Below are 112,322 nucleotides of genomic sequence, written 5' to 3'. Positions count from 1 at the left end.
TCATGACGCTGAACCTTAGCATCGGCCCGCTTGTTTCCCTGATTGCAGGCATTCTTATCCTCGTCATGCCTCGCCTGCTGAGCACCATCGTGGCGGTGTACCTGATCATCATGGGCGTCATTGGCTTGCTGGGACTGCACGCTCTGCGGTTCTGACCCCCACAACCGCCATTTTGTGAAGTGCGGGGGCCCTGCCGAATGGAGGCCCCCGCTAGGAGCTTGTCGCACTTGGAGCGTCAAACGCGAAAATGGACCCCGGCGAGGACAGTTTTTACCGGATTCGCAGCCTCATAGCCCGGCTATGGGGCAAGAAGATGGTGAAAAATGGACCGCCGCGGTCCATTTGCAGCCGACGATTTCCAAGTCCGACAGGCTCCTAGGCTTTAGCGGCGTTTTTTGGCAGGTGTGCCACCGCGGCGCACGGGCGATGCTGGTGCTGCACGGCGTTTGCCTGCATTGGATGCGTGGGCTTGCGCAGGCCGCACCGGCAAATACACCACCACATGCTGCCCCAGCTTGAAGGCTGCATTCGGGCGCACGTCGTTCCAGTCGGCCACGCTGGCAGTCGCCAGTTTGTAGCGCCGCGCTATGCTGGCCACCGTTTCGCCTTTGCCTGCGCGCACCGTCGTGCGGCGGGTAACGACTTCAGGGGTGAAGGCCACCTGGCCGTTGTCTGCCAGATGTGACGAAACATCCTGGCGCGTGGTGGCGTTGCGTGGAATCATGAGCGCCGAGCCGGCCTTGATCAGCATGCGCGGCGGGATGTTGTTCAGGGTGCGCAGATCGGTTTCACTCATGCCCACCCGCTGGGCGGCGTCAGCCACCGTCATGGTGGACGGCACCGACCAGACCGTCCAGCTGGCGTACTGGCCTTCGCGGCGGGCCTCCAGGTTGCGCTGGAACACCTTGGCGTTGTCCCAGGGCAGCAGAACCTGCGGGGTGCCTGCGGCCAGGATCACCGGTCGCTTGAACGACGGGTTGAGTGCGCGGAAATCGTCCTCCCGGATGCCTGCCAGTGATGCCACCAGTGCCACGTCGATGTCATGTGTGATGTCGACCGTCTGGAAGTACGGGTGGTTTTCTATCAGCGGCAGCTCGGTGTTGAAGGCGTCGGGGTTGGCCACGATGTTCTTGACCGCTTGCAGCTTGGGGACATACATGCGGGTTTCGGCCGGCATGTTGAGTTCTGCGTAGCTCGTGCCCAGGCCCAGCTTCTGGTTGCGCGCAATGGCCCGGCTCACGCTGCCTTCGCCCCAGTTGTAGGCGGCCAGGGCCAGGTGCCAGTCGCCAAACATGCCGTAGAGCTTTTGCAGGTAGTCCAGCGCGGCGCGGGTGGATGCCAGCACGTCACGGCGATCATCGCGGAAAGCGTTTTGCTTCAGATCGAAGTAGTTGCCCGTGGCGGGCATGAACTGCCACATCCCGGCCGCCTTGGCGCTGGAGATCGCCTGGGGGTTGAAGGCGCTCTCGATATAGGGCAGCAGCGCCAGCTCGGTGGGCATGCCACGGCGCTCGAGCTCTTCAACAATGTGGAACAGGTATTTGCTGGAGCGCTCGGTCATGCGCTGCATGTAGTCGGGTCGGGTGGCGTACCACTGCTCGCGATCCTGCACCAGTTCGTGCTGGAGATCTGGCATGGCAAAGCCCCTGCGGATACGGTCCCACAGGTCGGCCGGGGCCGATAACGAGGCCACGCCCCCGCCGCCCGCGTGTGTCGCCATGATGGGCTTGAGCGGCCCATTGGGAATGATGGGTTTGTGGGAGGAGGGGGTGTCTTGGCCCGAGGTGACGGGATTGGCGGCTGGGTCTTGCAACGATCCCGTCGTGGCGCAGCCCGTGAGCCAGAGAACACCGGCCAGGCACGCAATGTGCAAAATTTTCATCGAAACTCGTTTTTCCATTGACGCAGTGCGGCCAATACCGCCACCGCGTCGTCTTGATGTACCTGCGCGTCAAAAGTATGGGCAGCCTGGGCTACCGTGTTTTGCCGCACGCGCAGGAAGGGGTTGATCTGCCGCTCCAGCGCCATGTTCGATGGCAGTGTAGGCAGGTTCTGGGACCGCTGGGTCTCGCAATCGCTGTGGTAGTGGAGCAGTGTGGCGTTGCCGGGTTCCACGGTACGCGCAAATTTCAGGTTGGACAGCGTGTATTCATGCGCACAGCACACCCGCGTGTCGCCAGGCAGGGCGGCCAATTGATCCAGCGAGTCGAGCATTTGGGCAGGCGTGCCCTCAAACAGCCGCCCGCACCCGCCCGAAAACAGCGTATCGCCACAAAACAGGAGGGGCGTGCCATCCATGTCGGCGCAGTAATACGCAATATGGTCGGCAGTGTGACCGGGCACGTCGATAACTTCGAACCGCAGCCCCAGGGTTTCCACCACGTCGTGTGCGCCGAGCGCGACCACAGGCTGGGGAATAAGTTCGCGCGCCGGGCCATATACGCGCGCACCGGTTGCGTTGCGCAAGGCATCGACCCCGCCGACATGATCTGCATGGTGGTGCGTGACTAGAATGGCCTGCAGCTGCAGCCCCAGGTGTTGCAGCGCCTGCACGACGGGCGTGGCATCGCCCGGATCGACGACCACGGCCTGGTGGCCATCGTGCAGCATCCAGATGTAGTTGTCGGTAAAGGCGGGCAGCGGTAGCAAGTTCATGAGCGATCAAATTATAGGTTTGCACCACTGGTTTGCCTCCGCCCCGGGCCAGTACCTGCTGGCGTGGGAGCAGGCTCGGTGTGATGAGGCGGTGGCTGACATCTTTGGCTATCACAGCCTGCAGCTTGGTTTGCCGATGCTCGATGGCCTGCGAACAAACCGCATGCCTCACCAATGGCTGGCCCTGGGCGCCGACGAGGCGGGTTCACCCGGCTCTGCGGTGGCGGGCCATGATATGTCTGGCTGTGGGCAGAGGTGCCATGTGGTGGACTTGTTTGCCGATCCGGTGGCGCTGCCCTTTGCAGAGGCGAGCCTTGATCTGGTGGTGTTGCCCCATACCCTGGAGTTGAGCATTGACCCGCATGCGGCGTTGCGCGAGGTAGTGCGTGTGCTGGTGCCCGAGGGGCGCGTGGTCATCAGTGGCTTGAATCCCGCCAGCCTGTGGGGGCTGCGCCAGCGGCGGGCGCGTATTTACCAGCGTCTGGGAGGCAACAGCCTGTATTTGCCGGATGTGGGGGAGTTCATTGGCTACCGGCGGCTGCGTGACTGGTTGCAGCTTCTGAGCTTTGAGGTCGAGTCGGCCCACTTTGGCTGTTATCGTCCTGCCGTGCGCAGCGCCCATTGGTTGGAGCGGTTTGGCTGGATGGACCGGCTGGGCGACAAATGGTGGCCTATTTTTGGAGCCGCCTATTTTCTGGTGGCGGTCAAAAGAGTGCATGGAATGCGTCTGCTGGAGCCCGCCTGGCGCAACAATCGCCAGCGATCCGCGGCCACAGTGCCCGTGGCCAACCGGGCGCATGCATCCCACGTGCCGTCCGTCCGCGCGATCGGCTCGGCGGGAGCAGGCCGGTCCGTCATAGAGCGCAATCACCACGTTAGAAAAAGCAGCGAATAGCTGGCGGATGGGGGCGGGTCGTGTCGAGACACGTTTCCCGAACCCGTGCGCCGTGAATCAAAACGTCAGGAACACAGTTTGAACCAGGTAGAGATATACACAGATGGCGCCTGCAAGGGCAACCCGGGGCCGGGTGGATGGGGCGTGGTATTGCGCTCGGGAGCGACCGAAAAAGAGCTTTTCGGCGGTGAGCTGGGCACTACCAACAACCGCATGGAGCTTTTGGCGGTGATTGAGGCGCTCTCGGCGCTCAAGCGGCCGTGTGCCGTGACGCTGTTTCTGGACAGCGAATATGTGCGCAAGGGCATCACCGAGTGGATCCACGGCTGGAAGGCCCGGGGCTGGCGGACAGCGTCCAAGCAGCCTGTCAAGAACGTTGAGCTGTGGCAGCGCCTGGATGCCTTGGTCAGCACAGGGGGGCATCGCATCGAGTGGCGCTGGGTCAAGGGCCATTCAGGGGACCCGGGCAACGAGCGTGCGGACGGGCTGGCCAATCGGGGTGTGGACAAGGCTCTCGGGCGCGCATGACCGCATGACTGTGTGACCGTGGTCCCGTGGGGCCAGCGGCGCCGAGCGGCACCCTGGCGGCATCTTGGATGCAGGCCGTCTGGCAAGCGGCTCATGGGCTATGTTTCCCCTTGGGTTGCGACAACAAGAGCCATGGGCGTGACGGCGGGCGCCGCTGTTGCGGGCCCCTTCAGCGGGGCGGCGCCAGCAGGGTTTGCATCGCCTCGACCAGCGCTTGTAGCGTCTGCGGCCGCACCAGGCGCGCCACTTCCTTGCCGTCCTGCAAGAACACCAGCGTTGGCCAGAGCTTCACGCCAAAGCTGCGACCCAGGCGCTGGCCGGGGCCATCTTCCACCTTGATGTGGGCCACGTCGGCATGACCCTGAAGTGCCTGCTCGATCAGTGGCTGGGCACGCTGGCAGTGGCCGCACCACGGGGTGCCGAACTCGACCACCGTGGCGCCCGCCATGCGGTCTAGGTCGTCGCGCGACGGGGGCTGAGCGAGGTGTTGGGCGGCGTAGGGCATAGGTGCGACGATTTCAGCAGGAATGCAAAGAGATATCGATTGTGCTGCGCGTCACCTACGGCGCATGCAACTGGCGCGTCCCCCGCCAGGGACGCCGAGCAAGGGCCGCCCCGCAGCGAGGGCGTCGTCCCCCTGGGGGATGGCGCGCAGCGACACAGGGGGCTCAAATCACCCCGTCAAACACCATCACATCCACCGCATCGCCCACCGCCACATTCCCCTGGCCGTGGTGCAGCACGATGAGCCCGTTGGCCTGCACCATGGAGCTGAGCACACCCGAGCCCTGGTTGCCTGTGGTGCGCACTTGCAGTGTGCCGTCAGCAGCGGTGGTGACCAGGCCTCGCTGGTATTCGGTGCGGCCGGGCTTTTTGCGCATGGGCTCGGTGCTGATGGCACGCAGCAGCGGGGGCGCCGTGCGGGTGTTGCCCATCATGCGCAGCAGGGCGGGGCGCACAAAGGCCAGAAAGGTCACCATCACCGCCACCGGGTTGCCGGGCAAGCCGAACAACACCGCGCCGCTGTGGGCCCGGTTAGTATCATTTTGATAGCTGCTTGCGCTTGATGAATAAGCGCTAGAGGCCAATTTTGCTTGATTTTCTGTGGTGGCAATGCGCCCCACCGCCATGGGGCGCCCAGGCCGCATGGCGATGCGCCAGAAGGCCACGTCGCCCAGTTTTTTCATCATGGTGCGGGTGTGGTCGGCCTCGCCCACACTCACGCCGCCGCTGGTGATGATGGCGTCGGCCTGCTGCGCCGCCTGGCGAAAGGCGGCTTCGAGCAGCGCGGGCTCGTCGCGCACCACGCCCAGGTCAATCACCTCCACCCCCAGCCGCGTGAGCAGGCCGAACACGGTGTAGCGGTTGCTGTCGTACACAGCGCCTTCGCGGGGGGCCTCGCCCAGGCTCAGGATCTCATCGCCGGTGGAGAAATACGCCACGCGCAGGCGGCGGTACACCGTGACGGTGGGTAGGCCCAGGCTGGCCACCAGGCCCAGGGCGGCAGGTGTCAGCAGCTCGCCACGGGCCAGGGCCACGCGGCCTTCCATGATGTCTTCGCCCTTGAAGCGGCGGTTGTCTCCGGTGCGCAGCACATCGGCTGCGATGGTGATGTGGCCGTCAGCTGTGGCGGTGGTGAACTCTTGCGGCACCACGGTGTCGAGCCCGGTGGGCATGATGGCGCCGGTCATGATCTTCACGCATTCGCCCGCTGCCACCGTGCCCGCCCAGGCTTTGCCCGCCAGTGCCGTGCCGACCACGCGCAGCGTGAGCGGCTGCCCGGCCACCAGCTGGGCGCCTGCCAACGCATAGCCATCCATGGCCGAGTTGTCGTGGGGCGGCACGCTGACGGGCGAGATCACGTCCTGCGCCAGCACGCGGCCCAGCGCGCTGAACAGGGGTAGCGCCTCAGTGGCGGTGACGGGCTCAACCAGCCGGTCCAGAAACTGGTTCACATCGGCGGCGCTCAGGGCCTGCGGGTCGTAGCCTTGCAGCTCGGCGGCAATCTGGGCAATGGTTTTCATGGGTGGAGTTTGCTTGAAGTCAGTGGGAGAGCAGCCGCACCATGTGCAGCTTGTCGTAGCCCACGCCATCCACCACGATGGCGTTGGGCAGCAGGCCCCAGGCGCGGAACCCTGCCTGCTCGTACAGGCGCACCACGTGCTGGTTGGAGGCGGTGACGGTGAGCACCAGCTGGGTCAGCCCCGGCACCTGGCTGGCGGCCTGCACGCAGGCATCCACCAGCATCCGGCCAACGCCCCGGCGCTGCGCAGCAGGCGACACCATCATGCCCACTACCACCGCGCAGTGGCGCTGTTTGGTGCGTTGCTCGCGCTCGCAGCCCAGGCAGCCGAGCAGCTGGCCTGTAGCGTCGAACGCGCCCAGGAAAAACTGGCCGGACTCCAGCGCGCCAAAACGCGCCACATACTCGCTGGCATCGCGGCCCACGGAGGATTCATAGTCCGAGGTGAACGCATCCGGCGCCGTGCGCAGTGCCTCGTCGCGCAGCGCCTTGTACGCCACCGCGTCTGCGGCGACCAGGGGGCGGATCTGCACCGCGCCAGCGTCCACCGGGGTGCGACTGCTCATGGGGTTTGCGCGCAGGTCAAGCCCGCGGTGCACTGCTGCTCTCCAGCGCGTGCAGCTCGGCCAGCGTGTTGGCGTTGAAGAAGGCCTGGGGGTCGTCGCCCGGCTGGTCAAACGGAACGATGGCGCAGCGGTGCTGGCCCGTCCAAGCGTCGATCTTGCGGCCACCGGCCTGGGTGAAGGCGACCAGGCTTTCGAGCAGGTCCACGCGCAGCAGGCAGAACACGGGCTGCGGGCGCACGGTGACCTGGCCCTTGCCATCGTCTTCGGGGGCTGCGGCCATGGCAATGTCGGCGCCCTCGGCGTCTGCGGCTGCGGCCAGGCGCTGGGCCAGGTCCAGCGGAAACAGCGGGGTGTCGCAGGGCACCGTCAGCAGCCAGGGGGTCTCGCAGCGCTCCAGCCCGGTCAGAAAGCCCGCCAGGGGCCCGGCGTAGTCACTCAACACGTCCGGCCACACCGGCGTGCCAAAGGCCTCGTAGGCCGCCAGATTGCGGTTGGCATTGAGCATGGTGGCGCCGGTCTGCATCTGCAGCCGCATCAGCGTGTGCAACGCCAGCGGCAGGCCGCGAAAGTTCTGCAGGCCTTTGTCCACCCCGCCCATGCGGGAGCCGCGGCCACCGGCGAGGACCAGGCCGGTGATGTCGTTGGATTCAATCATTCGTGATCTTCAAAGGAACTTCGACTTGCGCTTTCTGTGGCCTTGGAACCGACGCGGCCCAGGCCAGTGCGCCCGTGGAACTGGCTTTGCCAGGCCACTGGGTGCGTCCCCCTCCCGCGCAGCGAGAGAGGGGGAAGGCGCCGAAGGCGACTCAGGGGGAGCTTCACCTCATCCGCCGATGTAGCTCATCTCGACGCGGCGTGCGCCTTGCCCGGTATCCGCCGGCAGGCTGCTGCGCAGCTCCGAATACCGGTCGTTGCGCTGCTGCCAGATGGGGGCGATGGCCGAGGCAATCTCTGCATCGTTGGCGCCACCGCGCAGCAGGCTGCGCAGGTCGTAGCCCTGGCTGGCAAACAGGCACAGGTAGAGCTTGCCTTCGGTGGACAGGCGCGCGCGGTTGCAGTCGTGGCAGAAGGCCTGGGTCACGCTGCTGATCACGCCCACCTCGCCCAGCGCGGGGTCGTGTTGACCCTGGGCGTTGGCGTAGCCCCAGCGCTCGGCGGTTTCGCCGGGGCTGCTCGGGCTGAGCTGCACCAGCGGCAGCTCGGCGCGCAGGCGTTCAATCAGTTCGGCCGAGGGCAGCACTTCGTCCATGCGCCAGCCGTTGGTGGCGCCCACGTCCATGTATTCGATGAAGCGCAGCGTGGTGCCCGTGCCGCGAAAGTGCCGCGCCATGGGCAAAATTTCGTGGTCGTTGGTGCCGCGCTTGACCACCATGTTGACCTTGATGTGCGACAGGCCTGCCGCATGAGCGGCCTCGATGCCCGCCAGCACGTCGGCCACCGGAAAGTCCACATCGTTCATGCGGCGAAAGACTGCATCGTCCAGGCCGTCCAGGCTCACGGTCACGCGGTTCAGGCCTGCGTCCTTCAAGGCCTTGGCCTTGCGCGCGAGCAAGGATCCGTTGGTGGTGAGCGTGAGGTCGGGTGCCACGCCGTCCACCGTGCGCAATTGAGCCAGTTGCGCCACCAGGTCTTCGAGGTTCTTGCGCAGCAGGGGCTCGCCACCGGTCAGGCGGATCTTGCGCACGCCGTGCGCCAGAAACAGCCGCGCCAGCCGCGTAATCTCTTCAAAGCTCAGCAGGGCGCCATGCGGCAGGTAGGGGTAGTCCTTGTCGAACACTTCCTTGGGCATGCAGTAGTTGCAGCGGAAGTTGCAGCGGTCCGTCACGCTGATGCGCAGGTCGCGCAAGGGACGCCCCAACGTGTCGATCAACTGGCCCGATGGCGCCAGCATATGCGTGGGGACTCGCGCCGCCAAAGCGGCGATGCGTTCGTCCACCAGAGGAATCACACGTTCAGCCATGGTGCGATTTTGCCGCATGGGCCCATGGCTTAGGGACAAGACCCTGTGTGGAAAGTTGATCGCAGTCAATTTGCATCAAGGCGATGGTTTGAAGCACGGAGCGCCACCCCGTAGCAACCCTTTGACGTGGAGCAAGACGGCGAAATGCTGCGTCGCAACAATGCACCATCCGATTTCAGAAGGTTTCCCATGTCTGTTCGTGAATTTTCAGCCGCTGTCATGCCATGCCAACGCCGGGTGGTGGTGCAGTGGATGGCGGCGGGCGTTCTGTTGCCCACCTGGTCCGGGGCTGCGCAGGCACAGATCAGCCTGTCCGGGGCCATCAACTATGCCGGCTGGTTTCGTGCCTTGTCGCAGCGCATGGCAAAAGCCTATTGTCAGCAATACCTGCAGGTGTTGCCTGCGGCCGCCGTGGATGTGATGGGCCAGGCCCGCAAGCGGGCCTTGTCGGGCTCGGCGGAGCTGGCCAAGGGACTGCAGTCGGGCCAGTGGCCCGCCGAGGTGGGGCGCCAGCTGGACGAGGTGCAAAAGCAGTTTGCGCTGATTAACCAGCTCACGACGGCCCCGGCCACGCGCACGGCGATGGTGGTGGCCGCGTCCGATCAGGCGGACCGTACGCTGCTCATCGCCCAGGCCGTGACCGACAACATCGAGAAGATGGCACAGGTACCCAGCGCACGCCTGGTGGGCCTGGCGGGCCGCCAGCGCATGCTCTCGCAGCGGTTGGCCAAAAACTACTTTCTGAGCGCGGCCAAGGTGGAGTCCAAGCTGGTGCAGGCGCAGCTCGCTTCTGACGCCGCAGATTTTCGCCAGGCGCTGCTCACACTGAAAGCTGCCCCGGTCTCTACCCCCGCCATTCGCAACGAACTCGAACTGGCCGACTCGCAATGGCTGTTTTTTGACGCCGCGTTGCGCCGCCCGGCCGATGCCGCAGGCCTGGGCGCGGTGGCGACCACCAGCGAACGCCTGCTGGATGTGATGGACAAGCTCACGGGCTTGTATGACGCGGCCCTGCGCGAGGTGTTGGGCTGAGAAGTTGAGAAACGGAGAGGCTGGGAGCGCCAAAAAAAGGGTACGGGGCTGCCTGCAAGGCCAGGCACTCATGGACCAGCGGGATCACCCGGTCTGGCATGGGGGAAATCCGTTCGCGGGGTGGGGGTGTGCAAGCGCGCATGTGCCGTGGTGCCGTGTTTTCTTACTCCTGCCTGCGTATGTTCTGCAGCTGTTTCGCTGCACCTCGTCAAAAAGCGGCACAGCATCAAGGTGCTCCGGCTGAACGGTTCGAAATCCTGGGGCTGGAATATTTAAGAACACGTTCTTAGCAGCGGCCGTTTGGCGCATTCGCCGGGGGCTGGCCCGTGTTTCGGATGGCGGTGCTGTAGACCCATCTTTGGGATTGAGCGGGCGCGAGGCCCTTTCACAGCCATAAGATACGAGGCTCAGCACCTGTTCAGGGCCTGGGCTGGAAGGCTGCGGGCACACACCAGTCCTGCATGGAGGCTGTGGCGGCAAGTGCAGCGGTGTAGCGGGTGCAGGACAACTCGCGGCGTCAGGAGGGGATTCGTATGAACTGCATCAACAGGGCGTGGGCCGCACATGGGCCCGAACTGCGCCATTGGGCGCGCCACCGGATGAGTGACTCCGCCGAAGTCGATGATCTGATGCAGGATCTGTTTCTGCGGGCATTGCGCCAGGGCGAGCGGTTTTGCTCGGTGCACAACGCGCGTGCCTGGCTGTTTGAGGTGGCGCGCAACATGCTGGCCGATCGTCTGCGGGTTGCGCGCACCATGGTGGAGCTCCCCGACGATCTGGTGGCTTTCGACGAGGAATTCGACAGCGTGGACAGCCTCACCGCGTGCCTTCCACGTGTGCTTTCCGAACTCCAGCCCGAAGACCGCGAAGCCATCGTCCTCTGCGATTTGCAGGGAATGAGCCAGGCGGACTTTGCGGAAAAGGCCGGGTTGGGGCTGAGCGCCGCCAAGTCCAGGGTGCAGCGTGCGCGGCAGCGCCTGAAGGCGCGGATGACCCAGGCCTGCCAGGTGACCCTCGATGCGCGCGGGCATGTCGAAGATTTCGTACCCAGGAATCCCGCCAAATAGTGGTGATAGTTTGTGCGTCTTTTCGGCGCGTGTTCCGTCTTCACTGGTATGAACAAGCTGTCTACACCCATTAAGCCTTGGCCACTGCGCCGCCCGAGCGCCTTTTTGGCCCTGGCTGCGGTGGCGTGGCTCGCGCTCTACCAGTTGCTGATCCCGGCATCTGAAGTGTTGGTGGCCTCTTTGCCGGTGGATCGCGCCAGCCACCTGGGCGGCGCATTGCAGTTTTTCTTCTACGACACCCCCAAGGTGTTGATGTTGCTGACGGGTGTGGTGTTCGTCATGGGGATGATCAACAGCTACTTCACCCCGGAGCGCACGCGCGCATTGCTGGCAGGCCGTACCGAGGGCGTGGCCAACGTCATGGCCGCCAGCCTGGGGGTGGTCACGCCGTTTTGTTCCTGCTCTGCGGTTCCGCTCTTTATTGGATTCGTGCAGGCAGGGGTGCCGCTGGGAGTGACGTTCTCGTTCCTGATCTCGGCGCCCATGGTGAACGAGGTCGCGCTCACCTTGCTTTTTGGCCTGTTTGGCTGGAAGGTGGCTTTGCTGTACCTGGGGCTGGGGTTGTGCGTGGCCATTGTTGCCGGTTGGGTCATAGGCCGCCTGAAGATGGAAGCCTACCTGGAGGACTGGGTGCGCGACATGCCCCGCACATCGGCTGCCTTCGAAGCGTCTGGCATGGCGCTGGCTGACCGCGTTCAGGGTGGCTTCAACGCCGTGCGCGACATTGTGGGCAAGGTCTGGCCGTACATCCTTGCGGGCATTGCGCTGGGCGCACTCATCCATGGTTATGTACCAGAGGACTTCATGGCCAGCTTCATGGGCAAGGATGCCTGGTGGTCGGTACCGCTGGCGGTGGTGATGGGCGTGCCGATGTACACCAATGCTGCGGGAGTGATTCCTATCGTTCAGGCGCTGCTGGCCAAGGGCGCTGCATTGGGCACGGTGCTGGCTTTCATGATGAGCGTGATTGCCTTGTCGTTGCCCGAGATGATCATCCTGCGCAAGGTGCTGAAAGTGCGTTTGATCGCGACCTTTGTAGCGGTGGTGGCCAGCGGAATTTTGCTGGTGGGATATGTGTTTAACACGGTGTTGTGACGCACGCCGCGCCGCTGAATCGATTCATATTTCTGAGGAGTGAAGACACCATGGACATCAAGGTACTGGGCACTGGTTGTGCCAATTGCAAGAACACGATAGCGCTGATCGACCAGGTTTCCAAAAGCCATGGTGTCAGTATCACGCTGCAAAAGGTCGAAGACCTGCGCGACATCATGGGCTACGGAATCATGAGCACGCCAGGGGTGGTCATTGATGGCAAGGTGGTGCATGCTGGCGGCGTGCCCAGCCGTGACACGGTGGAGCAATGGTTTGTTGCTGCCGGTGCTGCTTGATCTGAAGGCACGCTGCGGCATGCGGCTGTGCTGACCTTGGCTGCAGACGCCTTGGTGTCGCTGGGCGTTGTGCCGGCTGGCGCACTGTATTGGTGACCAGGATGGACGCGGATCGACTTCTTCAACACGCCACACAGCCATCGCACGATGGCTGCGATATCGACCATGTCACCTCACAAGCGGGGAGGGTGCCCTTCACTAACCCGTGCAGCCGCGTGTGACGGTATCCGTGCTTTCGCGAATCGTAGAGGCTGGTTACACGCAGCGGCCGCCGTCCACTTCAATGCACACGCCGTTGATGAATGAAGCTTCGTCGCTGGCGAGGTACAGCGCCGCGTTGGCCACGTCGAGTGCCGTGGAGAAGCGGCCCAGCGGGATGGTGGCCAGGAACTTGGCGCGGCGCGTTTCATCCACCGGGCCACCCGCAAACTCGGCGGCCAGGCCCGTGTCGGGGTTGAACACGGGGTTGATGCAGTTCACGCGGATATTTTCGGGGCCCAGTTCGGCGGCCATGGACTTGCTGGTGATGATGACGGCGCCCTTGGAGCCGTTGTACCAGGTCAGCCCCGGGCGGGGACGCAGCCCGGCGGTGGACGCGATGTTGATGATGCTGCCGCCACCCGCCTTGCGCAGCGCGGGCACGGCGTGGATGGCCGACAGGTAGATGCTCTTCATGTTGATGGCATAGACCTTGTCGAATTCGTCCTCGCTCACTTCCAGCATCGGGCGGTTGCGGTGTGTCCAGCCCGCGTTGTTCACCACCACGTCGAGCTGGCCGTACAGGCGCACGGCTTCATCGACCAGGGCCTTGACCTCGGCGGACTTCGTCACGTCGGCCTTGAAGAAGGCGGCTGTGCCGCCGGCTGCCGTGATCTCGGCCACCACACGCTGGCCACCGGCCTCGTTGATGTCGTTGACGATGACCTTGCCGCCCTCAGCGGCCAGGCGTTTGGCAATGCCTTCGCCAATGCCGTTGCCAGCGCCAGTGACGATGATGGATTTGTTCTGTGCACGCATGAATGTCTCCGGTGATTGATTCAAATTTGATAGCTGCTAGTGCTTATGAATAAAGCGCTAGCGGCATATTTCACTCAATTTTTGTGGCTGCGGCTTGCTCCGCAACCTTGGCGGCTTGTGGCGCACGGCCGTAGAACTGGGGGAAAAACTCTTTCACGCCTTGGCCGTTGAAGTCCCACCCCGTGCACTGACCCAGATGGCGCGGCGGCTCATCCGGGTTTGCGGACGAAAACACCGCAGGGACTGACTGGAAAGCCGCTGTGGCCAGGTTGAACAGCAGCTCGCGCAGGTGGGTGCAGCTGGCCACGCCGCCCAGATGCTTCTGGATGGCCTGGCGCCAGCCGCGCGCCATGCTGCAGCCCACCATCAGCTGCAGTGCGGCCTGGGCCTCGGTGCAGCCCTTGAGCGGATGAGAATCCATGGCCACGTCAATGGCCTGTACCACCAGTTGGCGGTTGACCGTGACGCGCAGCCACATGTGGTGGATGGGCTCGCCCGCCCGGCGCGTGCGGGCCGTGTCGCGGTGCGAGGGCGCGTCGTAGGCCTTGCTGTCGTGCAGCTCGCCTTCGATGTCCCACAGGCCATCGTCGCGTTCAAAGCCCTGGTAGTTCACCCGGCGGACGTGCTTGAGGGTGCGGGGTGCGGGGGGGCTCAGGGGCATGGAGAAATCAAAATCGTCGTACAGAAGGAGCAAAGATTAGCGGTGCACCACCGCGCTGTCGCGCACGGGCGTGACAGGTGGCATGTGACAGGCGCGGCTGCTGCGCCATCAACCGTATTTGATGGCGACCGTCTTCAGGGTCGTGAAGCCGTACAGCGCCTCAAAGCCCTTCTCGCGCCCGTAGCCGCTGGACTTGACGCCGCCAAACGGCAGTTCCACACCACCCGCCGCGCCGTAGTTGTTGATGAACACCTGCCCGCTGTGCACGCGTTTGGCCATGCGGAACTGGCGGGCGCCATCGCGCGTCCAGATGCCGGCCACCAGGCCGAATTGCGTGGCGTTGGCCAGCTCCACCGCGTGGTCCTCGTCCTGAAAGGCCATGGCGCTAAGCACGGGCCCAAACACTTCTTCCTGAGCCAGGCGGTGGTTCACCGGCACGTCGCGCAGCAAGGTGGGGGCCTGGTAGTAGCCGCCTTCGGGGGCTTCGTCCACCACCACGCCTTGGGCTACCATGGGGATGCCTGCGACCTGCGCGTCCGACAAAAAGTCCCACACGCGCTGCTGCTGCGTCTGGCGGATCAGCGGGCCCACATCCAGGTCCATGGCAGCGGGGCCCACGCGCAGCTTTTCAAACGCTTTGCCCAGGCGCTCCAGCAGCGGTTCATAAATCAGCGAGTCGATCAGCACGCGCGAGCCGGCCGAGCAGGTCTGCCCGGCGTTCTGCACGATGGCGTTGATGACCACGGGGATGGCGGCATCCAGGTCGGCGTCCGCAAAGATGATTTGCGGGCTTTTGCCGCCCAACTCCAGCGTCACGGGGCAGTGGCGCTCGGCAGCTACCTGCTGGATCAGCGTGCCGATCTTGGGGCTGCCGGTGAAGCTGATGTGGTCGATGCCGGGGTGGCGCGCCAGCGCGTCGCCCACTTCATGGCCGTAGCCGGTGACGATGTTGAGCGCACCTGCCGGAAAGCCCACCTCGGCCGCCAGCTGCGCCACGCGGATCAGTGAGAGGCAGGCGTCTTCGGCAGGCTTGACCACGCACACATTGCCCGCCGCCAGCGCGCCGCCCACGCTGCGGCCAAAGATCTGCATGGGGTAGTTCCAGGGGATGACGTGGCCCGTGACGCCATGGGGCTCGCGCCAGGTCAGCACGCTGTAGCCGTCGGGGTAGGGGATGGTCTCGCCGTGGAACTTGTCGCACGCACCGGCGTAGAACTCGAAATAGCGCGCCAGCGCCATCGCATCAGCGCGCGCCTGCTTGGTGGGCTTGCCACAGTCGCGCTGCTCCAGCGCCGTCAGCTCGTCGGCATGCTCCAGGATCTTGGCGGAGAGCTTTTGCAGCAGCCGGCCGCGCTCCACCGGGGCCAGCTTTTGCCACACCGCGTTGTAGCACTGGCGTGCTGCATGCACCGCCGCGTCGATGTCGTCGGCGTTGCTGCGCTGGATCTCGTCGAAGGGCTGGCCGTCGGACGGGTCGATCATGGCGATCGTGCGGCCCGAGGCGGACGGAACCGAGGCGTTGGCGATGAAGTTCAGTTGCATGGCCGTCATTTTGCCCGGAAATGGAATGTGTGCTTAGTATTTGAATTAAAAATGCCTATGGCGCTCGTAGATAGAGCGCTAATAGCTACATATTTGATAGTGAACCAATAACGATTGGCGCGCAGGGCGGCCTGGTGCAGAGTCCCCATCTCAGCGGTGCTGCATGCGCACCAGGTGGAGCGATTCCAGGTCCTTGAGGATATGTTCGGCGGTCTGGTGCGAGATCGCCAGCATCAGCCAGCTGGTGCCTCAATGGCGTGCCATATCAATATGTTTGCGCTGGCGCTGCAGTGTCACGAACCACCGCTGGTTTGCCATAAATACCACCATCAGGGCCAGCCCGGCGGCCGACGCCGCAAGCCATTGCATGGGTGACAGGGGCGAAAATTTGAACGGTTCTGCCAGCCACGGTACGGTGGTGATGGCTGTCAACGCGGCTAGCGTTCCGCCCAGCACCCACAGGCTGACGGGAGTGAGGCCCGTCCCCAGGCTGCGCCAGCGCGTTTGGTTGCTGCGGCTGGGCAGTATGAGTGCTGCGTTGGCAGTCACCAGCACCACAAAGGCTGCAGTGCTGGCAACACCCGCGTGCGCGGCGTTGCCCAACAGCCAGGCATACAGGCCTACAACGGCGATGGTGACCGCGCTGCCCTGCACCAGGCTCAGGAGGATGTGGCGGCGCGAGAGCAGTGGCTCATCCATCTTGCGTGGAGGCTGGTCCATGAGGTTGCGGGCGCCTTCCTCTGCCTCGAAGACGATGGAGCAGGCCGGGTCGATGACCAGCTCCAGAAACGCGATGTGCAAGGGCGCCAGTACGAGTGGCAGCCCGAACAGCACTGGCATCACCGCCAGGCCCACGATGGGGATGTGCACAGCCAGCGTGTAGACCATGGCCTGGCGCAGGTTGGCAAAGGTCTGCCGCCCCCGGTGGATGGCCTGCACGATGGCCGCAAAATCGTCGTGCAGCAATACCAGCGCCGCCGCTTCGCGGGCCACGTCGGTGCCGCGCTGCCCCATGGCGATGCCGATGTGGGCGGCCTTGAGGGCGGGGGCGTCGTTCACGCCGTCGCCCGTCATGGCCACCACCTCGCCCTGGGCCTTGAGGGCCTCGACCAGCGCCAGTTTCTGGTGCGGCTTGATACGGGCAAATACGCTGACCTGCCGGACCTTGTCGGCCAGCACCTCGGGGGGCAGACCCGCCAATTCATCGCCAGTGACCACGCTGTCGTGCGCGATGCCGGCCTGGGCCGCAATGGCGCGGGCGGTGCGCGGGTGGTCGCCGGTGATCATCACCACGCGGATGCCCGCCTGGCGGCATTGCGCAATGGCCTGGGGCACCTCAGGGCGCAGCGGGTCGGCCAGGGCTACCAGGCCCAGCCATTCAAGTTCAAAGTCGTGCTGGATGTCAGGCCAGGTGTCTTGTGCGCGGTGCCGGGCCTTTGCCACCCCGAGCACGCGCAGACCCCGGTCGGCGAGGCGGGCCGCCTGGGCACTCACGGCGGCGCGTTCGGCCTCGGGCAGGTGACACAGGTCAGCCACGGCTTCGGGCGCGCCTTTGGTGGCCACGGTGTCGTGCGCAGAGGTGCCGTCGCGCCACAGGTGGCTCATGGCCAGCAGCTGGGGAGACAGCTCGTATTCGCGCGCCAGCGACCATGCGGGGTGCAGGTGGTCGGTGCCCACCAGGTGGTCCGCCGCCATGCGGTGAAAGGCCTGCTCCATGGGGTCGTGTGGTTCGATCTCGCTGGCCAGCACGGCGTATTCGAGTAGCTCGTGGAAGGACTCTGGCAGCGCCGTGCCGCCTGTTTTGGCTACTTTTGCGGGCAGGTCCCGCACGTCCAGTTCCTCGCCAGCGATGCACAGTGCCGCCACCGCCATGCGGTTTTGCGTCAAGGTGCCCGTCTTGTCCACGCACAGCACGGTGGTCTGACCCAGCGTCTCGATGGCGTTGAGCCGCCGGGTTAGCACCTGCTGCGCTGCCAGGCGCCGCGCGGCCAGGGCCAGAAAGACGATCATGATCACCGGCAGCTCTTGGGGCAGAACCCCCATGGCCAGCGTGATGCCCGCCAGCACGGCCTGCAACCCGTCGCCGCGCAGGGCCCATAACAAGGCCACCAGCAGCGCGCACAGCGACAGGCCGATGAGCACCAGCCGGTGGGTGAGCCGCGCCATTTCTTCACGCAGCGGCGATGCCTGGAGCGCGATGGTGTCCAGCGATTGGCCGATGCGCCCCAGCTCGGTGTGGCGCCCCACGGCCGCCACCAGCAACTGGCCCTGGCCGCTGACCACCAGCGTACCGGCGAACACCTTGTCGGTCATCTGCTTGGCCACGGGTTCGGATTCACCCGTCAGCATCGACTCGTTGGTGGCCAGTTCGTGCGCCTGCAGCAGCGTGCCGTCGGCCGGTATGCGGTCGCCCTCGGCAATCATCAGCAGGTCTTCGCGGACCACATCGCGGCCCGCAATGCGCACCATGGTGCCGCCCCGCAGTGCCAGCGCACGGGGGCTGGAGAGGTCGCGCAAGGCGTTCAGCGCGTTGTCGGTGCGGCGCTCCTGCAGCACCGTGATCGCCATGATGATGACCACGAAGCCCAGCAGGATCATTGCCTCGTGCGCGTCGCCCATGGCGAGGTAAATGGCACCTGCACCCAGCAGGAGCAGGAACATGGGCTCGGTGACCACGTCCCAGGCCATGTCGCGCAGCGTGCGGCGCTGGCTGATACCCAGCTCGTTGGGGCCTTCTTCACGCAGGCGTTGGGCGGCCAGGGCCGGGTCGAGGCCGGTGGGGGAGTCGGTAGTTGGCATGTGGAGCGTGGGGCTGCGTTGCACGGACGGACGCAACGGTGCAATGGTTATACCAGCGCGCTGGTGTCTGCATCCCTGACGCAGAGCAGTGCGCCACACCCGGTTTCCATCCATCACACCTCGCACATCACAAAGTCCGCTTTGCCCACATTGCACTCGGGGCACCGCCAGCTGTCGGGCACATCCACCCACGGGGTGCCCGGCGCGATGCCGTCATCGGGCAAGCCAGCCGCTTCGTCATAGATCCAGCCGCAAACCACACACATATAGATTTTCATGGGCCCACCCCGGACGTTGTGTCTGCTGCGGCTCAGTCGTCATCATGGTGTCGGTTGCGCTCGCTGGAGAGGCCGCTGGCTAACAGACCATTGGGCGACTGTTGCCACTCCCAGGCGCCAAAGGCCAGCACAGCGATCAGCAGCAGGGCGGCCAGCCAGGTGCGGTTCTTGGGGACCAAGTCAGGTCCGGTGCCGTCGATCCGGCCCGTCAGCATGGGCAGTGCCTGGTTTTTGCGCCGCAGCACGCTAAGTCCGGCAATCAGTGCGAGGTGGGCCAGCACGACAAACAGCATGGCTTCACCAAAGAACTCATGCACGTCTTCAATCCAGTCGCCACCGAGCGCATCGCCCCAGTCGTTGTATGTGGCATAGCCGCTGAGGGTGATAGGCACCACCAGGGCCAGCAGCAACAGCACCGCCAGTGTCATCAGCAGGTTCTGGCTCTGCCGCCAGTTCACTTGCTGCAGCGAGCGCGCCTGGGGCAGGGTGCGCAGCCAGGCGGGTGCCCCCGCCAGCTTGCGCCACAGCAGGCCGAGGCGCGATGTGCGCGGACCAAAGAGGCCGTACAGCGCGCGAAACGCGAGCAGGCCCGCCATGGTGTAGCCCAGCGTGACGTGCAGCAGCCGCCAGTGTTCGCCATCGGCCGTGGCATAGGCGCCCGCGAAGCTCAGCGCAAACAGCCAGTGGAACATGCGCGTGGGCGCATCCGTGACCCGGCGGGTATGTGTTTTGGCGGGGGCTGGCTGTGCGGTGGCGTTGGCGGGGTGGATAGAAGGGGTGTTGGTAGGCATTGCACTCTCCTGGGCTTCAGTCGTTCCACGCGCGGCGCGAGCGGGCATTCAGCCCCGCAGGCATGCGCAGGTCGTGTTCGTCAAACTCCCCCCGGTCTGCGCCTGTGTGGCAGGCCGCGCAGTTGGCGGCGCTTTTCACGCTGGCGAGCTTCCAGGTGGCGGGTTCGATCTTTCGGTGCTTGTGCTCAAACCAGGCCGAGTGGGTGATGCGGTCCTCGGGCGGCTCCTCGTTCACCCGCTTGTAGGTGCCCGCGTGAGCTTGCAGCCATTGGTTGAGCTGGCGCACGGTGGTGGCGTCCAGCGATGCGTCGGTACCGTAGTGCTTGTCGAGACCCGCCATGACGCGGTTCCACGACGCTGCGGGCAGCAGACCGGGTGGGTAGGCGGTATGGCAGGCGGCACACTCTTGCGTATAGGCGCTGGGCACGTTGCGGGGCATGGCGCGCCCGCTGTCTGCATGGGCGCTGGGGAGCATCTGCAGGGCCAATATGCACAGGGCCGCGGCCATGGCGGCGGGGCGAATAGGGGCAGGTTTTTTCATACGCATGGCGGTTCAAGGCTTGAGGGCGTTCAGGTAGGCCAGCACATCGGCCTTTTCGATCGCTGTGCATTCACGGCTCAGCACGTCGTTGCAGTTGCGACGAAACCATTTGTCGACCTTGGCGGTGTCGGTGAAGGCCTTGGGGTTGAAGGCGGGGGCCAAGGGGGCTATCAATTTGCCGGTGCTGGCGTGTTTGCCTTGGCCGGTGGGGGGCGTGCCGTGGCATGAGGCACACGACCATTCGCTGCCATGGCGGGTAGTGAAAAGCAGCTTGCCTTTGTCGACATTGCCCGGGCTGCCCGCCTGCGCGCTCCAGTGCGCGAGCTGCTGGGCGGCAGTCGTGTCCGCCGCCTGGCTGTAGGTACTGGCGGATGCCCAGGCGCACAGTGCAGCGAGGGCCAAGGGACGAGTTCTGGTCATCGTGGTGTCCTTCCGAGGTGTTGTGGTGTGTTGTTGTGTGGTGTACCGCCATTGTTGAAACTGCAGCCTGAACAGGCCGTGAAAGCGCTGTTCATCGGCCATTCAGAATTTGCGCGGGACAATGCCTGCATGTTCTGGATGACCCACCGTGCGTTTGCAGGCCGCCACAATTTGCGTGGCGTGGCGGCCGCATGGGTCGTGAGCGTCTTCGCGCTGGCTGCACTGCCCGCCTCGGCCAGCGGCAAGGACGATCACGAACAGGCCCGGCAGGCCGTGCAGGCGGGCCAGGTCCTGCCATTGCCCGCGGTGCTGGAGCGCCTTCAACGCGAGGTGCCGGGCCAGGTGCTTGAAGTGGAGCTGGAGCAAAAGCAAAGTGGCTGGATCTATGAGATCAAGCTGCTGACCCCTGCGGGGCAGTTGACCAAGGTCAAGCTCGATGCACGCACGGCCGAGGTGCTGCGCATCAAACCGCGCGACGATCACCACCCGGCCCGCGAAAATCGGTAAAAGCAGGCAGCCTCACTACTGACACCCCTCCATGCGCATCCTTTTGGTAGAAGACGACACGTTGCTGCGCACCCAGTTGCGCACCGCTTTGCAAGGCGCGGGCTACACCGTCGAGGAAGCCGACAACGGTCGCGACGCGCAGTTCCTGGGCGACACCGAGGCGCTTGATGCCGTGGTGCTGGACCTGGGCTTGCCGGTGGTGGACGGGCTCACGGTGCTCAAGCGCTGGCGTGGCGAAGGGCGCAACATGCCGGTGCTGATCCTTACCGCGCGGGACAATTGGCATGAAAAGGTGGCCGGCATCGACGCGGGTGCCGACGATTACCTCACGAAGCCTTTTCATCTGGAAGAGCTGCTGGCGCGCCTGCGCGCGCTGATCCGCCGCGCCAGCGGCCAGGCGTCAGCGGTGCTGCAGTGTGGTGATCTGTTGCTCGATACCCGCAGCGGCCGCGTGACCTGCGCAGGCCAGCCGGTGGCGCTCACGGCACACGAATACAAGGTGCTGGACTACTTCATGCACCGCCCTGGCGTGCTGGTCTCGCGCGCAGAGCTGACCGAGCACATCTACGCGCAGGACTTTGACCGCGACTCCAACACCATCGAAGTGTTTGTGGGGCGCCTGCGCAAAAAACTGCCCGCAGCCTGTATCGAGACCGTGCGCGGCATGGGGTATCGGCTCGTGCCGCCATGAACCGGGGCAATGGCTTGCCAGCCGCGCCGCTGCACTGGTCTCGGTCCCTGCGGTTTCGGCTGCTGGCCGTGACGCTGGCGGGGGTGGCGGTGGCGGTGGCGGCAGCCGGCCTGGTGCTCAGTGGGTTGTTTCGTGAACATGTGCAGCGGCAGTTCGAGTTGGCGCTCGTGCAGCAGTTGGACCAGGTCACGGCACGGCTGGAATTTGATGCACAAGGCCAGCCAGCCATTGCGCCAGAGGCGTTGTCAGACCCCCGCTGGCTCAAGCCTTACTCGGGCCTTTACTGGCAGGTCGATGCCATGGCGCCCGACGGGCTGGGCAGAGCCGGGGTATTGCGTTCGCGCTCGCTGTGGGACACCAGCCTGGCTTTGCAGACCGATGCGCTGACCGATGGCGCGGTGCATGTTCACGAGGTGACGGGCCCGCAAGGCGCGCCTTTGCTGGTGCTGGAACGCACGGTGCGTGTTGCAGGGGAGGGGGCCGCGCGCTGGCGCCTGATCGTGGCGGCCGATCTGCAGGCCACGCAGGCGGCCACAGCGCAGTTCACACGCGTACTGGCGCTGTCGCTGGCGGTTTTGCTGGTGCTGCTGGCGCTGGCTGCCTGGGCCCAGGTCGGTGTGGGGCTCAGGCCTTTGAGGTCGCTGCAGCGCGGTTTGCAGGACGTGCAGCAGGCACGCACGACGCAACTGCAGGGCACCTTTCCGGCAGAGGTGCAGCCGCTGGTGGATGACTTCAATGCCGTGCTGGCCCGCAATGCCGAGGTGGTGGAGCGCGCACGCACCCAGGCGGGCAACCTGGCGCACGCCTTGAAAACGCCGCTCACGGTGATGGACCAGGCGGCACGTGCGCCATCGCACGGCCATCGCGCAGAGCTGGCTGGCCTGGTGCATGAGCAGGTTCAGGTGGCGCGCCGGCACATCGACTGGCACCTGGCGCGTTCACGGGTCGCTGCCTCTGCGCATTTGCCCGGGCAGAGCACGGCGCTGGAGCCCGTGGTGAGTGGTTTGGTGCGGGTGATGAACAAGGTGCATGCCGACAGGGGTGTGGACATCGCCATCGCGCTGCCCGAGACCCCACTGTTCTTTGCGGGCGAGGCGCAGGACTTGCAGGAAATGCTGGGCAACCTGCTGGACAACGCGTGCAAATGGGCGCGGCGCACCGTGCGCTTGCAGGTGCAAGCGTCGGCCGAAGGCGTCGATGGTCAGCCGCCCCAGCTCTTGGTGACGGTAGAAGACGATGGCCCTGGCATTGGCGCCAAGCAGCGCGCGCTGGCGCTGGAGCGGGGCGTGCGGCTGGATGAAACGGTGCCGGGCTCAGGACTGGGCCTTGCCATTGTGCAGGAGCTGGCGGCGATGTATGGCGGGCGGTTGGACCTGGAGCCTGCCGCACTGGGGGGGCTGCGTGTCGGGCTGGTGTTGCCTGCCGCGCGGGACGCGGCGTCATGAATCCGCCCAAGCGGCAAGACCGAACGGTTGGAGTGGCATCCGAGGAATGTAGCCAATCGGGTTAAATTGGGTTATGACGCTTGTTTAGCATGCGCTGATAGCTATTGTTTTAATAGTAATTGCTGTGCCTGATTGAAGGGCGGAGGCCGGGTTGTCGCCCCGGCGGGCGACTTACTTTCTTTTGCTTCGCCAAAAGAAAGTAAGCAAAAAAAAGGCGACCCCCAGTCTGCGACCCCTTCGCGGAGCGAAGGGGCAAACCTGCGTCGGTGCGGTTGCGGGGTGCGCCGTGGAACTCGCTTTGCGCTGCGCGCGCCGCTCGGACAACCACGGCGAGTTAGTTCACGAAGCATGGGCGCTTCGACGCCCATGCCACCCCACAACCGCCCCGCCACAGGCGCAGCCAGCAGGGGTGGGGTAGCCGAACATCCCAACATCCACACGGGCCATCGCTGCGCTCGGCCCCGTTTTGCGGGCGCAGGCGCCATGCGCTGCGCAGGCTGGGCCGAGCGCAGCGATGGCCCGTATGGATGTCCGGTTGCGGGTTCCCTTCAGGATGCGCCGAGGAGCGCAGCGGCCAGCGGATCAGGGCTCGCGATTGTTTGAGCGCAACGCAGTGGAGCGAGTTCGAGCGAGGCCCCGCTGGACGCGAGCACCGCAGGTTGCCCGCAGCGAAGCGAAGGGACGCAGCGTGTAGGGTCGCCTTTTCTTTGGTGACTTTCTTTTGGCGAAGCAAAAGAAAGCCACTGCGCCGCCGGGCGCACACCCCGGCCTCCGCCCTTCAATCAGGCACAGCCGTTACTATGAAAACAATAGCTACCAGCGCTTGACAGACAAGCGCCATAACCCAATTTAACCCGATTGGCTGCATCCCTCGGAAACCACTGCAACCGTTCGGGCTGAGCCCGTCGACGCCAGGGCTTGCCGCGTGCGTGCAAGGCTTCGACAAGCCCGAACGGGCGGGGAAGAGAAGGTGTCTGAGGCACATCGAAAATCAAGCGAAATATGCCTCTAGTGCTTATGCAGAAAGCGCCATAAGCTCTCAATTCAGGAGCAAGTCACAACCTGCTCTCCACGCTGTTGTGCATGGCAACCTGCGCCACGGCGTCCAGGGCGCCGTCCACCACGTTCTGCTCGGTCAGCACCTGCATGGCGCCTTGCTGCAAGAGCCGGTCAAGGAGCCGCAGCGTCATCGACTGGGTGCGGCCGGAGACGCTGGTGAAGAGGAACAGGTTGCCGTGCGAGCCGATCCATGACAACTGCGTGCGTTCCCATTGGCCGCCTACCAGCAGGTTCACCCACATGCCAATGTCCAGCGAGGGCCGGGCGAGGGGGCCACTTGGGGTGGGCTCTGGCACCGCGGCTGCGCTTTCGGGTTCTGGCGACTGTGAGACGTCCATGTAGCCGGACTCCTTGGCCTCGGAAGGCGCGACCCACGGGTCTTCATCATCCAATCGGCTGGGCTGGGCCACTGCAGCCATTTCATCGGACGGGGCGGGTGGTTCCTGCTGCTCTGCCGGTGGTGCCGTAGCCCTCGGCCCGTGCTTGAAGGCCTGCTCGTGCAGTTGCATCAGCAGATCGAAGACGGCATCGGTCCGGGTGGCGGGGTAGTCGATGGACGCCAGGCCCTCGCGCAGCTTGGCCAGCAGCTTGGGAAGCAGGCGCGCGAGCTGGCCTGTGTTCGCACGGGTCAGCGCGGGCTGCGTGCTCCAGATAAGGGCATCCACCAGTTCTACGTAGTGGTCCGGGTCGGCACTGCGGGTGGTGTTGGTCAACTGCGCCTGCGCCATGACCTGGGTCCAGGGGCCCATCAAGAAGCGGGCAATTTCATCGGGCACCTTGCCAATATCGGGCCGCAGCGAGAGGTCGCGCGATAGCTTGGCGGCCAGCAGGTGGCGCTGCTCGGCGTGCTGCAGGGTCTCGATGGCGCGCTGGCGCTCTTGCTGGCGCGCTTGGTCCTTGTCCGCCCATTTGGCGTGCAACTGTTGCAGCACGTGCTCAAAATCGTCAGCCCCCTCGATGGTGGCCGTGGCCAGCGGGCCCGCAATGTTCATGAGCGAGCGCATGAAGCTCTGGAACCCCGGCGCCTCGGTGCTGTTGAATGCCAGGCTGCGGTCGGTGATGTCCTGCAGCAGGTGGCGCGCGGCGTGCTCCTTGTGGCTGAAGAACCGGGGGTCGGCCACTGCCAGCTGCATCAAGGCGGGCTCCAGGGCGCGGATGAATTGCTGCACGGGCCACAGCAGCCGGCTGTCGCGTGCGATGTTGTCCACCATCAGCGCCACCACCTCCATGCTCAGGGCTTCTCCCAACCCCGCACCATGCTTGCGCGGCGGGGCGTTGGGGTTCTCGTCCGCACCGCCACCCCCTTGGGAGCGCTGGCGGCCCAGGCGTTCCATCATGTGGCTGACCTGTTTCATCTCCTGCAGCGCCTCGAAAGCGGCGGGCACGGTGGCCGCGAAATCCGTGGCGGACGGGTCGATGTGGGGGAGTTGATCGGGGCTTTCGAACTCGCGCGCAAACCGGTCTGAGAAGTTTTCCCCTGATTCGGATCCGGGTGCCGTGGTGGATGCGGGTGCCTGCGTCGGCACGCGGTGGTCGCTGAACTCGCCCAGCAACAGGCGGCGCAGGCGCTCGAGGGTCAGCAGGGGGTCGGCGTGGCCCGCTGCGGCGGACAGGTCGTTGTCCGATGCAAAGCCGGGGGACGCGTCCCCTTCGGTTGGCGTGACGTAGACATACTCGCCGCAGGCCTGGCGCATCGCATAGCCCACGGGCTGCAGGCCGTTTTGCTTGAGCTGGGCGATTTGCGCCTGATAGAGCCCACACAGCTCGGCGCCAAGCGCCTGGGCCATGTGCGCCATCCAGTCGTGCCGCACCTGGGGTGTGACCTGCATCTGCGACACCACGGTCTGCAGGGCCTGCAGAAAGACTTCGGGGCGCAGGGGGTTGCGTTCAGGCTGCACGCGCGGCAGGCCCAGGGCAGCGCACACCAGCGCATCCAGGTCGGCCAGCGGCCCCTCCACGGCTGAGACCAGCACCTGCCGCGCTCGGGCCCGCTCCACGCTGTCGTTGATCTGTGACTCGTCCATCAGTTCGAGGTCATCGAAATGGACCGTGAACAGGGAGCGCGTGGGCTTGGCGTCGGTCTGGGGCGCCTCCTGATCGAGGGCCCTGCGCAGTGCGTCAGGGTAGCGCTCGCCCATCACGGACGTGAGCCGCGAGAGCTGCTGCCGCGCTTCAAGCATGGCCTGGTGTTCACCAGGAGTGCGGGCCTGGTCCTGGCGCGATTGCAGGGACATGCGCGCGGTTTCGGCGACGCGCTCCATCAAAGGTCGAGCCTGTGCCAGTACGTCGTCGACGATGCGCTGGTATGGCGCGGTGGTGCTGACAGTGCTGGTAGAAGGAGCAGAGGGAGCAGAGGCCGACGACATGGTGTATTTCAAGGCGATCTTCTTGGATGACGGGATACCGGTGCCCGCCATGGTACGCGGCAAAAAGGGGCCGAGGGCCCCTTGTTTTTGTCGATGCCAGGCTTGTCAGGCCTGGTCCTCGTCGGGCGCCGACGCTTCAGCCGCCGTGGAACTTGACCACCAGCGGCACGATCAGCAGCGCCACGATGTTGATGATCTTGATCAGCGGGTTGATGGCCGGGCCGGCCGTGTCTTTGTAGGGGTCGCCCACGGTGTCGCCAGTTACGGCAGCTTTGTGTGCTTCGCTGCCTTTGCCACCGTGGTGGCCGTCTTCGATGTACTTCTTGGCATTGTCCCAGGCGCCGCCGCCAGTGCACATGCTGATGGCCACGAACAGGCCGGTGACGATGGTGCCCATCAACAGGCCACCCAGTGCCTTGGGCCCCAGCGCCAGGCCCACCACGATCGGCACCACCACCGGCAACAGGCTGGGCACCACCATCTCCTTGATGGCGGCGCTGGTCAGCATGTCCACCGCACGGCCGTACTCGGGCTTGGCCGTGCCTTCCATGATGCCGGGGATGTCGCGGAACTGGCGGCGCACCTCCACCACCACGGCGCCTGCGGCACGGCCCACGGCTTCCATGGCCATCGCACCAAAAAGATAGGGAATCAGGCCACCGATGAACAGGCCCACGATGACCATTGGGTCGGAGAGATTGAACGTGATGGACTGGCCGTAGCTTTCGAGCTTGTGGGTGTAGTCCGCAAACAGCACCAGGGCCGCCAGGCCTGCCGAGCCAATGGCATAGCCTTTGGTGACGGCCTTGGTGGTGTTGCCCACGGCGTCCAGCGGGTCGGTGATGTCGCGCACGCTGCTGGGCAACTCGGCCATCTCGGCAATGCCACCGGCGTTGTCGGTAATGGGGCCATAGGCATCCAGCGCCACCACAATGCCCGCCATGGAGAGCATTGACATGGCCGCCACCGCAATGCCATACAGGCCCGCCAGTTGGTAGGACACCAGGATGGCCATGCAAACGAAGATCACCGGCCAGGCGGTGGATCGCATCGACACGCCCAGGCCCGCAATGATGTTGGTGCCGTGGCCAGTGGTCGATGCCTGTGCGATGTGTTGCACCGGCGCATATTGGGTGCCGGTGTAGAACTCGGTAATCCACACCAGCGCGGCCGTCAGCACCAGCCCCGTGGCACAGGCGCCAAAGAGCTTCATCTGGCTGCCGCTGGCGGTGATGGCGTTGTCCGGCATGATCCAGACGGTGACGAAGTAGAACGCGATGAGCGACAGCACGCCCGCAATCGCCAGGCCTTTGTAGAGCGCGGGCATCACGTTCTTCATACCGGGCGAAGCCTTCACAAAAAAGCAGCCGACGATGGATGCAACGATGGACACCGCCCCCAGCGCCAGCGGGTACACCACGGCGTTGACCGGGGCGCTGGCCACCATCAGGGCGCCCAGCATCATGGTGGCGATGAGCGTCACGGCGTAGGTCTCGAACAGGTCGGCCGCCATGCCGGCGCAGTCGCCCACGTTGTCGCCCACGTTGTCCGCGATCACGGCAGGGTTGCGCGGATCGTCTTCGGGGATGCCCGCCTCCACCTTGCCCACCAGGTCGGCGCCTACGTCGGCCCCCTTGGTGAAGATGCCGCCGCCCAGCCGCGCAAAGATCGAGATCAGCGACGATCCGAACGCAAAGCCAATCAGTGGGTTGAGCAACGTGGCCAGGTGGGCGGTGGGCGTGAGGTTGCCGTTGCCCGCCAAAAACCAGTAGAACCCCGTAACGCCCAGCAGACCTAGCCCCACCACCAACATGCCGGTGATGGCGCCGCCGCGAAACGCCACGTCGAGCGCCGGGCCAATGCCCTGTGTGGCCGCCTGCGCGGTGCGCACATTGGCGCGCACCGACACGTTCATGCCGATGAAGCCGCAGGCGCCCGAGAGCACCGCGCCCATCACAAAACCCACGGCCGTGATGCCGTCCAGAAAGATGCCGATGAGAACCGCCAGCACCACGCCGACGAGGGCGATGGTCTTGTATTGGCGGGCGAGGTAGGCGGCGGCACCGGCCTGGATGGCGGCGGCAATCTCCTGCATGCGGGCGTTGCCGGGGTCCTTGGCCAGGATCCATCCCCGGGCCCAGATGCCATAGGCCACCGCGATCAATCCGCAAACCAGGGCCAGTATCAGAGGGGCAGTCAGCGCTGTATTTCCGGCCATTCGTCACTCCTTGAAATATTCAGTTGCACGGAAGGAAACATCACAACGCAGGACGGTGGTGCTTCCGTTGCGTTGCTTCCTCGTGCTCCCTGTGCATTTCGCGGCAGGAGTCGATTGGCCAACACGCTCAATTTACAGGCAAACGCCGGTTTGCAAGCAGGTAGAAAGGGGCGTGCGCCTAAAATCAGGGTTAATCCCGACGCTTCGTTGCGCTGCATCAGCGCCGAAGGCCTCGCGGGTTATCGTCAACAAACCACTATCCAAAGACATGTCCCTCAACAACGTCCCCCCAGGCAAGAACCTCCCTGACAGCTTCAACGTCGTCATCGAGATCCCGATGAACGCCGACCCGATCAAGTACGAAGTGGACAAGGAATCGGGCGCCATTTTTGTGGACCGTTTCATGACCACGGCCATGCATTACCCCACGAACTACGGCTATGTGCCGCAGACGCTGTCGGGTGATGGCGACCCGGTGGACGTGCTGGTGATCACGCCTTATCCCCTGCACCCCGGTGTGGTCGTGACCTGCCGCCCGCTGGGCATCCTCATGATGGAAGACGAGGCCGGTGTGGATGGCAAGGTGATTGCTGTGCCCACGTCCAAGATCCTGCCCATGTACGACCACTGGACGACCATCGACGACGTGAACGCCATGCGCCGCAACGCCATCGCCCACTTCTTCGAGCACTACAAGGACCTGGAAAAGGGCAAGTGGGTCAAGGTGCTGGGCTGGGAAGGCATTGATTCCGCCAAGAAGGAAATCAGCGACGGCATTGCCAACTTCAAGAAGAAGAGCAACGCCTGAGACTCTCGGAGCCGTTGGGTTTGATTTTTTAGTCAAACCAGGCTCTAGCGCTTGCCCATCAAGCGCTGGGAGCTATTGAAATAGGAGCGCACCCCTGTCAAGGGCGGTGCGCTTTTTTGTTGTGGGCCTGCGTCCCACCCGTGTCTGGGGGTGGGGCGGATACAAAGCCCCGCTGCAGTGGGGCGCGGGCGCGTGGCGGCTAAAATTCATTTTGTTACAAATAAGGACCGTGCCGATGGGGCGTGGTTTGCGGCGCAGCGCCATGCCCCATGGTGCTGCGCCGCCCATTAGAGGGTGATCCATTCATGAAAATTTCCGATCTGCGCATGGGGGTCAAGTTGGGTGCGGGCTTTTTGGCCGTGCTGCTTTTGACGACCTTGCTGGGCGCCATTGCGTTGGTGCAGATGTCGCGCATTCACGCGAACGCCGAAGAAATCGCCACCAACCTGTTGCCTAGCGTCAGCCAGACCGGAGAGCTACGGGTTTTGCTCAACCGGATGCGCCGGGCGGAGGGTGGCGTGGTCACCTCGCGCAGCATGGCCGAGGTCAAGGCGTTCTCCGAGCAGGTGGCGATGCGGCACAAGGATCTGGACGGTGTCGAGGCCGCGTACGAGGCGTTGATTGATCTGCCCCGCGAGCGGGAGATTTACCAAGGTTACAAGCAGCGCAAGGGCGCATACGTTGCCTTGCAAGCCAAGCTGACGGAACTCGCCAAGGGCGTGGACTTCAGCACCGCCGAGTCGCTGGAGCTCACTGGCGATGCACTGAGCATGTTGTATGCGGGCGAGTCAGAGGCGAGTTTTGTTGCCGTCACAGAGAGCCTGGGTGAACTGCAGAAGGTCAATGCCGACGCCGCCATTGAGGCCAACGACGAAGCGCAGCGCGTCTTTACAAGCGCACGCATATGGGTGCTGGGCACGCTGGCGTTGTGTGTGGTGCTGGCTGCGGTGTTGGGCGTGGGCATCACCCGCGCTGTCACGCGCCCGGCACACCACGCTGTGCTGGCGGCACAAGCCATTGCGCAAGGTGACCTCACCACCGAGGTGCCAGCGGGTGGCAAGGATGAAATGGGCCAGCTGCTTGCCGCCCTGGGCGCCATGCGCGCAAACCTGGCGCACGTCGTCTCCGGCGTGCGTAGCAACGCGGAAGGGGTCGCGTCGGCGAGTGCGCAGATAGCGTCGGGGAACAACGACCTATCGGCGCGGACAGAACAGCAGGCAAGCGCGCTGGAAGAAACGGCGGCGTCGATGGAAGAACTGGGCTCCACAGTGCGCCAGAACGCAGACAACGCGCGCACGGCCACCCACGACGAATTGATGGCGTTTGAGGCGTCTGTACTGGAGACCGCCGTCACGAGCCAGTGGACGCTGGGGATCGGTGCCGGTGTGTCTTTGCTGTTGGGGCTGCTGTTTGCCGTATGGGCCACACGCTCCATCACACTGCCAGTGCAGCGCGCTGTGGATGCCGCCGAAGAAATCAGCAGGGGCAATTTGTCGATCCACATCGATGCCCAGGGCAAAGACGAGCCCGCCCGGTTGCTGCACGCCTTGTCAGACATGCAGCAAAGCCTGTCTCGCATCGTCGGTGATGTGCGTGAGGGCTCCGAGAATGTGGCGACAGCCTCGTCTGAAATTGCCCAGGGCAATAACGACCTGAGTGCGCGCACCGAGCAACAAGCCAGTGCTCTGCAGCAGACTGCTGCGTCGATGGAGCAACTCAATTCCACCGTGCGCCAGAACGCAGACAACGCTCGCCAGGCCAACCAGTTGGCAATGACCGCCTCCACGGTTGCGGTGCATGGCGGTGACGTGGTGGGCCAGGTGGTGGAGACCATGAAGGGCATCAACGACAGTTCACACAAGATATCCGACATCATCAGCGTCATCGATGGCATCGCCTTTCAGACCAATATCCTGGCGCTGAATGCTGCGGTGGAAGCCGCTCGCGCTGGTGAGCAAGGCCGTGGTTTTGCCGTGGTGGCCAGCGAAGTGCGCAACTTGGCAGGCCGATCGGCTGATGCAGCCAAGCAGATCAAGACGTTGATCAGCGACAGCGTGCAGCGTGTGGAGCAAGGCTCAGCCCTCGTGGACCAGGCCGGTAACACCATGACCGAGGTGGTGGGCGCCATCAAGCGCGTGACCGATCTGATGGGCGAGATCAGCGCCGCCAGCAACGAGCAAAGCCAAGGCGTCAATCAAGTGGGCGAAGCAGTGACCCAGATGGACCAGGTCACTCAGCAAAACGCAGCGCTGGTAGAAGAAATGGCCGCTGCCGCCAGCAGCTTGAGCCACCAAGCGCAAGACTTGGTCGGCACTGTGGCGTTTTTCAAGCTCTCGCCCGCAGGTGGGTAGAGCGCACGGGCCTGCCACGCGGCAGCTGCCGCACCTCGCCCACAGTCTGAGTCCCCCCGCGTGGCCGCGCCTGCGCTCAAGGCCTCGGGCCGCAGTGCTAGCTCAAACAGGGGCCGTAGAAGTTTGACTTGTCAGGCGGTTGTCCGCAGTGCGCGGTGCGCAATGCGTTCAACGGTAGGGGTCGGGATACACCAGGTGCAGTCCCGGCACCTTGGGCCGCCGAAACGGCTGCCACCCCGCATCGGGCCCGGTTGCTTGCCCCAGCCGGTCGGCCACGGCCCACCAGGCGCTGGGGTTCAGGCCGATGCCGAAATGGCTGGCCACCACCTCGATGTTTTCGGTGTGCGGGTTGTGGTCGGCGGGCGCCTGGATGCTGCCGCGCCAGGCCACCACGCCGTCGGTGCGTGAGTAGATGCTGGTGGTGGGCACCGGGGGCGCTTCGGGCAGGTTGTAGTTTTCGGTCTCGCGCTCGATGCTGCGGCCGCTGGCGAACTGGTAGATGCGCCAGGCGTTGGTCGAGGTGTGTGGCCCCGCAAAGGGCGTGCCCAGAGTCACCACGCAGCGCACCAGGCCGGGCATGTCCTTGGCCAGCTCGCGGGCGTAGATGCCGCCCAGGCTCCAGCCCACCAGGCTGACCTTGTTGCCGCTGGCATCGCAGGCGGCCTGCAACTGGCGTTTGGCGTTGTCGAGTACCCCTTCGCGCGGGCCAAGGTTCAGGCCCTGGCCCCATCCCAGGGGCCGGTAATTGAGGAACTCCAGATAACGCCGCAACGGCGCCGTGGTGGCATCGCCTGCGGTGAGGCCCGGGAATACGATGACCGAGTGCCCGTCGCCAAGGGGAGCGCGTTTGAGCGCAGGCCAGGCCGCAATGACAGCGCCAAACTCCCAGGGCGCCCGCAATTCCAGCGCCAGCAGCGGCAGGCTCGGCGGCGGCATGGAGGAAGCATCGGCTGCTTTTTTGCGGAAAAGGGACATTTTGGTGGTGGGGCAGTGCGGCGGAACAACGATGGCAGGCGTTCTCGACGGGCGACGTTAGCATTTTTTGGGTGGATGGCGGCGGGCATAAATGGAGCCAGCTCTCCAATGGCGAAGTGGCTTTTGGGGCGCCAACCCGCCAATGGCAACACCCCATTCAGGGTGAATTGTTAGTAAATGCAACAATCCGCTGCTATGCTGTGGCTATAGATGCCCGCGCGGGCTTTGCTTTGGTAGACCGCGTGCTTTGCTGACCCTTTCCCCGATTCTGAAAGTCCGCGCCATGACCGCCACCCCCGCGCCTGCCCACACACCTGCTCCTGCCTCTTCTGCGTCCCGTTCTGGGTCGGTGGAGCCTGCGGGCGAATACCTCACGTTCCGTCTCGGCTCCGAGGAATACGGCATCGATATTCTGCGGGTGCAGGAAATCCGCTCGTACGAGCAACCGACCCGCCTCGCCCATTCACCCGACTTCATCAAGGGGGTCATCGACCTGCGTGGTCGCATCGTGCCCATTCTTGACCTGCGCCTGAAGCTGCAGTGCCCTGAAGCCAACTACACCGACTTCACGGTGGTCATCATTCTGGATATCGGCACGACCGTGATTGGCGCCGTGGTGGATGCGGTGGCCGACGTGGTGTCGCTGGCGCCTGAACTCATCAAGCCCGCCCCCCAGTTTGAACGCCAGGGCAATGTGGACCCCTCTTTTGTCACGGGCATCGCCAGCCTCGGGGACCGCATGCTGATCATGATGGACATTGAGGCTTTGCTCAGCAGTGAAGAAATAGGCTTGGTGGCAAAGGTAGGACGCGACTAAGCTGCATTCTGGTAGCGACTTTCCCCACCCCAGGAGAAGCAGGATGAATCAATTGAAGATTTCAACCAGACTCGCAGTGGCTTTTTTTGTCATGGTGCTGCTGCTGATTGCGCTGGGGGCGGTGGGCATGGTCCGGTCGGCAAGCCAGCGTGCAGAGCTCAAGGACATCACCGACATGCGCATTCCCATCACGAAGTCGATGGGTGTGCTGATGGAGGGGGTGAGTCAGCAGGCCATCCAGTTTCGCAACCTGACAATTTTCAGCGACGAAAAGCTCACCCAGGAGGCGCTGGCCCGTGTGGCCGCCGCGCGCAAGAGCATTGGGGAGCAGCTTAAAACCATCGAACCGCTTGTCCAGTCTGACAAGGGGAAAGAAATCCTGGCGAAAATGCTTCGGCACCGCGACGAGTTCCTCAAGGTGGGGGACCAATACATCGCGCTGGCCAAACAGGGGCAGAAGGACGAGGTCGCAAAATTTCTTGAAGAGCAATTGCGCCCGGCGCAGCGCGCCTACCAGGCCTCCATTCAGGAGCAGGTGGAGTTCCAGACGCAGGTGACTGCCACAGCTGCCGCGCGGGCCGAGGCTGCAGCCAGCGCGCTGCTGCGTGACGTGATGATTGCCGGCGCGCTGGCTATAGCGGTTGCGCTTTTCCTGGCGATTACCATCATTCGCTCCATCACCCGCCCACTGGCCCAGGCGGTGGAAGCCGCCGACCGTGTGGCCAGTGGCGACCTGAGCGGCCATATCGTCGCGCAGTCCAAAGACGAAACCGGCCAGTTGCTCGCAGCGTTGCAGCGCATGCAGCAAAGCCTGGTGAACACAGTGGCATCGGTGCGTAGCAACGCGGAAGGAGTCGCGTCGGCGAGCGCGCAGATAGCGTCGGGGAACAACGACCTATCGGCGCGGACAGAACAGCAGGCAAGCGCGCTGGAAGAAACGGCGGCGTCGATGGAAGAACTGGGCTCCACAGTGCGCCAGAACGCAGACAACGCGCGCACGGCCAACCAGCTGGCGGTCAGTGCGTCCACCGTGGCAGTGCAAGGCGGAGACGTAGTGGCCGAAGTGGTCGAGACCATGAAAGGCATCAACACCAGCAGCAACAAGATAGCGGACATCATCAGCGTCATCGACGGCATCGCCTTCCAGACCAACATCCTGGCGCTGAATGCCGCCGTGGAAGCCGCCCGAGCAGGCGAACAAGGCAGAGGCTTTGCGGTAGTGGCCGGAGAAGTACGCAGCCTGGCCGGACGCAGCGCCGAAGCGGCCAAGGAAATCAAGACCCTGATCACCGACAGCGTCGAACGCGTGGAACAAGGCACAGCGCTGGTCGATAAAGCAGGGGCGACCATGACCGAAGTCGTCAACGCCATCCGGCGCGTGACCGACATCATGGGCGAGATCAGCGCCGCCAGCAGCGAACAAAGCGCGGGCGTAGGCCAGGTGGGCGAAGCGGTCACGCAAATGGACCAGGCGACCCAGCAAAACGCGGCCTTGGTGGAAGAGATGGCGGCGGCTGCGAGCGCGCTGAACGCGCAGGCGGGCGAACTGGTCAACGCCGTGGCCGTGTTCAAACTCGATGCCAACAGCAGCAAACACAGCGCCACACACAGCACCACAAGCAGCGCACCCACCCACACCCAGAGCCCGAAGGCGCCGATCCCGGCCCCGGCCTACAGCGCCCCGCGCAGCAAAGCGGCCCAAAGTGGGGCCAGCGGCGGCACCCGCATCGGCGCCAGCAAGACAGGCGGCAAACCCCAGGCGCAGGCCAGCCTGGCAGCGCCCAAGGCCAGCGCAGCCCCAGCCGCAACGAGCAAGCCCACGGCCCCAAGGCCGGCACCAGCGCCCGCCAAGGGCGGCAACGACGACGAATGGGAAAGCTTCTGAGCGGGGAGGGGCACAGAGCGACTGCAGGAATATGATCAAAAAGGCTGCTAGCGCATATCCATAAAGCGCGGGCAGCTATCAAAAGCAAAGCACGCACCAGGGAGGGGCTCCTGGTGCGTGCTTTTTTGTTGTGGGCCCGGAGCGGCGGCATGCTGAGGGTGTGGGCGCGCGCTGGAGCTTGTATCTAAACACGCCTGACCACGCGCGCGGTGGGTTGGAAGGCAAAGTCCGTGGATAAAAATTGCCATCAATTTGAAGATTCATATAAAATGAATCTTCAAATTGATTTTGTCCTAACGCGTTGGCCCCCGCTGAACACTGAACCCATGAAAACAAGCATTCCTCCTCTCGTAGGCGCTGGGTCGGCCGCTCCTGCCCATAAGCCCTTGCATGGTTGGCCTGTGCTGCGCCTGGGGTTTCGGCCTTTCTATTTGGTGGCTGCGGTTCTTGCATGCCTTGCCGTGCCGCTGTGGGTGGCGGTCATGCTGGGCGCCATCACGTTGAATATGACGGTGCAGCCCATGCTCTGGCATGCGCATGAAATGCTGTTGGGCTTCGCCACGGGCGTTATTGTTGGTTTTCTGCTGACTGCTGTGAAAGCGTGGACTGGCCTGCAAACGCCTCGTGGTGCGGCGCTGGGCGCGCTGGCGCTGCTGTGGCTTGCGGCGCGGCTTGCCGCCTGGGTGGCGCCTTACCCGGTGTATGCGGCGCTCGACGTGGTGCTCTTGCCCATCGTCGCCGTCATCATGCTGCGTGTGCTGCTGCGCGGGGGCAATAAGCGCAATCTGCCGTTGGTGGGCATTCTGTTTGCCCTCTCGCTCGCCAATCTCCTGTTTCACCTCTCGGTCATGGGCTGGGTGGCGATTGCGCCTACCAGCGCGTTGTATGCGGCCTTGGGCTTGATCGTGATGGTCGAGTGTGTGATGGCCGGCCGGGTCATCCCGGCGTTCACAATGAGCGTGAATCCAGGGGTAAAGATAACCGTGCCGCAGTGGCTGGAGCGCAGCGCGCTGGCCAGCACGGCAGTGGGGCTTGCATTGTGGGTGTTTGCACCGGCGGGCTGGGCCACGTTCGCTGCGCTGGCCGCCGCCGCTGCCTTGCAGTTGGCCCGCATGCTGCACTGGCAATCTCTGGTGACGCGGACACGACCGATCCTCTGGATCTTGCATCTCTCGTATGCGTGGATTCCCGTTGGGCTTGCCCTGCTGGCGCTGGCCCAACCGGGCTGGGTGGCGGTATCGCTGGGCGTGCACGCACTCGCCGTGGGGGCGACTGGCGGACTCATCATCGGCATGGTCACGCGCACGGCTCGCGGACACACTGGCCGGCCGCTGCAGGCTTCGCGCGCGGAAGTTTTGGCTTATGTGCTGGTCATGGCGGCCGCCGTGCTGCGGGTGCTAGTGCCGCTCGTCGCGCCACAGTGGTATTCACATGCGCTGGTCTGTGCCGCAACGGCCTGGACGATTGCTTTCGTGATCTATCTGGTGATGTACGTCCCTTGGCTGACGAGCACGCGGCTCGACGGCAAAGACGGTTGATCCCCTTTGTTTCTTGATCTCCCTCCTTGTTTCATACTGCAGAAAGGTTCCCATGCTTCCTACCCAGTCCGTTGTCATCGACGTTCGCCAAATTCCGCCGCCCCAGCGCCACGCGACCATTTTTGGCCGGTTCGATGCGTTGCTGCCGGGCGAAGCCCTGCAGATTGTCAGCGACCACGATCCGCGCCCGTTGCACCACCAGTTTGATGTGCGCTCGCCGGACCAGTTTCAGTGGGCGTATCTGCAGTCGGGCCCCGACCAGTGGCGCGTGCTGATCAGCAAATTGGAAATACCGGAAGACGCACAGGAGCACTCGTGCTGCTCGGGCGGTGCGTGCGGCGGTTGATCGACACCACCAGAACAGAAAAAGCGCCCGTGAGGCGCTTTTTTCTTTGGGCATGGTGGGCGGTTACATGCCGAGTGCGAGCATGGCCGATTCGGACATGCGCGAGCGGTCCCAGGGGGGATCGAAAACCATATTCACGGTGATTTCGTCCACGCGCGGCACCGCCAGCACCTTGTCACACACCTCGTCCACCATGGCCTCGCCCATGCCGCAACCGGGCGCGGTGAGCGTCATGTCGATCAGAGCGCGCAAGTTGCCACCGTCCAGGGGCTCCAATTCGCACCGGTAGACCAGCCCCATGTCAACGATGTTGACTGGAATTTCCGGGTCATAACAGGTCTTGAGCGTTTTCCAGATCAGGCCGCTGACGTCTTCAATCTCGACGTTCTCCGGATGTTCGACTTTTGCGGGCGGTTGTTTGCCAATGGCGTCGGCATCACTTCCCTTCAGGCGCACCAACTGGCCCTCCACCACCAAGGTGAAGAACGAGCCCAGCGCCTGCGTCACCTCGGCCCAGAGGCCGGCGGGTAGATCGATGGGGGAGCCGTCGGGAATGCGCTCGACCGTGACGGGCCGGTGGATCAGCACGTCTTCGCGGATGCGTTTCATCATGGGGATATATCTCCTTGCGTGGATACCGGGGCTTCAGGCACGGCGGCATTGCTGGCAATGGCGTGCATCAGGGCATGCCAGCCCAGCAGTGCACATTTGATGCGGCTGGGGTAGCCGCGCACACCGGCCAGGCTCACCAGCTTGCCCAGTGGTGCGCTCTCGGCATCTTCTTCACCCGTCAGCACCGCGCGAAAATGCTGCTGCAAGGTTTGGGCGGCGGCAATGTCCTGGCCCTTGACCGCTTCGCTCATCATGGAGGCCGAAGCCATACAGATGGCGCAGCCCTGGCCGTGAAAGCGTATGTCTGCGAGGCGCCCGTTGGAAATCGCCAGTTCGACCGACAGATCGTCCCCGCACGAAGGATTGGTGCCGCGGGCCTGGTGTGTGGGCGCCGACAAATGGCCGAAGTTGCGCGGAGCACGTTTGTGCTCCAGCACCAGTTCCTGGTAGAGGTCGGTTTTTGCGCTGCTCATCGCAAAAGCTCCAGGGCTTTGGCCACACCTGCCACCAGGCGTTCGACTTCGTCCTGTGTGTTGTACAGCGCAAACGACGCGCGCGTCGTCGGCCCGCAACCCAGGTGCGTGAGTAGCGGCTGGGCGCAGTGGTGGCCGGTGCGTACGGCGATGCCCTGCCCGTCGAGCAGGGTGCCGATGTCGTGCGGGTGTACGCCCTCGGTCACGAAGGAAACGATGGCGGTGTCCTGGGCATTGGGCGACAGCACGCGCAGACCAGGCAGCGCCGCCAGGCCTTGCACTGCCTGAGTGCGCAGGGCACGCAAATGCTGGTCGATGGCGCTGCGGCCGACGGCGTCAATGAATTTGGCGGCCGCCGCCATGCCAATGGCCCCTCCCACGTTGGGCGTGCCTGCTTCCAGTCGGGCGGGCAGGGCTGCAAAGCTGGCGTCGGTGAAACTGACCCAGTCCACCATATCGCCGCCGACGCGCAGTGGGGCGAGCAACTCAAGCGCGTTGCGCGTGCCAACGAGCGCGCCGGTGCCCATGGGGCCGTACATCTTGTGGCCAGAGAAGGCTAGAAAATCACAGGGCAGAGTGGACACATCCGGTACAGCATGGGCTGCTACCTGCGCGGCGTCCACCACGGTCAGTGCGCCGGCCTGGCGCGCCAATGCCAGCAGGTCGGCTACAGGCGGGCGTTCGCCCGTGGCGTTGGCGCAGGCGGTGACGGCGAACACGCGCGTGCGCGGCGTCAGCAGGCGGGCCAGGTCTTCGGTGTGCAAGCGGCCTTCTGCGTCGGGCAAGAGGATGCGCAATACAGCGCCGCTCACTCGCGCAGCGCGCTGCCAGGGCAGCAGGTTGGCGTGGTGCTCCAGGCCACTGACGATGATCTCGTCGCCTGCCCGCAGGGGGTTGTTGCCCCCTGCGTGCGCTGACAGGCCGTTCGCCACGAGGTTGAGCGATTCAGTGGTGCCCGAGGTGAACACCAGTTCGTGCTCCGCGCCCGCGCCGACAAAACGCTTGAGATCTGCGCGCGCAGCGTCGAAGGCGTCGGTGGCGCGCTGGCTGAGCGCGTGCACGCCTCGGTGGATGTTGGCGCGGTCATTGCGGTCGAAGTGTTGCAACGCGTCCAGCACCGGCTGGGGCATCTGCGTCGTGGCGGCGTTGTCCAGGTAGGCGAGGGCGTTGCCCTGGACGGACTGGGAGAGCACCGGAAACAGCGCGCGCAGGCTGGCGATCTCGGGCGTTGTTGTGGGCACGGCGCCCAATGTGCTGAGCCAGCGGGCGGGGAGCATATTACCCATGGCAGGCCTCCAGACCTTGGCGCAGTACGCCCTGCAGGGCATCACCTTGCATTAGGGCGTCAAGCGTGGCAGGGGCGGTGAAGGCGCGGGAGAGCAAGGCATTGGCCATGCCTTCGACGATGAGGGCGCGTGCCGCTGCCTCGTCCAGCCCCCGCTGACGGGCATAGAACAGGGCGTCTTCAGGCAAGGCGCCCCAGGTGGCTCCGTGGGCCGCCTGTACGTTGTCGTGGTAAATCTCCAGGTGAGGGCGCAGCACCAGCCGGGGCTGGCCGCCCAGTGGGATACCCGTGAGGCGCTGGCGCACGTCGGCTTCGTCAGAGCCGGCTGCAATGTGTGTGCTGGCGTTGGCCACGGCGTGCGCCCTGCCGCTCGCCAGCACCAATGCTTCGCTGTGGCTCGTGGTGCGTGCTGCCGTGTGCCGCATGAGGATCTGCTGCTCGAACTGCGTGTTGGCTGCGCAGGTGAGGCCCGCAATATGTGCAAAGGCGCCTGGGCCGCTCAGAAAAACCTGGCTGCGCTGCAGGTGGTAACGGCTGCCCCCGGCGACAAAGGCCTGAACGTAGCGCGCATTCGCGCCCACCTGGGCATGGACAACATGCGCGCAGCGGTCATCTGCGTGGGGTGCGATGACACGCAGGTGCTGCAGGCTGGCGCCACGCCCAAGGCGCACGTGCAGTTGCAGGTTCTGCACTTTGCCGCCCGGCGCATTGGCGTCGCCCGCCAGATGGAGTTCCCGCAGGATGCAGTGCGCGCCTTCGGCAAGGTCGAGCACGAGGAGTGGAGCCTCCACCTGATTCGTGGGCTGGTGGCGCAACTCCAGTGGCGTGGGTTGCTGTGCGGTGCCTGCCTCCACCCGCAGGCGGACGCCTGTAGTGCAGAGGGCGCGGTGGGCCCAGGCAAAGGGTGCAGCAGCGTCGTCGCCAGGCAGGGCCAGGTCTGAAAACAGCTCGGCGCGCTGCGCGGTGTGGGTGGCGTCCAGCACGCGCTGAGTAATGCCCGAAGGCGTGCCGCCTGCCAGCGTGGTGACGGTCCAGCCGCTATGAGGCGCCGAGGAGGTTGCTGCAGCCTGTTCCAGCCACAACGCTGCTGGTGGTGGTGGCAGGTGGCGAAAAGATTCGTTGCGGGGTGCTACCCAGCCGGTGACGGCGAGGTGATCACGGGCCATCTGCATGGCCTCGTGTGTGGTGATGGTGCGGATGTTCATGGGTTCAAACCTCCGCCAGCTCGGGTGTGTGCACAAAGCCGGTGCGTGCAATGCGCTGCGCCAGGGCCAGGTCACCGCGCTCGGCAATCTGACCGTCGGCCAGGCGCAGTACGGTATCGGGCTGCAGAGACTCGATGAGTTGCAGGTAGTGTGAGACGACGATGAAGGCCGTGCCTTCGCTGCGCAGGCGCTGCACCAGCTCGACGACGGCCCGCACGCCGTCCACGTCCATGCCCGAGTCGATTTCGTCGAGGATGGCCAGGCGTGGGCGCAACAGCGAGAGCTGCAGCAGCTCGTTGCGCTTGCGTTCGCCGCCAGAAAAACCGTCGTTCACCGGGCGCCCCAGCATGGCTTCGGGCAGCCCAAGCTGTGTGGCGGCGGTGCGGGCACAGCCCAGAAAATCGTAGGCATCCTGGGGTTCTTGGCCGCGCGCAGTGCGTACTGCGTTCATGGCGGTGCGGATGAACAGGTTGTTCTTGACGCCCGGAATCTCCGGCGGCGCCTGGAACGAAAGGAACAACCCTGCGCGCGCACGCTCCTGCGGCGCCATGGCGAGCAGGTCTGCGTCGGCGAGGCGCGCAGTGCCGTGGGTGACCTGGTAGGCCGGGTGGCCTGCAAGTGCCAGGCCCAGCGTGCTTTTGCCGCTGCCATTGGCGCCCATGAGCACCACGAGTTCACCCGGGGCGACATCGAAGCTGATGGATTGCAGGATGGTTTTCTCGCCAATAGTGACGCGCAAGGCGTCCAGTTGCAGCAAGGGGGTGGTCGATGTGGTGGGCATGGGGTGTTTCTTTTTTTTGAAAAATGAGGGTGTTCAGCCGACCGAACCTTCTAGCGACACCGCAAGCAGGGCCTTGGCCTCCAGGGCAAACTCCATCGGCAGCTCTTCAAGCACCGATTGGCAGAAGCCGCCGACGATGAGCGCCGTCGCGTCTTCTGGCGCAATGCCGCGCTGCTGGCAATAGAACAACCGGTCCTGGGAAATGCGCGTGGTGGTGGCTTCGTGCTCCACCACGGCGTCGCTGCGCGCTGTGTCGATGTAGGGAAAGGTGTGGGCGCCACATTTGGGGCCAATCAGCAGCGAATCGCACTGCGTGTGGTTGCGCGCATTGGCTGCGGTGGGAGCCACGCGCACCAGGCCGCGATAGCTGTTTTGCGCATTGCCTGCGCTGATGCCCTTGGAGACGATGCGGCTGCTGGTGTTTTTGCCCAGGTGAATCATCTTGGTGCCTGTATCCGCCTGCTGGAAGTGGTTGGACACCGCAATCGAATGGAACTCGCCGCGCGAATCGTCGCCGCGCAGCACCACGCTGGGGTATTTCCAGGTGATCGCCGAGCCGGTTTCGATCTGCGTCCAGGCGATATGGGCGCGTTTGCCGGCACACAGCCCCCGCTTGGTGACGAAGTTGTAGATGCCGCCCAGGCCGTTCTCGTCGCCCGGGTACCAGTTCTGCACGGTTGAATACTTGATGTAGGCGTCGTCATGCGCCACCAGCTCTACCACGGCGGCGTGCAACTGGTTCTCGTCGCGCTGCGGCGCGGTGCAGCCTTCGAGGTAGCTCACGTGGCTGCCTTCCTCGGCAATGATGAGCGTGCGCTCGAACTGGCCGGTGCCTTTGGCGTTGATGCGGAAGTACGAGGACAGCTCCATCGGGCAGCGCACGCCCTTGGGGATGTAGACGAAAGAGCCGTCAGAAAACACGGCCGAGTTCAGTGCTGCGTAGTAGTTGTCGCCCACCGGCACCACGCTGCCCATGTAGCGCTCAATCAGTTCCGGGTGGTGTTCCACGGCGTGCGAGAACGAGCAGAAGATGACGCCCACTTTGGCGAGTTGTTCGCGAAAGGTGGTGCCGACAGACACCGAATCGAACACTGCATCCACCGCCACGCCTGCCAACCGGGCGCGTTCGTGCAGCGGCACGCCCAGCTTGTCGTACGTTTCCAGCAGTTTGGGGTCCACGTCGGCCAGGTTCTTGGGGCCGTCCTTGAGCGATTTGGGGGCCGAGTAGTAACTGAGCGCCTGCAGGTCCACCGGCTGCATGTGCACATGCGCCCATTCGGGGACGGGCATGGTCAGCCAGCGCTCGTAGGCGGCCAGGCGCCATTGGAGCAAAAACTCCGGCTCGCGCTTCTTGCGCGAGATCGCACGAATGGTGCCTTCGTCCAGGCCGGGCGGCAATGAGTCGGACTCCACATCGGTGACGAAACCGTGGCGGTAGGGACGCTCCAACGCCTGCGTCAGAGGTGCTGCTTGGTCAGACGCGCCCATGGCAGAACTCCGGCAAAGAGGGGCGGTTCAAGGCGGTTTTTGAAGTGGCGGGCATGGTGGGGAGTGCTGGTTTTATAGATTCATATAATATGTATCTTTTAATCCGATGGCAACCCAAGATTGATCTTCCGCATCGCAATCAGGGGTTTGGCACGCCTTGGGTGGACGTGCGAAAAGGCGTGCGTCCCTCCAGTTCTTCCAGGTAGGCCGCCACGCCGGCATCCTCGCGTTCAAGAAACCGTTCTACCGCTTCGGCAAACGCCGGGTGGGCCAGCCAGTGGGCACTGGTGGCCTGCACGGGCAGCAGAGCGCGGGCCATTTTGTGCTCGCCCTGGGCGCCGCCTTCAAAGCGCTGCACGCCGTGTTCGATGCACCATTGCAGCGGCTGGTAGTAGCAGGCCTCGAAATGCAGGCAATCGACCCGTTCCAGCGCTCCCCAATAGCGACCATAGGCCACTAGTTGATGCTCATTTTGGCCGCCAGCGCTTGATTCAAAAGCGCTTATTGCTATCAAACTGCTAGCGATTGGTTGGCCATCGCGCTCAGCCACAAACAACAGCCAGGCGTCGGGCATGTGTTGGGCCATGCGGCTGAAAAAATCGCGGGTGAGATAAGGGGGGTTGCCATGTTCGAGATAGGTGCGCTCGTAGCAGCGGTAGAAAAAATCCCAGTCGTGGGGGCTGATGTCGCGGCTCCGCGCCCAGCGAAAACGCACCCCCGCATCGGCCACACGTCGACGCTCCTGGCGGATTTTCTTGCGCTTGTCCTGCGTAAGGCTCGCCAGAAACGTGTCAAAGCTGGAAAAGCGAAGCCCAGAGCCGCTGCCGGGCCGCCCCAAGGCGGCGAGCGCCCCCTCGGGGGGCAGCGAGGACACGCCAGTGCCGAGCGTGGGGGCCACATTCTTCCAATGAAATTGCACCGTGTGCCGCAGCATCAACTGTTGCTGGCAGCACGCCTGCACATCGGCTTCACTGGCAAACAGCACATGCGCCGACGAGACGTTTTCGTCCTCGCACCATTGGCACACCGCTTTTACCAGCAAGGCGCGCGTGTCCGCATCGCGGGCCAGCAGGCGGGAGCCCGGCACTGGGGTGAAGGGCACCGCAACCACCGCTTTGGGGTAATAGGCCACGCCATGTTGCTCATAGGCGCTGGCCCAGGCCCAGTCGAAGACGTATTCGCCGTACGAATGGCTCTTGACATACAGCGGGCAGGCCGCGACCAGTGTGTTGCCATCCCACAGCGTCATGAAGCGGGGCATCCAGCCTGTTCGGGGGGTGGCGCAGCCGCTCTCGTGCAGGGCCACAAGGTACTCATGGCGCATGAATGGGGTGGGGTGGCTCTGGTGGGCGAGCAGTGCGTTCCAGTCAGAGGCATCCACCTCCAGCGGAGAAGTGAGGACGCGGGCGATAATGGCAGCTTCAGTCATGCATGCTTCCGCGTTGTTTTGCCAGCTGCGGGCCTGTATTGGCGGTTTTCAACCTGGCCGCAGAAGCCGAATCCAGTTCCATGACGCTCTCCATTTGCACTGCGCAGCTCAACTTTGTGGTGGGCGATATGCCCAAAAACGCGCAAAAAATCATTGCGGTCGCACGCGACGCCTATGCGCAGGGAGCACGGTTGCTGCTTACGCCTGAGCTGGCCATCTGTGGTTATGCCGCCGAAGACCTGTTTTTGCGCCCCGCCTTCATGGCGGCCTGTGATGATGCCGTGAAAACCGTGGCCCGCGAGACGGCAGGGTTGAAAGGTTTGGCCATTGTGCTGGGCCACCCGCAAGCCTTGTTGCCCGGTGCGCCTGCGTTCAGCGCCTGTTTCAACGCCGCGAGCGTGGTGCGCGACGGCCAGATCGAGCAGACGTATGCCAAGCGCGAGCTACCCAACTACCAAGTGTTCGACGAGCGCCGCTATTTTGTCGCGGGCAGCAAGCCCTGCGTGTTCGAGGTGGAAGGTGTGCGTGTGGGCGTGCTGGTGTGCGAGGACGCCTGGTTTGCCGCACCGGCCCGCGATGCCGCGGCGGCGGGCGCGCAGTTGCTGGCGGTGATCAATGCCTCGCCATTCCATCTGGGCAAAAGCGCCGAGCGAGAAGCCACCATGCGTGAGCGGGTGGCTGAGACCGGTGTGCCGCTGGTGTATGCGCACCTGGTGGGCGGGCAGGACGAGGTGGTGTTCGAGGGCCGGTCTTTTGCCCTGAACGCTGATGGTTCTGTAGCTGGTCGTGGCCCCGGTTTCGAGGAAAAACTGGTGTTTGCGCAGGTACATCAAGCGCAAGCAGCTATCAAAATTGAAGCGCACGTGGCGCCAGAGAAATGCCTTGAGGCCGACCTGTGGGATGCGCTCGTGCTGGGCGTGCGTGATTACGTGGGTAAAAACGGTTTTCCGGGGGCGCTGCTGGGGCTGTCGGGTGGCATTGATTCGGCGTTGGTGCTCGCGATTGCCGTGGATGCCCTGGGCGCTGACAGGGTGCGCGCCGTGATGATGCCTTCACCCTACACCGCCGACATCAGCTGGATTGACGCGCGCGACATGGCCAAACGCATGGGCGTGCGCTATGACGAGATCTCGATCAAGCCACAATTTGAGGCCTTCAAGGCGGCGCTAGCCACTGAATTTGCAGGGCTGCCAGAAGACACCACCGAAGAAAACCTGCAGGCGCGCATCCGGGGCACGCTGCTGATGGCCTTGTCCAACAAGTTTGGCGCCATCGTGCTCACCACGGGCAACAAGAGCGAAATGGCCACCGGCTATTGCACGCTGTATGGCGACATGGCTGGCGGTTTTGCGGTGATTAAGGATGTGGCGAAGACGCGGGTGTTTGACCTGGCGCGCTGGCGCAATGCCAACGATCCGTATGGCACCGGCGCCAACCCGATTCCGGAGCGCATCATCACGCGCCCGCCCAGCGCCGAACTGCGCGCCGACCAAAAAGACCAGGACAGCCTGCCGCCGTATGACGTGCTGGACGCCATCGTGGCGCGCTATATGGAAAACGATGAGCCCATCGAATCCATCGTTGCGGCTGGCTTTGCCCGCGCCGATGTGGAGCGTGTCACCCGCCTCATCAAGTTCAACGAATACAAGCGCCGTCAGGCGCCCGTAGGCGTACGGGTCACACGCCGCAGCTTTGGCAAAGACTGGCGTTACCCTATTACCAATCAATTCAGGGCCTGACGTTCCTTCGTCTGGCTTCTAGCCCGTTCTTTTATTGCCACCAGGAGACCCACCATGAAAATGATCACTGCCGTCATCAAGCCGTTCAAGCTCGAAGAAGTCCGCGAGGCCCTTGCCGAATGTGGTGTGACAGGTCTCACGGTGACCGAGGTCAAAGGCTTCGGCCGTCAGAAGGGCCACACGGAGCTGTATCGCGGCGCCGAGTATGTCGTGGACTTTTTGCCCAAGGTGAAGGTCGAAGTGGTGGTGAAGACCGACGATGTGGACCGTTGTGTGGATGCGATCGTGAACGTGGCGCGCACGGGCAAGATCGGTGATGGCAAGATTTTTGTCACTGCGGTGGAGCGTGTGGTACGCATTCGTACCGGTGACTTGGACGACGCAGCGATCTGATGCCCTGACAGCGCCGCATCTGCTGCCCTGTCTGCATTCGCTGGCGGCGGGATCAGTGTAGGCGGCGCGGTGTTGCAAAACCGGCCCAGTGATTCCGTTGAAGACGGAACCCCTGGGGGGGCTCCACCGGGCTTCAGCCGCGCATCAAATCACCGTACGCAAGGGCACCGGTGCCTGGTCGGGGCCTGCAGACTGCACCAAGAGGCGCAGCAGTTCGTCCGTGTTGGTGGCGGTCACCATCAAGTCCATCTGCCACTCTCCCATGAAACCGCTGGCCACGCTGGTTTGCAGAAACGCCATCAAGGCGTCGTAGTAACCCGCCACATTGAGCAAACCCACCGGTTTGTTGTGGTAGCCCAGTTGGCGCCAGGTCCACACCTCGAAAAGTTCTTCAAAGGTGCCGATACCGCCGGGCAGTGCCACAAACGCGTCGCTGCGTTCTGCCATCAGGGCTTTGCGTTCGTGCATCGTCTGCACGATGTGCAGTTCATCGCACAGCCGATTGGCCAGTTCCTTGTCCACCAGGGCTTGTGGGATCACGCCCACCACCCGCCCTCCCGCCAGGCGGGTGGCCTCGGCCACGGTGCCCATGAGGCCGCCACGACCGCCGCCGTACACCAGTTGCCCTCCATGCGAGCCAATCCATTGCCCAACGGCTTGCGCCGCTTGGGCGAATGCGGGGTTCTCGCCTGGACGCGAGCCGCAATAAACGCAGAGGGAAAAAGCGGGTTCAGCCATGAAAAAACCTTTGATAAATAGCGGCTGTCCAGATGCCAGCGCACAGAAGCAGTGCCAGAAGCACCGCTGCGCTGCCCATGTCCTTGGCTTGTTTGGACAGGTCGTGCCATTCTGGCCCGATGCGGTCGATGGCCGCTTCAATACCGGTGTTAAGCAGTTCGACAACCATCACCAGGACGACTGACCCCGCCAGCAGAGCCACCTCCACCCAGCTGCGTCCCAGCCAGGCCGACAGCGGCACCAAGACCATGGCGGCCATCGCTTCCTGGCGAAATGCTGTTTCGTTCCAGCCAGCTCGCAGGCCCTGTACGGAATATCCGCCCGCATGCCAGATGCGGTTCAGGCCGGACCGCGCCTTCTGGGGATTGGCCGGTGCATCGGGCTGGAGAGGGGGAGAGGTCGTGGCGGGCGTGGAAGTGGGGCGTGGCGGCATGCGGCTATTTCTTCTTGGGGTCAAAGTGCACCAGACGAGTGCCTGCCAGCGCATCGTGCCAAAACTGGCGATCAGGGTGAAAGCGGCTCAGAAGGGCCCATATGGCCACCCAACCCATCACGATGACGGCAGACTCCCCCCCCGGCAGTGAAAAGGGCGCAGTGACAGCGAGTGGGGGCAAAAACCACAACCAGCTCACCACATAGCGCAAAAGAGCACGGGCCTGGGTGATGGGCCGCCCCCCCTTGTCGACGACACGGATGTGCCAAGTCTTCTGGGCAAGGGTCTGGCCTTTGGCCCAGAACCAGGTGAAATAAATGCCGAACACCACAAACAGAAAGGCCTGAAGGACGTGGCGGTTGTCCATCGCATTGCGGGTCTGGCTCAGCGTGCCGAAGAGGTATCCGGCGATAAAAACCACTCCGAACAGCAGCATGCCTTCATAAAGCCAGCAGGCCATGCGGCGCCCCAGGTTGGGCGTTGCACCGAAAAACATGGGGGCGGGTGTTGTGCAGGTGTCGGCCTGCGGCGTCTGTGCAGAGTGAGAAACGGGCATTCCAGGGCGACCAGTCGGGGCCGAAGCAGGTGACAAACCTACTGAGGATACACGCCCGAGGTGTCAGGGGTAACAGGCGGGGGCGCGGCGGCTGCGGCAGGTTCGGTCGGGCCGGTTGACAACGGCGGCAGCGCAGCGGGCACAGCCACAGGCACCGCCACAGGGGCTGTTTCAACACCGGGCGTCGGGGGCACCATGCTGCCGGATTGTGATGTGCCCGCGCTTGCCGCGGGTGTTGCGGGCGTTGCCGTCACTGGCCCTGCGGCGCGGTGCAAGTGCTCGGTGTCGGGGGGGATCTTGGGTGCATTGGGTCGGTTGGGGTTGCCCTCGGTTGCCGCGGGCACCTGCGCCAACTTCCGGCGAGGAATGGGGCGCAAGGCTGTGGCCGCGCCAGCGGGCTTTGGCGCAGCCCGTGCCGCGAGCGCCCGGCGCTCCGAATCGGTCAGCGCCTGGTAGGCCTCCCACTGCGCACGTTTGTCGTCGCCAGCGAGCTTGTTGGTGACGGCGTAATTGAGGCGTGCCTGGTTGCGTTGCTGGGCGCTCAAATTGGCCCAATCGGTAATGCGGTTCAGAAACTTTGTCTGCTCTTCGGGCGAAAGGGTGGGAAAGCTGATCGCCAGCGTCAGCCATCGACGCTTTTGCGTTTCGCTGATGTGTGCCCAACGCTCGGCCAGCGGGTAGAGGGCCTGTTTTTGGGGCGTTGTCAGGGTTTCCCATCCGGGGCCCGATTCAACCTGCGCGGCGGCTGCCGGGTTGGCTGTGGCCTGAACGCGTGCATTGTTGGGGCTGGCCACGGCGGCCTCGGCACCCGGTGGCAGCACCGTGCCCGGCGCCATGCGCATCTGCACCCATACCTGGCCGCCCACTGCTGTGAGGACGCCCAAGAGCGCCAACGCCAGCACAAAGGCTGGCAGGACAGGGGAGGCGTCAGAAGAGCTTGGGTGCATGCAGTCCAGAGTCAGGCGGTTCAGTTCGAATGTGCCGAGGTCTTGAGGAATTGTACGAAGCCCGGGTCGGCGTACGCATCTGGCGGCAGATCGTCAGTCAACAAAGCCGCATCCACTTCGGCCACGTCGCTGGCGCTGCGTTCGTCCTGCGCTATGTTGATGACCACCAGGCCTACGACCAATGCCAACAACGGCACCGCAGACACCACGGCGTTCCACCAGCTGCCGCGCCCCAAGGTTGCCGACGTACCCATAGAAATCACCGCAGATGCGGGCGCTGTGCGCTTGACTGGCGCCACAACCTTGCGTTTGGCCAGTGCCTGCATGCGCGATGCGCGCAAGCGCTCCGAGATGTCATAGGGCAAATCGTCCGTCCCGCTGGATAGACGCGCCGTCACGCGCCGCGCAAAACGCTCTGCGGCAACTTCTGCAGGTGTCGATGGGCTCTGGGCGGTGATTTTCATGGCTCTATTCCTTTGGCCTTCAAGGCTTTGCTGAGCGTTTGTATGGCACGAAAACAGTGGGTTTTGACGCTGCCTTCCGAACAACCCATAGCGGCTGCCGTTTCTGCTACATCCATTTCTTCCCAGTAACGCATGAGGAACGCTTCCCGTTGACGTGGGGGTAGTTCTGCGATCTCAGCTTCAATGCCGTGAAATATCTGGACCCGGCGGGTAATGTCTTCTGCGCTTTCCGCTTTGTCGCTGCCTTCGGGGCCGGAATAAGCTTCAAACAAATCAAAATCCGTGCCATCTTCTCCGGTGCCTTCGAAGTCGCTCATGCTCGAAAACAGTGCATTGCGCGTTTTCTGGCGGCGAAACCAGTCAAGCGTGCAGTTGGACAAGATGCGCTGATAGAGCATCGGAAGCTCAGCGGCTGGCTTGTCCCCATAGTGCTCGGCCAGCTTGAGCATGCTGTCCTGCACGATGTCGAGCGCCGCTTCCTCATTGCGAACGTGGTAGACCGAACGCTTGAATGCGCGTTTTTCTACACTTTTGAGGAAGTCGGAGAGTTCTTGTTCAGTTGCCAAGACGGGTGAGCCCGAGAAGGGTGGCGTGAAGGCGCGCGGTATTTTGGCGATCCAGCGCTCTAAAGCTGTCGATTATCGCATCCGGCCGGGTTTTTTTAGCGCCAGATGTGTTTTGCATGTGTTGCAGTGCGATAATTAAAGCTGCAATTCAAAGGCAAACGGGTCCTGGTCCGGCGCGGCAATCATCCCGCTCATGTCCATGGGCCTCAAGTTCCAAGCTGGCTTCACAAGAGCGCATGCGAGGAGCACCCAAGGTTTTTCGTCAGAGAAATTCACAAAGGTTGATCGATCATGGAAATCTCCAAAGCTGAACACAGTTCGGCGGCCGCTGCTTCGCAGGGCTCCACTTCCCCCGCTTCCGGTTCGCAGGACCTCATGGGTTCTGAGATCCTCATCAAGTCGCTTCAGGCTGAGAACGTCCAGTACATCTGGGGCTATCCCGGTGGTGCGGTTCTCTATATTTACGACGCGCTCTACAAGCAAGACACCATCCAGCACGTGCTGGTGCGCCACGAACAGGCGGCAGTGCACGCCGCTGACGGCTATGCCCGCGCCACGGGCGAAGTGGGTGTGGCGCTGGTCACCTCGGGCCCTGGTCTCACCAATGCGGTCACCGGGATTGCCACGGCGTACATGGACAGCATTCCGATGGTGATCATCTCCGGCCAGGTTCCGACTGCGGCGATTGGCCTGGATGCCTTCCAGGAGTGCGATACCGTTGGCATCACCCGCCCCATCGTCAAGCACAACTTCCTGGTTAAGGATGCGCGCGATCTGGCCGCGACGATGAAAAAGGCGTTTCATATCGCACGCACCGGCCGCCCTGGCCCTGTCGTGGTGGATGTGCCCAAGGACGTGTCGTTCAAGAAAGTGCCCTACGCCGGGTACCCACAGACGGTGGAAATGCGCTCTTACAACCCGGTGCGCAAGGGCCATGGCGGGCAGATCCGCAAGGCGCTTCAACTGCTGCTGACCGCCAAGCGCCCTTATATCTATACGGGTGGTGGCGTGCTGCTGGGCAACGCCACGAACGAACTGCGCACCTTGGTGGACATGCTGGGCTATCCGGTCACCAACACGCTGATGGGCCTGGGTGCCTACCCCGCGTCTGACCGCAAGTTCCTGGGCATGCTGGGCATGCACGGTACGGTCGAAGCCAACAATGCCATGCAGAACTGCGACGTGCTGCTGGCCGTGGGCGCGCGCTTCGATGATCGCGTGATCGGCAACCCCAAGCACTTCGCGCAAAACGACCGCAAGATCATCCATGTGGATATCGATCCGTCGAGCATTTCCAAGCGCGTCAAGGTCGACATCCCTATCGTGGGCGATGTGAAAGACGTGCTGACGGAGCTGATCTCGATGATCCGCGAGAGCAGCACGCGTCCCGACGCTGGAGCGCTCGCCGCCTGGTGGGACACCATCGAAGGCTGGCGCAAGCGCGATTGCCTCAAATACAGCATGGGCAGCCCTGATGTCATCAAGCCGCAGTACGTCGTCGAGACGCTCTGGAACATGACCAAGGATGCAGACACCTACATCACCTCGGACGTGGGGCAGCACCAGATGTGGGCTGCGCAGTACTACCGCTTCGATGAGCCGCGCCGCTGGATCAACTCCGGCGGCCTGGGCACCATGGGCGTGGGCATTCCCTACGCCATGGGCATCAAGCTGGCCAAGCCGCAGTCCGAAGTGTTCTGCATTACGGGTGAAGGCTCGGTGCAGATGAACATCCAGGAACTGTCCACCTGCCTGCAATACAACACGCCGATCAAGATCTGCTCGCTGAACAACCGCTACCTGGGCATGGTGCGCCAGTGGCAGGAGATCGAATACTCCGGCCGCTACAGCCACAGCTACATGGACGCGTTGCCCAATTTTGTGAAGCTGGCCGAGGCCTATGGTCACGTGGGTATGCTGATCGAGCACCCCAAGGATGTGGAGCCCGCGCTGCGCGAAGCCCGCAAACTCAAGGACCGCACGGTGTTCATGGACTTCCGCACAGACCCCACCGAGAACGTGTTCCCGATGGTGCAGTCCGGCAAGGGCATCACCGAGATGTTGCTGGGGTCGGAAGACCTTTAAGCCTAATCGGTCTCTAGCGCTTATGCAGTAAGCGCAAGCTGCTATATTTTTGGTAGCTATCTTTTTTTGACGAATCTATTGCCTGCCAAGCCCGCGCATTACCGTGCGCGGGGGAGGGCAGCGAAATGAGGAATCTCTTCATCATGAAACACATCATTGCCGTTTTGCTCGAAAACGAACCCGGTGCGCTGTCACGCGTGGTGGGTCTGTTTTCTGCCCGTGGCTACAACATCGAATCGCTCACCGTGGCCCCCACCGAGGATGCATCGCTGTCGCGCATGACCATCCAGACCACGGGTTCCGACGAGGTGATCGAGCAGATCACCAAGCACCTGAACCGACTCATCGAGGTCGTGAAGGTGGTGGACCTCACCGAAGGCGCCTACACCGAGCGTGAGCTCATGATGGTGAAGGTGCGTGCCGTGGGCAAGGAGCGCGAGGAGATGAAGCGCATGGCCGACATCTTCCGTGGCCGCATCATCGACGTGACCGAGAAAAGCTACACCATCGAGCTCACCGGCGACCAGTCCAAGAACGACGCCTTCCTGCAGGCCATCGACCGCACGGCGATCCTGGAAACCGTGCGCACCGGTGCCAGCGGCATCGGCCGCGGCGAGCGCATCCTGCGCGTGTAAGACAATTCCCTGTTTTTTATTCCCCCCCAACAACGTATTTCAACCGGAGCGACCCATGAAAGTTTTCTACGACAAAGACTGTGACCTGAGCCTGATCAAGGGCAAGACCGTTGCCATCATCGGCTACGGCTCGCAAGGCCACGCCCATGCACAAAACCTGAACGACAGCGGCGTGAAGGTCGTGGTGGGCCTGCGCAAGGGCGGGGCATCGTGGGATAAGGTTGGCAAGGCCGGCCTGAAGGTGGCTGAAGTCAACGACGCGGTCGCATCGGCCGACGTCGTGATGATTTTGCTGCCTGATGAAAATATCGCAGGCGTCTACAGCGAAATCGAGCCACACCTGAAAAAGGGCGCCTCGCTGGCTTTTGCCCATGGCTTCAATGTGCACTACAACCAGGTGGTGCCCCGCGCCGATCTGGACGTGTGGATGGTCGCCCCCAAGGCGCCTGGCCACACCGTGCGCAACACCTACACGCAAGGCGGTGGTGTGCCCCACCTCGTGGCCGTGCACCAGGACAAGAGCGGCAAAGCCCGTGATCTGGCACTGAGCTACGCCATGGCCAATGGTGGCGGCAAGGCCGGCATCATCGAGACAAACTTCAAGGAAGAAACCGAGACCGACCTGTTCGGTGAGCAAGCCGTGCTGTGCGGCGGCGCTGTCGAGCTGATCAAGATGGGTTATGAAACCCTGGTCGAAGCTGGCTACGCCCCTGAAATGGCTTACTTCGAATGCCTGCACGAGCTCAAACTCATCGTGGACCTGATCTACGAAGGCGGCATTGCGAACATGAACTACTCGATCTCGAACAACGCCGAGTACGGCGAGTACGTGACTGGTCCTGAAGTCATCAACGAAGAATCCCGCAAGGCCATGCGCAACGCTTTGAAGCGCATCCAGAACGGTGAATACGCCAAGATGTTCATCCAGGAAGGTCGCCTGAACTACCCGTCGATGACCGCCCGCCGCCGCAACACGGCTGACCACAGCATCGAAGTGGTGGGTGGCAAGCTGCGCGCCATGATGCCTTGGATCGCCAAGAACAAGCTGGTCGATCAAACCCGCAACTGATCATTGCTCTGGGCAAAACATCAAAGGCCACTTCGGTGGCCTTTTTTGTGGGCCGGCCGTCGTGTATCAAAGCGCTACACTGCGGCCTTCACTTTTTGCGCGCGCAGTGGTTGATCTGTGCCGCAGATAATTTTCACTATAAATTTAATAGCTGCTTGCGCTTGTTGCACAGGCGCTGGAGGCCATTTGATGCATGACGGCAATGAATCCACCAATCCTCCGGGTGTGATGGTGCGCAAGCGCCGCAAGGGCATCTACATCTTGCCCAACCTCTTCACGCTGGCGGCGCTGTTTGGTGGTTTCTATTCCATCGTTATGGCCATGAACGGCCGCTTCGATATGGCGGCTATCGGGGTCTTCTGCGCCATGGTGCTCGATAGCCTGGATGGCCGCGTGGCGCGCATGACGAACACACAAAGTGCGTTCGGAGAGCAGATGGATTCGCTGTCGGACATGGTGTCCTTTGGAGCGGCGCCCGCCTTGATCGCGTATGAATGGTCGCTGCAAGGATTGGGGCGCTGGGGTTGGATTGCCGCGTTTGTTTATTGCGCTTGCGCGGCGCTTCGGCTCGCGCGTTTCAACGTGAACACGAGCGTCGTGGACAAGCGGTATTTTCAGGGGTTGCCGTCGCCGGCTGCGGCAGCCCTGGTGGCCGGTTTTATCTGGCTGATGACTGAATTGGGCGTGCATCCGGGCGAGAGCCTGTGGCTGAGCTGGAACCAGATCACCTGGCTCATGTTTGGCTTTACGCTGTATGCGGGCCTGACCATGGTGACCAATGTGCCTTTCTATAGTTTCAAGGACATCCAAATGAAAAAGAGCGTGCCTTTTGCCGCGATCGTGCTGATCGCGCTGGGCATTGCCATCATCAATATCCACCCGCCCATCGTACTTTTCGGCGTGTTTGTGATTTATGGCCTGAGCGGATACGGCGTGTACGCGTGGCGCAGAGCCCAAGGCCAGTACAGCAGCGTGATCAGCACTTCAACCGACGAACCCGATGAACGTGGTCTTCACAAGTGACCGCTTTTGCGCCTTCAGACATGTGCTACATTGGACGGCATGAAGATGTTTGCATTAGCCCTACTGCTACCTCCCCGCGGGCGGAGACGGTAGGCGCACGCGCACACTTTATCCACAAAGGCCCGTATGCACCCGCAACGGGCCTTTTGTTTTGGGCGCCAGATTTTGACCTTGCGGGACCCTCACCCACCGATACCAGGAGAACGACATGGCTGACAAACTGATCATTTTCGACACCACCTTGCGCGACGGAGAGCAGTCTCCTGGCGCCTCCATGACCAAAGACGAAAAGCTGCGTATTGCGCGCCAGCTCGAGCGCCTGAAGGTGGATGTGATCGAGGCCGGTTTTGCCGCCAGCTCCAATGGTGATTTCGAGGCAGTGCAGGCCATTGCCAACACCATCAAGGACGCCACCATCTGCTCGCTCTCGCGTGCCAATGACCGCGATATTTCGCGCGCAGCCGAGGCGCTCCAGGGTGCTGCCAGCGCTCGGATCCACACCTTCATTGCCACCTCGGCGCTGCACATGGAAAAGAAGCTGCGCATGACGCCAGACCAGGTGCTGGAGCAGGCCAAGCAGTCGGTGCGTTTTGCACGCAATCTGGTGGGCGACATTGAGTTCAGCCCTGAAGACGGCTATCGCAGCGACCCGGATTTCCTGTGCCGCGTGATCGAAGCGGTGATTGCTGAAGGTGCCACCACCATCAATGTGCCTGATACCGTAGGGTACGCCATTCCAGAGTTGTACGGCAATTTCATCAAGACACTGCGCGAACGTATCCCCAACAGCGATAAAGCCATCTGGTCCGTGCACTGCCACAATGACCTGGGAATGGCCGTGGCCAATTCGCTGGCGGGTGTGAAGATCGGCGGTGCGCGCCAGGTGGAGTGCACGATCAACGGGCTGGGTGAGCGCGCAGGGAATTGCTCGCTCGAAGAGGTGGTCATGGCTCTCAAGACGCGCCGAGACTATTTTGACCTGGACCTCAACATCGATACCAAGCACATCGTGGCGGCCAGCCGCATGGTGAGCCAGACCACCGGCTTTGTGGTGCAGCCGAACAAGGCTGTGGTGGGCGCCAACGCGTTTGCGCATGCCTCCGGCATTCATCAGGATGGCGTGCTCAAGGCGCGCGATACCTACGAGATCATGCGTGCCGAGGATGTGGGTTGGAGTGCCAACAAGATCGTGTTGGGCAAGCTCAGTGGCCGCAACGCCTTCAAGCAGCGACTGCAGGAATTGGGTGTGAGCCTGGACAGCGAAACCGAAATCAACACGGCCTTCGCGCGGTTCAAGGAGTTGGCCGACCGCAAGAGCGAAATTTTTGATGAAGACATTCTTGCGCTTGTCAGTGATGAAAGCGTGACGAGTGAAAAGGAGCAATACGGCTTTGTTTCGCTGTTCCAGCAGAGCGAAACCGGGGAGCAACCGCGCGCGCGCATCGTGTTCACGGTGGACGGACAAGAGGTGCACGGCGAGTCCGAAGGCAATGGTCCGGTGGATGCTTCGCTCAAGGCGATCGAGTCCCACGTCAACAGCGGTGCCGAGATGGTGCTCTATTCGGTGAACGCCATCAGTGGCTCAACCGAAAGCCAGGGAGAAGTCACCGTACGCTTGCAAAACAGTGGGCGCGTCGTCAATGGCGTGGGTGCAGACCCCGATATCGTGGTTGCATCGGCCAAGGCCTACCTCAGCGCGCTGAACAAGTTACAAAGTAAAGCCGATCGGGTGTCCGCACAAGGTTGATCGATCAATTTATAATTGAATCACTTTCTTGGAAAGTCGCGCAAGGTATTGATCTTGCGCGACTTTTTTTGATTCTGTACACTGCTCAACACCTTTTACCGTTTGGAGCACTCTGATGCACCATCGCCGCTTCACCGCAATGACCCGTTTTTTCCAGATATTGGGCTTTGCCGTCGTCAGCGCGGCCCTGATTTCGCCTTCCGCACACGCTGGGCCGCAGAAAAAAGCGGCTGTCAAAAAGCACAGCGTGAGTTCCACCAGTGCCAAGCGCGTGGTGGCTCCGCGCAAGGTCGCTGCGAGTCCCCGGGCAACGCGGATCACCGCCAGGTCCGTGAAAACCCCCACCCGGGTTGCCTTTATCCCCGCCAAGCCGTCATTCGGCCAGGCGGCAGGCCTTCATGCAGTCAATGACCCACTGGACCTCAAGTCGAGTGTGGCGTTGGTGATGGACCAGGATACCCATGAGATTTTGCTCAGCAAAAACGACCATGCGGTGCTTCCTATTGCGTCTTTGACCAAGCTGATGACGGGCATGCTTATCTCCCAGGCAAAATTGCCCATGGAAGAGCCTGTGACGATTACCCAAGATGATGTGGATACCGAAAAAGGCAGCAGCTCGCGTCTGTCTGTCGGGACAACACTCACGCGTGGGGAAATGTTGCACCTGGCGCTGATGTCGAGCGAGAACCGGGCTGCACATGCACTGGGCCGTTCCTATCCAGGGGGGCTGGCGGTGTTTGTTGCGCAAATGAATGCCAAGGCGCGTTTGCTGGGCATGACTGACACCCGGTACGTCGAGCCCACAGGGTTGTCCAGCCTGAACCAATCCAGTGCGCGGGATCTTGCCACTCTGGTGAACATTGCCCATGGCGACCCGCTGTTGCGTGAGTTGTCCACGTCGCCCAGTTACGAAGTGGCGGTAGGGCATAGAACCCTGCAGTACAACAACACCAATAGCCTTGTAAAGAGCCCGGACTGGGACATCGGTTTGCAAAAGACCGGTTATATCTCTGAGGCAGGGCGTTGCCTGGTGATGCAGGCGCAGATCGCGGGGCGCAAGCTGATCATGGTGTTTCTGGACTCAGCGGGCAAGTTCAGTCGTTTGGGCGACGCGCAGCGTGTTCGACATTGGGTGGAGTCCACGCCTTCATTGGCAGGGCCGTTGCATGCAGTCAGGGCCGCCTCGAACGGCTAATAAAAAAGCGCCTGAAAGGCGCTTTTTTTTGGATCTGAGGATTCCATTTTTCATGGAGTTCAGACAGGCTCAGACAGGCCACGCGCAAAGCAGTGTGGCCTTCGATGTTTAGTGTGACTGATGGGCGCGGTGGTTTACCGCTGCCTCATGGTTGATGTCTGTGCTGGCGATGTAGCCCAACGCAACGGAGATCTCGTTGGCCGTGGTCTGCAGCTTGGGCAGCCAGCCTTCGTCCAATCGATCCGCAGGTGCTGAAATGGACAGGCCGGCAACCAGCTTGCCTTGGTCGTCATACACGCCAGCCGCCATGCAGCGCACCCCAAGCTCCAGTTCTTCGTTGTCGCGGGCGATGCCGTATTGGCGCGCTTTGGCGAGTTCACGCTCCAGAATGGGTAGTTGGGTGATGCTGTTGCGCGTGTGACCAGCCAGCCCGGTGCGTGTGGCATAGCTGCGAACCCTTTGAGGGTCATCCAGCGCCAAGAAAAGTTTGCCCGTGGATGTGAGATGCAATGGCGCACGCCCCCCGATGGCGCGCACCACTTGCATGCCAGAGCGTTCGCTGTAGGCGCGCTCGACATACACAATTTCGTCTCCCTGGCGCATACTGAGATTGACGGGCTGCTGAATCAGCTTGTGCAGATTGCGCATCGGCGTCAACGCCGCATCACGCACGCTCAGGCGCGCCTTGACAAGGTTTCCCAGCTCCAGCAACCGCATGCCCAGTCGATAGCTGCCTGATTCGGGGCGGTCCACAAAACGGCCAATGGTCAGGTCATTCAGAATGCGGTGGGTCGTGGATGGGTGCAAGCCCGTTTTTTCGCTGATTTCCTTGAGTGAAATTGCCTCCTCGCGGGATGCCAGCACGTCGATCAGCGTAAACATGCGTTCAAGAACCTGAACACTGGGTTTGACAGGAATACTGGGGTCGATCTTTTTCATGGGCACCGTGGGAGCGAGGGCCGCTACATTTTACCTTGTGAAATGTGGCGGTGTCTTCAGGATATCTCGCGCACCGCTGAGGTTGCACGGTGCCACTTGCCATCAGTGAGAACTTCATGGGGGTGAAAGCGTACCTTGTAGCTCATCTTGGGGCTCGCCGCGATCCAGTAGCCCAGATACACGTGGGGTAGGCCCAGCGAGCGGGCTTGGGCAATTTGCCACATGACGTTGTACGTGCCATAGCTGCAGTGGGGTTCGGGTTCGTAGAAGGTATAGACAGCAGACAGCCCGTCATCAAGCACATCCAAAATGGACACCATCTTGAGCGCGCCTGCTTGCCCGGATTCATCGAGTTCGCGGAACTCCACCAGCCGCGAATTGACGCGACTCTGCAGCAAGAACTGGGTGTATTGATCGATGCTGTCGTGGTCCATGCCGCCGCCTGCATGGCGTTCATTCTGATAGCGCAGGTATAGCTGGTAGTGCTCGGGCATAAAGCACAGGCGCAGAACCCGCGCATGCAATGAGCGGTGTCGGCTTGCTGCGCGCTTTTGGCTCCGATCAGGTTGGAACTCGTTGACCAGAATTCTCAGTGGCGTACATGCTTGGCAGCCATCGCAATACGGTCGATAGGTAAACATGCCGCTGCGGCGAAATCCTTTCGCCACGAGGTCCGAGTACAGATCATTCTGAATCAGGTGGCTGGGAGTGGCGACCTGCGAACGTGCCTGCCTGTCCGGCAGGTAACTGCAGGGATACGGGGCGGTCGCATAAAACTGCAGGGTCTGCAGTGGAAGGTCATTGAGTTGCGTCATGCCTTGGTGCCGGGGAGCGATAGCAGTTCGTTCCAGTATACGGGGTCAAATACCCAGGGAGTCGCTTGCTGGTGTCGTGCTTTTTCGACATGTTCAAGAAACTCGGCTCGCGGTATTTCCCGTCCACCCAGCAATGCGAGATGGCGTGTGTTTTGCTGGCAATCAATCATGTCGATGCGATGGTGGCGGCACAGCGCTACCAGTGCCGAGAGCGCTATTTTGGAGGCGTCGGTGGCACGGGCAAACATCGATTCGCCAAATACGGCGTGGCCCAATGCCACGCAATACAACCCGCCCACCAGGCGGCCATCGATCCAGGTCTCGATGCTGTGGGCATCGCCAGCAGCGTGCAGACGCGTGTATGCCTCAACCATGTCGGGCACGATCCAGGTGCCTGCCTGGCCTTCGCGCTCCTGGCTTGCGCATGCGGTGATGACTTCTCTGAATGCGAAGTCCACCCGGATCTCGCAATTGGCGTGATTGCGAAATGACTGCAATCTTTTGCGCAGGGACCGGTGTAGTCGAAACTCGGACACTGGCAAAACCATGCGTGGGTCGGGTGCCCACCACAAGATGGGTTGACCGACGCTAAACCAAGGGAACGTGCCTTGGCTGTACGCAGCACGCAGCTGCTGAACTCCGAGTGCTCCCCCTGCTGCCAGCAGGCCTGGTGCCGGGTCTTTGGAGGTCCAGGCGCTTGAAGGGGCGGGGAGTGAATCGTCAGGCTCCAGCCAGGGCAATTGCGGGGGCATGGGGTATGTTGGATGGGCAAAAACGCTATTGTCTGGCATGTGCCACCAGCACACAGGAGAGCGCTGGCCAACAACAAAAAAGCCCTGCACCGGAGGGGTGTAGGGCTTTTCAAGTGGCTCCCCGTATTGGGCTCACTACGAACCGTAAGGCTCACGATTGTTCGGCCCGCGCGGTTCACAGTGGCAAAACAAGATGTTCTGTTGACCATGGCGGCGTGACGTGAGAAGGTCACCACGCCCCTGCAATCGGGGAACTCCTGGGATTTATCCCCTTCGGGCCGACCCAAAAAAGTCGGCCCTTTTTTTGTGTGGTTCGCTGCGTTCTTTGCGGTAAAGTCGCAGCGCCGGGAAGTTCAGACCGGGTAAGGGGCACATGTTGAATAGAGTCGTTGGTGTGGTTTTCGCAGTCGCCATGTTGTCCCCGTTGCAGCCTGCCGTCGCAGGAAAGTCTGTCGAGGACTGCGAAACGGAAATTGGGGCGCTAGCACCTTCGGAAAGACAGGCCTTGCTTATGCAGTGTTTGCTCGATGCTGCAGAACCCGCTAAACCCGCTCCACCACCGCTGCCGCCTACAAAACGGAGTCCTTTCAAGTCAAACCCTGCCGACGCGCGCAAGGTTGCCGCAGAAGGAAAGAGGGCCGTTCTCAACGCCTTGAAAGATCCAGAATCAGCACGGTTCAGAAACCTCAAAACCAGCCTTGATCTTTATTTTTGCGGGGAGGTGAACGCAAAAAACTCGATGGGTGGATATACAGGCTTCACTCGTTTTATCGTGATGTTCTCCCATGTGGATTTGGATGATGGCAGCGACAAGTTTCGCGATGACTGGTGGGTTTCATGCGAAGGCATTGAACGGTCTGATTTAGAGGCTCTCAAAGCGCGCATTCGGTAGCAATTTGTATAGCTGGGGTGGCAATACGCGCGCCGGTTTACCCCCTTTTCTTGCACCTACCTTGGGCGGCAACATGCCACTATGCCCAAGGACTGGTCTGAGCAAATTTCTCACGTCAACTTTCGCTGCGGCGCGTGCCGCAAGGCGTTCGAGGGCGTGCCTGATCTGATCGAGGACGATCCGGAGCAGGAGCACCACCCCTACAGGTACTTTGCCCATTGCCCGCACTGTGGCGAGCAGCACCAGCCGCAAGCGGGCTGGGAGCGGGCTTTGCTCAAGGCGCACCAGCATTCGACGGGGCCCAAAACGCCCCAGGGCGTTGCGGCTGTATCGGCCAATCTGGAGGGGCACCCCACACCGCATGAGGCCCTGCGCACGCGCTTCAATGCGATGAAGCACGGCGCCACGGCGCGCACTGCCACTTACTTTCCGGCCAAGGCGGGCGGGTAGCCGCGCAGCAATTTCGCCTTCACGGGGTTGTTGAAGTGCGGGCTATGTGATGCCAGCTTGCAGACCTGCAGCGGCACGGGGCGCAGCAAGGTCTATCACTACTACGGTTGCCGCAATAGCCTTGTGGGAAAGCACCGCTGCGGCTTCGGGAAGGTGCGCGCCGAACTGTTCGATGAATGGATGCTGGCCGAGCTGCTGGACCAGGTGATGACGCCCGATCGGATGGCCGACGTGGTGGCCCAGGCCTACCAGACGCGCGAGACGTGGGCAAAAGATCGGTCAGATCGACGAAAAACCATCGTGGCCGAGCTGCGTGTGGCAGAAAAGGCGCGATCCAACTTGTTTTCTGTGCTGGAGCTGCATGGGCAAGATGCGCCGAATTTGGGAGACATAACCAAGCGTCTGCGCGAATGGAACGACCGCATCCGCAGCCTGGAGGCGGGGCTGGTGGATCTTGAGAACGAGCGGATGAGTGTGAACGAGCAGCCCGAAGTCGACCCGGTCGAAGCGGCCGAAGTGTTACGGGAGATCGTTTTGAATTGCGAAGACCCCAAGAAACTGCGCGAGTTTGTGGGGTCGTTCGTTCGGGAGATCACTGTGACGGCTGACGAAGTGATGGTGGATTACCACCCAGAATGCCTTGTGAGGCATAACCACCGTGCAAAGATTCACAGTGCCGAAAAATGGCTCCTCGACCTGGGCTCGAACCAGGGACCTACGGATTAACAGTCCGGCGCTCTACCGACTGAGCTATCGAGGAATGATCGGTACCTGATGCTTAACTAAAAAGCCCCGCGTACACATGCAGTGCCCATAAATTCTTGGCTCCTCGACCTGGGCTCGAACCAGGGACCTACGGATTAACAGTCCGGCGCTCTACCAACTGAGCTATCGAGGAACAAGCCTCAGATTATATACACAAAAAGTGGGTGTTTGACACTCGCCAGCGCGCTTGACGATTCAGGAGCGCGTGTTTCCGTGACGAGTCGGTTAGCCTGGGGAGGTTGCAGTCATCAAGTCATCAAGGTGGCTCAGGCCTTCGCCACAACCATGCCAAGACGCAGACCATGCAGCCAATGGCCAATGCAACCAGCCACGGGCGTGACACCGTCAGCAGCAACACGATGGTGCTCAGCGCCATCATGAAAGCCGCGCTCCATTTGGCGCGCCGGCTCACACGACCACCTTGGGCCCAGTTGCGCAACAAGGGGCCAAACAGGCGATGGTTCCATAGCCAAAGGTACAGACGCGGTGAACTGCGTGCAGCCGCCCAGGCCGCCATCAGAATGAAAACGGTAGTGGGCAGACCCGGAACAATCACGCCGATAGCACCCATTACCAGGCACAGCACCGCAAACGCCTGCAGCAACCAGCGCACAGGCCACGGCAGGGGCCGCAGTGCGGGCGGGGCCGTGGTGAGCTCGTCGGGTGGCTGGGAGTCCATGGACTGTATTGTGAATGGACTTGTTGGCGGGCCGAGGGTGTTCGCGCGTTATGCTGCCGTTGCTGGCGGCGTTTGTGTCCGGCAGACCATTCAACCCCATGACGATCCACTCCATCCTCAAGATGGGCGACCCGCGCTTGCTGCGTATGGCCCAGCCCGTGACCGTTTTTGACACCGATGAACTGCACACCCTGGTGCGTGACATGTTCGACACCATGCGTGCGGTCAATGGTGCCGGCCTTGCCGCACCGCAGATCGGTGTGGATCTGCAGCTTGTGATTTTTGGCTCGAATGAGCGCAATCCCCGGTATCCCGATCGGCCGGTGGTTCCGCCTACCGTGTTGCTTAACCCGGTGATTACGGCTTTGGGCCCTGACGAGGAGCATGACTGGGAAGGCTGTCTATCGGTGCCGGGGCTGCGTGGCATGGTGCCGCGCTGGTCGCGCATTCGTTATACGGGGTTTGATCTCTATGGCGATCCGATTGATCGCACCGTGGATGGTTTTCATGCCCGCGTGGTGCAGCACGAGTGCGATCACCTCATCGGCAAGCTCTATCCCATGCGGGTGCGGGACTTCACGCAGTTCGGTTTCACCGATGTTCTATTCCCCGACATCGGTGCTGCCGAAGACGATTGAGGCCGCTGTGCCTAGTGCGGTGGCGGTTGTTTTCGCCAGCGCGACCGTTCAGGACGAGAGCTCGCGCAGCAGTTCGGTTTCGATCTCGATCTGGCGGGCGTTGTTTTGCAGTTCCGGGCCCTGGATCAGGAAGGTGTCTTCCACACGCTCGCCCAGCGTACTGACCTTGGCCAACTGCACGCTCAGGTGGTGTTGGGCCAGGATGCGGGCCACCAGATAAAGCAGGCCTGCCCGGTCGCTGGCAGAGATGGCGAGCAGCCAGCGCTGCGCCTTTTCGTCGGGTCTCAGCGTCACCCGCGGAGCGAAAGGAAAACTCTTGACGCGGCGCGACACGCGCTTGCGGGCGGGTTCGGGCAGCGGCCCACCTGCTTCAAGTACCCGCAGGAGGTCGCTCTCCACCATGTGTGTGAGTTCGCGGTAGTGGCCCGGCTGTGAAGATGCCACCACCTGAAAGGTGTCAAGTGCATACCCGTTGTTGGCGGTGTGCACACGGGCATCCAGGATGCTGAAGCCTGCCCGGTCGAAATAGCCACAAATGCGCGCAAAGAGATCGGCCTGGTCGGCTGCATACACCAGCACCTGGAGTCCTTCACCGGCCAGGGATTGCCGCGCACGCACGACCGGCCGCGTGGTGCCCACATGGCGCGACAGATGGCGCGTGTGCCACGCGATGTCTGCCGCATCGTGGCGCATGAAGTAGCTCACGTCGAGCGTCGCCCACAGTTTTTTGTGCGCTTCGAACGGGAGAGCATTCAGGGCAAGCAGCACCAGTGACTCGCGTTTGCGCGCCTCGATCTCTGCGGCCGCATCCGGCGCCCGTCCGCCCAGCGTGCGCAGTGTGGCGCGGTAAAGGTCTTCCAGCAGCTTGCCTTTCCAGGCATTCCAGACCTTGGGGCTTGTGCCTCGTATATCGGCCACCGTCAGCAGGTACATGGCGGTGAGGTTGCGTTCGTTGCCGACACGGCGCGCAAACGCGGCAATTACGTCCGGGTCGCTCAGATCCTGCTTTTGCGCCACGGTGCTCATGGTGAGGTGTTCGCGCACCAGAAACTCGACCAGCCGCGCGTCCTCGCGGTCCACGCCGTGCTGGCGGCAAAAGCGCCGTACTTCTGCGGCACCAATCTGCGAGTGATCACCGCCTCGGCCTTTGCCAATGTCATGGAACAGCGCGGCCAGGTACAGCGTCCAGGGCTTGTCCCAGCCACTCGCGAGCTGAGAGCAAAACGGGTATTCGTGCGTATGCTCGGCCATGAAGAAGCGGCGCACATTGCGCAGCACCATCAGGATGTGCTGATCCACCGTGTACACATGGAACAGGTCGTGCTGCATCTGGCCCACGATGCGGCGAAAGGGCCAGAGGTAACGCCCCAGCACCGAGGTCTGGTTCATGAGCCGCATGGCATGCGTGATGCCCAAGGGCTGCTGCAGGATGCGCATGAACGTGTCGCGGTTGACCGGGTCGCGGCGAAATTGGCTGTCCATCACCCCGCGTGCGTTGTAGAGGGCGCGCAACGTGCGTGCCGACAGATCCTTGAGGCCCGGGGTCGTTTCGTACAGTAGAAACGTTTCCAGGATGGCATGTGGCTCGCGGGTGTACAGGTCGTCGCTGGCCACTTCCACCAGACCGCCCTTGTCAAAAAAGCGAGCATTGATGGCACGTGGCTCATGGCTGGTGGGGTTCAGCCGGTCTTCGATGTTGAGCAGAAGAATCTGGCTGAGCTGCGATACCGCCTTGGCGGCCCAGTAGTAGCGCCGCATGAGCGTCTCGCTGGCGCGCATGGGCAACCGCGAGCCATCGGGCGCCTGGGATCGGTACCCGAACGACTCGGCCACCGCTGTCTGCAGGTCAAATACCAGCCGGTCCTCATGCCGGCCTGCTGCCGCATGCAGGCGCGCACGAATGAGGCACAGCACCGCCTCGTTGCGCTCAATCTGGCTCGTCTCGAACGCTGTTGCCATGCCGCTCGCTGCAAGCTCCTTCCAGCTGTTGCCCAGCCCTGCCGCCTGGGCCACCCAGAGGATCATTTGCAGATCCCGCAGGCCGCCCGGGGATTCCTTGCAATTGGGTTCCAGTGCGTAAGGGGTGTTCTCGTATTTGTTGTGGCGTTGCCGCGTCTCCAGCGTCTTGGCCACCAGAAACGCCGCAGGGTCCATCTGCGCACGGTATTGCCGCTGGAAATCCGCAAACAGCGCGGCGTTGCCGCATACCAGGCGTGATTCAAGCAGCGACGTCTGCACGGTCACATCGCGCGCGCTTTCCGCGAGGCACTCGGCAACGGTGCGCACGCTCGATCCGATCTCCAGCCCCGCATCCCAGCAACTGCCGATAAACCCCTCCAGCTGCGCGCGCAGAGTGCTGCCAGATTCGGGCGCTGCGCCATCGGGCAAAAGCAGCAGCACGTCGACGTCTGAATAGGGAAACAGCTGGTCTCGGCCAAACCCACCCACGGCGACCAGCGCCAGGTCGCCGGGCAGCTGGGCACGCTGCCACAGGGTTTGCAGCAGGTGGCCGGCCAGGGATGACAGCTTGTGCAGCAGGGTCCGAATGCCGCGCGTGGATGCACCCGTTGCGTTCATGGCGGCCAGCAGGGCGGCTTTGTCGCTGCGGTAGGCATCCCGCAGGGCATGGGTTTCGGTCATGGTCGTGGTGCGCTTTGGTTATGGGCCATGAAAAATGCCATGCAAAAGTCGTGCGAGCCGGTGGTGATTGGTTTATCGGGCCGACGTCGCGGATGTCACTTTGCGCGCAGAGGTCAGGCGATCACGTGCTCGTGGCCGTCACAAAGGCGGGCAATGGCGGCGAACCTGCCGATAGCGTCATGACGTCATAACCGGTTTCAGTCACCAGCACGGTGTGTTCCCACTGAGCCGACAGGTTGTGGTCCTTGGTCACGATGGTCCAGCCGTCGTTGCCGAACTCCTTGACCTCGCGGCGGCCCGCGTTGATCATGGGTTCAATGGTGAAGACCATGCCGGGCCGCAGCTCTTCGAGCGTGCCGGGGCGCCCGTAGTGCAACACCTGGGGCTCTTCGTGAAATTTCTGGCCAATGCCATGGCCGCAGAACTCGCGCACGATGGAAAACCCCTGGCCTTCGGCAAACTTCTGGATCGCGTGGCCAATGTCCCCAAAGTGGGCGCCTGGCTTGACCTGCATGATGCCGTGCCACATCGCCTCAAACGTCAGGGCCGACAGGCGCTTGGCCGCAATGGAGCATTCCCCGATCAGGTACATGCGGCTGTTGTCGCCGTACCAGCCGTCCTTGGTGATCACGGTCACGTCCACGTTGACGATGTCGCCTTTTTTCAGGGGCTTGTCATTGGGGATGCCGTGGCACACGACATGGTTGACCGATGTGCACAGCGAGGCCGGGTAGGGCGGGTAGCCGGGTGGCTGGTAGCCCACGGTGGCCGAGATAGTGCCCTGCTGGGCCATGCATTCGGCGCCCAGGCGGTCTATTTCTTTGGTGGTGATCCCCGGTTTGATGTGGGGTGCGATGTAATCCAGCACTTCAGATGCCAGTCGGCACGCGATGCGCATGCCGGCAATGTCCTCAGCGCTTTTGATGGTGATGCTCATGCGCCAATTATCCCATCGCATCCCGCAGGCTGCAGGCCGCCATGATCTGCCCGGTAAAATGCCGGGCTGCCCACCCGCTCAGGCCCACCGGCCTGGACCTCGGGTCGGCACCACCAACGTTCCCCTCACACCCCCAACAGGCCGCTACCGTGACCTTGCACATGACCACGCTGGCGGGCGGCAACGCCCTCAGCACCTTCCGCGCCCAGCAACTTCAACCCGCCCTGGAGGCCATTCACCCCAAGATCAGTGGCATTGCAGCGCGCTTTGTGCATCTGGTGGCGACCGACGCGTCCCCCACTGCGGCGGAACAAGAACGCCTGGCGGCGCTGCTGACCTACGGCGACCCCTATGCGGGTCCCGAAGAGGGTGCCGTGCTCATCGTCACGCCGCGCCTGGGCACGCTCTCGCCCTGGGCCTCCAAGGCCACCGACATCGCCCGCAACTGCGGCATTGCGATTCGCCGGGTGGAGCGCATTACCGAATACCGCATCAGCCTCAAATCGGGCCTGCTGGGCAAGACCCCCGAGCTGACCGCCGAGCAATGGGCCCAGGTGGCGGCCTTGTTGCACGACCGCATGACCGAATCCGTGGTGGCCGACCGCAGTGCCGCCGCCGGCCTGTTCACCGAACTGCAGCCCGCGCCCATGGAGCATGTAGATGTGCTGGCTGGTGGCCCCGAACAAGGCAGGAGGGCGCTCGAAGCCGCCAACACCCGCTTCGGTTTGGCACTGGCCGACGACGAAATCGATTACCTCGTGACCGCCTTCGCGGGCCTTGCGCGCAACCCCACCGATGTGGAGCTGATGATGTTCGCGCAGGCCAACAGCGAGCACTGCCGCCACAAAATCTTTAACGCCGAGTTCACCATCGACGGCGTGGCGCAGGACAAGAGCCTGTTCGGCATGATCCGCAACACGCACCAGCTGGCGCCCCAGCACACGGTGATTGCGTATTCGGACAACGCCTCCGTGATGGAAGGCCATCAGGTCGAGCGTTTCGTGGCCAAAATGGCCTCTAGTGCTTATCCATTAAGCGCTAGTAGCTATCAAAAAAGTAGCGTCACCCAGCATGTGCTGATGAAGGTGGAAACCCACAACCACCCCACAGCCATCTCGCCGTTCCCCGGTGCGTCCACCGGCGCCGGTGGCGAGATCCGCGACGAAGGCGCCACCGGCCGGGGCTCCAAGCCCAAGGCGGGCCTGACGGGCTTCACGGTGTCCAAGCTCTGGGGCAGCACCGTGGGCAAGCCCGAGCACATTGCCAGCCCGCTGCAGATCATGGTCGAAGGCCCCCTGGGCGGCGCGGCGTTCAACAACGAATTCGGCCGGCCTAATCTGAACGGCTACTTCCGCGAATACGAACAGAGCGTCGGCGGCGTGCAGCGCGGCTACCACAAGCCCATCATGATTGCGGGCGGCGTGGGCGTGATCGATGCCGAGCTGACGAAGAAGATCGAATTCCCCGCAGGCTCGTTGCTCATCCAGCTGGGTGGCCCCGGCATGCGCATCGGCATGGGCGGCAGCGCCGCCAGCTCCATGGCCACTGGCACCAATGCGGCCGAGCTGGACTTTGACTCGGTGCAGCGTGGCAACCCCGAGATCGAGCGCCGTGCGCAAGAGGTCATCAACCACTGCTGGGCGCAGGGCGCGGCCAACCCCATCCTGGCCATCCACGACGTGGGCGCAGGCGGTTTGTCCAACGCCTTCCCCGAGCTGACCAACGACGCAGGTCGTGGCGCACGCTTTGACCTGCGCGCGGTGCAGCTCGAAGAATCGGGCATGGCGCCCAAGGAAATCTGGTCCAACGAATCGCAAGAGCGTTACGTGCTGGCCATTGCCCCTGAATCGCTGGAGCAGTTCAAAGCCTTCTGCGAACGCGAGCGCTGCCCGTTTGCCGTGATCGGCACCGCCACCGAAGAGCGCCAACTGGTGCTGCACGACCCCGCCGCCACGGCCGAAGACCAGAAGCTGCCCGTGGACATGCCCATGAACGTGCTCTTGGGCAAGCCGCCCAAGATGCACCGCGACGTGAAGACTGTGGCGCGAGAATTCGCACCGATGGACTTGACGGGCGTGCCGCTGCAAAAGGCTGTCATCGACGTGCTGGCCCACCCCACGGTGGCGTCCAAGCGCTTCCTCATCACCATTGGCGACCGCACGGTGGGCGGCTTGAGCCACCGCGACCAGATGGTCGGCCCCTGGCAAGTGCCCGTGGCCGATTGCGCCGTGACGCTGGCCGACTACAAGGGCTTTGCGGGTGAAGCCATGAGCATGGGCGAACGCACGCCGCTGGCCGCCATCAACGCGCCAGCCTCGGGCCGCATGGCGGTGGCCGAGGCCATCACCAACCTGCTGGCTGCGCCCATCGAACTGCCGCGTGTGAAGCTGTCGGCCAACTGGATGGCCGCCTGTGGCGAGCCTGGCGAAGACGCTGCGTTGTATGAAACCGTGAAGGCCGTGGGCATGGAGCTGTGTCCTGCCCTGGGCATCAGCATTCCGGTGGGCAAGGATTCGCTGTCCATGCGCACGCAGTGGAGCGAAGGCGCTGACAAGAAGAAGGTCACCTCGCCCGTCAGCCTGATCGTGAGCGCGTTTGCATCGCTTGCCGACGTGCGCGGCACGCTCACGCCCCAGCTCGACGCTACCGAGGCCGACACCACGCTGGTGCTGATCGACTTGGGGCATGGAAAGAACCGCATGGGCGGCAGCATCCTGGGCCAGACGCTGGAGCAAAGCGGCGATGTGGTGCCCGATGTGGATGATCCAAAGGATTTGGTCAACCTCGTGAACGCCGTGAACGCACTGCGCGCCAAGGGCCAGATCCTGGCGTACCACGACCGCAGCGATGGCGGCCTGTTGGCGGCGGCTGCAGAGATGGCCTTTGCGGGCCATGTGGGCGTGGCGCTGAATGTGGACATGCTGGTCACCGAAGGCGATGGCATCAGTGACAGCCGTATGGAAACCGGTGACGCCAAGAATTGGGCGCAACAGGTCAGCGCCCGCCGCGAAGAACTCACCCTCAAGGCCCTGTTTAACGAAGAACTGGGCGTGGTGCTGCAGGTGCGCACGGCAGAGCGCAACGATGTGATGCAGGTGCTGCGCGAGCACGGCCTGTCCCGGTTCAGTCACTTCGTGGGCAAGACGCGCCCTGTGTCATCCACGATCGATGCTGGCAAGGGCGAGCTGCAGGTCTGGCGCGATGCCAAGGCCGTGTTCAGCGCCCCGTTGGCCGACCTGCACCAGGTGTGGGACGCGGTGAGCTGGAAGATCTGTCAGCAGCGCGACAACCCTGCCAATGCCGATGCCGAACATGCCGCAGCGGGCGAGCCGACGGACCCCGGCATGCATGTGCACCTCACCTTCGATGCCAAGGACAACGTGGCCGCGCCGTTCTTGAACCTTGCCAAACCCAAGGTCGCCATCCTGCGCGAGCAGGGTGTGAACTCGCACATCGAAATGGCCTACGCCTTCACCGAAGCGGGCTTCGAGGCGTATGACGTGCACATGACCGACCTGCAGACCGGCCGCGTCAAGCTCGAAGACTTCAAGGGCGTGGTCGCCTGCGGTGGCTTCAGCTATGGCGACACGCTGGGCGCAGGCATCGGCTGGGCACGCTCCATCACCTTCAACCCCGTGCTGGCCGCACAGTTCCAGGGCTTCTTTGGCCGCGCGGACACGTTCGGTCTGGGCGTTTGCAATGGCTGCCAGATGTTTGCCGAGCTGGCCGACATCATCCCCGGCGCGCAAGACTGGCCGCGCTTCACCACCAACCAGAGCGAGCGCTTCGAGGCCCGCCTGTCGTTGGTGGAAGTGCTCGAATCCCCCAGCCTGTTCCTGCAAGGCATGGCGGGCAGCCGCCTGCCGATTGCCGTGGCGCACGGCGAGGGCTACACGAACTTCAAGTACCGGGGCAATGCCGATAAGGCGATTGCCGCCATGCGCTACGTGGACAACCACGGCCGCGCTACCGAGCAGTATCCGTTCAACCCCAACGGCAGCGCGGGCGGCCTCACGGCGGTGACCACGGCCGACGGCCGCTTCACGGCCATGATGCCGCACCCCGAGCGCGTGTTCCGCAACGTGCAGATGAGCTGGACCAGCGAGGACAAGGCCGAGTACAGCGCCTGGATGCGCATCTGGCGCAACGCCCGCAAGTGGGTGGGTTGATCGGCGCCTGACCCACCGCCCGCGGGTGGTCAGCGCACTTTGAAAAAGCTGGGCCGTTGTGGCCTGGCTTTTTTGCTTTTGGAGCGCGTCGGACCTTTTGAGGTACTCAATTGAGCACCGGGCGCTGGTACACCAGCAGGCGGCCCTTGTAGGCGGGCCTGTTGTCGAGTGCAGGGTGGTCCAGGCGTTCTTCGATCACCTCGAACCGGTGTACCGCCATCTGTTTGTGAAAGGTGGAGCGGTTGCCCCGGTTGGGGTCCACGATCCATATCTGAGCGCCGCTACCGGCATGGCGGTCCAGAAAGGTGGCCAGTGACGCACGGGCATCGCGTTCATACAGCACGTCGCTGCCCATGATGAGATCGAATTCGCCTTGCACCGCACCTGCTGGCAGTGCTGCGTCTGCCCCCCATTGGCCGGTGCGGTATTTGAGGGGCGGCAAGCCATTCAGGCGCAGGTTTTCCAGCAGAAAATCCGGGGCCAGCGGGTGGCAGTCGCTGGCGGTGATGTCCATTCCGCGGCGATGGCATACCAAGCTCGCCAGCCCCAACCCGCAGCCAATCTCCAGAACCCGCTCACCTGCCTGCAACGGACGGGTTGCCATGCGGGTGGCCAGCTGGGCTCCGGACGGCCACAGCAGCCCGAACAGCGGCCAGGCGGCAGACGAAATGCCCAGCGCTTCGGCGATCCCTTGGGGGTCAGAGAACTGCTGCTTGTCTAGCAGAGAGCGGATGATCAGGTCGGCGGCGCCAACGATGGAGATGTCTTCTTGCTTGGTCAGATAGCCGGGCATGGCCTGGGCGTCAAGTCCCTGCAAGAGCGAACTCTCAAAGGTCTGCGCGATAGTGGGTGAGGGCGCAAGTATGCGCCCCCTGGTCTTCGTGTTGCGCACCGCCCTTCGCCCCCTGTGTGGCGGGTGACGGCAACGCGCAAGATCCGGGGCCTATAAACAGCAGAGGTTTTGACCTACGCTGTCGAGGTTGCAGGCGTTGCTATAGTCCAGCGCTCAAAGGCGCTCTCGCCGCCATCGTCTGCCCCACTTTCTCCCTCTTCTAAAAAGGAACCCGCCCATGGCTGCTGGCAGCTTGCTTGCCCTGTTGGACGATATCGCAACCATCTTGGACGATGTGGCTTTGATGACCAAGGTGGCCGCCAAAAAGAGTGTCGCCATGGCTGATGATGTCTCGGTGATGACCAAGGTGGCCGCCCAGAAAACAGCCGGGGTTCTGGGTGACGACCTCGCACTCAATGCCCAGCAAGTGACGGGCGTACGCGCTGAACGCGAAATACCCGTGGTGTGGGCGGTGGCAAAGGGGTCGCTCCTCAACAAAGCCATTCTGGTCCCCGCCGCGCTGTTGATCAGTGCCTTTGCGCCCTGGGGCGTGACGCCTTTGCTGATGATCGGTGGTGCCTTTCTGTGTTTTGAAGGCTTTGAAAAAGTGGCGCACAAACTGCTGCATGCAGAGCATGAAGTCGCCGCCGAGCACGAAAGCCATGCCAAGGCCAATGCCAACCCGGCGGTGGATTTGGTGGCCTTCGAGAAAGACAAGGTCAAGGGCGCGGTGCGCACCGACTTCATCCTGTCGGCAGAAATCATTGCCATCACCTTGGGCACGGTGGCCGATGCATCCTTTGCCGAGCAAGTGGCGGTGCTGTCGGGTATCGCGATCATCATGACCTTGGGTGTGTATGGCCTGGTAGCCGGCATCGTCAAGCTCGACGACCTGGGCTTGTGGCTCATCAACAAAAGCAGCCGTGCAGCCCGCACGGTGGGGGAAGGCATCCTGCGGGCAGCCCCTTGGCTGATGAAGGCCTTGTCGATTGCTGGCACGGCCGCGATGTTCCTCGTTGGGGGCGGAATTTTGGTGCATGGCATACCGGCCCTTCACCATCTGGTGGAGGGCGCTGGTGCCGCTGCTGCGCAGGTGGTTTCCGGGTTTTGGGCATCGCTGGTGAGCGTGCTTGTGCCAAATCTCCTGAACGCCGTGGTGGGTATCGTTGCTGGTGGCTTGGTGCTGGTGGGTGTCAAGCTGGTGCAGCGCATCCGTGGCAAGTCGTTGGCACCTTGATATATGTCATACCCGGAGCCAAGGGTAAGTACGGAGGTTTGACTTAAGGCAAGGCCCCCGGGAGGGCGCAGCGGTTCAATGCATGCACGGGGGTCGTCCCCGTCCAACCGATGCGAAATCAATATGAAAAAGAATCTCCTGGCGGTAGCAATTTTGTGTGTGTGTTCCTCGGGTGCAGTGCTGGCGCAACAAGCTGAGGGCCCCTGGATGGTCCGCGCACGCGCGGTGCACCTGGACAGTGCCAACAAGGACAGCACATCACTGGGGCTGTCGATCAACAACAAGACGATCCCCGAAGTGGACGTCACGTATTTTTTCAACAAGAACATCGCAGCCGAATTGGTTCTCACGGTGCCACAAAAGCACACGCTGAGCGCAGGTGGCACGGCGATCGGCACCCTCAAGCATTTGCCGCCTTCGCTGCTGGTGCAATACCACTTTGACACCGCTGGTTTTAAGCCCTACGTGGGCGCAGGTTTGAACTACACGCGTTTCTCAAGCGTGAACCTGCCCGCAGGTGTTGACATTGATCGCAACAGCGTGGGTGCTGCGCTGCAGGTTGGTGTGGATATTCCGCTGGCCAAAAATCTGTATCTGAATTTCGACGTGAAGAAGGTCTTCATCAAAACCGATGTGTCGGCTGGCGGTGTGCAGTTGGGCACTTTCAAGGTGGACCCTGTTCTGGTGGGCGTGGGTCTGGGCTGGCGCTTCTGATCGGGCAGGGGCCCACCAGGCCCCTGCGTGATTGGTAGAGCGAGTTATTCAAGGGGAAAAGGGGTTGGCGTTTGCGCCAGCCCTTTTTTTTGTCCATGGGGCCGACACCTTGGAGCAAGGCATTGGCCAACTGCTGTCAAGCAGGTTTTGCGGGGTCTGGTTTGTGTGCCTCCACAAAACCCAACGCCTTGAGTTCGTCCTCGCTGAGGTGCAACTCCGTCAACTCGGGCTGCCGGGCTTCCACGGTGCGCCGCCGCTCAAAGCTGGTTGGGGGGCCATCTTCTGTCTCTCGGCGGTCTTTGCCGCTGCGGCGGTCGGCCGATTCCCTGCGTTCGGTGCTCATGGTGATCCATCCGTATTTAAAAGTTGGTGTGTCGTAGGGCCTTGTCTTTAAGGCGCGGCCTGCCCCATTGCCCGAACCGTGGCAAAGCGCCGACTGCAGTACACCCAGTCTGCCCGACTCGGGCGTGATTGCAAACCAAAAAAGATCATTCCCGTCGCGGGAATGATCTGCGCCTATTGCCGGTGGCACGTTGTAGCGTTGTGCGCTCCAGGCCGTGCCGCCGCAGGCGGTATGTCGCGCTCGTTGCCCAGCCTTTCCGACGGCCATCCAATTTGCGGGGCAACGCAGAACGACGGTGCCTGGCCCGCGCTACCCGGCCAGCGGCGCGCAATTCCCCAATTTGGTGACGGCGGTCGCACTGCATTGATGCACATCATCCGTGACGCAGATGCTCGCGTGTCCGTATCTGCCCATGGCGCAGGTCAACGCGACCAGTACGCGTCCATGCATCTGCATGGGTCGGCATATCGGCACAGATTTTGCTGAACATGGTGAAGTCTGTCAGTGAAGCTGCTTTCAGACCGGTTGAAATTCTCCGCTAACGATGGCGGAACCCCAAACGAACGGTGGAGCTTTGAGCTTGCCGTTGGGTTGTTCCATTCTCGGCAGGCGCTATGCGCTGCGGTGAGATGTGTTGCGACAGGTCGCCCTGGGTGGCAGGCCACGCAAGCATCCCGCCTCGGCATTTTGCGGCGCACGGACCATCGCAGGAAGAGAAAACATGAAGATCGTTCTTATTGGCCATGGAATGGTCGGTCACAAATTTCTGGAAAGCCTGGCGGAAACCGGGTTGTCCGATCTGGACGTGACGGTATTGTGTGAAGAGCCCAGGCCCGCTTATGACCGGGTTCATCTGTCGGCGTTTTTCAGTGGGACCACTGCTGAGGATCTCTCTCTGGTGGAGGAGGGTTTTTTTGAGCGTACGGGGTTTTCTCTTCGTCTGGCAACACGCGCTGCCTCCATAGACAGGCGCATCCGCACCGTGACGACGGTCACCGGCGAGGTCTTTGCTTACGACAAACTGGTATTGGCGACAGGGTCCAGCCCATTCGTTCCACAGGTGCCCGGCCGCGACCGGCCGCATTGTTTTGTGTACCGAACGATCGAGGATCTGGAGGCCATGAAGGCGAGCGGCGCAAAGTCGGCGTCGGGTGTGGTGGTCGGTGGCGGCCTGCTCGGGCTTGAGTGCGCAAAAGCCTTGCGGGACATGGGCCTTGAAACCCATGTGGTCGAGTTTGCTCCGCGGTTGATGGCGGTGCAGGTGGATGAAGGGGGCGGGCGCATGCTGTGCTCCAAGATCGAGGCGCTAGGGGTGCAGGTGCATACGGGCCGCAACACCCAAGAGATCACGGACGGCGCTCGGGCACGCCACCGCATGAAGTTTGCGGACGACTCTTACCTCGAAACCGACATGATTGTTTTTTCAGCGGGAATACGTCCTCGCGATGAACTGGCACGCCAGTGTGTGCTGGCTATCGGTCCACGCGGCGGCGTTGCGATTGACAACACATGCCGCACCAGCGATCACCATGTGTATGCCATTGGCGAGTGCGCATCCTGGAGCGAGCAAACCTTTGGTCTGGTTGCTCCCGGTTACGACATGGCTCGCGTGGCGGCCCGCCATATCGCGGGGGATGTCGAGGCGTCTTTTGCGGGTGCTGATCTGAGCACCAAACTGAAGCTGATGGGGGTGGACGTTGCCAGCATCGGCGACGCCCATGGCCGCACGCCGCACAGCCGTGCTTGTCAGTATGTGGATGAGCGGCGCCAGGTCTACAAGAAGATCGTCGTTAGTGAGGACGGTAAAAAACTTCTGGGCGCTGTGTTGATTGGCGATGCGGCTGAATACGGCACGCTGCTGCAGATGGTGATCCACGGCATTACGTTGCCTGCTGAGCCTGAGTTCCTGATACTGCCTTCGAGTGATGGCAACGCCAGGCCCGGCTTGGGGGTGGACGTTTTGCCTGACACGGCGCAGATATGTTCTTGCAACAACGTGACCAAAGGCGCGATTTGTGCCGCTGTGGGCGACGGTGTTACCACCATGGCGGGCATCAAAGCCTGCAACAAGGCCGGCGCCACCTGCGGCGGCTGTGTACCGTTGGTCACCCAGGTCATGAAGATGGAAATGGCCCGCCTCGGCATGGCGGTCAATAACCATGTGTGCGAGCATTTTGCGCATTCGCGCCAGGAGATTTACCACCTGGTGCGCGTGGGCAACATCCGCAGTTTTGAACAACTGCTGGCCCAGCATGGCAAGGGCTTGGGCTGCGACGTCTGCAAACCCGTGGCTGCCAGTGTTTTTGCATCCTGTTGGAACGAATTCGTGCTGAAGAAGGACCTCGCCAGTCTTCAGGACAGCAACGACTACTACCTGGGCAACATTCAAAAAGATGGCACCTATTCGGTGGTGCCGCGCATGCCCGGTGGCGAGGTGACTCCAGATGGTCTTATTGCTGTGGGGCAGGTGGCCAAAAAATATGGCCTGTACACCAAGGTCACTGGCGGCCAGCGTGTGGACCTGTTTGGCGCACGCGTCGAACAACTGCCGGTGATCTGGGAGGAGCTGATCGCTGCGGGATTCGAGTCTGGCCATGCCTATGGCAAATCGCTGCGTACTGTCAAAAGCTGCGTCGGTTCCACCTGGTGCCGCTACGGCGTCGGCGACAGCGTGGGCTTGGCTGTGGAGCTGGAGCATCGTTACAAGGGCCTGCGGTCACCGCACAAGATCAAATTCGGCGTGTCGGGCTGCACACGCGAGTGTGCCGAGGCACAGGGTAAGGACATCGGCATCATCGCCACCGACAAGGGCTGGAACCTGTATATCTGCGGCAACGGGGGCATGAAGCCGCGCCACGCTGAGCTGTTTGCGTCAGACCTGAACAAAGAAAATCTGGTGCGCATGATAGACCGCGTGCTCATGTTTTATGTGCGCACCGCAGACCGTTTGCAGCGCACCAGCACCTGGCGCGAGAACCTTGAAGGGGGCCTTGAATATCTGACGGACGTTTTGGTCCATGACAGTCTGGGTCTGTGCGACGAGCTGGAGGCGCAAATGCAGCATATCGTCAACACTTACCAGTGCGAATGGAAAACGGCGGTCAATGACCCCGAAACCCGCAAACGCTTTCGCTCCTTCGTCAACAGCAACCAAACCGATGAGCATGTGGTTTTCGTGCAAGAGCGCGGCCAGATTCGTCCAGCCCGTGCAGACGAACGCACGCTACCTGCAGCCCCAGCGCCCGACAAGCTCAGCCTGGCCTTGTCTTGATCCTGACCCGGAGATACGCCATGAAAAATCATTCCCTGACCTGGACGGACGTTTGCGCGGTGGATGACATCTGCCCTGACACCGGCGTGTGTGCACTGGTGGCCCGTCAACACGTCGCCGTTTTTCGCACTGGCGACGGTCGTTTTTTTGCCATCGACAACGTAGACCCGAAGTCCGGGGCCAGCGTGCTGGCCCGTGGGTTGCTCGGCACGCTCGGAGACCGTGTGGTGGTGGCCTCGCCGATGTACAAGAACCATTTTGACCTGCACACTGGCGAGTGCCTGGAGGTGCCCGGGCAATCGGTTCGTACCCATGGTGTGCGTGTGGACGGTGGCCGCGTCAGTGTGGCGGTTGCTTGACCGGTTCAATCGCCTGCTCTCATAGCCCTGTCCAGGAATCTTGCATGTACGAAACGGTGTTGCCCTTGTCTGTGTCCCAGCTGGTGCTGCGCTCCAGGCAGTTGGAGATTGATGCTGTTGGCCGCCTAGCCCGCCGTGCGGAGCTGGTGGATGTGATTGGTCAACTCATTCAGGGGCTGCAGCGCGAGCGCGGGGCCTCGGGCATTTATCTGGCATCCAACGCGCAACGGTTTGTGGACATGCGCCGCAAAATTGTGGACGAGGTGGCCCCCCTGGAGGCACGGCTGCGCGATGTTTTTGCCGAGCATTCCGAGCCCGCGCAAGGGGCCACGGCCAAGACGCTGTCTCTGATGGCGTGGGCGCTGCTCGGTATCGAATCGCTCCCTGCGCTGCGCGGCCAGATCGAGCGCCAGGCCATGAGTCCCCATGATTCGGTGGCTGCCTACAGCCATCTGATTGCCGGCCTGGTCGAGCTGGTGTTTCATGTGGCCGACGCGGCAGACCTGCCCAGCGTGTCGCGCCTGTTGGTGGCCTTGCTCCACCTGGTGCAGGCCCAGGAAGAGGCGGCACAGGAGCGTGCGGTGGGCGCGCTGCTGTATGCGACGGGCAGCATGAGCGAAGAGCACCAACAGCGGGTGTTGCACCTTATCGACGCCCAGGAGCGCAGCCTGCGTGTGTTCGGCGAGTTTGCAGAACCCGTGCTGCGCGCCCGTTGGGAGCAGGCGCAACTGTCCGCCGGTGTGGCGCAGCTTGAGCGTCTGCGGCGCACGCTGTGTGTGGCCAAACCAGGCGCGCCACTGGACAGTGACCTTATCGATGCCTGGTTTGACGTGTGCTCTGGCCGCATCGATGCACTGTGGCAAATTCAGTTTGAATTGGTCAAACGTCTTCGCGAAGACTGCGCGGTGCGCATCGCGCAAGCCCAGCAAGACCTGCTTGACTCGCGTGGCATGCTGCACGGCCTGCGCAACAATCCGCCGCCACGCACGCAATCGGTGGACCGATTTTTTAGTACGTCTGCCGCACCTGGGGCTTTGCCTGAGCCCTTGGGCAGGGCCGGCACAGGGGTTGACACCGCCTCGCTGGTGGAGCTCTTGAGGGCCCAGTCCAGCCGCATGGCGAGCATGGAGGCCGAACTCGAAGCCGCTCGCCGCACCCTCAACGAACGCAAGGTGATCGAGCGGGCCAAAGGTGTGCTGATGGCCCGGCTTGGCATGAATGAAGAGGTCGCGTTTCGGGTGCTGCAAAAAACCTCCATGGACCAAAATCGGCGTCTTGTGGAGGTGGCAGAGGCCACGCTGTCCCTGCCTGATCTGACGTTCGCGTTGCCATCAGCCAACCGGCCCTGAGGCACTGCGGCTCTCCTTCGCATCCCCAACCACCACTTTGGTGCCTGCTTGCACTGGATGTGTTCCGTCTGGTAGGGCATGCCCAACAGCTGTGCATCCGCTTGTTTTTTGAGTGCGAGGCATAGGGCGCAAACACGGAATGGAACTTGCTGGTAGGTGATGCGGCTCGGGCTAACGGCGGCTTTGGGTTTTTTGCGGGTTTCCGCATGTCACGCGATCGCGCAATCGTGCAACCGGGGATAACGGCGTCCCTATCGCTTTGGGCCTTCATACGGCTGGGCGCTGCATATGCGATTGAAATCTCTTGTGCCTCCTTTGCCGCACGGCAGCAGGAGGCCCCCCGTCTCCGTCCCCAAGGAAATCAAATGGCCTATCTCGCCCCTGCCGAGTTCGTGACCAAGATGGTCGATTCCGGTGAATCCAAGCTGCTGATGTCTACCCGCGACACGCTGATCCGCTCCTACATGGCTGGTGCCATCCTCGCGCTGTCTGCCGCGTTTGCGGTCAGCGTGACTGTCAATACCGGCAATGCGCTGGCGGGTGCAATCCTGTTCCCGGTGGGTTTCATCTTGCTCTATCTGTTGGGGTTTGATCTGTTGACGGGGGTTTTCACGCTCGCCCCCTTGGCGGTGTTTGACAAACGCCCGGGGGCTACCTGGGCTGGCGTGATGCGCAACTGGGGCTTGGTCTTCTGCGGCAATTTTGCCGGTGCGCTCACGGTGGCCTTGTTCATGTCCATCATCTTCACCTTCGGTTTCACCGAGGCCCCCAGCGCGGTGGGCGAGAAGCTGGGGCACATCGGCGAAGGTCGCACCCTGGGCTACGCAGCACACGGTGCAGCTGGCATGCTCACACTGTTCATTCGCGCCGTGATGTGCAACTGGATGGTGTCCACTGGCGTGGTCGCCGCAATGATGTCCACCACCGTGTCGGGCAAAGCCATTGGCATGTGGATGCCCGTGATGGTCTTCTTCTATATGGGCTTTGAGCACTCGATCGTCAACATGTTTTTGTTCCCCACAGGCCTGATGCTGGGCGGCAAATTCACGCTGCTGGACTACCTGATCTGGAATGAGTTGCCTACCGTGTTGGGTAACGTGGTGGGTGGGCTGACCTTTGTGGGGGCTACGCTGTATTCCACCCACTACAAAACGGCACCCAAGCGCAAGGTGGCATGAGAATGGGCGGGGGCAATGGCCTTGGCCCTGGCGTATGGGGTGTATCCGCTCACACCCCAACAATTGCCTGCCATGCCCGCAACCTTCGTGGCGCTTGATGCATGACGACTGAAAAACTGCGCGTCACGCTCGGCCAGCACTCGCGTGCGGGCGTCAAGGGCGTGAACCAGGACTTTCATGGCGCGATGCTGCCCGGCGAGCCGCTTCTGAGCGCCAAAGGCATTGTGGTGGCGCTGGCCGACGGCATCGGCTCCAGCCCGGTCAGCCAGGAGGCCAGCGCTGCCGCGGTGCACAGCTTTCTGGAAGACTATTACGCGACCTCAGACGCCTGGTCGGTGCGGCGCTCTGCGCAGCGGGTGCTGGGTGCCACCAATGCGTGGTTGCATGCACAGACCATGCGCAGCCATGCCCGCTTTGACAAGGACAGGGGCTACGTCTGCACGTTTAGTGCGCTTATTTTCAAAGGGCGCGAGGTGCATGTGCTGCATGTGGGTGACGCGCGAATCTACCGCCTGCATGCGCAGTCGCTGGAGCCGTTGACCGAAGACCACCGCGTACACCTGTCATCGGTGGAGTCGTATCTGGCGCGGGCCCTGGGCGCCAGCGCCCACATAGAGATTGACTACGCCTGCGTGCCCGCAGAAGTCGGCGCCATTTACGTATTGGCGACCGATGGCGCGCATGCCCACTTTGATGCCGCAGCCGTGTGGGCGGCCCTGCAGCAGTTTCCCGACGACTTTGACCGCGCCGCCCAGTCGCTTGTGGGCGCAGCGCTGGCGCGCGGTGCGCAGGACGACATGACCGTGCAGCTGGTGCGGATAGAGGCACTGCCCGAGGCCCAGCCTTACAGGCTGTATGCGCTGCGCGAGGGGCTGGCACTGCCGCCCCCGCTGTCGCCACGGGTGTGTTTTGAGGGCTACACCGTTGTGCGCGAATTGCATGCCAGTGCACGCAGCCACGTGTTCCTGGCGATGGACGATCTGACGGGGCAGCAGGTGGTGCTGAAAACGCCGTCCACGGACCTGGGGGGTGATGCAGATTACCTTGACGGGCTTTTGCTGGAGGAGTGGGTGGCGCGGCGTATCCATAGCCCCTATGTATTGCGGCCGCATGCAAGCAACCGGCCCCGCCAGCATGTCTACGTGGCGATGGAGTTTGTCGAAGGGCAGACATTGGCGCAATGGATGATCGACCACCACCGCCCCGATCTTGATACCGTCCGTGATCTTGTGGCGCAGATCGCCAAGGGGTTGCAGGCCTTTCATAGCAAAGAGATGCTGCACCAGGACCTGCGACCTGAGAACGTGATGATTGACCGCAGCGGCACCGTGCGCCTTATCGACTTCGGTTCCACCCGGGTTGCGGGCCTGGCCGAAGGGCTGTTGCCTCACACGGGTGACAGGGGCGACCCGATCAGGGGCTCCCTGCAATACACCGCGCCAGAATATTTCGTGGGCCTGGAAGGATCGGCCCGGTCTGAGTTGTTTTCACTGGCGGTGCTGGCCTACCAGATGCTGACGACACAACTGCCTTATGGGTTGCAGGTCGTGCGGGTGCGGACGTCTGCGGATGTCAACAAGCTGCGGTATATCCCTGTGCGGCACTTGCGCCCTGAACTGCCGCACTGGCTGGATGGCGTGCTGCACAAAGCCCTGAGCCCGGATCCGGCCAAGCGCCAGGAGGCGATGTCCGAGTTTCTGCACGACCTGTATTCACCGGGTCCCCAGTTTCACCGCAGCCGGCGCGTTCCGCTCGTGGAGCGCAACCCGGTGGTCTTCTGGAAGGCGGCTACCGTCATACTGCTGGTCGCGGTGCTGGTGCTCTTGGGGCTGCGCGTTTACGGGCGCTGAGTCATTGGGGGAGGTCGCCTGAAACGCCTGCGCCGTTGACGGGGCGCATGGGGAATTGACCTACATACAGGCGCCACAAGCTCGCCGCACAATGGCGCCATGGTCATGGCGTTTATTGCCTGGCCTCGGGGGTGGTTGGGGCGGGGTGCCCAGGTGCACTGGCGTCAGGCGCTTTCCGTTGGATGAACCTGCGGCCTGTCCGCGCGATATGACGCATCGATTCATGCCCTTGCCCCACCACACCGATATCACCGACGGCCTGCGCCTCACACCGGCTCGCATTTCCCCCAAGTACTTTTATGACCAGCGTGGCTCAGAGCTGTTTGAAGCCATCACGCGGCTGCCAGAGTATTACCCCACCCGCACCGAAACGGCGTTGATGCAGTGGCATGCCGAGGACATTGCGCGGGTCATCGGCCCCGGGCGCACGCTCATCGAGCTGGGTGCCGGCAATTGCCAGAAGGCCCGCAGCATGTGTCGCCTGGTGCAGCCCGCCTGTTTTGTGGGGGTGGACATCTCGGCAGATTTTTTGCAGTCGGCCGTGCAAGGCCTGCGGGACGAATTTCCGGGCCTGGATGCGCGCGCCGTGGGCGGCGACCTTACGCAGGGCATCGATTTGCCAGACGACATACCGCGCTCGGGCCGGTTGGTGTTCTACCCCGGTTCGTCCATCGGTAACTTTGACCCACCCCACGCACTGCAGTTGCTCGCATATATGCGTGCGCTGGTCGATGAAGACGGCGGCCTTCTCATCGGTATTGATTTGCCCAAGGACGTGGCCGTGCTAGAGGCCGCTTATGACGATGCGGCTGGCGTCACGGCCGCCTTCAACCGCAATGTGCTCACGCATGTGAACCGTTTAATTGGCAGCGACTTCGATATCGACCATTGGCAGCACCGCGCATTTTTCAACGCGCAAGAGTCCCGCATAGAAATGCACCTGGAATCGATACAGGCCGTGCAGGTGCGCTGGCCCGGTGGGGCGCGCATGTTTGCACCAGGCGAACGTATTCATACCGAAAACAGCTACAAATACCCGCTGTCCGTGTTTACCGACATGTTGGCGCGCGCGGGGTTTGGGCATGCCCAGGCATGGACCGACGAACGCGGCTGGTTTGCCGTGGTGCATGCCCGTCCTTGATGCAAGGCCCCACATGACAACATCACCATTGCTTGTGCGCTATGCAGCCGTTCGCGCCCGCTCGCTGGCCTTGGCCGCGCCGTTGTCGGCCGAAGACTGTGGTGCGCAATCCATGCCCGATGCCAGCCCCACCAAATGGCATCTCGCACACACCACCTGGTTTTTTGAAACCTTTGTGCTGCAAGCCCATGAACCAGGGTTTGCGCCATTCGACCCGGCGTTCAGGGTCCTTTTCAATTCGTATTACAACGGTGTGGGCGACCGGCATCCACGTGCGCAGCGCGGCTTGCTGACGCGCCCGTCCCTGGCCGATGTGCTGGCTTACCGGGCGTCGGTGGACCAGCGCATGGCGCGCCTGCTACCGGCCGTGGCACAGGATGCGGCCATCTGCACACTCGTGGAGTTGGGCCTGCAGCATGAGCAGCAGCACCAGGAGCTGATCCTCACCGACATCAAGCACCTGCTGTTTTGCAACCCGCTGCGCCCCGCGTATCACACAGGCACCGAGGGGGCAGACGTATCCGCTGTGCCTGGGGTACCGGGTTCTTGCGGTGTGTCTGGCGCCGCGGATACTGCGGCTGCCTTGGTGTGGCACGCCTTTGACGGGGGACTCATCGACATGGGCCACGCAGGGGACGGGTTTGCCTTTGACAACGAGGGCCCGCGCCACCGGGTGTTCGTTCAGCCCTTTGCTCTTGCGTCGCGCCTGGTGAGCAACGGCGAGTATGTGGATTTTGTGGAGGGCGGTGGGTATCTCGATCCTTCACTCTGGCTGGCGGAAGGCTGGGACTGGCGTGCCAGTCTGGGTTTGACGCAGCCCCTGTATTGGCCGCGTGTAGACGGTGGCTGGTCTGAGTTCACCTTGCGGGGGCTGCAGCCATTGCACGCTGCGTTGCCTGTGGTGCACCTGTCGTACTACGAGGCAGACGCCTACGCCCGTTGGGCTGGCGCACGTTTGCCGACCGAGGCCGAGTGGGAGCACGCTGCCGCGCACGCGCTGGAACAGGCAGAAAGAGAAAGCCCATGCCTGGCCGCAGATGGCATGGGGGTGGCCCCGCCGCAACCGGCAACCACCCACGCGTTGTCAGCATTTTTTGGTGTGGCTTGGCAGTGGACGCAGTCGAGCTACGCGCCGTACCCTGGGTTTCGGGTGGCCGAGGGCGCCGTGGGTGAGTACAACGGCAAGTTCATGGTCAATCAGTACGTGCTGCGGGGCGGCTCTTGTGCCACGCCGCCAGGGCATGAGCGGGTGACCTATCGCAACTTCTTTCCTGCCACGGCGCGGTGGCAGTTTGCCGGAATAAGGCTTGCGCGCGACCCGGATTGAGTGCACCAGGCCGTGCAGGTGCCAGAGATAGTGTTGAATATTTACTATCAAAAACATAGCTGCTAGCGCTTATTGATAAAGCGCTAGAGGCCAAAAACACCTAAAATCCATCCCCGCCAGGCTCCAGCCAAAGGCCGTGCTGGGCGGGGTGGGATGTCATACCTTGTCGAGTGCCTGGGCCAGATCCGCCTGCAAATCGTCGATGTGCTCAATGCCCACCGACAGGCGCACCATGTTTTCGCTCACGCCCGCTTTGGCCAGCTCTTGCGGGTTGAGCTGGCGGTGGGTGGTCGATGCAGGGTGCGTGGCGAGCGACTTGGCATCGCCGATGTTCACCAGCCGGGTGAACAGGCCCAGCGCATCAAGGAAGCGTGCGCCGGCGGCACGCGGATCGGCATCGCGGGTCTTGAGGCCAAACGACAAAATGCCCGACGCCTTGCCGCCCATCTGGCGCTGCACCAATGCGTGGTCAGGGTGGTCGGGCAGACCGGCGTAGCGCACCCATTCGACCTTGGCGTGGCTTTGCAGAAACTTCGCCAGGGCCAGCGTGTTGTCGCAGGTGCGGTCCATGCGCAGCGGCAGGGTTTCAATGCCTTGCAGCGTCAGCCACGCATTGAACGGCGACAGCGCCGCGCCCATGTTGCGCAGTGGCACCACGCGTGCACGGCCAATGTAGGCAGCGGCGCCCAGGGCTTCTGTGTAGACCACGCCGTGGTAGCTCACGTCGGGCTCGTTCAGGCGCTTGAACCGTGCCTTGTGCTGGGCCCAAGGGAATTTGCCGCTGTCCACAATGATGCCGCCGATGCTGTTGCCGTGGCCGTTCATGTACTTGGTCAGCGCGTGCACCACGATGTCGGCGCCATGCTCGATAGGGCGGCACAGGTAGGGGCTGGGCACGGTGTTGTCCACGATCAGCGGCACGCCATGGTCGTGCGCCACCTTGGCCAGTGCGGCGATGTCGGTGACGTTGCCCAGTGGGTTGCCGATGGATTCGCAAAACACCGCCTTGGTGCGCGCGTCGATCAGCGCTGCAAAACTGGCTGGGTTGCTCGCATCGGCAAAGCGTACTTCGATGCCCTGCTGCGGAAAGGTGTGGGCAAACAGGTTGTAGGTGCCACCGTACAGGGTGCTGGTCGAGACAATGTTGTCGCCCGCCTCGGCAATGGTCTGGATCGCCGCTGTGATGGCTGCCATGCCTGACGCCAGGGCCAGTGCCGCCACGCCGCCTTCCAGCGCGGCAACGCGCTGTTCCAGCACATCGGTGGTCGGGTTCATGATGCGCGTGTAGATGTTGCCCGGCACCTTCAGGTCAAACAGGTCCGCGCCGTGCTGTGCACTGTCGAACGCATAGGCGGTGGTCTGGTACAGCGGAACGGCAGCAGACTTGGTGGTGGGCTCTGGCTTGTAGCCGGCGTGGACGGCAAGGGTCTCGATTTTCATGGGGCTCGCATCCTCCTGAATGGGGTGGGGCGCGGCACGACGCCGCGGCGGGCATTCTTGCACGGGAGCGCCTGTGGGCGCATCCAATTGTTGGTGATGAGCTTATGCCGCCACGCTACGAACAGGCGCGCGCCGTGCTGCTGCGGTTCAACCGGCCGTGTGTTCCGCAAGCCGGGTGGTGTTGGGGATGTGGATGTCGCGCTTGTCCATTTGGATCAAGCCGGCATCCTCCAGCTCATGCAGCACCCGCGAGAAGTATTCGGGCGTGAGCGACAAGCGCGACGCAAGCGTGGCCTTGCTCACTGGCAGGGTGATCCGAAGGTTGCCGGGCTCCAGGGCCGCGCCGCAGCCTGCGCCGGCCAGCGCCACGCGTGTTGCATTGGGTGAATCCTCGGGCAGTTCGTGCAGCAGGTAGCTGATGACACGTTGCATGCCGCTGTGCAGGGTATAGGTCTGCACGTCGTGCACCAGCCCGTGCAGCCGCCGTGAGATGCCGGCGAGCATGCGCATGGCAAAACGCGGATCGGCTTGAATTTCGCGCTCTACGGTGGTCTTTTCCACGCTGAGCAGAAGTGTTTCGCTCAGCGCCTGGGCGTTGATGATGTACGGCTTGCCTGTGAACATCAGGGCTTCGGCGAAGCTGCAACCGGGCCCCACCAGTTCGATCACTTTCTCCTGGCCCGACGGGGACAGCGCAAACAGCTTGACCTGGCCCAGCACCGTGACATGAAACTCTTCGCACGGTTCACCCACGCGAAAAATGTCTTCACCCCGTGAGAACCGACGCAGTCGGCAGCCCTGGGACAGGCGGATCAACTCTTCGGGCGTCGATTCCTGAAACAGCGGCTGGGCCGACAGGTAGCGTGGAATGTCAAATTGCCGGATGTCCATTTGGGGGCCACATGGGTGCGTGAATTAGTTCCCTTATTAAACAGAGATGTTGCGTGAATCTTCATGATGGAAGTCAAAGAAATTGGTGCAACGCATCAAAAATGGTGGCGTTCCGGTCACGGTGCCGATTCAGACCCGCTGACTGCTCGTGAGCTGGCTATAAACCGCCGCCAGGCGCTGTGCCAGGTCGCGTGGGCGGCGCACCAGCGCATAGCCTTGCTGGCCAAAGAGGTAGGGGAGGTAGTCATGGCCCTTGTCATCGATGGTGACGGCAAATGGGGTGAGTCCGCGGGCGCGGGCCTCTTGCACCGCGTGGCGTGTGTCTTCCAGGCCATAGCGGCCTTCATAGATGTCCAGGTCATTGGGCTTGCCGTCGGTCAGCAGCAGCAGCAGGCGCTGGCGCTCTGGGCGCACCGCCAAGCAATCAGTGGCGTGGCGGATCGCGGCGCCCATGCGCGTGTAGTAACCCGGTTTGATGGCTGCGACACGCGCCTGCGCCGGGGCTTTCCACGCGTCGTCGAAGCCTTTGAGGTGCTGGATGCGCACGTTCTGGCGCCGCACCGAGCTGAACCCCAGCATCTCGAAGGTGTCGCCGCCCGCCGCCAATGCCTCGCCAAAGACGTAGAGCGCGTCGCGGATCACGTCGATGACACGCATCGGCCGGCCCGCACCCCCCACATGGGCGTCGGTGGAGAGCGACAGGTCAGCCAGCAGCAGTGTGGCCAGACTGCGCTCGGACCGTACGCGCCGCTGCCACACGGCAGGTGATTCGCTGCGCAGAGCGGCGCCATCGGTGGCGTGGCGCACCCAGGCGTCAATGTCCAGCTCGTCGCCATCGGGCTGTGAGTGTGCACGCGCGGGGGCCGCGCGCAACATTTCGAGACGTCGGCGCACTTGCCGGGCGGTGATGCGCAGCCTGGCGTCCGGCGCAAAGGGCGGCGCCTCGCGGGCCACCATGCGCTGCACCGCGCAGTGTGCGGGGCGCAATACGCCAGCCTTCCAGTCCCACTCGGGTTGTTTTTGGCCTGGGCCCAGAGCAATGTCATCGGCCGAAGCGCTGGGCAGGTCCAGGTCGAACCGCACACGCGAGGCGAGCCTGCGCGCATTGCCGGGGTCTTGCGCAATGGCCAGCACATCCATGTCACGCGCGGCATCGAGTGCCTGACCGTCATCGCTGTCGTCATCAGCGCGCTGCACCTTGGTGAATTCGCCCCACGACAGAATGGATTCGGCGCGAAAGAAGAACATCAAGGGCGCGTTGTTACGGTCGTCGCACACGCGCTCGGCGCGGTGGCGTGTTGCGTCGTCCTGGGGGCTGGTCGCGGTGTCCACATTGTTGTCGGTGTCTGCCGTGCCGGGCGCTCGTTGTATCGAAGAGCCCGTGGCTTGGCCACCGTCAAGCCACAGCCAGACCGGGGCAACGGACGTGGGCGGCCATGGCGGCAGGTCAGCGTCCGGCGGCAGATCATCCAGCTCGCCGCGCAAGGCGCGCTGCACCCACCCTTCGGCGTCGGCTGCGGTGCCCCGCAGACGCGCAAGCGGCGGGCGCAGGGCCAGCTGTGCCTGGCAGAGTCTTTGGTGGGCCGCTACCAGGCCTGGGAAGGCTGCCCGCGCAGCGCGCGTGGCTGCCAGGTTGTGGGCCAGCCAGCCCTGTGCGTGGGGATGTACCGCCGGCCATCGCGAACCCATCGCTGCGAGCCACAGATAGAGATCGCGATTGAGGGCGCGGTCGCTGAAGACAGCCAATGCAGCGGGCAGGGCCAGCACATCGGTTTGAAATTCGGGCAGGGCGGCCCGGTTGCCCGCGCCCGCCAAGCGCTGCAACCAGTCGCGCGGCCCTCCAATGGCGCGGTCGGCGGCTGGGGCTATGCGCATCGCAGAAGGTCCGTCGCCGCACCTGAAAAGCATGCCCAGCGGGCGGCGCACTTCTTCCAGCGTGACCTGCGCATCGGGGTACCCATGGGTGGTCCATTGGGTGACGATGCGGTGCCATTGCTGGCCGATCCATTCTTCCATGTCATCCTCCTTGGGCGGTGGTGGTCTGGGCGGGTGTTGCCAACGCAACGGACCGACTGGGCAGCGGCCCTGCGGTCAGCGGCGGCGCGCGCAGGGATTCGCGCAACGCATCGGCGCCGATGGTCCACTGCAGCAAAGGCTCGCGCTGCTGCGCTGCCTGCGAGTGCTCGCAGGCCTGCACACACAGTCCACATTGCACACAAGAGAACTTGCGGCGCTTGAAGTTGCGCGCAGGCAGCTGCATGGGGCAGGCGCGGTCGCAGGCGTTGCCATAGGGCTCGTCGCAGCTGCGGCAGTGTGAAGGGGTGGCTGGCTGCAGCGCATTTTTGCTGCTGGCGTGGCGAACCAGGCCTGGGCCTTGTTCTTTGCGTGCAAAGACCACCACGCGCCCGCGCGGGTTGGCCATCCACACCAGGCTTTGGAACAAACCCACCGCGCAGCCGAAGCGGCAAAAAAGATGGCGTGCGAACAGGAACTCTGCGGTAAACACCGTGGTGCCGATAATGAGAAACCGCAGTTGATTGGGCGTGAGGTCGCCATGCACCAGACGGCCCCACACATCGGCCGGAGGCAACAGGTAAGTGAGCAGCGTGATGGCCCATGCGAAGCCCATGGTCAGGCACAGCAGCACAAACACGGGCCACCAACGCCAGTCCGGCTTGAGTCCGTGGCGGGGCGTGGGTTTGCGGTTCCACAAAGAGAGGCGGCCACAGGCTTTTTGCAGCATGTGGTTGAGCAACTCCACCAGCGAAAAATGGGGGCAGAGCCAGCCACAGTAGAGGCGCCCATAGCGCCAGGCCACGGCCAGAAAGCCGCTCACGATCAGCACCGCAGGCAGCAAGACGCGCATCACCAGGCGCCAGGCCATTTCGCCCGGGCTGATGAATCCTTGCTGAAAGGCGTCGAGGCCCAGGCTCCAGCGTTGACCCAGCACCCACAGCTGCACCTCTGTGACATCAAACCGCAGCAGGTTGAGTGCAGGTGCGCACAGGAACAGCGCAAAAAAGCCGATCTGGAAGGTGCGTCGATGGCGTTGCATGAATGGAAGGTGTCCCGGAGGCACGATGAGCCGCAACGGGCGCGACGGGTGCCGAAGACCTGCCGCTACCCCAGCAGTGCGTGGATGACCTCGTCCAGTGCCGCAGCGGTGCCCGCGTCGTCGGTGAGTGCGTCGACGATGGCTGCACGGCAGGCTTGCGCGAGCGGCACACCCGAGACGGTCAGGCGCGCTGCCATGACAAGCAGTCGTGTGCTGGCTACTTCTTCCAGGTCGTGATCGGTCAGTCGGCGCAAAGCCGTGCCCAATTGCACCAACGTGGCGGCCAGATTTGCGCTGGCACCCGCTTCGGCTTGCAGCACGGCTTGTTCCACCGCAGGCTCCGGGTAACCCAGATTCAAGGCCACGAACCGCTGGCGGGTGCTGGGCTTGAGGCTTTTGAGCAGGCTCTGGTAGCCTGGGTTGTAGGAGATCACCAGCATGAACTCTGGCGGTGCAACGAGCATTTCGCCTGTGCGTTCTATGGGCAGCACACGCCGGTCGTCCGCCAGGGGGTGCAGCACCACCGTGGTGTCCTTGCGTGCCTCCACCACCTCGTCGAGATAACAGATGGCCCCTTGTCGGACAGCGCGTGCCAAGGGGCCATCTGCCCAGATCGTGCTGCCAGAGCCCAACAGGTGACGACCGACCAGGTCGGCTGCCGACAGGTCATCGTGGCAACTCACGGTGATGAGTGGGCGTTGCAACCGCGCTGCCATGTGCTCCACAAAGCGGGTTTTTCCGCAACCTGTGGGCCCCTTGATCAGCAGCGGCAGGCGCTGGCGCCAGGCATGCTCGAACAGCGATGCCTCGCTGCCTTGCTCGGCATAAAAGGGCAGGGCCGCAGAGGTGATGTGGTTGAGTTCACTGTGGTCCATGTCAGCCTCGGCCTTTGTTCGTATCGTGTCGGTGTGGACGTTAGAGCCTGCTCAAGGTTTATCGGCGATGCCGAAAAGGTTTTGAACAGGCTCTTCGGGCCTCTGGGCTCAGGCGGCGCGCAGCGACTGGGCGCGCAGCACACCGCTGGAGGCTTCGCTGCCGCGTTCGTCCGTGATGTGCTCACCACCCATGAAGAAGCTCGCGAAGAACAGCAACTGGCCGATCAGGAAGGTAACGCCCCCTGCAATGCGAACCCAGTAGAAGATGACGAGCTGGTCCTGGGTGGCCATGAAGCCCATGGCATTGGTTTCAGGAATGCGCTGCAGCCAGATCTGCAAGATGCCGGCACCCGTGAGGGCCAGCACCATGATGGCCATGCCAATGGTCATGATCCAGAAGCTCCACATCTCGGCGCCCTGTGCCCGCTTGCTGTTGGCAATGCGGCCGCGCAGCGTGGGCATGGCATAGCTGATGAGTGTGATCACCACCAGCACGTAGGCCCCATAGAAAGCCAGGTGACCGTGTGCAGCGGTGATTTGTGAGCCGTGGGTGTAGTAGTTGATAGCGCTCAGGGTGTGGATGAAACCCCACAGGCCGGCACCCAGGAAACCCAGCACGGCAGTGCCCACAGCCCAGAGCACGGCGGCCTGGTTGGGATGGTCGCGCCGACGGCGTTGCACCATGTTGAATGCAAACACTGTCATCATGAAGAAGGGAATGGGCTCCAGTGCGCTGAAGATGCTGCCGATCCAGTGCCAGTAGCCTGGCAGGCCGATGAAGTAAAAGTGGTGACCCGTGCCCAGGATGCCGCTCATCAGTGCGAAGGCAATGATCACGTACAGCCACTTGTCGATGACCTCACGGTCAACCCCTGTGGTCTTGACCAGCACATAGGCCAGCAGCGCGCCCAGGATCAGCTCCCACACGCCTTCCACCCACAGGTGAACGACAAACCACCAGTACATCTTGTCGCGCACGAGGTTGTGCGGGTTCACAAAGCTGAACAGGAACATCAGCGCCAGGCCCCAAAGACCCATCAGCAGCACCATGGAGATGGCGGTCTTGCGGCCCTTGAGCACCGTCATGCTGATGTTGTAGAGAAACCCCAAGGCCACGATCACAATGCCGACCTTCGTGGGCAGCGGCTGCTCCAGGAACTCACGCCCCATGGTCTGCAGCAGGTCATTGCCCGTGAGCTCTGCGAGCTTGGCATAGGGCACGGTGAGGTAACCCACGATGGTCAGCACCCCCGCAGTGAGGAACACCCAGAAAAGTACCTTGGCCAGCAGCGGCGAATGCAGCTCGGTCTCGGCCTCCTCGGGCACCATGTAGTAGGCGGCGCCCATGAAGCCGAACAACAGCCAGACGATCAACAGGTTGGTGTGCACCATCCGCGCCACGTTGAACGGGATGTAAGGGAAAAACAGGTCGCCAACAACGTACTGCAGGCCGAGCGTAATTCCGAAAATGATTTGCCCTGCAAACAGCGCCATCGCGGCGATGAAATAGAGCTTGGAGACCGATTGGCTCTGATACTTTAGTGTGGAGATATGCATGGTGTCTTTCCCTCTCAACCTTCAATGTTGGGTGGCCACTTTTCGTTGTTGATCTCGCCAGTCCACTTGAGGAACTCGACCAGATCGTCGAGTTGTTGATCGCTCAAATTGAACTGCGGCATCTGGCGGCGGTGGGCCACCCCTGTGGGCTGGGATTTGATCCAGATCTTGATGAAGTCGCCCCCGCGGCGTTTGTAGACGTTGCCCAGCTCAGGCGCGAAATAAGCACCTTCGCCCAGCAGCGTGTGGCAGCCGATGCAGTTGCGTGTTTCCCATATTTTTTTGCCCGCTATGACGGCCGGAGTGATGGCCTGGGCGTTGGAGCGCTCCGGAATACGGCGCTCGCTGTCAAACACTATCGCGGCGAATAGCAAGGCGAAAAACACCGTGCCGCCATAGAACATGTTGCGGGCCATCTGCTTGGTGAATCCGCTGTGTGACTGGCTCATTCGTAAGCCCTCCTTCGAGTTTGAGGGCTGTATCCTCCCAATTTGCTCAACTTTTTTCCTTAAACCCGTTTAAGGAAAAACGCGTTGCTGACTTTTCGCAATGGGGGAAGCCGTCAGCAGGATGGCCCGCTGAGCTGGTTTTCTAGCCGTGCCAGAGCGTGGCCGCCAGCACCAGTGCCAAGGTGAAGGCCAGCCAACCCAGCAGCAGGCGGCGCCAGAGTGCTGGAGCGTGGCGCAGTTCCATGTAATCAAGAATGATCAGGCAGCCTTTGAGCCCGGCCAAAGCGAGCACCACACTGGCGAGCGCGGCGCCCATGGCGGCATCGGGGTGTTCACCCAACCACCAGGTGAGTGTGGTGGCGGCCAGCAGCACCAGCCAGATGGCGTCGAGGCGATGGAGGTAGTTTTTTTTCATTGTCAGTATTCAGCGCAATACGTAGACCAGAGGAAACAGCACCATCCACAACAGATCCACCATGTGCCAGAACACCGCACCGGTCTCCAGCGCATGGCATGTGTCTGCCCCGTAGGCGCCGCGCCGCGTGGGCGCCCATAACACCGCAAAGATGATGCAGCCCACCGTGGCATGCAGAAAGTGGAAACCGGTGAGCATCACGTAGAGCAGGTAAAAGCTGTTGTTGGCAATGTCGATGCCCTCTTGCCACTTGTGCAGGTACTCCACGCTCTTGAGCACCAGAAAGCCGCAGCCACAAGCCAGCGCACCCAGCAACCACCGGGCGCCTTTCTTGGAGTCGTTCACTCGCACGGCCCGCACGGAGCTGGCAATGCACCAGCTGGCCGACACCAGCAACACCGTGTTGATTGCGCCTCGCGACAGATCAAGCGTCGCTTGCCCGGCGGAAAAAACCGCCCTCTCGCGGATGCGGGCAAACGCAAAGGCGATAAACAGCATGCCGAAAGTGAGCAGCTCCGCCAGCACCAGCAGCCAGATCACCAGGTCACCCACCAAGCGCGGTGATGGTGGTTCGACAGGCGAAAGACGTGCCGTCGCTGACGTCAATGGGAGGTTCCTTCCGAGCGCGTTATCTTGTTCCATACGTTGTATTTGCCTACGGGCTTGCTCATGGGCAGGCGCTTGACTTCCTTGAAGGTGGCGGCGTCGTAAACAATGATGGCGCCGTCGGTCTCCCACAGGCTGGCCAGTGCATAGCGTCCGTCGCGGGTGAACTCGATATGGGCCAGCGTTTTGCCGGGCTCGCGCACACTGGCCACCGGTTTGAGCGTGGCTTTGTCGATGATGGTGAGGGTATCTTTGGCCGTGGCACTCATCATCGAGTCGGCCCAGGCATAAGGCGTCTTTTCGTGGCTCCGCATGAAGAAGCCGGGCCCGGGCGTGGGGATACTGGCGACGGGCTTCCAGGTCTGCATATCGATGACATCGACGCTGCCATCCTTGAGGTTGGGTGAGGCCAAGACGGTGGTTCCGTTCCATGCAAACGTGATTCCCGACCCCAGGTGAGGCATGCCCGCGATCGGCAGGTCGGCGATCTTGCGTCGTGCATCCAGGTTCACCACCTGGGCTGTGGCCTGGCCGCTGCCCCCATCCTTGGGCCGGGTGGCCCCCAATACGTTGCGGTAGCTCTGGTCGAAGAAGAAATCGTCGAGTGGTTCGTCCAGCGGCGTGCGCCGCACGCCCAGATAGCCGGGCTTGCCGAGCGCCTCACTCATTTTGTAGTCGTGCACCAGACCGTCGTAGATAGGCGAGGCCTGCGGGTCGTAGGATATTTCCCAGAGTTCAGGAATGTCCTTGAGAGCCACCACGAAGCTCTTGCGCGGCGCAGCGTCGTACACCGCGGATACCCGCGAGCTGGTTTTCCCATCGAGCGTGCGGGCTTCATAGCTGCGCTGCAGGTTCAGGTCACTGTCGAACAGTGCCAGCGTGTGGGGCAGGTAGTTGGCGGCGATGACCCACTTGCCGTCTTCGCTGACCGCCACGTTGCGCATGTTCAGACCGGCGCGCACCTCTGCGACCACGCGCTGGCGCCACAAATCGTATTTGGTGATCCAGCCATCACGCGAACCGAAATACACATACCTGCCGTCTAGCGAGAATTTGGGACCGCCATGCAGCGCGAAGCGGCTCGCAAAACGGGTGATGACCTCCAGGCGGTCGCCATCGACCAGGCTCACATGGTGGTCGCCAGCTTCTACCACCACGAAGAGGTTCATGGGGTCTGCGCTCCATATCGGTCTGGCCGCTTCCCCGGCAGGTGCCGGGTGAAACTCGCGCGACGCCCGAATGTCCTCATCGGCCCAGCGTGGGGCTGGCACTACCGGTGTGCGGATGAAGGCCGCCAGGGCTTTTATCTCCGCAGCCGACAGGGTGTTGTCGAACGCTGGCATCTGGGTGGCGACCCGCCCCTGGTTGATCACCCGCAAGGTCTCGTCCGGCCGCAGACGGCTCAGGCTCTCGGGCAGCAGGGCAGGGCCCATGCCACCGGTCCTTTGGGCCCCATGGCAAACAACGCAGTGGGTGTTGTAGAGCGCGGCGCTGTCGATGGCGGCTTGTGCCATGGCAAGGTCGTTGCCCATCCAGATCAATCCCGCGACAAGGGCTGCGCGCGCCAGGTCTCCCAGGCGGGTATGCCAGTCAATGCGGGTGTTTTCGGATGGGCTATACATGGAGCTGCTCCCGGATGGGGATGGTGACGCGCTGGCGGCTGTGCGGGGCCGCTTCTGTGGTACCTGTTTCTTTGGGGGGCAGGCCGATCTCTGCGTCCTCCAGGTAGCAGCCAGGATCTTCGGCCCAGGCGTTGCCGGTGAGCTGCTGAGCGCGCACGCGCGTGTTGCCACCACACATCGACAAATAGCGGCACTGCGCGCACCGGCCCTGCACCGGGCGTGGTTGCTGCTTGAGTCCAGCCATCAGCGGGTCGGACATGTCGTTCCAGATGTCCGAAAACGGACGCTGGCGCACGTCGCCAAGCGTGTGGTGCCACCACATGGTGTCGGGGTGCACAAGGCCGAGGTTGTCGATGTTGGCCACATTCAGGCCGCTCGCGTTGCCGCCCCAGGCGCGCAGCCGCTGCTCGATGTGGGCGCCCCATTGCGGCAGGTGCGAGCGCACCCATTGCAAAAGGAAGGGGCCGTCCGCGTCGTTGTTGCCGGTGACATATTCCTCGGGCAGTCCGTCCTGTGCGGCTTGCCAGGCCCGTTCGAACAGCATCTCCAGCGCTTCGCGCGTGGCCTGGAACTGCGCGTCCTTGCCGCGATGGATGTTGCCGCGCCCGGCATAGTTGAGATGGGAAAAATAGAATTTATCCACCTTGTGCTCACGCATCAGCGCCAGCAGAGCGGGCAGATCGTGGGCGTTCATGGAGGTCATCGTGAAACGCATGCCCACCTTGACGCCGCGGGCCCGCAGCAGGTGCAACGCGTTCAGGCTTAATTCAAAGGCGCCTTGCAGGCGGCGAAAGCGGTCATGCGTGTCACGCAGGCCGTCCAGGCTGATGCCCACATAGTCGAATTCCATTGCCGCGATACGGTCAGCCATGGGCTCGTCGATGAGCGTGCCGTTGGTAGACAGGCCCGTGTAGAAACCCATCTCGCGTGCGCGCTGGGCGATCTCGAAGAGGTCGGGGCGCATCAGAGGCTCTCCGCCCGAAAGAATGAGCACCGGGACGCCGTAGGCCCGCAGATCCTGCATCACATCGAACACTTCAGCGCGTGACAGCTCGCCTGAATAGTCGTGATCTGCCGACAGGGCGTAGCAGTGTTTGCAGGTGAGGTTACAACGCCGGATCAGATTCCATATCACCACGGGCCCTTTGGCCTTGCGGTCATGCGCAGCTGGGTACACACCGTCGGCTTGTGCGCGGGCGAGCTCGCGCATGTATTGGCTGATGCGAAACATCTCAGTGGTCCTTCAGGCGCAGGCCTGTCTTTTTGAGAATGGCGGTGGAGTAAAGAATGTCGTGCGCACGGCAGGCCGGGCCAAGCACCGAGGCCACCACGTCGGCCTGGCTCTCGACTTCTGCGCGCGAGCGCCCGTGCAGCATCGCAAACAGGTTGTAGGGCCAATCGGGCAGATGGCGGGTGCGCCGATAGCAATGGCTGATGCCCTTGAGTTGCAAAATTTGACCGGCGAGCGTGTCTACCTGCGCATCGTCCACATCCCACACACTCATTCCGTTGGCGGTGAAGCCCAGCCGGTAGTGGTTGGGCACCGCACCAATGCGACGCACCAGGCCCTCTTGCAGCATCGACTGCAGCCGCGCGCGCACCTGTTCGCCGTCCACGCCGAGCATGGCACCCACGGCTTCGTAGGGGCGCGCCACCAGCGGCAAGCCACCTTGCACCGCAGCGATCAGTGCACGATCAAATGCGCCAAGTGCCATGGGAGACTCCTTGGTCTGCGCAAAGCGGCAAGCGCAGTTCGACGTGGTATTCACGCTCTTTGGGGAAAAGAAACACGGCCAGCCCTGTGGATTGCTCGATGCGCTTTGCCGCCCGTGCCACGCCGTCGGCCGACTCCGCGGCCAGTACAAACCACATGTTCAAGGTGGGGTGTTCACGGCGATAGTTGTGCGCTACCTCTGGCAGGGCGTTCACCAGCGCGGTAACTTCGTCAAAGCGCTCTTCGGGGACCATGAGCGCCGCCAGCATGAACTGACCACCGGCCCGCTCGATCTGAAACAGGGGGCCGAAACGGGTGAGCACGCCGTTGGAAAGCAGTTGGCGAAGGGATTCGATCACATGGTCTTCGGTCCAGCCCAAGGCTTCGCCCACCGCTGCAAACGGGCGGTCCACCACCGGAAAGCCGCCGTGCAGGTAGTCCATGAGACGCAGTTGGTCTGTGCTAAGCATGGCGGGCTTTGGTGGGCGTTGCCGCGGCAAAACGGCGTGGGCCGCGCTGTGTGAAGCGGCGCAGCGAAAAAAGCACCTGGTGCGGCAGATGCCCGATGCTGGCTTCTTGTGCCGCCTGCTCTACGAGCGCCAGCACCTCGCCGCGTTCGCGGCCGTGCACCATGCAGTACAGGTTGTAGGGCCAGTTTTTCGAGCGGGCGCGGCGGTAGGCGAGCGTGATGCCTGGTTGCCGCGCCAGCATTTCTCCGCAGGCATCGACCTGCTCGTCCGACACATCGAAGACGGTCATGGCGTTGGCCGTGAAGCCCATTTCGTGGTGGCGAACCACCATGCCAAAACGGCTCAGGGTGCCCTGGGCCAGCCAGCGGGCGAGGACTGACAAGACCTCGGGTTCTGTCCATCCCAGCTGCTGCGCCCAGGCTTCAAAAGGCTGCGCCACGACCGGCAGGCCCTGTTCGGCGAGGGCCGCAAGGCCTGCCTCAGGTTCTGGCACGGGGGTTATTGCGGCCAATGTGATGCCACCGGCCGCAGCGGTGCTGCGGCCCAGATCAAACCCCAGGTCGATGCGATAGGGGCGCACCATCGGGAGTCGCTCCACAGTGAGGCCTGTGTGGCGCTCGATACCCGCCAGGATGCGCTCCATGGCAGTGGGGTCCGCTGCGGTGATGACGAACCATAGATTGAGCGGGTTGTCGCGCTCGTAGTTGTGGTTTACCCCTGGGTGAGCCGAGACGAAGGCGGCCACCTCGTCCAGCCTTTCCGTGGGCACGGCCATGGCTGCCAGCATGCCGGCGCCGCCTGCGCCCGGCGCGAAGACGCCCCCAATGCGACTCAAGGTGCCTGTGTGCAGAAGGTGCCGGCAGGTGGCGAGGATGTCGTCGACCGGCCTGTCCAGCGCACATCCGAGCACGGCAAACGGATGGGTGCACAGCGGGAAATCGCGTTGCCACGCGTTGAGCAGCGGTAAGTCCTTGGCGAGGGCATGCATGTCAAAAGCCCATGCGTTGTGCGCGTGCCGAGAAGAAAATGCCACTGGGCGCCTGCGCAGGCAGGGACGCCTGCGTGGCCAGAGTCGCCGTGTTTACCACTTGCACCCGGTCGTCGTCGCGGCAACTGATCCACACCGATTCGCCGCGTGGCGTGAACTCCATATGCATCACCGCTTTGCCTGGCTGCAAGGTGGCCACGACGCGTTGATCCATGGTGTCGATAACCTGCACGCGATGGTAGTCAGGCACGGCGAAGTTCACCCAGACTTGCCGCCCGTCAGGCCTTGCCATGACAAACACCGGTTGCCCAGCCACGGGGATACGACCGACTTCGGTCCAGGACGTGGTGTCCACGATCAGCACCTCATGGCGCCCGATGGCTGGCAAATAAGCGTGCCGCCCCGCCACGGCCCAGCCGCGCAAATGGGGCATCTTGAAGACGGGCAAGGGCTGCTGGCCACGGCCATAGCCGCTCAGAATCCGGCGTGCCGATGGTTGCTCTGCCCATGTGTCTACCAGTGCGAGACCGTCCTCGCCAAATAGACCCGCGATGTAGTGCCGACCGTCGGGCGTGACGAGGGCGTCATAGGGCTGGTGGCCAATGTTGTCGATGCGGGTTATTTGGGGCTGGGTGGGATTACTGCAGTCGGCAATGCAGATGGCATCGGCATCAAAGAGGCTGTAGATGAAGCGGCGGCCAGGCAAGTCGGCCAGCCCCACTACGCGCGATCTTTGGCCTTCGCGCGTGAGTGCCGGAATATCCGCCAACAACTGCATGGTGGTGGCGTCGAACACCTTGACGCCACCGGGTGTGTAATTTTGCGCGGCAATCAGCGTTCCGTCGGCGCTGATGGCGCCCCCGATCGAGTTGCCTGCCTGCTGCTCGCGTGCGGTGATCCGGCGGGTGATGAGGTCGATGCGGGTCACGGCGCCATCGCGCCCAAAGACGTAGGCGTTGCGGCCATCGCGGGAGAACACCACGGACGCGTGCGAGAGATCGCCCAGCCCTGATACCCGTGCCAGAACGGTATGGTGGCTGGTGTTGACGAGCAGGACGGAGCCTGTTGCGCGCTCGATCACCACCCCCAGGTCTCCTGTGCCCATCAACGCCTCGGGCGCGAGGGTGGCGCATCCGCTGGCCAGCAGCGGCAGGGCGGCCAGGCAAGAAAGCAGCGGGCGTCGTTTCATGGCAGGGGCCTGGAAGGTAAGGGAGGAAATCCGACGGACAGTTGTTCAGCGATCCACTGAGCCTCTGCCTCGGTCAGAAAGTCGCGCCACGGCGGCATGGGCGTGCCGGGGCGGCCGTGAAAAATGGTGGCAGCCATGGACTGAACGGATTGGTTCACCAAGGCTGCTGAAGTAAGGGGCGGGCCCAGCCCGCCCGTGAGGTGCATGCCGTGGCAAGACCCGCAGTCCTGGCGCACCATGCGCACCAGCTCTTGCTGGCGGGCCGGTGACTGGGACGGCTGCGCCGCCACCCCGGCACAGGCCAGGATCAACGGCAACAACACAGCGGTGCGGGTCCACATGGCAGTTGTTGCGCAGGGCGCTCAGGATTTGAGAATGAACTCCACAGCGGCCTTCAGATCAGCGTCGCTGATCTTGTCCGGTGTGTTGGGGGACATCGGAATGGGGCCAAAGCTGCCTGAGCCGCCTTTGCGCACTTTGTCCATCAGCTGCGCAGTGACGTCTTTGCCCTTGTACTTGGCGCCAATCTCCTTGAACGCCGGGCCCACCAGCTTCTTGTCCTTGGAGTGGCATGCCATGCAGCCAGCCTTGTTCATGGCCTCTTCGGGGCCGGCAGCGCTTGCGGCTCCGCTGGCAAGCCCGAGCGCAATGGCCAAGGCCATATGCCATGCAATGGATTGGTTCGTCATGGTTTGCTCCTGTCTAAGAAATCAATACACGTCGTGCTGCGTGTTGTTGACGTTGAAGTGGCCTGTGGGCGTGATGATGCGAGGGTCCTTGATGACGGCCTTAAGCTTGAGCGTCTTGTCGTCGACGACCACCAGCGCGGAGGCTTTGTCCTTGGCGGACCACACGGCAAACCACACCTCGTCACCGTCCTTGTTGAACTCGGGCTGTACGACTCGCTTGGCACCGCCGTCGTCCGGCAAGCCAGCCCACTGGGCGATCGGCAGCACGGTGTAGCCCTTGTCGAGCGCATTGATGTCGAACACCACCACCGATTGCGACAGCTTGGTATCGGGGTTCAGGGGAGCGTCCGAGTACAGGTGCTTGGACTTGGGGTGGCTCTTGATGAAGAGTGCACCGCCGCCGGGGCCCGTGAGTTTGGCAACTTCCTTGAACGCATACTGCTTGTGCTTCTTGGGGTCGGTGCCGATCAGCGAAATGGTTTCATCACCCAGGTGACCGGTGGCCCAGACGGGGCCGTAGGTGGGGTGGATGAAATTCGCGCCACGGCCTGGGTGCGGCGTCTTGCCCACGTCCACCAGCCCGGCCAGCGATCCGTCCTTGGCGTCAATCGCAGCAATCTTGTTGCTGTTGTTGGCGGCTACCATGAAATAGCGCTTGGTCGAGTCCCAGCCCCCGTCGTGCAGGAACCGTGCCGAACCAATTTCGGTGGTTTTGAGCGCGTTCAGGTTCGAGTAGTCGACCATCAGCGTCTGGCCGGTTTCCTTGACATTGACAATGAACTCGGGCTTGTAGTGCGAAGCCACGATGGAGGCCACGCGTGGTTCGGGGTGGTATTCCTGCGTGTCCACGGTCATGCCACGGGTGGAGACGATCTTCTTGGGCTCCAGCGTGTCGCCGTCCATGATGACGTACTGGGGTGGCCAGTAAGCACCCGCGATGGCCAGTTTGTCTTCGTACCCCTTGAACTTGGAGGTGTCCACCGAGCGGGCTTCAAGGCCAATGCGGATCTCTGCCACGTTGTCGGGCTTGGGCATCCACAGGTCAATCATGTTGACGCGGCCATCGCGACCGATCACGAACAGGTAGCGGCCGGATGCCGAGGTGCGCGTGATGTGCACCGCGTAGCCGGTCTTGACGATGTTGATGATCTGTTTGGTGTCGCCGTCGATCAGCGCCACTTCACCGGTGTCCCGCAGCGTGGTCGAGAAGATGTTGGCAATGTTGTAATTGTTCATCTTCTTCGTGGGCCGGTCCTTGGGCGCCACCGCGATCTTCCAGGTCTTCTTCATGTCCGCCATGCTCCACTCGGGCGGCTGTGGCGGCTCTTGCTGGATGTAGCGGGCCATCAAGTCGACTTCGGTCTCGCTCAACTCACCGGAGGTCTGCCAATTGGGCATGCCGGCGGGTGAGCCATAGGCGATGAACACTTTGAGGTAGTCCGTGCCTTTGGCCAGCGTGATGTCGGGGGTGAGGGGCTTGCCCGTGGCGCCCTTGCGCAACACACCGTGGCAACCAGCGCAGCGCTCGAAGTAGGTCTGGCGTGCCTTCTCGAACTCTGCTGCCGTCATGGGCGGTGCCTTGGGGTTCGTGCTCTGGTGCATGGGCTCGGTGACCAAAGGAGAACCACCCGCCTGGTAGTTCAATTCGGGCTGCGAGACTCCTTTGCCTGCCTGTGCCATCACGGCGGTGCAAGCCAGTGCGAGGGCTGCCAGTGCGAGGTGCTGGACGGTTTTGACTGTGTTCTTCATCGGTCCTCCGTTGGGAGCAGCGTCTGGTTTTCGGAGGTGGCGCGGTTGCGCTTTCCGACCCGTCCAACGGCTGTCCTTCGTTGCGTGCGGGTATGCATATCGTCCTGTGGCTGGTGCGCGCTGTCCTTGAACTGGTTCAAGGACGCGCGGGCCTGTGTATTCAAACAATGCATCACCCCATCTGACGACAAGAGAGCCACGCGATGAGCTTCATGGACGATCCCCAATGGTTGACGCCCGCACACGGTGCTGCCCCCGGCACCACCGTGCCTGCGGGTTTCGTAACACTCGTCGGCGCCGGTCCTGGTGACCCGGATCTGCTGACCGTCAAAGCAGCGCGTGTGCTGCGCCAGGCCAGCCTCGTGCTCTATGACCACCTGGTTGGCGAGCAGGTGCTTGGTTTGGTGCCCGCCAGTGCCGAGCGCATCTATGTGGGCAAGGAGTCGTCCTGCCACACATTGCCGCAGGAGGGCATCATTGAACTCATGTGCAAACTGGCGCGCAGCGGGCGGTCTTTGGTGCGTCTCAAGGGCGGGGATTGCTACGTCTTCGGGCGCGGCGGTGAAGAGGCGCTGGCCCTTGCAGAAGCCGGCATCCCTTTCGACGTGATCCCTGGTATCACGGCGGCACAAGGCGCGGGTGCGTGTGCAGGCATTCCACTGACCCACCGCGACCATGCCGGTACGCTGGTATTAGCAACGGGGCATTTGCGAGGCACCAATGAATCCGCGCTGGACTGGCCACTGCTTGCACGCCCCAGGCAGACGGTGGTGTTCTACATGGGGGTGGCCACGCTTCCCACGATTTGCACGCAACTCGTGGCGCACGGATTGCCAGCGCAGACCCCCGCCGCCATCGTGGAGCGTGCCACCATGCCAGATCAACGTGTCACCACCGGCACCCTGGCGTCGCTGCCGCAATTGGCCATTGACCGTGCGGTCAGGGCGCCCGCCCTGGTCATTGTGGGCGGTGTGGTGTCGCTACAGAAAAAGCTCTCGCAGGGGCAGGCGCGTGCAGTGACCTGACCCGATGGCCCGCAAGCCTCTACAGCGCTAGCGCATCCGTGTGTGGCCGGGAACTGGCGGACGGTTGCCAGCCCGGTCCAGCCCAGCTCAGGCGAGGCCCGGGAGTGGCCGCGCATTCGGGGGATTGGCCTGTGTGCTTGCGCCCCGGCAGTAGGCGGGCTCGCCGAGGCCGATCTTCTGACGCTTGCGGGTCGCACTATGAGTTCCAAGGCGCTTGTGTACAACTTCATTAGCCAAGGTAATGGCACTGAATATTGCTATGCATACACATTAAATGCCTTCCCATGGTGGTGCAAATGGCTACGATGTGGGGCGTGCCGATGCCCTGATGTGGTGCGGCGGGCTGCTTTTTGTACCGATTCTGGAGATTTTCACTGTGCTGCGTTTTTCTTCTTCGCCCCGTTTCTCGTTGACTGCTGCGGCTGCACTGGCGGCTTGTTCGCTGGCCTCTGCCAGTGTGTTTGCCCAAGACACGCAGACTGTCAAGATCGCCCACGCGGGGCCAGTTTCCGGCGGCATTGCCCACATCGGCAAGGACACAGAAAACGGCGTGCGCATGGCGATTGACGACCTCAACGCACAGGGCTTGGTGATTGGCGGCAAAAAGATCAAGTTCGAGATCGCGGCCGAAGACGATGCGGGCGACCCCCGCCAAGCCACCGCCGTGGCCCAAAAGCTGTGTGACCAGAACGTGGCGGGCGTGGTGGGCCACTTGCAGTCGGGTACGTCCATCCCGGCCTCGTCGGTGTATGACAAGTGTGGCCTGCCACACATCACGGCATCGGCCTCCAACCCCGATCTGACCAAGCCCGGCAACAAGACCACGTTTCGCCTCATTGCCAATGACAACGCCCTGGGCGCTGCGCTGGCGTTGTTTGGCGCTGACCACCTGAAGCTCAAGTCGGTAGCCATCATCGACGACCGCACCGCCTACGGGCAGGGCGTGGCGTCTGTGTTCAAGGCCACGGCGCTGCAAAAGGGCCTGAAGGTGGTGGGCGAAGAGTTCACCAACGACAAGGCGACCGACTTCATGGCCATCCTCACGGCCATCAAGAGCAAGAAGCCGGATGCGATTTTTTATGGTGGCCTGGACGCACAAGCCGGCCCCATGCTGCGCCAGATGGAGCAACTCGGGCTGGGCCATGTGAAGTACTTTGGCGGTGACGCGCTGTGCACCGAAAAGCTGCCCGAGCTGTCTGGCAAAACCCCGGGGCTCAAGAACGTGACCTGCGCCACCGGCGGTGCGTCGGTCGACAAGATGCAGGGCGGCAGCGACTGGAAGAAGCGCTATGACGCCAAGTTCCCGGGCCAGTTTCAGATCTACAGCCCCTATGCCTATGACGCCGCCATGGTGCTGGCCGACGCCATGAAGCGCGCCAATTCGGTGGATCCCAAGGTGTTCACCCCGTTCCTTGCTAAAACGGAATACAAGGGCGTGACAGCCAACATCGCCTTCACCGCCAAGGGCGAGCTGACGACACCCGCCGTGACCCTCTACACCTACAAGGATGGCCACCGCGTGGCACTGAACTGACGCAGCGGTCTGACGCAGACGTTGAGCGGCCGCCCTGTGCGGCCGTTTTTGCATCCGGGTGCCGGATCGATCTGGGGTTGCCGGGCATCCTTTACAGTCTGGCCGATATCAATCGTGCCGGCGTTGCCCGGCAAGGAGCCATGACATGCGTGCAGCGTTCGGTTTGGTAGGGCTGGTGGTGGCGCTGGCCCTGGTGGGTGTGCTGGTCAAAAAACAGCTGGCAGCCACGCGCGCGCCCGTGCCCGCGTTTCAAAGTGTGCCCGGTCCGGTGGCACCGGCGCCTGCCGCCACGGTGCGCGAGCAAAGCCAGCAGATGCAACAACAGGTCAAGCAGCAGATGGAAGGCCTGATGCAACAGGCACGGCCTATGCCTGAGGATGAGCAAAAACAGTAAAAATGGCCTCTGGCGCTTTATTTATAAGCGCAATCAGCTATAAATATCATAGTAATGAGCGAGAGTCCTGATACGCAGTGGATGCGCCTTGCCTTGGCGCAGGCGCACATGGCGGCGCGTGCTGGTGAAGTGCCAGTGGGTGCCGTGGTGGTGAAGGACGGTGAGGTCATTGCCACCGGCCGCAATGCCCCGCTGCACGACCATGACCCCACCGCACATGCCGAGATCGTCGCATTGCGGGCGGCGGCACAACGGCTGGGTAACTACCGACTGGACGGGTGCACGCTTTACGTGACGCTGGAGCCGTGCGCCATGTGCAGTGGTGCCATGGTGCACGCGCGGCTGGCACGGGTGGTGTATGGCGCGGCAGACCCGAAAACCGGGGCCGCCGGGTCGGTGCTTGACCTGTTTGGCTTCGCGCAGATCAACCACCAGACGCAGTTGCACGGTGGTGTACTGGCCGATGAGTGCGGCCAAGCACTGAGCGATTTCTTTCGCCAGCGTCGCAGCCTGCAAAAGGCCGAGGCACTGGCCCGCCACCCCTTGCGCGACGACGCATTGCGCACCCCCGATACGGCTTTCGCCAACTTGCCAGGTTACCCCTGGGCGCCCCATTACGTGAGCGATCTGCCCAGCCTGGCGGGGCTGCGTTTGCATTACCTTGACGAGGGCCCCAAAGACCCGCGCGCAGCCCCACGCACCTGGCTGTGCCTGCATGGCAACCCGGCCTGGAGCTATCTGTACCGGCATATGCTGCCGACGTTTCTCGCAGCGGGCGATCGGGTGGTGGCGCCGGACATGATCGGCTTTGGCAAAAGCGACAAGCCCAAAAAAGAAGGCGTGCACGCTTTTGAATGGCACCGCCAGGTGCTGCTGGAGCTGATCGAACGCCTGGACCTGCACCGCACGGTGCTGGTGGTGCAAGACTGGGGCGGCATCCTGGGGCTGACGCTGCCCATGGCTGCGCCAGACCGCTTTGAAGGCCTGCTGGTCATGAACACCTTGCTGGCCACGGGCGATAAACCTCTTGCGCCGGGCTTTGCACAATGGCGCGCGATGTGCCGTGACAAGCCCCTGTATAGCGTGGGGCGCCTCCTGGCGCGGGGAAACCCCCACTTTTCGCCAGCCGACTGTGCTGCCTACGACGCACCGTTTCCTGATCGGGGCTATCGCGCGGCGTTGCGGGCCTTTCCCGAGCGGGTGCCTGCTGCCGTTGATGACCCCGGTGCCGCTCTCTCGCGGCAAGCCCGCCAGTTCTGGCAGAGCCAGTGGCGCGGCCGCAGCCTGATGGTGGTGGGGGGGCAAGACCCGGTGCTGGGGCTGTCCAGCATGCAGGCGCTGCGCCATGACATTCACGGTTGCCCAGAGCCCCTGGTGCTGCCCCATGTCGGGCATTTTGTGCCCGAGCATGGCGAAGCCATTGCCGCGCGGGCTGTGGAATACTTCGGCCATTGAGCCCCGGTCGTGTGCTGATTGCAGCACGTGCCGGGTTAGCCCCTGTTTACGGAGCAGGCCTGCCAAGGGCCTGAGCGCTTTGCACGACCATCACGACCATTCCCAGTGTGACCACGACCACGGTTCCAAGCACATCTACATCTATTCGCCCTCCGGTGCTGTGCGCGACAAGGCCGCCTTCAAGCGCGGCATTGCGCGCATGAAGGCCCGGGGCCACGAGGTCGAAGTGGACGTTGACGCGCTGGCCGTGCACACGCGTTTTGCCGGGGACGATGCCACGCGCCTGGCGGCCATCCACCGCGCTGCAGCCAGTGGTGCAGATGTGGCGCTGATCTCGCGGGGCGGCTATGGCCTGTCGCGCATCTTGCCGGGTATTCGCTACAAGACGGTGGCCAAGGCCATTGCCAAGGGCACGCACTTTGTGGGTGTGAGCGATTTCACCGCGTTTCAGCTCGCCATGCTGGCCAAAACCGGTGCAACCACCTGGGCGGGCCCGTCGCTGGGTGCCGACTTTGGCGCAGAGGGTGAGCCCGACGACATCATGGAGGCCTGTTTCGACGACCTGCTCACGGGCCACGGCGAAGGCACTGGCTGGCGCATGCACCGCGAAAAGCCCCATGCCGTGACCGGCAAGCCTGCCGTACCCGGTGTGTACGTCAAGAGCGCCACGCTGTGGGGGGGCAACCTTGCGGTGTTGGCATCGCTGGTCGGCACGCCGTATTTTCCGGATGTGCCGGGTGGTGTGTTGTTCGTGGAGGACCTGCACGAGCACCCGTATCGCATCGAGCGCATGCTCAGCCAGTTGCTCCATGCAGGGGTTCTGGCCAAGCAGAAGGCCGTGGTACTGGGGCAGTTCACCAATTACAAGCTGGCACCTCACGACAAAGGCTACAAGTTGCAGTCGGTGATCGACTGGCTGCGCACCCAGATCAAGGCGCCAGTGCTCACCAATCTGCCTTACGGGCATGTGGCGACCAAGGTGCTTTTGCCAGTGGGCGGCACTGTATCGCTGTCGGTGGAAGAGCGCGACGCGCTGATCTACTGGGGCCATCAGCACTGAGAACGTGAACACGTTCTAAGACGGTCTGCAAAGCGGTGTTTGCGCGCCTGCGCCGTGTGGCGCTGCCTGCCCTGCAATCTCAGTGATTGGTGGGCAGCGGATGGCCGGGCAACGGAGCACGCACCGACATCGGAAACAGCCCCTGGAACAAGGGTGTGACCTGGTCCAGAAGTTCTTGCGTAACGGCCTGCCCGCGATAGGGCAACAAGGTATTGAACAGATCGGTGCGCAAATACCAGAGTGCCTCAATGTCACCCGCATAACGCAGCCGCATGCTCATGCGAGCCACTTCACACCCCGTCAGACCCATCAGGTTTTGAAGCATGGCCCGTCGCACCACTTCAAGCCCCTGATCGCGCACCCACGCCGTCGATGACGGCTTGTCGCGACCGAGCAGGTCGTGCAGGTCGTTGCGAATGTTGGGCTTGTTCCAGCGCATGAAAAGAGTGCAATACGGTGCGAGTGGCGGGGTTGCTTAAAGTAAGCCGGGGAAAGGAGGGGCGCAAGGGTGCTGCTCCTGTTTTTGCATAAAGACAACACGCAGGGCCTGGTTGTTGCGATTTATTGCGCATTTGAGCGGGTTGCTTCGGATTTTTTGGTCTCGATGTGGAACGTGCTGTGGGCCGTGCTGCCATGCCAGGGTTAAGGGGTGCATCAGCGCTGCGGCTCTTGTGCCACGGGGTCGCACAGGATTGTTGACGCTTTGTTGCGTGCGTCTTCATGGCGCTTGCACTAAACTGAATCACATGATGTTGCTAATGGGTTCGTGTTCATGAGTGTGTTGTCCACGGTGGTCTTTGCGGACATCTCTGGCAGTACCTCGTTGTATGAGACGCTTGGTAACGAGCGCGCCACGGAGGCTGTGACACAAGTTACTCAGTGGATTGGAGAAACCATAGAAACGCATGGCGGCAGGGTGGTCAAAAAGCTCGGGGACGGCGTTCTGGCCATCTTTGGAGATGCCTCGGGGGCTGTGTCGGCGATCTCTTCCATGCTGCGGCACCACCAGGACCGGCTGCACCGCTGGCCCTTGCCACTGCGCATGGACATCCGTGTGGGCGTGGCCAGTGGCGAAGTGGTGGATGTAGGTGGCGATTGTTATGGAGATGCCGTCAACGTCGCTTCGCGTCTGTGTGAGCGTGCCGGCCCGTCTGAAATTTGGGCCACCGAAACGGCGGTGCTGCTGGCAGGCGCTGCACCCGACGTCTGGTATCGCAAACTGGGGATGATGGAGATCCGTGGCAAGGCCGAGTTGCTCATGCTCTACCAGGTGGAGTGGCGCGAGAACGAAGAGCCGGATTCGCTCACGATGCAAGCCGCGTTGGTCAGCAGCTTTGCTCCGGCAGACTCGATTCTGGGCCAGATCCAGTTTTCGTGGCATGGGGCGGACATGTCCTTCACATCGTCGGATGCGCCGGTGCATATCGGGCGCGCCACGCATGCCCAGTTGTGCATCAACGATCCGAGGGTGTCGCGCCTTCATGCGCGCATCGACTGGCGCAATAGCGGTTTCGTGCTGACCGACATGAGCAGCTTTGGCACCTGGGTGCGGTTTGATGGAAGTGATTCCCCCGTGCGGCTGCGCCGCGACGCATGCATTCTTCACGGCACCGGTCAGATCGCGCTGGGCGTGTCGTTCTCTGAACCCAGTGCGCCGGTCATGCAGTTCCACGTGGCGGGCACCAACGTCCATTTGGGGTAGGGCTGGCCCCGTGTTGCGGCCGCGCTCGGGGCTGCATTCAAACGGCGGTTACCTGTGCTGCGCGCCTTGAATGTTTAAACGAAAAGTGCCTCTGGCGCTTTATTAATAAGCGCTAGCAGCTCCGAAAAACGTAGCAAATGGCTCGGTATCCGGCAGGATATACACCACGCCGCGGGCCTGCCCGAACAGTGGCGCGATGAGCTGGTTGTAAAACGGCTCCGGCGCATTGATGCACCCATAGCTGATGCGCTTGTCTGGCAGGCTGGGGCTTGCCAGACGCTGCCTTCGCCGTTCAGAGGCTTTCACGCTGCGCACCCGGTGCAGCGAGACCGCAGCCTCGTAGTCGATCCACACAATGTCGTCACCCTGCAGGTTGCGGCCAGGCTCGGTCACAAAGCGGCCCGCAGGGGTGGTGCGTTCCTGGGGTGGAATGAGTGACAACGGCCGCGTGCCGATGTCTGGCGCAGACCGGTCGCCCCGGGCCACACCCAGCAGCACGGGTGAGCTTCCCAACCACTGGCCACGCGCAGAGAACACATGAATGCGCGCCTGCGGTTTGTCGATGACTGCAAAGGGCATGCCTTGGTGGTCTGCCGTGGCTGCCACCCAGCGCACCAGGCGCTGCGCTGCCGCAGAGGCCTCAGACGTGGGGCAGGTGTCCGCCGAAATGGTGGTCGAGGCAGCGAGCGCGCCGCCTGCGGCCCGCGCTGACGGGCTGAGGAGCACCAATGCCACGGCCGCAGGGGCCACGCCCAGCATCCATAGCCGGCGTGCCTGTCTAAAACGAAGATCCGGGCCAGGGGCAATGAAGGGGTTCATGAAGCCAGTAGAGGCATAACCAATGCCAATGGAAGGGGGAGAAACGCCACCTCGGAATGCAGGAGGTATAGAGGCTGGTTTTAACGGATTAACAAAGGACAGGGCGAGGGAGAGGGTGCAGCGGAGGCCCGAAGGCGCCGTCGAGTCACCGCTCTTTCTAATGCAGAAGGAGCCGCCTAGGGCACCTGCGGGTGAAAAAAGGCGGCCCGCAGGCCGCCTGTTGTGACACCGATGGTGGGGCGCTCAACCGCCGCGCGTAACGGGGACGCCAGCGTCTTTTCCATAGGCGCCATATTTGCCGAGTTCCCACTTGGCAATGGCGTTGCGGTGCACTTCATCCGGGCCGTCCGCAAAACGCAGCGTGCGCGCGCCGGCATAGGCATAGGCCAGGGGGAAGTCATCGCACATGCCGCCGCCGCCATGCGCTTGCATGGCCCAGTCGATCACCTGGCAGGCCATGCTGGGCGCCACCACCTTGATCATGGCGATTTCAGTCTTGGCGACCTTGTTGCCCGCCACGTCCATCAGCCAGGCGGCCTTGAGGGTCAGCAGGCGGGCCATGTCGATCTTGCAGCGGGCTTCTGCAATGCGCTCTTGCGTCACGGTCTGCTGGGCCACACTCTTGCCGAAGGCGATGCGCGAGCTGGCGCGTTTGCACATCAGCTCCAGCGCGCGCTCGGCCAGGCCAATGAGGCGCATGCAATGGTGGATGCGCCCAGGGCCAAGGCGGCCTTGGGCGATCTCAAAGCCCCGGCCTTCGCCCAGCAGAATGTTGGAGACCGGCACGCGAACGTTCTCGAACGTCATCTCCACATGGCCGTGGGGTGCATCGTCATAGCCCAGAACGTTCAGGGGGCGAATGATATTGATCCCCTTGGCATCTGCGGGCACCAGCACCATGCTCTGTTGCGAGTGACGGGGTGCGTCAGGGTCGGTTTTTCCCATGGTGATGAACACCGCACAACGCGGATCAGCGGCACCGGAGATCCACCATTTGCGCCCGTTGATGACGTATTCATCGCCATCGCGCTCGATGCGGGTGGCGATGTTGGTGGCATCACTTGACGCCACATCGGGCTCGGTCATCGCAAAGGCGGAACGGATCTTGCCTTCGAGCAGTGGCTTGAGCCAGCGGGCCTTGTTGGCGTCGTCGCCGTAGCGTGCAATGGTTTCCATGTTGCCTGTGTCAGGCGCAGAGCAGTTGAAGGCTTCGCTGGCCCATGGCACGCGGCCCATTATTTCGGCTAGGGGCGCGTATTCCTGGTTGGTGAGCCCAGCGCCGTCATAGCCCGATGCAGCCGCGCTGTCGACG

General features: G+C 62.8%; 104 protein-coding genes and 2 tRNA genes (1 of these 106 cut by a window edge). 44 read left to right on the top strand and 62 right to left on the bottom strand.

All coding sequences use genetic code 11. From position 1 onward, the window contains the following. The first annotated feature begins 2 nt into the window (after nt 1-2). The gene (locus tag KI609_RS14395) at nt 3-155 is read left to right on the top strand and encodes a DUF3096 domain-containing protein (RefSeq protein WP_226450424.1); all 153 of its coding nucleotides are present in this window, start codon (nt 3-5) and stop codon (nt 153-155) included. A 227-nt stretch (nt 156-382) separates the two neighbouring features. Here the strand turns inward: KI609_RS14395 and KI609_RS14390 are convergent, their stop codons facing one another. Next, complete coding sequence (locus KI609_RS14390) at nt 383-1,882, bottom strand: transglycosylase SLT domain-containing protein (RefSeq protein WP_226444269.1); 1,500 nt, start codon at nt 1,880-1,882, stop codon at nt 383-385. Continuing rightward, nucleotides 1,879-2,655 carry a hydroxyacylglutathione hydrolase gene (gene gloB, locus KI609_RS14385; protein ID WP_226444267.1) on the bottom strand — a complete coding sequence of 259 codons (777 nt, stop codon included), beginning with the start codon at nt 2,653-2,655 and terminating at the stop codon, nt 1,879-1,881. Before gloB ends, KI609_RS14390 begins: the two co-directional genes overlap by 4 nt. On the opposite strand from gloB, the gene KI609_RS14380 reads away from it, so the two are divergent. Both KI609_RS14380 and rnhA read left to right on the top strand, forming a co-directional pair. Further along, on the top strand, nt 2,654-3,550 hold the full coding sequence (locus tag KI609_RS14380; protein WP_226444264.1) for a class I SAM-dependent methyltransferase: 897 nt from the start codon (nt 2,654-2,656) through the stop codon (nt 3,548-3,550). The two genes, gloB and KI609_RS14380, sit on opposite strands and share 2 nt — an antisense overlap. Before the next feature lie 78 nt (nt 3,551-3,628). Beyond that, entirely contained in the window at nt 3,629-4,078 is a 450-nt protein-coding gene (gene rnhA, locus KI609_RS14375) for a ribonuclease HI (protein ID WP_226444261.1), read from the top strand. A 169-nt stretch (nt 4,079-4,247) separates the two neighbouring features. Here rnhA and KI609_RS14370 read toward each other — a convergent pair whose 3' ends face one another. The 5 genes from KI609_RS14370 to moaA form a co-directional block, all read right to left on the bottom strand. Continuing rightward, nucleotides 4,248-4,583: a thioredoxin family protein gene (locus KI609_RS14370; RefSeq protein WP_226444259.1), complete on the bottom strand. Its 336-nt coding sequence runs from the start codon at nt 4,581-4,583 to the stop codon at nt 4,248-4,250. Between the two features lie 163 nt (nt 4,584-4,746). Next, the gene (gene glp / locus KI609_RS14365; protein WP_226444257.1) at nt 4,747-6,102 is read right to left on the bottom strand and encodes a gephyrin-like molybdotransferase Glp; all 1,356 of its coding nucleotides are present in this window, start codon (nt 6,100-6,102) and stop codon (nt 4,747-4,749) included. 19 nt (nt 6,103-6,121) lie between these two features. Further along, nucleotides 6,122-6,667, bottom strand: a complete 546-nt coding sequence (locus KI609_RS14360) for a GNAT family N-acetyltransferase (protein WP_226444255.1) — start codon at nt 6,665-6,667, stop codon at nt 6,122-6,124. A 16-nt stretch (nt 6,668-6,683) separates the two neighbouring features. After that, the gene (gene mobA / locus KI609_RS14355; RefSeq protein WP_226444253.1) at nt 6,684-7,322 is read right to left on the bottom strand and encodes a molybdenum cofactor guanylyltransferase MobA; all 639 of its coding nucleotides are present in this window, start codon (nt 7,320-7,322) and stop codon (nt 6,684-6,686) included. A 168-nt stretch (nt 7,323-7,490) separates the two neighbouring features. Further along, nucleotides 7,491-8,627 (bottom strand): GTP 3',8-cyclase MoaA, encoded by a 1,137-nt coding sequence (gene moaA, locus KI609_RS14350; RefSeq protein ID WP_226444251.1) that lies wholly within the window; start codon nt 8,625-8,627, stop codon nt 7,491-7,493. A 189-nt stretch (nt 8,628-8,816) separates the two neighbouring features. Here moaA and KI609_RS14345 point away from each other — a divergent pair, with 189 nt between their 5' ends. From KI609_RS14345 to KI609_RS14330, 4 genes are all read left to right on the top strand, one after another. Next, nucleotides 8,817-9,659, top strand: a complete 843-nt coding sequence (locus KI609_RS14345) for a type IV pili methyl-accepting chemotaxis transducer N-terminal domain-containing protein (RefSeq protein WP_226444249.1) — start codon at nt 8,817-8,819, stop codon at nt 9,657-9,659. A 533-nt stretch (nt 9,660-10,192) separates the two neighbouring features. Further along, the gene (locus tag KI609_RS14340; protein ID WP_226444247.1) at nt 10,193-10,726 is read left to right on the top strand and encodes a sigma-70 family RNA polymerase sigma factor; all 534 of its coding nucleotides are present in this window, start codon (nt 10,193-10,195) and stop codon (nt 10,724-10,726) included. A 48-nt stretch (nt 10,727-10,774) separates the two neighbouring features. Beyond that, nucleotides 10,775-11,821 (top strand): permease, encoded by a 1,047-nt coding sequence (locus tag KI609_RS14335; protein ID WP_226444245.1) that lies wholly within the window; start codon nt 10,775-10,777, stop codon nt 11,819-11,821. Between the two features lie 50 nt (nt 11,822-11,871). Further along, nucleotides 11,872-12,117, top strand: coding sequence for a thioredoxin family protein (locus KI609_RS14330; RefSeq protein WP_226444243.1), 246 nt, complete (start codon nt 11,872-11,874; stop codon nt 12,115-12,117). Nucleotides 12,118-12,372: 255 nt separating this feature from the next. On the opposite strand, the gene KI609_RS14325 is transcribed toward KI609_RS14330, so the two are convergent. The 8 genes from KI609_RS14325 to KI609_RS14290 form a co-directional block, all read right to left on the bottom strand. Beyond that, nucleotides 12,373-13,134, bottom strand: coding sequence for an SDR family oxidoreductase (locus KI609_RS14325; protein ID WP_226444241.1), 762 nt, complete (start codon nt 13,132-13,134; stop codon nt 12,373-12,375). Between the two features lie 70 nt (nt 13,135-13,204). Continuing rightward, nucleotides 13,205-13,795, bottom strand: a complete 591-nt coding sequence (locus KI609_RS14320) for a DUF2889 domain-containing protein (protein WP_226444239.1) — start codon at nt 13,793-13,795, stop codon at nt 13,205-13,207. A gap of 108 nt (nt 13,796-13,903) precedes the next feature. Next, nucleotides 13,904-15,337, bottom strand: a complete 1,434-nt coding sequence (locus KI609_RS14315; protein ID WP_226444237.1) for an aldehyde dehydrogenase family protein — start codon at nt 15,335-15,337, stop codon at nt 13,904-13,906. A 249-nt stretch (nt 15,338-15,586) separates the two neighbouring features. Continuing rightward, nucleotides 15,587-18,136 (bottom strand): cation-translocating P-type ATPase, encoded by a 2,550-nt coding sequence (locus KI609_RS14310; protein ID WP_226444235.1) that lies wholly within the window; start codon nt 18,134-18,136, stop codon nt 15,587-15,589. A 113-nt stretch (nt 18,137-18,249) separates the two neighbouring features. After that, nucleotides 18,250-18,414 (bottom strand): rubredoxin, encoded by a 165-nt coding sequence (locus tag KI609_RS14305; protein WP_226444233.1) that lies wholly within the window; start codon nt 18,412-18,414, stop codon nt 18,250-18,252. Between the two features lie 32 nt (nt 18,415-18,446). Further along, complete coding sequence (locus KI609_RS14300) at nt 18,447-19,205, bottom strand: cytochrome b/b6 domain-containing protein (protein ID WP_226444231.1); 759 nt, start codon at nt 19,203-19,205, stop codon at nt 18,447-18,449. 16 nt (nt 19,206-19,221) lie between these two features. Next, nucleotides 19,222-19,746, bottom strand: coding sequence for a diheme cytochrome c (locus tag KI609_RS14295; RefSeq protein WP_226444229.1), 525 nt, complete (start codon nt 19,744-19,746; stop codon nt 19,222-19,224). A 12-nt stretch (nt 19,747-19,758) separates the two neighbouring features. Next, nucleotides 19,759-20,166, bottom strand: a complete 408-nt coding sequence (locus KI609_RS14290) for a DUF1924 domain-containing protein (protein ID WP_226444227.1) — start codon at nt 20,164-20,166, stop codon at nt 19,759-19,761. Between the two features lie 54 nt (nt 20,167-20,220). On the opposite strand from KI609_RS14290, the gene KI609_RS14285 reads away from it, so the two are divergent. From KI609_RS14285 to KI609_RS14275, 3 genes are read left to right on the top strand one after another with little or no spacing between them, the layout of a single operon-like run. Continuing rightward, the gene (locus KI609_RS14285; protein ID WP_319003107.1) at nt 20,221-20,673 is read left to right on the top strand and encodes a PepSY domain-containing protein; all 453 of its coding nucleotides are present in this window, start codon (nt 20,221-20,223) and stop codon (nt 20,671-20,673) included. A 31-nt stretch (nt 20,674-20,704) separates the two neighbouring features. Next, nucleotides 20,705-21,364 carry a response regulator transcription factor gene (locus KI609_RS14280; RefSeq protein WP_226444225.1) on the top strand — a complete coding sequence of 220 codons (660 nt, stop codon included), beginning with the start codon at nt 20,705-20,707 and terminating at the stop codon, nt 21,362-21,364. Then, a complete protein-coding gene (locus KI609_RS14275; RefSeq protein ID WP_226444223.1) occupies nt 21,361-22,809 on the top strand; it encodes a sensor histidine kinase in 1,449 nt (482 codons plus the stop codon). The genes KI609_RS14280 and KI609_RS14275 overlap by 4 nt, the downstream gene beginning before the upstream one ends. 1,055 nt (nt 22,810-23,864) lie before the next feature. Here the strand turns inward: KI609_RS14275 and KI609_RS14270 are convergent. Together KI609_RS14270 and KI609_RS14265 are read right to left on the bottom strand one after the other, a co-directional pair. Then, complete coding sequence (locus tag KI609_RS14270) at nt 23,865-26,285, bottom strand: DUF1631 family protein (RefSeq protein ID WP_226444221.1); 2,421 nt, start codon at nt 26,283-26,285, stop codon at nt 23,865-23,867. An 85-nt stretch (nt 26,286-26,370) separates the two neighbouring features. Continuing rightward, complete coding sequence (locus KI609_RS14265) at nt 26,371-28,452, bottom strand: sodium-translocating pyrophosphatase (protein WP_226444219.1); 2,082 nt, start codon at nt 28,450-28,452, stop codon at nt 26,371-26,373. Nucleotides 28,453-28,720: 268 nt separating this feature from the next. On the opposite strand from KI609_RS14265, the gene ppa reads away from it, so the two are divergent. Next, nucleotides 28,721-29,260, top strand: coding sequence for an inorganic diphosphatase (gene ppa, locus KI609_RS14260; RefSeq protein WP_226444217.1), 540 nt, complete (start codon nt 28,721-28,723; stop codon nt 29,258-29,260). A gap of 305 nt (nt 29,261-29,565) precedes the next feature. After that, the gene (locus KI609_RS14255; protein WP_226444214.1) at nt 29,566-31,611 is read left to right on the top strand and encodes a methyl-accepting chemotaxis protein; all 2,046 of its coding nucleotides are present in this window, start codon (nt 29,566-29,568) and stop codon (nt 31,609-31,611) included. A 168-nt stretch (nt 31,612-31,779) separates the two neighbouring features. On the opposite strand, the gene KI609_RS14250 is transcribed toward KI609_RS14255, so the two are convergent. Next, nucleotides 31,780-32,586, bottom strand: a complete 807-nt coding sequence (locus tag KI609_RS14250) for an alpha/beta hydrolase (RefSeq protein WP_226444212.1) — start codon at nt 32,584-32,586, stop codon at nt 31,780-31,782. A gap of 283 nt (nt 32,587-32,869) precedes the next feature. Between KI609_RS14250 and KI609_RS14245 the strand changes: the two genes are divergently transcribed. The 4 genes from KI609_RS14245 to KI609_RS14230 all read left to right on the top strand — a co-directional run bounded on the left by KI609_RS14245 (nt 32,870) and on the right by KI609_RS14230 (nt 37,172). Next, on the top strand, nt 32,870-33,403 hold the full coding sequence (locus KI609_RS14245) for a chemotaxis protein CheW (protein WP_226444210.1): 534 nt from the start codon (nt 32,870-32,872) through the stop codon (nt 33,401-33,403). Between the two features lie 43 nt (nt 33,404-33,446). Then, nucleotides 33,447-35,288: a methyl-accepting chemotaxis protein gene (locus tag KI609_RS14240; RefSeq protein ID WP_226444208.1), complete on the top strand. Its 1,842-nt coding sequence runs from the start codon at nt 33,447-33,449 to the stop codon at nt 35,286-35,288. A 326-nt stretch (nt 35,289-35,614) separates the two neighbouring features. Beyond that, nucleotides 35,615-36,826, top strand: a complete 1,212-nt coding sequence (locus KI609_RS14235; RefSeq protein WP_226444206.1) for an NnrS family protein — start codon at nt 35,615-35,617, stop codon at nt 36,824-36,826. A 52-nt stretch (nt 36,827-36,878) separates the two neighbouring features. Continuing rightward, nucleotides 36,879-37,172 carry a DUF2249 domain-containing protein gene (locus KI609_RS14230; protein WP_226444204.1) on the top strand — a complete coding sequence of 98 codons (294 nt, stop codon included), beginning with the start codon at nt 36,879-36,881 and terminating at the stop codon, nt 37,170-37,172. A gap of 63 nt (nt 37,173-37,235) precedes the next feature. Here KI609_RS14230 and sufT read toward each other — a convergent pair whose 3' ends face one another. The 7 genes from sufT to KI609_RS14195 form a co-directional block, all read right to left on the bottom strand. After that, nucleotides 37,236-37,781: a putative Fe-S cluster assembly protein SufT gene (gene sufT, locus KI609_RS14225; RefSeq protein ID WP_226450420.1), complete on the bottom strand. Its 546-nt coding sequence runs from the start codon at nt 37,779-37,781 to the stop codon at nt 37,236-37,238. Then, complete coding sequence (gene sufU / locus KI609_RS14220; RefSeq protein WP_226444202.1) at nt 37,781-38,257, bottom strand: Fe-S cluster assembly sulfur transfer protein SufU; 477 nt, start codon at nt 38,255-38,257, stop codon at nt 37,781-37,783. The genes sufT and sufU overlap by 1 nt, the downstream gene beginning before the upstream one ends. Then, a complete protein-coding gene (locus tag KI609_RS14215) occupies nt 38,254-39,543 on the bottom strand; it encodes an aminotransferase class V-fold PLP-dependent enzyme (protein ID WP_413463324.1) in 1,290 nt (429 codons plus the stop codon). The genes sufU and KI609_RS14215 overlap by 4 nt, the downstream gene beginning before the upstream one ends. Continuing rightward, nucleotides 39,536-40,747 (bottom strand): SufD family Fe-S cluster assembly protein, encoded by a 1,212-nt coding sequence (locus tag KI609_RS14210; RefSeq protein ID WP_226444200.1) that lies wholly within the window; start codon nt 40,745-40,747, stop codon nt 39,536-39,538. The genes KI609_RS14215 and KI609_RS14210 overlap by 8 nt, the downstream gene beginning before the upstream one ends. A gap of 4 nt (nt 40,748-40,751) precedes the next feature. Further along, entirely contained in the window at nt 40,752-41,528 is a 777-nt protein-coding gene (sufC, locus tag KI609_RS14205) for a Fe-S cluster assembly ATPase SufC (RefSeq protein ID WP_226444198.1), read from the bottom strand. A 33-nt stretch (nt 41,529-41,561) separates the two neighbouring features. After that, complete coding sequence (gene sufB / locus KI609_RS14200) at nt 41,562-43,016, bottom strand: Fe-S cluster assembly protein SufB (protein WP_226444196.1); 1,455 nt, start codon at nt 43,014-43,016, stop codon at nt 41,562-41,564. A 139-nt stretch (nt 43,017-43,155) separates the two neighbouring features. After that, on the bottom strand, nt 43,156-44,445 hold the full coding sequence (locus tag KI609_RS14195) for a GNAT family N-acetyltransferase (RefSeq protein WP_226444194.1): 1,290 nt from the start codon (nt 44,443-44,445) through the stop codon (nt 43,156-43,158). Nucleotides 44,446-44,525: 80 nt separating this feature from the next. Between KI609_RS14195 and KI609_RS14190 the strand changes: the two genes are divergently transcribed. Together KI609_RS14190 and KI609_RS14185 are read left to right on the top strand one after the other, a co-directional pair. Beyond that, a complete protein-coding gene (locus tag KI609_RS14190) occupies nt 44,526-46,184 on the top strand; it encodes an NAD+ synthase (RefSeq protein WP_226444192.1) in 1,659 nt (552 codons plus the stop codon). 54 nt (nt 46,185-46,238) lie between these two features. Then, nucleotides 46,239-46,577: a P-II family nitrogen regulator gene (locus KI609_RS14185; RefSeq protein ID WP_226444190.1), complete on the top strand. Its 339-nt coding sequence runs from the start codon at nt 46,239-46,241 to the stop codon at nt 46,575-46,577. 144 nt (nt 46,578-46,721) lie between these two features. Here KI609_RS14185 and KI609_RS14180 read toward each other — a convergent pair whose 3' ends face one another. From KI609_RS14180 to KI609_RS14155, 6 genes are all read right to left on the bottom strand, one after another. Then, nucleotides 46,722-47,315 (bottom strand): TIGR00730 family Rossman fold protein, encoded by a 594-nt coding sequence (locus KI609_RS14180; RefSeq protein ID WP_226444188.1) that lies wholly within the window; start codon nt 47,313-47,315, stop codon nt 46,722-46,724. Continuing rightward, the gene (locus KI609_RS14175) at nt 47,308-47,748 is read right to left on the bottom strand and encodes a diacylglycerol kinase (protein ID WP_226444186.1); all 441 of its coding nucleotides are present in this window, start codon (nt 47,746-47,748) and stop codon (nt 47,308-47,310) included. The genes KI609_RS14180 and KI609_RS14175 overlap by 8 nt, the downstream gene beginning before the upstream one ends. A gap of 4 nt (nt 47,749-47,752) precedes the next feature. Further along, nucleotides 47,753-48,244, bottom strand: a complete 492-nt coding sequence (locus KI609_RS14170; RefSeq protein WP_226444184.1) for an RDD family protein — start codon at nt 48,242-48,244, stop codon at nt 47,753-47,755. A 98-nt stretch (nt 48,245-48,342) separates the two neighbouring features. Then, nucleotides 48,343-49,251 (bottom strand): DUF3106 domain-containing protein, encoded by a 909-nt coding sequence (locus KI609_RS14165; RefSeq protein WP_226444183.1) that lies wholly within the window; start codon nt 49,249-49,251, stop codon nt 48,343-48,345. Nucleotides 49,252-49,271: 20 nt separating this feature from the next. Then, nucleotides 49,272-49,715, bottom strand: a complete 444-nt coding sequence (locus tag KI609_RS14160; protein WP_226444182.1) for a DUF3619 family protein — start codon at nt 49,713-49,715, stop codon at nt 49,272-49,274. Further along, complete coding sequence (locus KI609_RS14155) at nt 49,712-50,281, bottom strand: RNA polymerase sigma factor (protein ID WP_226444181.1); 570 nt, start codon at nt 50,279-50,281, stop codon at nt 49,712-49,714. Before KI609_RS14155 ends, KI609_RS14160 begins: the two co-directional genes overlap by 4 nt. A gap of 291 nt (nt 50,282-50,572) precedes the next feature. On the opposite strand from KI609_RS14155, the gene KI609_RS14150 reads away from it, so the two are divergent. The 6 genes from KI609_RS14150 (at nt 50,573) to KI609_RS14125 (ending at nt 58,035) form a co-directional block, all read left to right on the top strand. Then, nucleotides 50,573-52,366 carry an acetolactate synthase 3 catalytic subunit gene (locus tag KI609_RS14150; RefSeq protein ID WP_226444180.1) on the top strand — a complete coding sequence of 598 codons (1,794 nt, stop codon included), beginning with the start codon at nt 50,573-50,575 and terminating at the stop codon, nt 52,364-52,366. Between the two features lie 143 nt (nt 52,367-52,509). After that, nucleotides 52,510-53,001, top strand: coding sequence for an acetolactate synthase small subunit (gene ilvN / locus KI609_RS14145; RefSeq protein ID WP_226444179.1), 492 nt, complete (start codon nt 52,510-52,512; stop codon nt 52,999-53,001). Nucleotides 53,002-53,056: 55 nt separating this feature from the next. Further along, a complete protein-coding gene (gene ilvC / locus KI609_RS14140; RefSeq protein ID WP_226444178.1) occupies nt 53,057-54,070 on the top strand; it encodes a ketol-acid reductoisomerase in 1,014 nt (337 codons plus the stop codon). A gap of 189 nt (nt 54,071-54,259) precedes the next feature. Then, nucleotides 54,260-55,093, top strand: a complete 834-nt coding sequence (pssA, locus tag KI609_RS14135) for a CDP-diacylglycerol--serine O-phosphatidyltransferase (RefSeq protein WP_226450416.1) — start codon at nt 54,260-54,262, stop codon at nt 55,091-55,093. A 208-nt stretch (nt 55,094-55,301) separates the two neighbouring features. Next, on the top strand, nt 55,302-56,840 hold the full coding sequence (locus KI609_RS14130) for a 2-isopropylmalate synthase (RefSeq protein ID WP_226444177.1): 1,539 nt from the start codon (nt 55,302-55,304) through the stop codon (nt 56,838-56,840). Nucleotides 56,841-56,955: 115 nt separating this feature from the next. After that, complete coding sequence (locus tag KI609_RS14125) at nt 56,956-58,035, top strand: serine hydrolase (protein WP_226444176.1); 1,080 nt, start codon at nt 56,956-56,958, stop codon at nt 58,033-58,035. A 108-nt stretch (nt 58,036-58,143) separates the two neighbouring features. On the opposite strand, the gene KI609_RS14120 is transcribed toward KI609_RS14125, so the two are convergent. Genes KI609_RS14120 through aat form a run of 3 tightly spaced genes read right to left on the bottom strand, consistent with a single transcriptional unit; the run spans nt 58,144 to nt 60,541 of the window. Next, complete coding sequence (locus KI609_RS14120) at nt 58,144-58,974, bottom strand: IclR family transcriptional regulator (protein WP_226444175.1); 831 nt, start codon at nt 58,972-58,974, stop codon at nt 58,144-58,146. 56 nt (nt 58,975-59,030) lie between these two features. Next, on the bottom strand, nt 59,031-59,789 hold the full coding sequence (locus KI609_RS14115; RefSeq protein WP_226444173.1) for an arginyltransferase: 759 nt from the start codon (nt 59,787-59,789) through the stop codon (nt 59,031-59,033). Next, on the bottom strand, nt 59,786-60,541 hold the full coding sequence (aat, locus tag KI609_RS14110; RefSeq protein ID WP_226444171.1) for a leucyl/phenylalanyl-tRNA--protein transferase: 756 nt from the start codon (nt 60,539-60,541) through the stop codon (nt 59,786-59,788). Before aat ends, KI609_RS14115 begins: the two co-directional genes overlap by 4 nt. A gap of 412 nt (nt 60,542-60,953) precedes the next feature. Here aat and KI609_RS14105 point away from each other — a divergent pair, with 412 nt between their 5' ends. The 3 genes from KI609_RS14105 (at nt 60,954) to KI609_RS23055 (ending at nt 62,609) form a co-directional block, all read left to right on the top strand. Then, complete coding sequence (locus KI609_RS14105) at nt 60,954-61,433, top strand: hypothetical protein (protein WP_226444169.1); 480 nt, start codon at nt 60,954-60,956, stop codon at nt 61,431-61,433. Nucleotides 61,434-61,514: 81 nt separating this feature from the next. Beyond that, nucleotides 61,515-61,883 (top strand): hypothetical protein, encoded by a 369-nt coding sequence (locus KI609_RS14100; RefSeq protein ID WP_226444167.1) that lies wholly within the window; start codon nt 61,515-61,517, stop codon nt 61,881-61,883. 27 nt (nt 61,884-61,910) lie between these two features. Next, the gene (locus KI609_RS23055) at nt 61,911-62,609 is read left to right on the top strand and encodes a zinc ribbon domain-containing protein (protein ID WP_226450414.1); all 699 of its coding nucleotides are present in this window, start codon (nt 61,911-61,913) and stop codon (nt 62,607-62,609) included. Here KI609_RS23055 and KI609_RS14090 read toward each other — a convergent pair. The 3 genes from KI609_RS14090 to KI609_RS14080 all read right to left on the bottom strand — a co-directional run bounded on the left by KI609_RS14090 (nt 62,568) and on the right by KI609_RS14080 (nt 63,327). Next, nucleotides 62,568-62,643, bottom strand: a tRNA-Asn gene (locus KI609_RS14090). The genes KI609_RS23055 and KI609_RS14090 overlap by 42 nt on opposite strands. A 62-nt stretch (nt 62,644-62,705) precedes the next feature. Beyond that, nucleotides 62,706-62,781 (bottom strand) — tRNA-Asn (locus tag KI609_RS14085). 123 nt (nt 62,782-62,904) lie between these two features. Further along, a complete protein-coding gene (locus KI609_RS14080) occupies nt 62,905-63,327 on the bottom strand; it encodes a YbaN family protein (protein WP_226444165.1) in 423 nt (140 codons plus the stop codon). A 98-nt stretch (nt 63,328-63,425) separates the two neighbouring features. On the opposite strand from KI609_RS14080, the gene def reads away from it, so the two are divergent. Then, nucleotides 63,426-63,965 (top strand): peptide deformylase, encoded by a 540-nt coding sequence (def, locus tag KI609_RS14075; RefSeq protein WP_226444163.1) that lies wholly within the window; start codon nt 63,426-63,428, stop codon nt 63,963-63,965. 48 nt (nt 63,966-64,013) lie between these two features. On the opposite strand, the gene KI609_RS14070 is transcribed toward def, so the two are convergent. Both KI609_RS14070 and map read right to left on the bottom strand, forming a co-directional pair. Next, nucleotides 64,014-66,605 (bottom strand): [protein-PII] uridylyltransferase, encoded by a 2,592-nt coding sequence (locus KI609_RS14070; protein ID WP_226444161.1) that lies wholly within the window; start codon nt 66,603-66,605, stop codon nt 64,014-64,016. A 121-nt stretch (nt 66,606-66,726) separates the two neighbouring features. Further along, nucleotides 66,727-67,542, bottom strand: a complete 816-nt coding sequence (gene map / locus KI609_RS14065; RefSeq protein ID WP_226444159.1) for a type I methionyl aminopeptidase — start codon at nt 67,540-67,542, stop codon at nt 66,727-66,729. Nucleotides 67,543-67,691: 149 nt separating this feature from the next. On the opposite strand from map, the gene purL reads away from it, so the two are divergent. Continuing rightward, nucleotides 67,692-71,711, top strand: a complete 4,020-nt coding sequence (purL, locus tag KI609_RS14060) for a phosphoribosylformylglycinamidine synthase (protein WP_226444157.1) — start codon at nt 67,692-67,694, stop codon at nt 71,709-71,711. A gap of 106 nt (nt 71,712-71,817) precedes the next feature. Here purL and KI609_RS14055 read toward each other — a convergent pair whose 3' ends face one another. Next, complete coding sequence (locus KI609_RS14055; RefSeq protein ID WP_226450412.1) at nt 71,818-72,504, bottom strand: class I SAM-dependent methyltransferase; 687 nt, start codon at nt 72,502-72,504, stop codon at nt 71,818-71,820. A 277-nt stretch (nt 72,505-72,781) separates the two neighbouring features. On the opposite strand from KI609_RS14055, the gene KI609_RS14050 reads away from it, so the two are divergent. Beyond that, nucleotides 72,782-73,780, top strand: a complete 999-nt coding sequence (locus KI609_RS14050; RefSeq protein ID WP_226444155.1) for a DUF808 domain-containing protein — start codon at nt 72,782-72,784, stop codon at nt 73,778-73,780. Between the two features lie 123 nt (nt 73,781-73,903). Next, nucleotides 73,904-74,494 carry an OmpW/AlkL family protein gene (locus KI609_RS14045; protein ID WP_226444152.1) on the top strand — a complete coding sequence of 197 codons (591 nt, stop codon included), beginning with the start codon at nt 73,904-73,906 and terminating at the stop codon, nt 74,492-74,494. Between the two features lie 136 nt (nt 74,495-74,630). Here the strand turns inward: KI609_RS14045 and KI609_RS14040 are convergent, their stop codons facing one another. Next, nucleotides 74,631-74,837, bottom strand: a complete 207-nt coding sequence (locus KI609_RS14040; RefSeq protein ID WP_226444150.1) for a hypothetical protein — start codon at nt 74,835-74,837, stop codon at nt 74,631-74,633. A 721-nt stretch (nt 74,838-75,558) separates the two neighbouring features. Here KI609_RS14040 and nirB point away from each other — a divergent pair. The 7 genes from nirB to egtB all read left to right on the top strand — a co-directional run bounded on the left by nirB (nt 75,559) and on the right by egtB (nt 85,312). Further along, nucleotides 75,559-78,108, top strand: a complete 2,550-nt coding sequence (gene nirB, locus KI609_RS14035; protein WP_226444148.1) for a nitrite reductase large subunit NirB — start codon at nt 75,559-75,561, stop codon at nt 78,106-78,108. A gap of 20 nt (nt 78,109-78,128) precedes the next feature. Further along, entirely contained in the window at nt 78,129-78,467 is a 339-nt protein-coding gene (nirD, locus tag KI609_RS14030) for a nitrite reductase small subunit NirD (RefSeq protein WP_226444146.1), read from the top strand. Between the two features lie 44 nt (nt 78,468-78,511). Then, nucleotides 78,512-79,816: a nitrate- and nitrite sensing domain-containing protein gene (locus KI609_RS14025; protein WP_226444144.1), complete on the top strand. Its 1,305-nt coding sequence runs from the start codon at nt 78,512-78,514 to the stop codon at nt 79,814-79,816. Between the two features lie 365 nt (nt 79,817-80,181). Beyond that, complete coding sequence (locus KI609_RS14020) at nt 80,182-80,994, top strand: formate/nitrite transporter family protein (protein ID WP_226444142.1); 813 nt, start codon at nt 80,182-80,184, stop codon at nt 80,992-80,994. Nucleotides 80,995-81,095: 101 nt separating this feature from the next. Next, complete coding sequence (locus KI609_RS14015; RefSeq protein ID WP_226444140.1) at nt 81,096-82,844, top strand: bifunctional protein-serine/threonine kinase/phosphatase; 1,749 nt, start codon at nt 81,096-81,098, stop codon at nt 82,842-82,844. A gap of 223 nt (nt 82,845-83,067) precedes the next feature. Next, entirely contained in the window at nt 83,068-83,985 is a 918-nt protein-coding gene (gene egtD / locus KI609_RS14010; protein ID WP_226444138.1) for an L-histidine N(alpha)-methyltransferase, read from the top strand. Between the two features lie 13 nt (nt 83,986-83,998). After that, complete coding sequence (gene egtB / locus KI609_RS14005) at nt 83,999-85,312, top strand: ergothioneine biosynthesis protein EgtB (RefSeq protein ID WP_226444136.1); 1,314 nt, start codon at nt 83,999-84,001, stop codon at nt 85,310-85,312. Nucleotides 85,313-85,468: 156 nt separating this feature from the next. Here the strand turns inward: egtB and KI609_RS14000 are convergent, their stop codons facing one another. From KI609_RS14000 to KI609_RS13915, 18 genes are all read right to left on the bottom strand, one after another. Continuing rightward, nucleotides 85,469-86,752, bottom strand: coding sequence for an O-acetylhomoserine aminocarboxypropyltransferase/cysteine synthase family protein (locus KI609_RS14000; RefSeq protein WP_226444134.1), 1,284 nt, complete (start codon nt 86,750-86,752; stop codon nt 85,469-85,471). Nucleotides 86,753-86,899: 147 nt separating this feature from the next. Continuing rightward, complete coding sequence (locus KI609_RS13995; RefSeq protein ID WP_226444132.1) at nt 86,900-87,643, bottom strand: Crp/Fnr family transcriptional regulator; 744 nt, start codon at nt 87,641-87,643, stop codon at nt 86,900-86,902. 129 nt (nt 87,644-87,772) lie between these two features. After that, entirely contained in the window at nt 87,773-89,659 is a 1,887-nt protein-coding gene (locus KI609_RS13990; protein WP_226444130.1) for a nitric oxide reductase activation protein NorD, read from the bottom strand. A gap of 1 nt (nt 89,660) precedes the next feature. Continuing rightward, nucleotides 89,661-90,698, bottom strand: coding sequence for a 4Fe-4S binding protein (locus KI609_RS13985; protein ID WP_226444128.1), 1,038 nt, complete (start codon nt 90,696-90,698; stop codon nt 89,661-89,663). A gap of 65 nt (nt 90,699-90,763) precedes the next feature. Beyond that, nucleotides 90,764-91,573, bottom strand: a complete 810-nt coding sequence (locus tag KI609_RS13980) for a CbbQ/NirQ/NorQ/GpvN family protein (RefSeq protein ID WP_226444126.1) — start codon at nt 91,571-91,573, stop codon at nt 90,764-90,766. 108 nt (nt 91,574-91,681) lie between these two features. Further along, nucleotides 91,682-93,130 carry a cbb3-type cytochrome c oxidase subunit I gene (locus KI609_RS13975; protein WP_226444125.1) on the bottom strand — a complete coding sequence of 483 codons (1,449 nt, stop codon included), beginning with the start codon at nt 93,128-93,130 and terminating at the stop codon, nt 91,682-91,684. Between the two features lie 14 nt (nt 93,131-93,144). Further along, nucleotides 93,145-93,579, bottom strand: a complete 435-nt coding sequence (locus KI609_RS13970; protein WP_226444124.1) for a c-type cytochrome — start codon at nt 93,577-93,579, stop codon at nt 93,145-93,147. Nucleotides 93,580-93,721: 142 nt separating this feature from the next. Next, nucleotides 93,722-93,994, bottom strand: a complete 273-nt coding sequence (locus KI609_RS13965; protein ID WP_226444123.1) for a cytochrome C oxidase subunit IV family protein — start codon at nt 93,992-93,994, stop codon at nt 93,722-93,724. A gap of 9 nt (nt 93,995-94,003) precedes the next feature. Continuing rightward, on the bottom strand, nt 94,004-94,600 hold the full coding sequence (locus tag KI609_RS13960) for a cytochrome c oxidase subunit 3 family protein (protein WP_226444122.1): 597 nt from the start codon (nt 94,598-94,600) through the stop codon (nt 94,004-94,006). Next, complete coding sequence (locus tag KI609_RS13955; RefSeq protein WP_226450410.1) at nt 94,597-96,132, bottom strand: nitrite reductase; 1,536 nt, start codon at nt 96,130-96,132, stop codon at nt 94,597-94,599. The genes KI609_RS13960 and KI609_RS13955 overlap by 4 nt, the downstream gene beginning before the upstream one ends. An 82-nt stretch (nt 96,133-96,214) precedes the next feature. Then, nucleotides 96,215-97,453: a heme d1 biosynthesis radical SAM protein NirJ gene (gene nirJ, locus KI609_RS13950; protein WP_226444121.1), complete on the bottom strand. Its 1,239-nt coding sequence runs from the start codon at nt 97,451-97,453 to the stop codon at nt 96,215-96,217. Nucleotide 97,454: 1 nt separating this feature from the next. Beyond that, on the bottom strand, nt 97,455-97,937 hold the full coding sequence (locus KI609_RS13945) for an Lrp/AsnC family transcriptional regulator (protein ID WP_226444120.1): 483 nt from the start codon (nt 97,935-97,937) through the stop codon (nt 97,455-97,457). Further along, nucleotides 97,918-98,406, bottom strand: coding sequence for an Lrp/AsnC family transcriptional regulator (locus KI609_RS13940; protein WP_226444119.1), 489 nt, complete (start codon nt 98,404-98,406; stop codon nt 97,918-97,920). The genes KI609_RS13945 and KI609_RS13940 overlap by 20 nt, the downstream gene beginning before the upstream one ends. After that, nucleotides 98,399-99,394, bottom strand: a complete 996-nt coding sequence (locus tag KI609_RS13935) for an Lrp/AsnC family transcriptional regulator (protein WP_226444118.1) — start codon at nt 99,392-99,394, stop codon at nt 98,399-98,401. Before KI609_RS13935 ends, KI609_RS13940 begins: the two co-directional genes overlap by 8 nt. A 1-nt stretch (nt 99,395) precedes the next feature. Beyond that, a complete protein-coding gene (locus KI609_RS13930) occupies nt 99,396-100,583 on the bottom strand; it encodes a cytochrome D1 domain-containing protein (protein ID WP_226444117.1) in 1,188 nt (395 codons plus the stop codon). Continuing rightward, nucleotides 100,580-100,924, bottom strand: coding sequence for a c-type cytochrome (locus KI609_RS13925; protein ID WP_226444116.1), 345 nt, complete (start codon nt 100,922-100,924; stop codon nt 100,580-100,582). Before KI609_RS13925 ends, KI609_RS13930 begins: the two co-directional genes overlap by 4 nt. Before the next feature lie 21 nt (nt 100,925-100,945). Next, entirely contained in the window at nt 100,946-101,272 is a 327-nt protein-coding gene (locus KI609_RS13920; protein ID WP_226444115.1) for a c-type cytochrome, read from the bottom strand. A 21-nt stretch (nt 101,273-101,293) separates the two neighbouring features. Beyond that, a complete protein-coding gene (locus tag KI609_RS13915) occupies nt 101,294-103,021 on the bottom strand; it encodes a cytochrome D1 domain-containing protein (RefSeq protein ID WP_413463323.1) in 1,728 nt (575 codons plus the stop codon). Between the two features lie 203 nt (nt 103,022-103,224). On the opposite strand from KI609_RS13915, the gene cobA reads away from it, so the two are divergent. The 5 genes from cobA to KI609_RS13890 all read left to right on the top strand — a co-directional run bounded on the left by cobA (nt 103,225) and on the right by KI609_RS13890 (nt 108,489). Further along, the gene (gene cobA, locus KI609_RS13910; RefSeq protein ID WP_226444114.1) at nt 103,225-104,046 is read left to right on the top strand and encodes a uroporphyrinogen-III C-methyltransferase; all 822 of its coding nucleotides are present in this window, start codon (nt 103,225-103,227) and stop codon (nt 104,044-104,046) included. Nucleotides 104,047-104,374: 328 nt separating this feature from the next. Next, on the top strand, nt 104,375-105,580 hold the full coding sequence (locus tag KI609_RS13905; protein WP_413463430.1) for a branched-chain amino acid ABC transporter substrate-binding protein: 1,206 nt from the start codon (nt 104,375-104,377) through the stop codon (nt 105,578-105,580). Nucleotides 105,581-105,725: 145 nt separating this feature from the next. Then, nucleotides 105,726-105,974, top strand: a complete 249-nt coding sequence (locus KI609_RS13900) for a hypothetical protein (protein WP_226444113.1) — start codon at nt 105,726-105,728, stop codon at nt 105,972-105,974. Between the two features lie 54 nt (nt 105,975-106,028). Next, nucleotides 106,029-107,429, top strand: coding sequence for a tRNA adenosine(34) deaminase TadA (gene tadA / locus KI609_RS13895; RefSeq protein ID WP_226444112.1), 1,401 nt, complete (start codon nt 106,029-106,031; stop codon nt 107,427-107,429). A 79-nt stretch (nt 107,430-107,508) separates the two neighbouring features. After that, nucleotides 107,509-108,489 (top strand): LD-carboxypeptidase, encoded by a 981-nt coding sequence (locus KI609_RS13890; protein ID WP_226444111.1) that lies wholly within the window; start codon nt 107,509-107,511, stop codon nt 108,487-108,489. A gap of 79 nt (nt 108,490-108,568) precedes the next feature. Here the strand turns inward: KI609_RS13890 and KI609_RS13885 are convergent, their stop codons facing one another. Next, complete coding sequence (locus tag KI609_RS13885; RefSeq protein ID WP_226444110.1) at nt 108,569-108,928, bottom strand: hypothetical protein; 360 nt, start codon at nt 108,926-108,928, stop codon at nt 108,569-108,571. 333 nt (nt 108,929-109,261) lie between these two features. Between KI609_RS13885 and KI609_RS13880 the strand changes: the two genes are divergently transcribed. Beyond that, entirely contained in the window at nt 109,262-110,191 is a 930-nt protein-coding gene (locus KI609_RS13880) for an adenylate/guanylate cyclase domain-containing protein (protein WP_226444109.1), read from the top strand. Between the two features lie 102 nt (nt 110,192-110,293). On the opposite strand, the gene KI609_RS13875 is transcribed toward KI609_RS13880, so the two are convergent. Both KI609_RS13875 and KI609_RS13870 read right to left on the bottom strand, forming a co-directional pair. Beyond that, the gene (locus tag KI609_RS13875; RefSeq protein WP_413463429.1) at nt 110,294-110,950 is read right to left on the bottom strand and encodes a hypothetical protein; all 657 of its coding nucleotides are present in this window, start codon (nt 110,948-110,950) and stop codon (nt 110,294-110,296) included. A gap of 303 nt (nt 110,951-111,253) precedes the next feature. Beyond that, a protein-coding gene (locus KI609_RS13870) for an acyl-CoA dehydrogenase family protein (RefSeq protein ID WP_226444107.1) crosses the window boundary here: on the bottom strand, nt 111,254-112,322 show its 3' portion. 206 nt of this gene lie beyond the right edge of the window; only the last 1,069 of its 1,275 coding nucleotides appear in the window; the start codon falls outside the window, past its right edge; it ends in the stop codon at nt 111,254-111,256.

The sequence above is a fragment of the Acidovorax radicis genome, from assembly GCF_020510705.1.
Classification (GTDB): Bacteria; Pseudomonadota; Gammaproteobacteria; order Burkholderiales; family Burkholderiaceae_C; genus Acidovorax; species Acidovorax radicis_A.
Note: the sequence above shows the minus strand (reverse complement) of the source record. Positions and strands in the feature narration are given on the sequence as shown.

What these genes read in the sequence shown, in the direction of transcription:
- aat (WP_226444171.1), bottom strand. Translation starts at nt 60,541, where the DNA reads ATGCCCCCGCAATTGCCCTGGCTGGAGCCTGACGATTCACTCCCCGCC.
- KI609_RS14255 (WP_226444214.1), top strand. Translation starts at nt 29,566, where the DNA reads ATGAAAATTTCCGATCTGCGCATGGGGGTCAAGTTGGGTGCGGGCTTT.
- KI609_RS14380 (WP_226444264.1), top strand. Translation starts at nt 2,654, where the DNA reads ATGAGCGATCAAATTATAGGTTTGCACCACTGGTTTGCCTCCGCCCCG.
- egtB (WP_226444136.1), top strand. Translation starts at nt 83,999, where the DNA reads ATGACAACATCACCATTGCTTGTGCGCTATGCAGCCGTTCGCGCCCGC.
- KI609_RS14070 (WP_226444161.1), bottom strand. Translation starts at nt 66,605, where the DNA reads ATGACCGAAACCCATGCCCTGCGGGATGCCTACCGCAGCGACAAAGCC.
- KI609_RS14105 (WP_226444169.1), top strand. Translation starts at nt 60,954, where the DNA reads ATGTTGTCCCCGTTGCAGCCTGCCGTCGCAGGAAAGTCTGTCGAGGAC.
- KI609_RS14295 (WP_226444229.1), bottom strand. Translation starts at nt 19,746, where the DNA reads ATGAAAAAACCTGCCCCTATTCGCCCCGCCGCCATGGCCGCGGCCCTG.
- sufC (WP_226444198.1), bottom strand. Translation starts at nt 41,528, where the DNA reads ATGCCCACCACATCGACCACCCCCTTGCTGCAACTGGACGCCTTGCGC.
- KI609_RS13875 (WP_413463429.1), bottom strand. Translation starts at nt 110,950, where the DNA reads ATGCTGGGCGTGGCCCCTGCGGCCGTGGCATTGGTGCTCCTCAGCCCG.
- KI609_RS13935 (WP_226444118.1), bottom strand. Translation starts at nt 99,394, where the DNA reads ATGCATGCCCTCGCCAAGGACTTACCGCTGCTCAACGCGTGGCAACGC.
- KI609_RS13965 (WP_226444123.1), bottom strand. Translation starts at nt 93,994, where the DNA reads ATGAAAAAAAACTACCTCCATCGCCTCGACGCCATCTGGCTGGTGCTG.
- egtD (WP_226444138.1), top strand. Translation starts at nt 83,068, where the DNA reads ATGCCCTTGCCCCACCACACCGATATCACCGACGGCCTGCGCCTCACA.
- KI609_RS14280 (WP_226444225.1), top strand. Translation starts at nt 20,705, where the DNA reads ATGCGCATCCTTTTGGTAGAAGACGACACGTTGCTGCGCACCCAGTTG.
- KI609_RS14100 (WP_226444167.1), top strand. Translation starts at nt 61,515, where the DNA reads ATGCCCAAGGACTGGTCTGAGCAAATTTCTCACGTCAACTTTCGCTGC.
- KI609_RS14325 (WP_226444241.1), bottom strand. Translation starts at nt 13,134, where the DNA reads ATGCGTGCACAGAACAAATCCATCATCGTCACTGGCGCTGGCAACGGC.
- KI609_RS13995 (WP_226444132.1), bottom strand. Translation starts at nt 87,643, where the DNA reads ATGGACATCCGGCAATTTGACATTCCACGCTACCTGTCGGCCCAGCCG.
- KI609_RS14305 (WP_226444233.1), bottom strand. Translation starts at nt 18,414, where the DNA reads ATGAAAATCTATATGTGTGTGGTTTGCGGCTGGATCTATGACGAAGCG.
- KI609_RS13920 (WP_226444115.1), bottom strand. Translation starts at nt 101,272, where the DNA reads ATGACGAACCAATCCATTGCATGGCATATGGCCTTGGCCATTGCGCTC.
- KI609_RS14020 (WP_226444142.1), top strand. Translation starts at nt 80,182, where the DNA reads ATGGCCTATCTCGCCCCTGCCGAGTTCGTGACCAAGATGGTCGATTCC.
- def (WP_226444163.1), top strand. Translation starts at nt 63,426, where the DNA reads ATGACGATCCACTCCATCCTCAAGATGGGCGACCCGCGCTTGCTGCGT.
- mobA (WP_226444253.1), bottom strand. Translation starts at nt 7,322, where the DNA reads ATGATTGAATCCAACGACATCACCGGCCTGGTCCTCGCCGGTGGCCGC.
- moaA (WP_226444251.1), bottom strand. Translation starts at nt 8,627, where the DNA reads ATGGCTGAACGTGTGATTCCTCTGGTGGACGAACGCATCGCCGCTTTG.
- glp (WP_226444257.1), bottom strand. Translation starts at nt 6,102, where the DNA reads ATGAAAACCATTGCCCAGATTGCCGCCGAGCTGCAAGGCTACGACCCG.
- KI609_RS14185 (WP_226444190.1), top strand. Translation starts at nt 46,239, where the DNA reads ATGAAAATGATCACTGCCGTCATCAAGCCGTTCAAGCTCGAAGAAGTC.
- sufB (WP_226444196.1), bottom strand. Translation starts at nt 43,016, where the DNA reads ATGGGCGCGTCTGACCAAGCAGCACCTCTGACGCAGGCGTTGGAGCGT.
- gloB (WP_226444267.1), bottom strand. Translation starts at nt 2,655, where the DNA reads ATGAACTTGCTACCGCTGCCCGCCTTTACCGACAACTACATCTGGATG.
- KI609_RS13880 (WP_226444109.1), top strand. Translation starts at nt 109,262, where the DNA reads ATGAGTGTGTTGTCCACGGTGGTCTTTGCGGACATCTCTGGCAGTACC.
- KI609_RS14050 (WP_226444155.1), top strand. Translation starts at nt 72,782, where the DNA reads ATGGCTGCTGGCAGCTTGCTTGCCCTGTTGGACGATATCGCAACCATC.
- sufU (WP_226444202.1), bottom strand. Translation starts at nt 38,257, where the DNA reads ATGAGCAGCGCAAAAACCGACCTCTACCAGGAACTGGTGCTGGAGCAC.
- KI609_RS14390 (WP_226444269.1), bottom strand. Translation starts at nt 1,882, where the DNA reads ATGAAAATTTTGCACATTGCGTGCCTGGCCGGTGTTCTCTGGCTCACG.
- pssA (WP_226450416.1), top strand. Translation starts at nt 54,260, where the DNA reads ATGCATGACGGCAATGAATCCACCAATCCTCCGGGTGTGATGGTGCGC.
- KI609_RS14170 (WP_226444184.1), bottom strand. Translation starts at nt 48,244, where the DNA reads ATGTTTTTCGGTGCAACGCCCAACCTGGGGCGCCGCATGGCCTGCTGG.
- nirJ (WP_226444121.1), bottom strand. Translation starts at nt 97,453, where the DNA reads ATGTTTCGCATCAGCCAATACATGCGCGAGCTCGCCCGCGCACAAGCC.
- KI609_RS14195 (WP_226444194.1), bottom strand. Translation starts at nt 44,445, where the DNA reads ATGACTGAAGCTGCCATTATCGCCCGCGTCCTCACTTCTCCGCTGGAG.
- KI609_RS14300 (WP_226444231.1), bottom strand. Translation starts at nt 19,205, where the DNA reads ATGCCTACCAACACCCCTTCTATCCACCCCGCCAACGCCACCGCACAG.
- KI609_RS13945 (WP_226444120.1), bottom strand. Translation starts at nt 97,937, where the DNA reads ATGGCACTTGGCGCATTTGATCGTGCACTGATCGCTGCGGTGCAAGGT.
- sufT (WP_226450420.1), bottom strand. Translation starts at nt 37,781, where the DNA reads ATGAAACGCATCCGCGAAGACGTGCTGATCCACCGGCCCGTCACGGTC.
- KI609_RS13955 (WP_226450410.1), bottom strand. Translation starts at nt 96,132, where the DNA reads ATGGGCAACGACCTTGCCATGGCACAAGCCGCCATCGACAGCGCCGCG.
- KI609_RS14175 (WP_226444186.1), bottom strand. Translation starts at nt 47,748, where the DNA reads ATGCCGCCACGCCCCACTTCCACGCCCGCCACGACCTCTCCCCCTCTC.
- KI609_RS14250 (WP_226444212.1), bottom strand. Translation starts at nt 32,586, where the DNA reads ATGTCCCTTTTCCGCAAAAAAGCAGCCGATGCTTCCTCCATGCCGCCG.
- KI609_RS14000 (WP_226444134.1), bottom strand. Translation starts at nt 86,752, where the DNA reads ATGAAAATCGAGACCCTTGCCGTCCACGCCGGCTACAAGCCAGAGCCC.
- map (WP_226444159.1), bottom strand. Translation starts at nt 67,542, where the DNA reads ATGAGCATCACCATCAAAAGCGCTGAGGACATTGCCGGCATGCGCATC.
- KI609_RS14215 (WP_413463324.1), bottom strand. Translation starts at nt 39,543, where the DNA reads ATGGGTAATATGCTCCCCGCCCGCTGGCTCAGCACATTGGGCGCCGTG.
- KI609_RS13980 (WP_226444126.1), bottom strand. Translation starts at nt 91,573, where the DNA reads ATGGACCACAGTGAACTCAACCACATCACCTCTGCGGCCCTGCCCTTT.
- KI609_RS14245 (WP_226444210.1), top strand. Translation starts at nt 32,870, where the DNA reads ATGACCGCCACCCCCGCGCCTGCCCACACACCTGCTCCTGCCTCTTCT.
- KI609_RS14080 (WP_226444165.1), bottom strand. Translation starts at nt 63,327, where the DNA reads ATGGACTCCCAGCCACCCGACGAGCTCACCACGGCCCCGCCCGCACTG.
- KI609_RS13885 (WP_226444110.1), bottom strand. Translation starts at nt 108,928, where the DNA reads ATGCGCTGGAACAAGCCCAACATTCGCAACGACCTGCACGACCTGCTC.
- KI609_RS14360 (WP_226444255.1), bottom strand. Translation starts at nt 6,667, where the DNA reads ATGAGCAGTCGCACCCCGGTGGACGCTGGCGCGGTGCAGATCCGCCCC.
- nirD (WP_226444146.1), top strand. Translation starts at nt 78,129, where the DNA reads ATGAAAAATCATTCCCTGACCTGGACGGACGTTTGCGCGGTGGATGAC.
- KI609_RS14315 (WP_226444237.1), bottom strand. Translation starts at nt 15,337, where the DNA reads ATGCAACTGAACTTCATCGCCAACGCCTCGGTTCCGTCCGCCTCGGGC.
- ppa (WP_226444217.1), top strand. Translation starts at nt 28,721, where the DNA reads ATGTCCCTCAACAACGTCCCCCCAGGCAAGAACCTCCCTGACAGCTTC.
- KI609_RS13905 (WP_413463430.1), top strand. Translation starts at nt 104,375, where the DNA reads ATGTGGTGCGGCGGGCTGCTTTTTGTACCGATTCTGGAGATTTTCACT.
- KI609_RS14290 (WP_226444227.1), bottom strand. Translation starts at nt 20,166, where the DNA reads ATGACCAGAACTCGTCCCTTGGCCCTCGCTGCACTGTGCGCCTGGGCA.
- ilvN (WP_226444179.1), top strand. Translation starts at nt 52,510, where the DNA reads ATGAAACACATCATTGCCGTTTTGCTCGAAAACGAACCCGGTGCGCTG.
- KI609_RS13975 (WP_226444125.1), bottom strand. Translation starts at nt 93,130, where the DNA reads ATGCATATCTCCACACTAAAGTATCAGAGCCAATCGGTCTCCAAGCTC.
- KI609_RS14180 (WP_226444188.1), bottom strand. Translation starts at nt 47,315, where the DNA reads ATGGCTGAACCCGCTTTTTCCCTCTGCGTTTATTGCGGCTCGCGTCCA.
- KI609_RS14345 (WP_226444249.1), top strand. Translation starts at nt 8,817, where the DNA reads ATGTCTGTTCGTGAATTTTCAGCCGCTGTCATGCCATGCCAACGCCGG.
- KI609_RS14160 (WP_226444182.1), bottom strand. Translation starts at nt 49,715, where the DNA reads ATGAAAATCACCGCCCAGAGCCCATCGACACCTGCAGAAGTTGCCGCA.
- KI609_RS14190 (WP_226444192.1), top strand. Translation starts at nt 44,526, where the DNA reads ATGACGCTCTCCATTTGCACTGCGCAGCTCAACTTTGTGGTGGGCGAT.
- KI609_RS14120 (WP_226444175.1), bottom strand. Translation starts at nt 58,974, where the DNA reads ATGAAAAAGATCGACCCCAGTATTCCTGTCAAACCCAGTGTTCAGGTT.
- KI609_RS14265 (WP_226444219.1), bottom strand. Translation starts at nt 28,452, where the DNA reads ATGGCCGGAAATACAGCGCTGACTGCCCCTCTGATACTGGCCCTGGTT.
- KI609_RS14150 (WP_226444180.1), top strand. Translation starts at nt 50,573, where the DNA reads ATGGAAATCTCCAAAGCTGAACACAGTTCGGCGGCCGCTGCTTCGCAG.
- tadA (WP_226444112.1), top strand. Translation starts at nt 106,029, where the DNA reads ATGAGCGAGAGTCCTGATACGCAGTGGATGCGCCTTGCCTTGGCGCAG.
- KI609_RS13915 (WP_413463323.1), bottom strand. Translation starts at nt 103,021, where the DNA reads ATGAAGAACACAGTCAAAACCGTCCAGCACCTCGCACTGGCAGCCCTC.
- KI609_RS14015 (WP_226444140.1), top strand. Translation starts at nt 81,096, where the DNA reads ATGACGACTGAAAAACTGCGCGTCACGCTCGGCCAGCACTCGCGTGCG.
- KI609_RS14025 (WP_226444144.1), top strand. Translation starts at nt 78,512, where the DNA reads ATGTACGAAACGGTGTTGCCCTTGTCTGTGTCCCAGCTGGTGCTGCGC.
- KI609_RS14240 (WP_226444208.1), top strand. Translation starts at nt 33,447, where the DNA reads ATGAATCAATTGAAGATTTCAACCAGACTCGCAGTGGCTTTTTTTGTC.
- KI609_RS13930 (WP_226444117.1), bottom strand. Translation starts at nt 100,583, where the DNA reads ATGAAACGACGCCCGCTGCTTTCTTGCCTGGCCGCCCTGCCGCTGCTG.
- KI609_RS14210 (WP_226444200.1), bottom strand. Translation starts at nt 40,747, where the DNA reads ATGAACATCCGCACCATCACCACACACGAGGCCATGCAGATGGCCCGT.
- KI609_RS14270 (WP_226444221.1), bottom strand. Translation starts at nt 26,285, where the DNA reads ATGGCGGGCACCGGTATCCCGTCATCCAAGAAGATCGCCTTGAAATAC.
- KI609_RS14125 (WP_226444176.1), top strand. Translation starts at nt 56,956, where the DNA reads ATGCACCATCGCCGCTTCACCGCAATGACCCGTTTTTTCCAGATATTG.
- nirB (WP_226444148.1), top strand. Translation starts at nt 75,559, where the DNA reads ATGAAGATCGTTCTTATTGGCCATGGAATGGTCGGTCACAAATTTCTG.
- KI609_RS14395 (WP_226450424.1), top strand. Translation starts at nt 3, where the DNA reads ATGACGCTGAACCTTAGCATCGGCCCGCTTGTTTCCCTGATTGCAGGC.
- KI609_RS13900 (WP_226444113.1), top strand. Translation starts at nt 105,726, where the DNA reads ATGCGTGCAGCGTTCGGTTTGGTAGGGCTGGTGGTGGCGCTGGCCCTG.
- KI609_RS14115 (WP_226444173.1), bottom strand. Translation starts at nt 59,789, where the DNA reads ATGACGCAACTCAATGACCTTCCACTGCAGACCCTGCAGTTTTATGCG.
- KI609_RS14130 (WP_226444177.1), top strand. Translation starts at nt 55,302, where the DNA reads ATGGCTGACAAACTGATCATTTTCGACACCACCTTGCGCGACGGAGAG.
- KI609_RS14370 (WP_226444259.1), bottom strand. Translation starts at nt 4,583, where the DNA reads ATGCCCTACGCCGCCCAACACCTCGCTCAGCCCCCGTCGCGCGACGAC.
- KI609_RS13990 (WP_226444130.1), bottom strand. Translation starts at nt 89,659, where the DNA reads ATGGAAGAATGGATCGGCCAGCAATGGCACCGCATCGTCACCCAATGG.
- KI609_RS13925 (WP_226444116.1), bottom strand. Translation starts at nt 100,924, where the DNA reads ATGTGGACCCGCACCGCTGTGTTGTTGCCGTTGATCCTGGCCTGTGCC.
- KI609_RS14320 (WP_226444239.1), bottom strand. Translation starts at nt 13,795, where the DNA reads ATGCCCCTGAGCCCCCCCGCACCCCGCACCCTCAAGCACGTCCGCCGG.
- KI609_RS14330 (WP_226444243.1), top strand. Translation starts at nt 11,872, where the DNA reads ATGGACATCAAGGTACTGGGCACTGGTTGTGCCAATTGCAAGAACACG.
- ilvC (WP_226444178.1), top strand. Translation starts at nt 53,057, where the DNA reads ATGAAAGTTTTCTACGACAAAGACTGTGACCTGAGCCTGATCAAGGGC.
- KI609_RS13970 (WP_226444124.1), bottom strand. Translation starts at nt 93,579, where the DNA reads ATGAGCCAGTCACACAGCGGATTCACCAAGCAGATGGCCCGCAACATG.
- KI609_RS14055 (WP_226450412.1), bottom strand. Translation starts at nt 72,504, where the DNA reads ATGCCCGGCTATCTGACCAAGCAAGAAGACATCTCCATCGTTGGCGCC.
- KI609_RS14235 (WP_226444206.1), top strand. Translation starts at nt 35,615, where the DNA reads ATGAAAACAAGCATTCCTCCTCTCGTAGGCGCTGGGTCGGCCGCTCCT.
- KI609_RS14335 (WP_226444245.1), top strand. Translation starts at nt 10,775, where the DNA reads ATGAACAAGCTGTCTACACCCATTAAGCCTTGGCCACTGCGCCGCCCG.
- KI609_RS14310 (WP_226444235.1), bottom strand. Translation starts at nt 18,136, where the DNA reads ATGCCAACTACCGACTCCCCCACCGGCCTCGACCCGGCCCTGGCCGCC.
- cobA (WP_226444114.1), top strand. Translation starts at nt 103,225, where the DNA reads ATGAGCTTCATGGACGATCCCCAATGGTTGACGCCCGCACACGGTGCT.
- KI609_RS14340 (WP_226444247.1), top strand. Translation starts at nt 10,193, where the DNA reads ATGAACTGCATCAACAGGGCGTGGGCCGCACATGGGCCCGAACTGCGC.
- KI609_RS13985 (WP_226444128.1), bottom strand. Translation starts at nt 90,698, where the DNA reads ATGCAACGCCATCGACGCACCTTCCAGATCGGCTTTTTTGCGCTGTTC.
- KI609_RS14040 (WP_226444150.1), bottom strand. Translation starts at nt 74,837, where the DNA reads ATGAGCACCGAACGCAGGGAATCGGCCGACCGCCGCAGCGGCAAAGAC.
- KI609_RS13940 (WP_226444119.1), bottom strand. Translation starts at nt 98,406, where the DNA reads ATGCTTAGCACAGACCAACTGCGTCTCATGGACTACCTGCACGGCGGC.
- KI609_RS14230 (WP_226444204.1), top strand. Translation starts at nt 36,879, where the DNA reads ATGCTTCCTACCCAGTCCGTTGTCATCGACGTTCGCCAAATTCCGCCG.
- KI609_RS14045 (WP_226444152.1), top strand. Translation starts at nt 73,904, where the DNA reads ATGAAAAAGAATCTCCTGGCGGTAGCAATTTTGTGTGTGTGTTCCTCG.
- KI609_RS14275 (WP_226444223.1), top strand. Translation starts at nt 21,361, where the DNA reads ATGAACCGGGGCAATGGCTTGCCAGCCGCGCCGCTGCACTGGTCTCGG.
- KI609_RS14165 (WP_226444183.1), bottom strand. Translation starts at nt 49,251, where the DNA reads ATGCACCCAAGCTCTTCTGACGCCTCCCCTGTCCTGCCAGCCTTTGTG.